Source organism: Stenotrophomonas terrae (assembly GCF_039674165.1).
Taxonomy (GTDB): Bacteria; Pseudomonadota; Gammaproteobacteria; order Xanthomonadales; family Xanthomonadaceae; genus Stenotrophomonas; species Stenotrophomonas terrae_A.
Window position 1 is genome coordinate 1 of the sequence record NZ_JBDJMY010000008.1, and the last position, 115,040, is coordinate 115,040.

Below are 115,040 nucleotides of genomic sequence, written 5' to 3' on the forward strand. Positions count from 1 at the left end.
GGCCTTTGCTTCGGCCTTTGCTTCGGCCTTTGCTTCGGCCTTTGCTTCGGCCTTTGCTTCGGCCTTTGCTTCGGCCTTTGCTTCGGCCTTTGCTTCGGCCTTTGCTTCGGCCTTTGCTTCGGCTGTCCCCTCTCCCGCATGCGGGAGAGGGGTAGGGGTGAGGGGAGCTTTTGCTTCTGCGGTTAATGCCCGCTACAGCAGCTGCATCAGCCTAACAATCAGCCTTCCGCAGCAACCCCCTGCTCCACCGGCGGCAAGCCGCGTGCACGCCGCGTCAACCGCGCGGTACCGGTGCGCAGATCATCCAGCAGTGCGTAGATGGTCGGCAGGAACAGCAGGCTGACCACCGTCGAGAACGCCAGACCACCAGCAATTGCGCGTGCCATCGGGTAGTACGGCGGCATGCCATCGGCCGTGGTCGTGTTCAAGGCAATCGGCACCATCGCCAGGATCGCCGTACCCATCGTCATCATGATCGGGCGCAGACGCTCGCGGCTGCCTTCGATCAACGCCTCCGTGCGCGATACCCCGCGCCGCCGCAGGTTGTTGATGTGCTCGATCATCACGATGCCGTTGTTCACCACCACGCCCATCAGCACCAGGATGCCGATCACCGCCATGATGTTCATCTCGGTACCGGTCAGCCAGAACAGCCAGTACACGCCATAGATCGAGAACAACACGCAGGACATGATCGCCGCCGGGAACAACAACGACTCAAACACCGCGGCCATGATCACCACCATCAGGATCAATGCGATGAAGATCGCACTCACCATCTGATCCATGCCGTCGAAGTTGATGTTGAAACCGGCACCGTTGAACGTATAGCCATAGCCCGGCGGGAACTGCACGCGGTCCAGGGTCTCTTCGACGGATTTGCGTGCCTGGTCCATCGGCACGTCCTTGGCCAGGCCGGCCTCGATGCGCAGCATGGTCTGCCGGTTCAGGCGTTGGATGGAGTTGGCCGCCGGATTGACGTTGACATCGACCATCGCCAGCAGCGGGATCTCCTTGCCATTGGAGCTGCGCACCATGAACGAGGACAAATCCTCGATGCTGTAGTTCTCCGAGCCCGAGAAGCGCACGTTGACCGGAATCTCGACGTCATCTCGGTGGAAGTCACGCAGCGACGAACCACGCAGTGCCATGCCCACGAACTGCGCCACCTGCTGGGCACTGAAGCCATAGGACGCAGCACGCTCACGGTTGACCCGCACCGCAAGCTCGGCATTGGCATCGCCTACGTCCACGCGTACATCGCGCAGCTTGGGGTTGCGCGCCAGGATCGGCACGACGTCGTCTGCGAGCTCGCGCAGGGTCTGGCTTGAATCACCGACCAGGCTGAAACGCAGCCCTCCCCCTTCACTGCCCATGCCACCGGGCCAACCAATACCGATCTTGGCGCGCGCCGACTGCGGCAGCCCCTTGCGCACTTCCTCCTCAATCTTCTTGCTCTGCTCGCGGTCGTCTACGCTCAGGTACAGGCGCGTCTGTGCCCAACCCTGCTCGGCGAAGCGGCTGTAGACGCGTTTGATCTTGAACTGCTCGCGGTTGGCGTTGACGAAGGCCTCGACACGCTGCACTTCCTTGCCCATCTCTTCCTTGGAATAGGAACCCTTCCACTGGTAGAAGATGTTGATCTCATCCGGATCGTTGTCATCACCACCGCCGGTGGTATGGGTCATCGGCCACACGCTGAGCACCGACACCAACACGATGCCTGCCACGCTCCAGCCACGATTCTGCAAGGTCCAGCGCAATACCCGCGCATAGCGCGCCTGCAGGCGGCTGATGAAAGGCGACTTCAATGCCGGCGGGGTTTTCATCCGCGCCGACAGCATCGGAATCAAGCTCACTGCCACCAGCCACGAGGCCAGCAACGAGAACGAAATGGTCAGCGCCAGCTGGGTCAGGTAGATGGTGATGATGTTCTTCTCGCCGAACATCATCGGCAGGAACACCACGCAGTGGCACAAGGTACCGGCCGACAAAGCGATCGCCACATGGCGGGTACCGATGATGGATGCCATCTCCGGTTTGCCAGGGTATTTCTCGCGCTCCTGGTAGATGCTTTCCACCACCACCACGGCGTTGTCGACCAGCATGCCTACCGCCAGCAGCAAACCCATCATCGAGATGATGTTCAGGCTGATGCCGGTGAAGTACATGAAGCCCAAGGTCATGATGAAGCAGATCGGGATTGCCATCGACACCATCAGCGTTGATGGCCAATGGCGCAGGAAGGCGTACAGCACGATCACCGACAACAACAGACCAATCGCGCCGGCCTCGGCCAGGGCCAGCAGCGAACTGGTGACTGCCTTGCCGGAATCCCATGCAATTTCAATGTCGACACCGCGCAGGGCCGGATCCTCGCCCAGCAACGCGACTTCCTTGGTCACAGCGCGCGACAGGTCCACCAGGTTCGCCGAGCGCTCCTTGTAGATGTCCACGCCCACGCTGGGTTTGCCTTCCATGCGCCGCACATAGCTCATGCGCTGCGGCTGCAGGCTGACCTCGGCAATATCGGACAGGCGGGTGCCGCGGTTGTTGACCGGCAGGTCACGCAGCTCCTGCACCTCCAGCAGCTCGCCCTTGGGCTGCACACGCAGGCGCCGCCCATCCTCGGTGATCTGCCCGGCTGACACGGCGAAGTTGGCCGCCTGCAGCTTCTGCACAAGATCATTCAGCGCAACCCCGTGCGCGCTGATGCGATCCTTGTCCAGGGCAATCAGCACTTCCTGCTTGGCTACGCCCTCCACTTCCACCCGGGCCACACCCGGCAGCCGTTCCAGCCGCTGCTTGATGGCGCGCTCGATCATGTCAGCGCGCGCGGTGAGGTCCTCGGCACTGTTCAAGCGCAGGCTGATCGCTTCCTGGTCGCTGGTGCTCCAGCGCTGCACGTAATAGCGGCGGAAGTCGTCCGGCAATTCATCGCGCACCGCATCGATGCGCTCACGCGCTTCGGATGCGGCCATCGCGATGTCACGGTTCCAATCGCTGAATTCGACCTGGATCTGGCCGCCCTCGGCGTTGGCGCGCGAGTTCATCGTCTTGATGCCGGGCATCGTCGCGATGGCTTCTTCCACCGGTCGCAACAGGTTGCGTTCCACTTCTTCCGGAGTGGAGCCCGGGTATGGCAGGGCGATGAAGAAGAACGGGATCGAGGCTTCCGGTTCCGACTCCAGCGGTAGTTTGAACGCGGCAATCAGGCCGATCACCACCATCGACACGAACAGCATGATGGTGGTGACGGGGCGGCGGATGGAGAGTTCGGTGATATTCATCCGATCAGTCCTTGATGCCGCCGATGGGGTCCTGCTCATGGCTCAGCACCTGCTCGGCCTGGGCCATCGCCTGGCGCGCACGACGGCCACGCTCGGCGTAGTACTCATCCGGCTTGCGGTCCAGCAGGTCGTATACCACCGGGATCACCAGCAGGGTCAGCATGGTCGAGACCAGCAGGCCACCGATCACGGTGATCGCCATCGGCGAGCGCACCTCGGCACCTTCGCCGAAGGCCAGGGCCAGCGGCAGGAAGCCGAACACCGCGCACAAGGTGGTCATCATGATTGGACGCAGACGCGAACGCGCGCCCTCCACCAACGCCTCACGCTTGGGCACACCTTCCTCGCGCAGCTGGTTGACCTTGTCGATCAGGATGATGGCGTTCTTCACCACCAGGCCGACCAAGAGAATCAAACCGATGAACACCACCACCGATACCGGCGATCGTGCCAGCAGCAGGGCCGCCACTGCGCCAACCAACGCCAGCGGGATGGTGAACAGGATGACGAAGGGATGCAGCAGCGATTCGAACTGCGATGCCATCACCAGGTAGACCAGGAACACCGCCAGCGCAAAGGCGAACAGCAGCGAGCGGATAGATTCACCCAGCTCCTGGCCCTGGCCACCGATATGCATGCCCACGTCGGTGCCCAACGGGTTCTTGGCAACCATGTCCTGCACTTCGGTGATGGCCTTGCCCAGGTCGATGTCGCGCAGGTTGGCCGAAACAATCGCCACACGGCGCTGATCGGCGCGGTGGATTTCGCTCGGGCCGGTGGTGGCGATGACATCGGCCACCGAAGCCAGCTCGATCGCCTTGGCACCGGTCGGGTTGACGATCAGGCGGCGGATATCGTCCACCGAAGAACGCTCCGATTCCTGCACCCGCACCAGCACGTCAATCTTGCGATCACGGAAGCTGTAGCGGGTGGCCACATTACCCTTGACCTTGTTGACCACCGCATCGGCGATCTGCCGCGTGGTCAGGCCCAGCGCCGCAGCGCGGTCCTGGTCGAACACCACCTGGATTTCCGGGAAGCCCTGCTCCACCGTCGACTTGACGTCGGCATAGTGCGGACTTTCGCGCAGCATGCCGGCCAGGCGATTGCCGGCCACGCGGATGTCGTCGAGGTTGTTGCCCTCGATTTCAATTTCCAGCGGCGGCGACAGCGCGAACAGTTCCGGGCGGGCGAAGTCCACCTGCGCCGACGGCCAGGCCTTCATGGTCTCGCGCAGCTTCTCGGTCAGTTCCGGCTCGCGCTTGGTGTCGCTCATCACCACCGACAGCTTGCCGATGTTCTCACCGCTCTCGGTCGGGCTGGCATCCAGCCGCGTACCGGTACCGGACACGCCGTACAGCAGGCGCACGCCTTCTTCATCTGCGTGCTTGCGCTGCACTTCGCGCACCAGCGCATCGGTCTGCGCCAGCGGCGTACCCGGCGGCAACTTGGCGGTCATTTCAAAGCGGTCCTGGGCCAGCTGCGGCAGCAGGTCCACACCCAGCAACGGCAGCGCCGCCAAGGTCAGGCCAAAGGCCAGGGTCGCGAAACCCAGAATTGGCCACGGGCGCTTCAATGCTGCCGGCAGCGCGCGCAGATAGCCGGCTTCCGCGCGGCCATACGGTGCCATCGCCAGGTCGCTGGCCTTGCGCATCACCGGGCCAACCACCGCAGCTATGCCACGGAAGATCCGCACCACGCTCCAGGCCAGGAAATAGAAGCCGTAGCGGAACATCGCGCCAATGCCACGGCCTGCGTAGGCCGCCGGCTTCTTCCAACGGCTCTGCGGACGCCACGGCTCGCGCGGGTCTTCTGCCGGGAACTCCAACGGCGGGCGTCCTTTCAAGGCGCTCAGCATCGGGATCAAGGTCATCGACACCACCAACGACACGGCGATGGCGATCGACACCGTCAGTGCCTGGTCACGGAACAGCTGGCCGGCGATGCCTTCGACGAACACCAGCGGCAGGAACACCGCGATGGTCGTCAGCGTGGAGGCAACCACCGCCATGAACACTTCGCGGGTGCCCTTGATCGCCGCTTCCAGAATGCCCATGCCGCGCTCACGCGCTTTGGCGATGGACTCCAGCACCACGATCGAGTCATCCACCACCAGGCCGGTGGCCAAAGCCAGGCCGCCCAGCGACATCACGTTCAAGCTCAAGCCGAGCTGGCCCATGAAGAAGAACGTGGCGATGATCGAGATCGGCAGCGACAGCGAGATCACGAAGGTGCTCCAGCCATCGCGCAGGAACAGGAAGATGATCAGCACCGACAGCAGGCCGCCGATCACCGCATCGATCTTGACGTCCTTGATGGCGTGGCGGATGAAGACCGACTGGTCTTCCACCATCGTCATCTCGATGTCCTTGGGCATTTCCTTGCGGATCGTTTCGAGCTTGGCTTCCAGCGCATCGGCGGTGGAAACGGTATTGGCATCGCCTTCCTTGTAGACGGCGAGCTCGACCGCTTCATGGCCGCCAGCACGGATCACCGCCTCGCGTTCCTTGTAGCCCTGGCGGACCTCGGCCACGTCTTTCAGGCGCACGCTGGGCGCGCTGCTGCTGCCATCGCTGCGCATTGCCGCGATCACGTTCGGATCGCTGCTGCCAAGGATGGCCGACATCAGCTGACGGTTTTCACCGGCCGAGCTGGCAGTACTGGAGCCGCTGACCGTGGTCAGCAGCATCTCGCGCATCTGTTCAACGGTGGCGAACTGGTTGACGGTACGTACCAGGTAACGCTGCGAACCTTCTTCCAGACGACCGCCGGACAGATTCACGTTCTCCTGCTGCAGACGCTGGATCACCGTGTCCAGCGACAGACCGAGCGCGGCCAGCTTGCGCTGGTCGATATCGACCTGGATTTCATCTTCCAGGCCACCGCCGACCTTGACCGCAGCCACGCCGGTAACCGGCTCAAGCTTGCGCTTGAGGTCTTCGTCCGCATAACGGCGCAGCTCCATCAGGCGCCGTACCGCGTCGGCCTCGTTGCCGGCCTCCTGCTTGGACGACAGCGCCAGCCGCATGATCGGCTGGGTCGACGGATTGAAGCGCAGCAGCACCGGCGGCTTGGCCTCCAGCGGCAACTGCAGCGTCTCCATCTTGTCGCGCACGTCCAGCCCGGCCTGCTGCATGTCCGTGCCCCAGGCGAACTCCAGCACCACGTCGCTCTGGCCGGTACGGGAAATCGATTTCAGCTTGCGCAGGCCCTTGACGATGCCCAGCGCTTCTTCGGCCGGTTGCGAAATCAGGGTTTCCACCTCGGCCGGCGCCGCACCTTCGTAATCGGTACGCACGGTCAGGGTGGGATAACTCAGGTCCGGCAGCAGTTCGACCTTCAAGCTCGACAGCGAGATCAGGCCGAACAACACCAGGGTCAGCGTCATCATCGCGATGGTGACGCGGCGGCGGGTGGCGAATTCGATCAGGTCGAAGCCACCGCCGGAAGCCGACGGTCCGTGGTCACTCATTGTTTGGACGCCTGTGCAGCTGCCGGCGCCTTGGCTGCCACCGTCTTGTCCTTGTCCTTGCCAATCACCTGCACGGCACTGCCTTCGCGCAGTGCAGCCTTGCCGGCGATGACCACTTCATCGCCCTGCTGCAGGCCATTGCGCACTTCGATCCAACCGGCATCGTCGTAACCCAGTGCCAGCTCGGTGCGCATCGCCTTGCCATCGCGGACCACGTATACCGCCGGCTTGCCGCCGTCTTCCAACAGTGCGGTACGCGGCACCACCAGCGCATCGGCGCGCTGGTCGTAGTTGATGCTCAGGCGGCCGAACATGCCGGCCTGCAGTGCGTCTTCGCCGGTAAAGGTGGTCACCACGCGGAAGGTGCCGGTGCCGTTGTCCACCACCGGGGCAACACGGTCCACGGTGCCGGTGAAGGGTTTGCCCGGCAATGCATCGACCTGCAGCGACACCGCCTGGCCCGGCTTGAGCTTGGCGATTTCGCGCTCGGGCACATTGAGCGTGGCCTCGAGCTGGCCGCTGTCGACGATGCGGATGATCGGCGAGTTGATCTGCACGAAGTTGCCCGGCTTGATGTCACGCGAAGCGATCACACCGGAGATCGGGGCGACCACCGTGGTGTAGGACAACTCCAGCGTCGCCATCCGGTACATCGCCCGCGCGTTTTCCAGGTCGTAGCGCAGCTGATCCACATCGGCAGCGCTGACCAGCTGCTGCTGCACCAGCTTCTCGGCACGGTGGTAGCTATTTTCCAGCTTGCGCATCTGCGCCTCGCTCTGCGCGACGCTCAACCGCGCGCGGTCCGGGTCCAGGCGCACCAGCGGCTGCCCGGCGCGTACCATCTGGCCTTCCTCGACCAGCACGGCCAGCGCCACACCCGAGGTCTTGGCGACCACCTGCGACTCGGCACGGGGTTCCAATGCGGCAGTGCCTGCGTAACTGGCGGCGATACCTCGGCGCTCGGCCTTGGCCACTTCCACCGGCACCGCGTCGCTGGCCTTCTGCTCATCCGGGGTCTTTGCCTTGGCCTCCTCGCCTCCGGCCTTGCAGCCTCCCAGCAACAACGAGGTGGTGATCAGAAGTGCAGCAGCGCAGCTTCCGGTGCGGGCGTGCAGAGTGAAAAGTCGCGACATCGTCTTGTCCCTGGGGATGCGTAGGCAGGTGTTGTAGCAAAGTATTGCACCACCCCACGCCCACACCATGCCCCGAAAGTCATGGGTACCACCTGTTTGACCTCGGTTATCGCATTGCAGCATCCAGTTGCCTGTTCCGAACGGGTAAATACGCGGGCTATACTCGGCGCGTTCCGTATCCCACGGCGGAACCCCAGACCCGCTCACCGGATAAGGAAACCATGCGCCCGCAGCCGCTCGCCGCTTGTTTCGCTCTGGCTTTTGCCCTGACCTTCGGGGCCGCCCAAGCTGATCCGCAGTCTGCTACACCCGCCGTCGCCCCCGCCCCTGCCCCCGTTGCCGCACCGGCAACCCCCAGCAGCGGCAATGCCACTACCGGTCGGACCCTGGCATATACCTGCCAGGGCTGCCACGGCATCACCGGCTACAAGAACGCCTACCCCAGCTACCGCGTGCCGAAGATCGGCGGGCAGTCGGCCCAGTACCTGACCCAGGCGCTGACCGAGTACCGCGAAGGCAAGCGCAAGCATCCAACGATGCAGGCGCAATCGATGAGTTTCAGCCCGCAGGACATCGCTGATCTCTCCGCCTATCTGTCCACCCTCAAATAAGCGCCGACCATGACGAAAGCCACGCACGCACTGCGTTTGTCCATCGCCCTGGTCGCCGCCATGGGTCTGGCTGCCTGTACACAGTCGGAGGTGGAGTCCAGCGACAAGTCTGCGGCCGACCCGGGCCACGCCAGCGGTGAACACGGATCCAGCTCGTCCGCCGGCCTGCCGGCGGGTCGTGTTGCTGCCGGCGAGCAGTTGGCCGCTGCCAAGGGCAAAGCGACCGGGCAAAGCTGCATCGACTGCCACGGCGCCGACGGCAACAACCCGATCGACCCGACCTATCCCAAGCTCGGCGGCCAATACGGCGACTACCTTGCCCACGCGCTGCAGGCCTACCGCGCCAGCACCCGCGACCACATGCTGATGACCCCGCAGGCGCAGAGCCTCAGCGACCAGGACATCGCAGACCTGGCCGCCTACTTCGGTTCGCGTCCCAGCCAGTTGCGCGACCTGCACGGCGTCGACTGACCGCAACTGTTGCAGCAGCACACTTGAACCAACAAAGCCGCCCTTGGGCGGCTTTGTTTTGATTGATCAGCTACCACGCGATGCGTCAGCCCTATTTGTAGGAGCGGCGTTAGCCGCGAAGCTGATATTGCCGAAACTCAAGCATATGTGGCATCTGATCCGGCATGTGCTTCGCGGCTTACGCCGCTCCTACAAAAGGCAACGCAACAACCGCGCACTGCAGACCCATCAACGGCTGCCGTTGTCTTCCTGCAGCTCTTTCTTGAACGGGATATCCGGCGGCGGCCGCGCCTCTGCCGGCTGCTCCTGCATGTTCGGGTTGGTCAGGCCGCAGCCGCCGCCGAATTGCAGCATCGACACCACGCAGGAAATCTTGCTGCTTGAGCCGGGGATGGGAATCTCCACGCTCTTGATGCCCTTGCGCACCCATTCGGCCAGCAACGATTCGTTGGGCGCCCAGTATTTGTCGAACGAGGTCGGCGTGTAGTCATACGGCGGCCGCTTGAGCCAGGTGCCGGACTCGGCGATGCGCTCCTTGCTCCAGGTATCGGCATCACCGCCGGGCGCACCGCGCTTGGCGGCGTCCTGCGCCTGACCTTCGTTGCCGCCCAGCCGTACGCTGCCATCGGCGTTGAACAGGCCGGTTCCCTTGTCAGCCTGCCCACCCGCACTGCCGGCCACCTGCCGCTGTGATGCGCCCCAATCATCACCACGCGTCGGCGCTGCCCAGCCGCCACTGCGATCCTGCGGTTTGGGGCCGGCGCCGGCGCTGGTTCCAGGACGCGGATTGGGAGTAGCGGCTGCAGCCCGCCCTGTACTGGCCGATGGACTGGCTGCGGCAGTTGCAGATGCGCTGCCCTGCGCCTTGTTCGCAGGTGCCTGTGCACTGGCCGCCGCAGCCGCGTTTGCCGATGCCGCCGGCTTGTCCACCACGCCCGGCACCGCACGCTCACGCACCGCCATGGCCGGTGTCTTCACCTGCACCTCGGTGCTACGGCTGGGCAACGCCGCCATCGCTACCGACTCCTGTGCTGCGGTTTCGATCTGGCGTTCGCGAACAGCCAGCTGCGGCGTGCGCAGTTGCACCTGCGCCTCACGTACACGCGGCTGCGCAAGCGCGGCCGGCTGCTGCTCGGCAGTTTCGACCTGACGCTCGCGCACCTGCACCTGGGGTTGGCGCAGTTGCACGGCAACCTCGGCAGCGGGACGCGCCGCCTGTGTCGGCTGCGGACGATCAACCGCCGTTTCAATCGTACGCTCACGCACCTGGGTTTCTCTGCCACGCAGTGTCGGCGCCACCACCGCTACCGGCGGCACCACGAAATCGGTGGTCGGCCGGTTGGTCTCGGTCACCTGCAAGGGCTGCTCGACCGGCGGTGCGGGTTGTGGGCTCGGTGACTCCACCGGCGTTGGCGCGGCGGCAACATCGGCGGAGGCGGCAGGCGCTGCCTGCTGTTCAACAGGCTGTTCAGCCGGGGCGGCCTGCGCCGCTGCTGCGGACGACGCCGCTGCCGACTGCGCTGCGGCGGCAGCCTGCGCCGCGACTGCAGCGGCGGCCGCAGAGCCGGCAGCGGGTGATCCACCGCCTTCGTCCTGCGCGGTACCGTCGCCAAGGAACTCGACCTGCACGCGCTCGCCTTCTTCGGCGTTCTGCTCAGGCACATTGCTGCGCACCAGCGCGACCCACAGCAACAGCAGTGCGAACAGCACATGCAGGGCAGCGCTGAAGAAACCGGCGAACCAACGCAGGCCACGCTGATCGCGCGGCGGCGGCTCGCCACCGTTCCAGAACAGCGACACGATGATCCACCACAGCGGCCGCGCGGCTGCAGGCGCGCTACGTGGACGCGGCGGGCGCGCTGCAATTGCTTCGCCCACATCGCCATCGACAAATGCCGACAAGCCTTTGGACATGCGCGTGCGCAGCCAGTTGCTCCAGCTGTACGGCATGCCGGTGCGGCGGTCGTGCAGGATGCTGGTCTGCCGGCGTGAGGCCAGCAGATTGATCAGCTCGGTAACCGATGTCACCGGCATGCGTGGTGGCGGCTCAGCCCGCGCCGTCGCGCGGAATATAGGGCGCCTGACCGGTTTCGTGGTCGGTGGCGTCACGCACGGCGGTAATGCCCGGCACCCGGCCCATCAAGGTTTTTTCGATCCCCTGCTTCAAGGTCACATCGGCCATGCCACAGCCATGGCAGCCACCGCCGAAACGCAGCAATACCACGCCATCAGCCGACACTTCCTGCACCGCGACACGGCCACCGTGCGAAGCCAGCTGCGGATTGATTTCGTTTTCAATCACCCAACGCACACGCTCGACGATGGACGCTGCGTCACCGGGCGCTTCGCCCTTGATCTTGGGTGCCTTGATGGTCAGCTGCTGGGTACCGGCAGCCTGGGTGACATAGTCGATCTCGGCACCGTCCAGCCACGCCACACTGGTAGCGGCCACATACAAGGTGAAGCCATCGCAATCCACGGCCCATTCGTCGCCCAGCAGCTCGGAGGGGTCGGCAAATTCAAGGCGCGCATCGGCGCTCGGGGTTCCCGGGTCCATCGCGCTCAGGCGCACGCCCATACCGGGCACGGCCTCGCGTTCGATCAACTTGCGGAAATGACGTTGGGCGGTATCTGAGATCTGGATCATGCGGGTATTCTAGCCGTGTCTTGGTCGCCACCGATGGGACAGTGATTCCAACGGCGGCACGGTTCAGTCACCTGTTTGATGGAGGTTTGCATGGCCCCTGATCTGATTCCCCTGCAACAAGCGCGTTGCAGCCCACGCCGGGGCAGCGAATACCGCCTCAGCCAAGCGCGGCTGGCCGAGTTGCTGCCGCAGATTCCAGGCTGGGAGCTGGCCGAAAATGGGCAGGCGCTCACGCGTACATTCCGCTTTGACAACTACCACGGCACCATGGCGTTCGTGAACGCGCTGGCCTGGATCGCCCATCGCGAAGACCACCACCCTGACCTGGGCGTGCACTACGACCGTGCCGTCGTGCGCTTTTCCACCCATGATGTGGGCGGCCTGAGCGAAAACGACTTCATCTGTGCCGCCAAGGCATCCGCACTAACGGAGCAATGACATGAAACTGCCTCTGCTGTTGGCCGCACTGGGCACCACCGCCGTGTTGAGCGCCTGCAACGGCGCCGATCAGCCGGACGCGCCGGTCATCGCCCCCACCGAAGTGGCCGCCGTGCAGACCCCGCCGCCGGACTACCCGGCCGAACTGGCCTGCACCGGCGTCGGCGGCAAGAGCGTGCTGCGCGTGGTGGTTGGCCCGCAGGGCACGCCCACCGATGTCTCGCTGGTGACCAGCAGCGGCAACAGCCAGCTGGACGATTCCGCCGCACGTCGCGTGCGCGAATGGAAGTTCAACCCGGCTACCCGCAACGGCCAGCCGGTGCCCACCACCATCCAGGTGCCGGTCAGCTTCAACCCGCCCGACCCCAAACCAAATGAATGTTTTGCCATTGAAGAGCGCGCACGCCGAGGCGGCTGAGCCGGCATCGGCCCCCGCGCATGCACGCTTTTTCCAGTGACAACCTCTGGCTGGCGTTCACCCTGACCTTCGCTGCCGGCCTGGCCACGGCCGTCGGCAGCCTGCTGGTGTTGTTCTCCAAACGCCCGAACCCGCGCCTGCTGGCGTTCGGGCTGGCCTTTGCCGGCGGCGCGATGGTCTACGTCTCGCTGTCGGAGATCCTGAACAAGTCGATCAGCTCCTTCGCCCAGGCCTATGGCGACCGCCTCGGCTATACCTACGGCACCCTGTGGTTCCTGGGCGGCGTGCTGCTGGTGGTGGTGATCGACCATCTGGTGCCCAACCCGCACGACAGCCTGGACAAACAGGACCCGGCCTTCCACGACCACAGCCACACCCAGATCCGCCGGGTCGGCCTGCTCAGCGCCATTGCCATCACCGCGCATAATTTCCCGGAGGGCCTGGCGACCTTCTTTGCCACCCTGGAAAGCCCCTCGGTCGGTCTGCCGCTGGCGTTTGCCATCGCCATCCACAACATCCCCGAAGGCATCGCCATCGCGGTGCCGGTGTATCTGGCCACAGGGCGAAAATCCTATGCCTTCGGCGCCAGCCTGCTGTCCGGCTTGGCCGAGCCGGTCGGCGCCGCCATCGGCTACTTCCTGCTGGCGGACGCCCTGTCCCCGGCCACCTTCGGCGCGGTGTTCGGCCTGATCGCCGGCATCATGGTGTTCCTGGCCCTGGACGAACTATTGCCAGCGGCCAAGCGCTACGCCCAAGGCCATGAGACCGTTTACGGGCTGGTGATCGGCATGGCCAGCATTGCGGTGAGCCTGGTGCTGTTCAAGTGGTAGAGACTCTGGAATCAGATTTTTTTGTGGGAGCGGCGTCAGCCGCGAAGCAGCCACATCATCAGATGACTTAGGTCTTTGGATCTTCGGGCAAGGCCGGCTTCGCGGCTCACGCCGCTCCCACAAAGACACCGAGGTCCGGCAATGGGGAACCGTCAGGCTGACGATCCCCCAATCCCGGCTTCAAATCCTCAAAGCTTGTTCATCGCATCCACCAGATCCGGTGGCAGCGGTGCATTCAATACATAAGGTGTCTTGCCACCATCCAGCGCGAACTCCAGCGAGGCCGCGTGCAGGAACAGGCGTTTCAGCCCGATCTGCTCACGAAAGCGCTTGTTGACTGCAGGATCGCCGTACTTGTCGTCACCGGCCACCGGATGACCGATATGCTGGGCATGCACGCGGATCTGATGGGTGCGGCCGGTTTCGATCCGGACTTCGCAGTAGGACTGGCCGCCGCGGCGCTCCAGCACTTTGAAATGACTCAGCGACGGCTTGCCTATCGCATTCACCTGCACATGGCGCTCGCCGCCCTGACGCAGGCCAACATGCAGCGGTGCGTCCACACTCATCACGCCGTCGGGCATGCGCCCGGCCAGCAGGGTCAGGTAACGCTTCTGGATGCCGCCGTGATCTTCACGCAGCAAGGCCTGCAGCTCGACCAGCGCCGAACGCTTCTTGGCGAGGATCAGCAGACCGGAGGTGTCCCGGTCCAGCCGATGTACCAGCTCCAGGTTCATGTTCGGCCGCAGCGCGCGCATGGTTTCAATCGCACCGTGGCTGATACCGCTGCCGCCATGGCTGGCGACGCCGGTCGGCTTGTTGATCACCAACAGCTTGGCGTCCTCGAAGACGATGGCCTCTTCCATACGCTGCAGGAAACTGCTAGGCGGCGGCGCCTTGTCTCCGATCTCATTGAGATTGACTGGCGGAATACGGATCTCTTCACCACCGTCCAGCTTGCGGTCGGCCTTGGCACGGCCGCCATTCACACGGACCTGGCCACTGCGGACCAACTTGTACACCAGGCTGCGTGGCGCGCCCTTGAGCTGGCCCAACAAAAAGTTGTCCAGCCGTTGTCCTGCCCGGTCTTCGGGCACTTTGATCATGCGTACGCTGCTCTTGGCGGCAGGCGCTGCTTGGGGCTTGTCGGAATCAGTCATCGGCCTATTTATTCTGCTACACTCGGGGGGCGATATAAGGGATTGATTTCGTTGGAAGTTGGTCAGGGCCAGAAGCCCCGCTCCCTACGAATCCGGCACAGTGCGCGGCCACCGCCCCCGGGGCGGCCATGTTAGCGGCTCGTCGGCGTCCCCGGCCATCGCCGGATGCTCAAAAAGCATCTGAGCTGGACGAAACCCATGTCCCGCGCGACGCCATCGGCCCCGGCCGCGGGCGGCCGCCGGCCCTGAAACACCTAAAACAAGAAAGAAGCGCTCCCGCGGCCTGCCGTGGTGTCGTAGCGCTGGAAACCCAAGCCGCCCTGCCCGCGCCTGCGCGAATGGGCGGCGAACCGTGTCCAGAGGCGAAACCCCATGGCGTTCCGCGCGGTAGCAGCGCGCGAGGAACGCACAATGAAGCGAATGCTGATCAATGCCACGCAGGCTGAAGAACTGCGCGTGGCCATCGTCGACGGGCAAAACCTGTACGACATCGACATCGAACAGCCGTCGAAGGAACAGAAGAAGTCCAACATCTACAAGGGCCGCATCACCCGCCTGGAGCCGTCGCTCGAGGCCGCCTTTGTCGAGTACGGCGGTGAACGCCATGGCTTTTTGCCGCTGAAGGAAATCTCCCGCGATTACTTCCAGGCGGGCGTGGACCACAACAAGGCCACCATCAAGGAACTCCTGCGCGAAGGCCAGGAAATCGTCGTGCAGGTCGATAAGGAAGAACGTGGCAACAAGGGCGCCGCCCTGACCACCTTCATCTCCCTGGCCGGCCGCTACATGGTGCTGATGCCCAATTCCCCCTCTGCTGGCGGCGTCTCGCGTCGCATCGAGGGCGAAGACCGGGCCGCACTGAAAGAAGCCCTGGACAAGCTCAACATCCCCGACGACATGGGCGTGATCATCCGCACCGCCGGCGTTGGCCGCGATGCCGAAGAGCTGCAATGGGATCTGGACTACCTGCTGCAGGTCTGGCGTTCGATCGCCGAAGCCGCACTGACCAAGCCGGCCCCGTTCCTGATCTACCAGGAATCGCGCCTGATCGTGCGTGCCCTGCGTGACTACCTGCGTGCCGACGTTGGCGAGATCCTGGTCGACACCGAAGAGCTGTACGAGACCGCACGCGACTTCATGCAGCAGGTGATGCCGCAGACCCTGCGCAAGCTCAAGCATTACAAAGACGACATCCCGCTGTTCAACCGCTTCCAGATCGAATCGCAGATCGAGGCGATCTACGAGCGCAACGTGCGCCTGCCGTCCGGCGGCTCGATCGTGGTTGACCAGACCGAAGCGCTGACCGCGGTCGACGTCAACTCGGCCCGTTCCACCAAGGGCAGCGACATCGAAGACACCGCGTTCCAGACCAACCTGGAGGCCGCCGAAGAAGTGGCCCGCCAGCTGCGCCTGCGCGATCTGGGCGGCCTGGTGGTCATCGATTTCATCGACATGTCCTCCAGCAAGCATCAGCGCGAAGTCGAAAACCGCCTGCAGAACGCGCTGAAGTACGACCGTGCGCGCGTCCAGCTGGGCCGCATCTCGCGCTTTGGCCTGATGGAAATGAGCCGCCAGCGCCTGCGTCCGAGCCTGGGTGAATCCAGCCAGATCGTCTGCCCGCGTTGTGACGGCCAAGGCCGCATGCGCAGCATCGAGTCGCTGTCGCTGTCCATCATCCGCGTTGCCGAAGAGCATGCGATGAAGGAGAACACCGGACAGGTGCTGGTACAGGCCCCGGTCGAGATCGCCAACTACCTGCTCAATGAAAAGCGCAGCGCGCTGCGTGAAATCGAGCAGCGCCACGACGCCCCCATCGTCATCGTTGCCGATGAGCAGCTGCACACCCCGCATTACGAAGTCACGCGCCTGCGCGACAACGAACTGGGTGAAGAGTCGAGCAAGCCCAGCTACCAGCGCGGCACCCCGCGCAAGCTGCCGGTGCATGCCCTGACCAAGGCACAGCTGAACATTCCGCCGGCACCGGCCGTAACCCACGTCAAGCACAGCCAGCCGGCACCGGTACGTGAGATCGCCGAAACCGAGCCGGCAGCGGCCCCGGTTGCTGCCCCCGTCGCCCCCGCCGCAGGCGGCGTGATGGGTTGGCTCAAGCGCGTGTTCGGTGGCGAATCGGCAACTGCCGCAACGCCTGCCCAGCCGCAGCGCCAGGACAACGGCCGCAACGACCGCAACCAGCGCCGTGACGGTCGCAACGGCCAGCAGGCACGTGGCGGCAAGGGCAATGGCAACAATGCCAACGGCAACCGTCGCGACGAGCAGCGCCGCGACGATCGCCGTCAGGGCGGCGACAAGCCGCAGCAGCAGACGCAGCAGAACCCGGTTCAGCAGCAGCCCAAGCAGCGCAATGAACCGCGTGGCGAGCAGGCCCCGCAGCAGCCAAAGCCGCCGCGCAACAACGAGCAACAGCAACAGCAGCAGCAACCCAAGCAGCCGCGGCCGCCGAAGCAGCCAAAGCAGCAGCAGGACACTGACAAGCAGGCACAGCAGCCAAACGTGCAGGCTGAGAAGCCCGCACGCCAGCAGCAGCCCTCACAGGACGCTGCCCGCGTCGCCGCGCCGGTAGCTGCTGCAGCTGCCCTTGTTGCCAACGAAGCCGCTGTCAGCACGGAAGCAGTGGTCAAGGAAAACACCCTGGCCGCCGAAATCGCCAAGCCGGTGATTGCCGCTGAAGAACAGCCGGCAATGGCTGTCGCCGACGAGAACGAAGCCACTGTCGCTGGCGAAGAAGGTGCTGGCGAAGCCGGTGGCCGTCGTCGTCGCGGTCGTCGCGGCGGTCGTCGCCGTCGTCGTGGCAATGGTGAAGGCACCGCAGGTGGCGAAAACCTGGGTGACGAGGACGGTATCGACGGCATCGATGATGCCGATGGTGAGGTTGCCGAAGCGCCGAGCAAGGCCACCAGCAGCCAGCCGGAGTTCGAGTTCGACGACGAACCCGCAACCGTGGCCGCTCCGGCAGCCGCCTCCGCTCCGGCTGCGCAGGCAAAGCCTGCAGCCCCCGTCGCAGAGACCAAGCCGGTTGCAGCTGCACCGGTACAGGTCGCCGCTGCGGTTGTCGCAAGCACCCCGGCAGTTGTCGCCGAAGCGCCTGCGCAGGTGCCCGCTCCGATCGCCGAGCCAGCTGTGGTCAAGGCTGAGCAGGCAGCAGCGCCGGTCGCCGAAGCCGTTGTCAGCTCACCGGCAGCCCCGGCTGTTGTCGCCGCTGAAGTGGTTGCTGTCGAACAGGTAGCTGCCGCCACTGCACCAGCAGTGGTTGCCGCGCCGGTGATTGCCGCACCGATCGTCGCTGCACCGGTCGAGTTGATTGCGCCTGTCACAGCAGTGACCGAAGCGATCAGCACGCCGGCTCCGATCGCCACGCCGCGCACCGAAGCCGCCGCTCCGGCAGCACCGCAGAATGGGCAGCTGTTCGCCCAGACCGCTGTGACTGAAGAGAGCACTGAGAAGGCTGCTGCCGAAGCTGTTGTACCGGCACCCGTCGCTGCACCGGCCGCACCCGCTGAGAGCGAGGCGAGCGTAGTAGCGGTAGAAGCAGAGGCAGAGGCAGAGAAGAAGCAGGACGATCAGCCGCACAACGTCTGATCAGTACTTCCCTGTGTGACTACAGAAAGCGGCCTTCGGGCCGCTTTCTGCTTTTCTGTGGGAGCAGGGAAAGCTGCGACGCTGATGGTGCTTGAATCTTGCTGTCGCTGGCGTCTGCTATGTATCTGCTTTGGGTTGATGGCGTGCCTACAGCTGACAATCTAACTGCTTCGCGGCTTACGCCGCTCCTACAGCTGACAATTCGTCTGCCTTGGGGTTGATGGCTCGCCTGCATCTGACAATTCGTCTGCCTTGGGTTTATGCTTCGCCTGCATCTGACAGTTCGCCTGCTTCGCGGCTTACGCCGCTCCTACACCTGGTATCCGTCTGCTTTGCGGATTGTGGTGCTCCTGCGTTGGCGCTGAGCCAATAAAAAGAGCGCAACGTTGCCGTTGCGCTCTTTTGATGCGCTGCTCAACCGCAGCAGCTGCTTGACCCGATATCCTCATCCTGCGCAGCGCCGCAGTTGCAGCCCGCTGCGGACGATTCAGATCGCGCGGGTCGGGTCGCCCACACCATACTGACTGGCCAGCCGGGCCAGCGCGATGTTGTCCTGCACGCCCAGTTTCTGGAACAGCCTTGCCTTGTGCGTATTGACCGTCTTGGCACTGAGGCTCAAGCGGCGTGCGATCTCTTCCTGACGATGCCCCTGGATCAGCAGCAGCGCTACTTCCAGCTCACGCGGCGAAAGCAGGTCAAACGGCGAGGCCCCGCCCTCAAGATTGGACAGCGCAAGATTCTGCGCAATGCTGGTGGCCAGATAACGCTTGCCGATGGCCACATCGTGGATGGCACGGATCAGCTCTTTCGAATCGCCGCCCTTGCCCACATAGCCGGAGGCGCCAGCCTCGAGCAGGCGCTTGGGCATGGGCCCGTCTTCCAGCACGGAAACAATGATGACCCGGGTACCGTGATCACCCTTGACGATGCGCTCGGTGATTTCCAGCCCGCTCAGGCCGGGAAGGTGCAGATCGCAGAGGACGACGTCCGGTTTCAGCCGCCGGATCTGCGGCAGCGCGATGTCGCCGCTATCCGCTTCGCCGATGACTTCAATCCCGGTTTGCCCCGAAAGAATCATCCGAATGCCCGTGCGTACTAGCGCGTGGTCATCGATAAGAAAAACACTGATGGTCATGAAGGATTCCTCGCGGCGAGGTGACAGTTGAAGCCTTGGGCGCGGCAAAATCCGAGCATGCGAGGCGACGGCCCTCCCCGTCCCCTCATGGCAAGGCCATGCGTATTATCAAGCAGAAGTGGCCCAACTGGGCTCTATCGGACACCCACTCGCAGGAAATGTGTCTGTAGTTTTAAGCATCAGGATGATGCGGTTTATGCGCCTGCGGCTGGCGAGTTCACTATGCCGTCCCAACCCATACTGTATCCATCAGGTCAATTCGTCCAATGACTTAGGACTTCTCTTACCTTTTGGACAATCCCCCTTGCAACGCGCTTTATGGCGCAGGCAGCGACCAGCGGCGGCGGAACATCAGCATGTAAACGCCTGTTACCCAGATCGTTGCAGCACACCAGCCGCCCAGGATATCCGAGGGGTAATGCACCCCCAGGTAAACCCGCGACAGCCCTACCGAAACGACAAAAGCGCTGACCAAGGCCACCACCGGCCAACGCCAACGTGTGCGCCAGGTCAAAAAAACCAGGGTCAGCGCCAGCGTCATCGAGCCCATGGCATGGCCGCTGGGAAAGCTGAAGGTGCTTTCCGGCGCAATCGACTCCCACAGGCTGGGGCGTTCGCGCTGGAAAATCTGCTTGCTGCCCAGGTTCAACAAGGCCGAGCCAATGAATGCCGTCGCCGCGAATGCGGCCTTGCGCCAACGCCGGCGCAGCAGCACTACCGCCACGATCAGGACATCCAGCGGGATGACGCCCCACTGGTAACCGAGCTTGGACATCAGCACGAAGAATGCGTTCAGGCCAGGCGACGTCATTGCATGCATGCGCAACAGCAATGCCGCATCGAAGTGGAACGCCTCGGCCTCGTGGATTTCGTCAGCCAAGGCCACGAAACCCGCCAGTGGCAGCAGCACGCCGATGAACAGCACCACCAGCCGCCACGCATTGTGGGCGAGCCAACGGCGCAGACCGGCTGCTTCGCTCCGGGAATCAACCGGAGCTTCGTGCATACCGGGTCTCGACGTAGTCATCGATGAGCGCGACAAACTCGTGCGCGATGTTTTCGCCACGCAGGGTCACCTTCTTTTCACCATCAACAAAGACCGGCGCGGCCGGCGTCTCGCCGGTACCCGGCAATGAAATGCCGATATTGGCGTGGCGCGATTCACCCGGGCCGTTGACGATGCAGCCCATCACCGCCAGGGTCATGTTTTCCGCACCGGGGTGGCTGATACGCCACACCGGCATCTTTTCGCGCACATGGTTCTGCACCACCTTGGCCAGCTCCTGGAAGAACTCGGAGGTGGTGCGGCCACAGCCCGGGCATGCCGTGACCATCGGTGTAAAAGCGCGCTGGCCGGTGGTCTGCAGCAGCTCCTGGGCGACGATGACTTCCTGCGTACGCGACTGGCCCGGCTCGGGCGTCAGCGAAATGCGGATGGTGTCGCCGATGCCTTCCTGCAACAGCACTGCCAAGGCCGCCGACGAGGCGACGATTCCCTTGCTGCCGATACCGGCTTCGGTCAGGCCCAGGTGCAGGGCGAAGTCCGAGCGCTGCGCCAGGTCGCGGTATACGGCGATCAGTTCCTGCACGCCGCTGACCTTGGCCGACAGCACGATTCGATCACGCGGCAGGCCCAGCTCAACGGCCGTCTGCGCCGAATCCAGCGCCGAGCGGATCAGGGCTTCGCGCAATACCCGGCCCGCATCCCACGGCTGTGCGCGCTGGCTGTTCTCATCCATCAATCTGGCCGCCAGCGCCTGATCCAACGAGCCCCAGTTGGCGCCAATACGCACCGGCTTGTCGTACTTGATGGCGAACTCGATCAACTGCGCGAACTGGGTGTCTTTCTTCTTGCCGAAGCCGACATTGCCCGGATTGATGCGGTACTTGGCCAGCGCCTCGGCGCAGGCCGGTTCGCCGGTCAGCAACTGATGGCCGTTGTAATGGAAGTCGCCGATCAGCGGCACCTCGATGCCCATCATCGCCAGCTTCTCGACGATGCGCGGGATGGCTGCGGCCGATTCGGGGTTGTTGACGGTAAGCCGCACCATCTCCGAACCTGCGCGCCACAGTTCGGCCACCTGCTTGACGCTGGCAGCCACATCGGCGGTATCGGTATTGGTCATCGACTGCACGACCACGGGATTTCCTCCGCCCACCTTGACGCCGCCGATGGCGACGGACTGGGTGATGCGGCGGGGCCACGCGGTAGCGTCGGTGGGCGGTGTTGGGCGGGTCACGGCGTCATGCATGCCCCATTTTAGCGCGCCAACCGCCCCAAGGCATGAACCTTGGATTGCGTTGTAGCCACCTCGACAGCATACGATTGCGCCATGGAAACCCGAGACACCTCTTTTCTGCGCACGCTATGCAGCCTGCGCTGGCTGGCCACCGCCGGCCAGGCCGCCACCATCCTGGTCGCCACCTGGTTGCTGGGCCTGGACCTGCCGCAGGAACCCTTGTGGGCCGGCGTAGCGGTCTTGGCCCTGTTCAACCTCTACGTGCAGCTGCGCGTCCACGACAGCGACCCGGCGCCGGTTACCGCCTTCGGCCACATCCTGGTCGATGTCACCGTGCTGACCTGGATGGTGGGCTGGAGCGGCGGCATCGCCAATCCGTTCGGCTCGCTGTTCCTGATCCTGATCGCGTTGGCCGCGCTGGCCTTGCCGTTGCGCTGGACCCATGCGGTCGCGGCGGCCTGCGTGGGCGGCTACGCGTTGAGCGCGGTATTCGGGCTGCCGCTCAAGGGTGGCTATTTCGACACGATGAGCCTGCACCTGTGGGGCGCGGCGGCCAACTTCCTGTTGTCCAGCGTGGTGGTGCTGGTGTTTTCGACGCGCCTCGCTGCGGCCTTGCGAGAGCGCGAGAACCAGCTGGCGATGCTGCGCGAGCGCTTCGTCCGCAACGAAGGCATTGTCGCCCTGGCCACGCATGCGGCCTCCGTCGCCCACGAGCTCAATACCCCGCTGGCGACCATGACCCTGCTCACTGACGACATCGTCGAGCAAGGGGCCGCCACCCCGGAAATGCGTGACGATCTGGAAACGCTGCGCGAGCTGCTGGTCCAGTGCCGCGAAAAGGTGCTCGCACTGGCAGCACCGGCCGAAGGCGCCGGCAGCCGTGCACCGGTGTCCATCGCCAGCGTGCTCGAACAATGGCGGCTGGTGCGCCCGACCATCCAATTGCGGCGCAACCCGGATGCCCCGCTGCAACTCAAGCTGGACCCCGGTATTGGTCATCTGCTGCAGGTGCTGCTGAACAACGCCGCCGATGCCGGTGAGCACGCCGGCCGCGCGCAGATCGACCTGGACCTGCGCATCCACGAAGGCCAGCTGTACGGCGAAGTGCGTGATTACGGGCCGGGTTTCAACGCCAATGATGCGGCGCTGCCAGGCACCTTGTTCAACAGCGGCAAAAGCAACGGCATGGGTGTCGGCCTGGCCCTGTCGCATGCCACCATTGAGCGTCTGCATGGCGAATTATGGATGCGTCCGGCCGAAGGCCAGGGAGCACGTGTCGGCTTTCGCCTGCCGTTGAACAACATCGAGGTAAGTCCATGAATGCTCCCGCCACCCACGGCCTGCTGGTCGACGACGATCCGCTCTACCTGCGCACCCTGCAGCGCACGCTGGCCCGCCGTGGCATCGAAGCGATCACCGCCACCGATACCATCAGCGCCTTGCAGCAGGCCACGCAGAAGCCGCCGGCATTCGCACTCATCGACCTGAAGCTTGGCAGCGAATCCGGCCTGAGCCTGATCCAGCCGCTGCGCGAACTGCGCCAGGACATGCGCATCCTGCTGGTCACCGGCTATGCCTCCATTGCGACGGCGGTGGAAGCGATCAAGCTGGGTGCCGATGACTACCTGCCGAAGCCGGCGACCGTGCAGATGATCCTGCGCGCCCTGGGCGAAGACGACGACGCGGGCGAAGAGTCCGACGATGTTGAACCCCCGGATGCAATGACTCCGATCAGCCGCCTGCAATGGGAGCACATCCAGCAGGCATTGCATGAGACCGGCGGCAATGTATCGGCAGCGGCACGCCTGCTCGGCATGCACCGGCGCTCACTGCAGCGCAAGCTGATCAAACGCCCCAGCCCCGAACGCGACCCGAACAGGTAACCCCGCTTTCTGTAGTGCCGAGCCATGCTCGGCAAGGGGCCTTCACCGGCAATGCGAAGGGCTTACCCCTCCCCAACCCTCCCCTTGCCTTCGGCAAAGGGAGGGGGCACGAAAAAGCCGCGCATTTCTGCGCGGCTTTTCTTCCAAACGACAATCAGCTATCAGCGCAAACGCGCCAACAACTCCCGGGTCATCGGGTCGGCAATCTCCACCGCCTCGCCCTGCAACGCCGGCAGCAACTGGCTGGCCAGCTGCTTGCCCAGCTCGACGCCGAACTGATCGAAGGCGTTGATGTCCCAGATCAGCGACTGCACGTAGACCGCGTGTTCGTACATCGCAATCAAGGCACCAAGCGACTGCGGGGTCAGCGCGTCCAGCAGGATCATCGTGCTGGGGCGGCCACCCGGATACTGGCGGTGCGGATCCTCGCTGTGCTGGCCGTTGGCCAAGGCCTCGGTCTGCGCCAGCAGGTTGGCCAGCAAGGCCTGGTGATTGATTTCGTAAGGATCATCATTGCGCACGCAGCCGATGAAGTCGGCCGGCACGATGCTGGTGCCCTGGTGCAGCGCCTGGAAGAAGCTGTGCTGCACGTCCGTGCCCGCGCCGCCCCACCACACCGACACCGTGTCACCGTCCACCGGGCTGCCGTCGCATTTGACCCGCTTGCCCAGGCTCTCCATCACCAGCTGCTGCAGGTACGCCGGCAACAAGGCCATGCGCTGGTCATAGGTCATCACCGCATGCGTGGCATAACCCAGCACGTTACGGTTCCAGATGTCGGTCAGTGCGTGCAGCACCGGCAGATTTTCCGCCAACGGTGCGCTGGCCGCATGCGCGTCCATCTGCGCGGCACCTTCCAGCAATTGACCGAAGCGCTCAAAGCCAATTGCCAAGGCAATCGGGAAGCCTACCGCCGACCACAGCGAGTAACGGCCACCCACCCAATCCCACATCGGCAGCACGCGCTCGGCGGCGATGTCGAAGGCCTTGGCGGCGCGCTCGGGGTTGGCACTGACTGCGTACAGGCGCTCACTGCCGCCCAGCCAATCGCAGAGGATGCGGCCGTTGAGCAGGGTTTCCTGGGTACCGAAGGTCTTGGAGATCAGAATGCCGGCGGTGGTCGCCGGGTCCAACGTCGCCAAGGTGCGCTGCATGGCCGCGCCGTCGACATTGGAAACGAAATGCACGCGGAAACGCGCACCCGCTGCCGGGCGCAGGGCGTCAGCGACCAGGCGCGGACCCAGATCCGAGCCACCAATGCCGACACTGACGATATCGGTGACATTGCTGGCTTCCAGCGCCTTGATCAAGCCGCCCATCTGCGCCTGCACCGCCACCGCTTCTGCACGTGCAGCTACTGCAACCGGCGCATCACTGGCATCGCCGCGCAGCGCGCTGTGCAGCACCGAGCGATCTTCGGTGAGATTGATTTTCTGGCCAGCGAACAGGTGCTGGAAACCGCCGGCGACATCGCGCGCGGCGGCCAGTTCCAGCAAGGCATCCAGGGCCGCGCGGTCGTATTTCTGCCGCGCGAAGTTCACGTACAACGGACCGACTTTCAGCGCCATGCGCTGCACCCGGTCAGGCTCTGCGGCCATCAGCGAGGGAATGCCTGTGCCCTGCAAACGCTGGGCGTGGGCGTGCAAAACGTCGAATCCGTTGTTGGTGATCATGCGGCCTGTGTGGGGATGCTGTCGTTGGTGTGGGAAATGCGGTTGTCGCCGTCAACGTAGACAAGCTTGGGCTTGAAGCTGTTGGCTTCTTCTTCGCTCATGCTGGCGAAGGCGGCGATGATGATGATGTCGCCCACCTGCACGTGGCGCGCAGCGCCGCCGTTGAGCGAGATGACGCCGCTGCCGGCTTCCGCCCGCAGTGCGTAGGTGGTGAAACGGGCACCGTTGGTCACGTCCCAGATGTGCACCTGTTCAAACTCGCGGATGCCGGTCGCCTGCAACAGGTTGTCGTCGATCGCGATGGAGCCTTCGTAGTTCAGCTCCGAATGGGTGACGGTGGCGCGGTGAATCTTGGTCTTGAGCAGGGAAAGTTGCATGACAATGCCGAAACTGCGTGAGAAAGAGCGCAGTCTAGCACCGCTGCGAGGCCCTGCCCGCACTGCAACATGACCTATCCGGCAGCTGTTCCGCACAGACAACAATGGCGCCACAGGGGCGCCATTGAAGGTCACGCGAACAGTCGTTGACGGACAGGAAAAGTCCGCCCGCTGCCCTGTTCAGAACTCGATATTGTCGATCAGGCGGGTGTTGCCCAGCTTGGCCGCCACCAGTGCCACGCGGGCACCCTCATGGCTGCTGCCCGGCTCGCTCAGGTCGGGCATGCGCACCACCGCGTAATCCACCAGGTAGCCCGCAGCCTGCAGCCGTGCAGCCGCCTCCTGCTCCACCGCCACCCGCTCGGCGCCGCCCAGGTAGGCATCGCGCGCGGCCAGCAGCACCTTGCGGATCACCGTGGCCTGCGGCCGTACATCGGCGGTCAGGTACTGGTTGCGCGAGCTCATCGCCAGGCCGTCGGTTTCGCGCACGATTTCCCCGCCCAGGATCTGGATCGGGAACGCCAGGTCGGCAACCATCTGCTGGATCACCGCCAGCTGCTGGTAATCCTTGCGCCCAAATGCCGCCACATCCGGCTGCACCTGGTTGAACAGGCGGCTGACCACCGTGCAGACACCGTCAAAGTGCCCCGGGCGATGTGCCCCTTCCAGCAGCGAACTGACGCCTGGCACATGCACATTGGCAGCCAGCTCCACGCCGAACGGGTACATCGACTCGACTGTGGGCAGCCAGAGTACGTCGCAACCGGCCTGCTCCAGGCCACTGGTATCGGCCTCGGGCGTGCGCGGGTAGCGGGTGAAGTCCTCGTTCGGGCCGAACTGGGTCGGATTGACGAAAACACTGGAAACCACCTTGTCGGCGTGCTCACGCGCCAACTTCACCAGCGAATAATGGCCGGCGTGCAGGTTGCCCATGGTCGGCACCAACGCCACCCGCAGGCCATCGCGCTTCCAGCCGCTGACAACCTCGCGCAGCCGGGAAAGTTCGGTAACGGTTTCGATCATGATGCGTAAGCGTGCTCTGCGTCGGGGAAGATGCCAGCGCGCACGGCGTCGGCATAGGCACGGACCGCACCGGCCACCGAGCCGCCTTCGGCAAGGAAATCCTTGACGAACTTGGGACGTCGGTGACCGCTGTCCAGACCGAGGAAGTCATGCAGCACCAGCACCTGCCCGTCGCAATCGGGGCCGGCACCAATACCGATGGTGGGAATGGCAACGCCAGCGGTGACGCGCCCGGCAATCGGGGTCGGCACACACTCCAGCACCAGCAGGCTGGCGCCGGCCTCGGCCACGGCCTTGGCATCGTCAAGCAACTGCTTGCCGGCATCGCCACGGCCCTGCACGCGGTAGCCGCCCAGGCGAAGCACCGACTGCGGGGTCAGGCCCAGGTGCGAACAGACCGGGATTTCGCGCTCCACCAGGTGGCGGATGATGTCCAGCTTGAAGCCGGCACCTTCAATCTTGACCATCTCCGCGCCGGCCTGCAGCAGCTTGAGCGAGGCGTCCAGCGCGCGCTCGGCGGTGGCATCGGCACCAAACGGCAGGTCCGATACCAGCAGCGCGCGTTCCAGCACGCCGGCGACCGCGCGGGTGTGATAGACCACGTCATCGACGCTGACCGGCAGCGTCGAATCGTGCCCCTGCACCACCATGCCCAGCGAATCACCGACCAGGATCAGGTCCACGCCATTGGCGTCGAAGGCGCGGGCGAAGCCGGCATCGTAGGCGGTCAACATCACCAGCTTCTGGCCGTTGCGCTTGGCCTCGGCCAGGGCGGGTACGGTCCAGGGCTTGCTATCTGCGTGTGTGCTCATGTGGTCATAACGGTGGCTTATGAGCCGCCCATTATCCCCCTATCGGGTCGATACCGCTGGTATTGATACCAACCAATACGTCCCGCACTGTTCCATGGCCCGGAATAAGGGCCTGCGGCGCCACATCGGCCAAAGGCAGCAAAGCGAAGCCGCGCTGGTGCAGGAAGGGATGCGGCACCTGCAGCTGCGGCAGGTCGATCACCTGCTCGGCATATAAGAGCAAGTCCAGATCCAGCAACCGCGGGCCCCAGTGCTGGCCCGGCTCGCGTACCCGCCCGAACTGCTGCTCGATCGCCAGCAGCTGCTCCAGCAGCTGCGGCGCAGGCAGTTCGGTCTGCAGCGCCACGGCCGCATTGACGAAATCCGGCTGCGCCTCATTGCCCCAGGCAGGGCTGCGGTACAAGCGCGAGCTGGCCAGCAACTTCGTGCCAGGCAAGCCCGCCAGCGTCTGGATCGCCGCACGCAGGGTGGCGGGCGCGTCGCCGAGGTTGGCGCCCAAGCCGATACAGGCTACGACCATCCCTGCTTACTCGCCCGCAGTTGCGCTGCCGCCAGGACGACGACGGCGGCGGCGGCGACGCGGCGCGCTCTCTTCGACCTCACCGTCGGTATGCACCGAGTCCAGTTCGACACCCAGCTCGTGGCCAGCCTGCGCCTGTGCCTCGCGCCAGAACTCGATGTCTTCCTGGTGCTCGCTGGATGCAGCCTGGCGCAGCGCCAGGAAGTCGAACGCAGCGCGGAAGCGCGGGTGGCTCAAGGTACGCATCACGCGCTTGCGCTGACGCGAGCTGAAACGTGACTGCAGCAGCCAGATCTCCTGCATCGGCAGCGAGAAGCGGCGCGGCAGGGCAATGGTGCTGAGCTGGTGCAGGGTGACCCGGTCGGCGGCACGGCGCTGTGCCTCTTCCGGCGCCAGGCCCTGCTTCTGCAGGCCGATCAGCGCACGGCAGAAGGCCGGCCACAGCAGCAGCGCGAACAGGAAGGCCGGTGACACCGGCTCCTCGTTGGCGACGCGTTCGTCGGTATTGCGCAGGCCATCGATCAGAATGCGGCGCAGGGCACCGGTACGGTTGCTCTTCAGCGCCGCGGCGCTTTCCGGGAACAGCACCGCCAGCAGGCCGTAGCGCTCCAACCCTTCAAAGCTGGCCACGCCGTGGCCGGACAGGAACAGCTTCAGCACTTCCTCGAACAGGCGGGCCGGTGCGGCTTCACTGAGCAGGTTGGCCAGGCGCGGGATCGGCTCGGCGGTGGTCGCCTCGATCTCGAAGTTGAGCTTGGCCGCCAGCCGCACCGCGCGCAGCATGCGCACCGGATCTTCGCGATAGCGCTGCTCCGGGTCGCCGATCAGCTTCATCCGGCGGGCCATCACGTCTTCAAAGCCGCCGGTGTAGTCACGCACCGAGAAATCCTCGATCGCGTAATACAGTGCGTTGCAGGTGAAGTCGCGGCGGACTGCATCGTCTTCGATGCTGCCGTAGACATTGTCACGGACCAGCATGCCGTTCTCGACCTCGCGGTCGCCGCTGCCGTCATCGCTGTTGGCGCGGAACGTCGCCACCTCGATGATCTCGCGGCCGAACACCACATGCGCAAGGCGGAAGCGGCGGCCGATCAGGCGGCAATTGCGGAACAGCTGTTTGACCTGCTCCGGCGTTGCATCGGTGGCAACGTCGAAATCCTTGGGGCGTCCACCTACTAGTAGGTCGCGCACAGCGCCACCAACGAGATAGGCGCCGAAGCCGGATTCGCGCAGACGGTAGAGCACCCTCAGCGCATTGGGGCTGATGTCCCGGCGCGAGATGGTGTGCTGGTCGCGCGGGATCACGCGGACGGTGAACGGCGTTGTAACTATGGAATTGATGTTGGCGCTTCCAGTTGGGTTTACGGGATTGCCGAGCGGCAACCAGATGCATATACTAGCGCGCTCGCCAGACGCGAACAAAACGCTCCCTTCGTCTAGTGGTTAGGACGTGGCCCTCTCAAGGCTAAAACAGGGGTTCGAGTCCCCTAGGGAGCACCAACTCCGTCTGCGAAACCAAAAAGCCCCGCTCTGCGGGGTTTTTTGCTTTGTACACCCCGCCAGTGCCCCAAGGCCCTGGCTCCGGCACACCTCTTTGCGCCAGCAAGCACGGCCAATGAGAATGCCCACGCCCACCCCCTGCATCCTGATCTAGAATTACGGGGATCAAAGCCGGACCCTGCCATGCCTTTTGTCGTTACCGAAAACTGCATCAAGTGCAAACACACCGATTGCGTCGAAGTCTGCCCCGTGGATTGCTTCCACGAAGGCCCCAACTTCCTTGTGATCGACCCTGACGAATGCATTGATTGCACCCTGTGCGAGCCCGAATGCCCGGTCAACGCCATCTTCCCCGAGGACGATGTGCCGGCCGGCCAGGAAGGCTTTGTCGCGCTCAATGCCGAGCTGGCCAAGGCCTGGCCGGTGTTGACCGTACGTAAAGACCCGCCGGCCGACGCCGCCGAGTGGGACGGCAAGCCAGACAAACTCAAGCTGCTGGAACGCTGAGCGTCGCTACCGCCAGCCGATGAAGCCAGCCAAATAAAAAGGGCGCCAGCTTACGCGGCGCCCTTTTTTTCATCTCAAAACCGCTGCCATCAACCGGCCAGCTTGGCCTTCAATGCCGCGATCAGCTTGGTTGCGGCCGCATCGGTGGCCGGCATGCCGCGCGGATCCACCGCCGACACATAGGCACCGGCATCAACGGCAACCACGCGCACCAGGAAGTTGCTGCCTTCGTAGGCAACATCATAGGAACCCAGCAGCTGCGCGCGGCTGGCGATGGTCAGGCCGTCAACGCCGGCAAGTGCCTCACCGACCTTGCCGAACACCTCGTCACGGCTGCCGCTGACGGTGAAGCCGCTCTGCGACGAGGCGACGGTGGCTGCCGAAGCAGCGGCCGGCTTGGCGGCCGAGGCCAATGCCGGGATCGGCGCCGAGCCAGCGGTGCTGGGCAGGTTCAGATCCGGCGGCACTTCCAGCGGGCGCGCTTCCGGGGCCAGGGCGTAGTCGCCGCGGGCACCGCGCTTGAAGAAGCAGCCGGAAGTTGCCACGGCGGTGACAACGCCCAGCAGCACCAGCGAGAACACGCGAACGGTAGAGGTTTGACGCATGGGTGAATCTCCAGAGTTCAGAGGCCGCTGAATCAGCGGCTGGATAGTTCTTCCAACGCGTCCACGTCAGCAGCCAGATGATCGGCATGTGCGTGGTGCGGCGCAGAAAGCGGAAGCAGCGGCAAGCGCAGCCCATGGCCAATACCAAGCCGCTGCAGCAGCGCCTTGACCGGAATGGGGTTGGACTCGACACCGCAAAAATCGTGGTACGGCTGCAGGCGGGCATCCCAGGCTTCGGCCGCTTCATGCTGACCGGCGCGGGCCAGGTCGCACATCGTCCGGTAAGCCCCCGGCAGCACATTGGAGCCGACCGAAATCAGGCCATCGGCGCCGGACAACATGGAACGGGCGGCGGAGCCGTCGTCACCACTGAGAATGGTGAAGCTGCTGCTGCGCAGTTCCAGCAGGGCTTTCAGCCGGGTGGTATCGCCCACCGCCTCCTTGATGCCGACGATGTTCGGGTGCGTGGCCAGCGCGGCCACGGTCTCCGGCAGCAGGTCGCAGCCGGTGCGCCCGGGCACGTTGTACAGCACCACCGGCAAGCCGCCCTGCTCGGCCACCGCCAGATAATGCTGGCGCAGGCCCTCCTGGGTTGGGCGTACATAAGGCGGGGTGACCACCAGCGCATGGGTGGCGCCATTGGCGGCCGCCCGTTTGGTCAGGGCGATGGTCCGGGCGGTGCCGGACAGGCCGGTACCGGCCAGCACCGGCACTTTGCCGGCAAAGGCGGCAACGGCGCTGCGCAGCAGGCCGTCGTATTCATCGTCGGACAGGGTGGAGGCTTCGCCGGTGGAGCCTGCCACGACTACACCCTGGACGCCGCCCTTGAGCTGCTGGGCCAGCAGGCGCTGCCAGCCCTCAGGATCGAGTGCGCCGTCGGCCTTGAAAGGCGTCGCCAGCGCGGTGATGAGACCAGATATGGACAAAGGGTCAGTCGCTCTTCGTGGGGGTAAACAAGCCCGCCGGTCGGCGGGTTCGTGACCGAAGGCATGTTACTTGCCGGTCGAAAGCACGGGCAAGTATGCTGGACGCCAACGAACAGCCCTTCAACGGTGTTGTTCAGACTCTCTAGCTCCCGGAACCACCTTGACCGACACCACGCCGCGGCCGCTGCCGACCGAAAACCACCTCCTGATCAACGCCTATACGACGCATCCGGAGTCCCCTCTGCTGTCCGTCACCCGTCGAATCGCCGACAGCGGCTGCAACCTGGTCGATGCCCGTCTTGCCACCGTGGGCCGCGATGTCTCGGTCACCACCCTGGCCACCGGCTCGTGGGACGCGGTAGCCAAGCTCGAGGCCATGCTGACCCGGCTTGAGCGCGAGGAAAACCTGAAGCTGGTGTGGTACCGCACCGCCGCCAAACAGGCCCAGTCCAACCTGCTCCCCTACATTGTCGAGGTCGTTGCCGCCGACAAGCCGGGCATCCTGTTCCAGCTGGCCGACTTCTTCGACCGCCAGGGCATCACCATCGAGAACCTGCAGAGCACGCGTTACCAGGCCATGCAGACGGGCGCGGAGATGTTCTCAGCGCAGATCACCATTGGTGTTCCCTCAAACATGCATATCGCCGCCCTGCGCGACGATTTCCTCGAATTCTGCGACCACCTCAACCTGGACGCGATCATGGACCCGATGAAGTTCTAATGTTTCGCGCGCCCGTCACAGGCGCGCGGCGTTTCATGTAACTGCAATCGAACTACCCCAGGCTCCGGAAAGGATCTGATGAACATCGGCGATACCCTGGACCGAACCACCCTCGAGCTGCCGCTGGCCCTGTCCGGCGGCACCACCACCCGCCTCGGCGAGCTGGCAGGCCAATGGCTGGTGCTGTACTTCTACCCGAAGGACAGCACCCCCGGCTGCACCACCGAAGGCCTGGACTTCAATGCCCTGCTGCCGAAGTTCAAGCGCGCCGGGGCACAGGTGTTCGGCATCTCCCGCGACTCGCTGAAGTCGCACGACAACTTCTGCGCCAAGCAGGGTTTCAAGTTCCCACTGATCAGCGACGCCGATGAGGTGCTGTGCAACGCTTTCGACGTGATCAAGATGAAGAACATGTACGGCAAGCAGGTACGTGGCATCGAACGCAGCACCTTTTTGATCTCTCCTGACAGCAAGCTCGTGCAGGAATGGCGCAAGGTCAAAGTCGCCGGCCATGCCGATGCGGTGCTGGAAGCACTGAAGGCCGCTCAAACCAAGTGACCCACATCCCGTTCCAACCCATGTCATCGCCCTGCCCTGCAGGTGCGATGGCGTGACCCTGTCCCGCCACCAGGAATCGACGATGACCCGAGGCAAGCGCATCTACGTACTGGATACCAACGTGCTGATGCACGACCCGACCGCGCTGTTCAAATTCGAGGAACATGATGTCTACCTGCCCATGCAGGTGATCGAGGAGCTGGACAACGGCAAGAAGGGCACCACCGAAGCGAGCCGCAACGCCCGCCAGGTGAGCCGCTTCCTCAACGAGCTGATCGAAGCGTCCGGCATCGGCAGCGTGCAGAACGGCGTGCCGCTGGCACGACCCAAGGGCCTGCAGCTGCGTGGCGCGCAGAGCGCCGGCAACCTGTACTTCCAGACCAGCCACTTCGAGGCCGGCAAGAGCTTTGGCAAGGTGATCCCGGACAATGCCATCCTCGGCGCGATCCTGGCATTGAAGGAACAGCACCCGGAAACCCCGGTGGTGTTCATCTCCAAGGACATCAACCTGCGGATCAAGGCCGCAATCGCCGGCATCGACTCGGAGGATTACGAGAACGACCGCGCGCTGGACGATTTCAGCCTGCTCTACACCGGCGCCACCGTGCTGCCGGAAGATTTCTGGAAGAAGCACAGCGAAGGCCTGCGCAGTTGGAGCGACAAGGGCCGCACCAGCTACGAAATCATGGCCGCAGACGATGAGGATTGGCATCCCAACCAGTTCGCTTACCTGCACGGCGACGACGAAGTCGAGCTGAAGGTCAGCAAGGTCGAGGGCGATGGCCGCGTTACCTTGTCGGTGGTCAATGACTTCCGCCACGGCTCGCATTCGGTCTGGGGCATCACCGCACGCAACCGCGAGCAGAACTTCGCACTCAACGCGCTGATGGACCCGGAGATCGATTTCGTTACCCTGCTCGGCACCGCCGGCACCGGCAAAACGCTACTGGCACTGGCCGCCGGCCTGGCGCAGACGATGGATACACAGCGCTACCGCGAGATCATCATGACCCGCGCCACGGTCAGCGTCGGCGAGGACATCGGCTTCCTGCCCGGCACCGAAGAGGAAAAGATGACGCCGTGGATGGGCGCGCTCACCGACAACCTGGAAGTGCTGACCCACAACCAGGACGGCGGCGCCTGGGGCCGTGCGGCCACCAACGATCTGCTGGCCAGCCGCATCAAGATCCGCTCGATGAACTTCATGCGCGGGCGCACCTTCCTGTCGCGTTATCTGATTCTGGACGAGGCACAGAACCTCACCCCCAAGCAGATGAAGACCCTGATCACCCGCGCCGGCCCCGGCACCAAGATCGTCTGTCTGGGCAATGTCGAGCAGATCGACACCCCCTACCTCACCGAAACCACGTCCGGCCTCACCTATGCGGTGGACCGTTTCAAGAATTGGCCGCACAGTGCACACATCACACTGCGTCGGGGCGAACGTTCGCGCCTGGCCGATTACGCTTCGGAGGTTCTGTGAAACAGCTGCATACCCTGTCCCTGTTGGCCGCAGCCACACTGGCCGTAGCCGCCTGCACGCCGTCGAACACGCGCCCTGGCAGCGTGCCGACGGCGGTAAAGACGGGACAGTCCTGGGTGGTCACCCGCCCCGTGGTCGCCGCGCAGGTGCTGGACACCTGCTCGCGCGACAGCCCCGCCAAGCACGCCGGTGAAGTCACAGGCTACTGGGCGCCCAGCCGTGCCGATATCGATGCACTGGAAAGCCGCCTTGCGCAGCTGCAACCCGTCATTGCCGAGCCGGCTTTGTCCGGCCGGCAGTACGTGGGCTTCGAGTCCGGTGGCAAGCGGCTGATCTACATCAACGCCTTCACCCTGCCCGACCACAGCGAAATCGACCCGGGCCGCGAAGCAATCCGGGCCTGCGATGGCGGCGCGCAGTTCTGGGGCGCCGTCTACGACCCGCAAGCCGGCACCTTCAGCAGCATCGAACGCAACGGCGCCAAGTCGTCGCCCTGACCCGGCGGCGCGATGAAGGTCCGCCTGCCCACCTGGGTCTGGATCGGTGCGATTGCGCTGTCCTGCGTGGCTGGCATGGTCAACGCGGTCGGTTTTCTGGGGTTTGAGCATCAAGCGGTCAGCCATGTCACCGGCAGCACCAGCCAGCTCGGCATTGCCTTGGCGCATGCCGACTGGCGCTCGGTCGGTCACCTCTGGGGCCTGCTGATCGCCTTTGCGCTGGGCGCGATGCTCAGCGGCTTGATCATCCAGGACAGCACCCTCCAGCTTGGCCGCCGCTATGGCGTTGCGCTGGCACTGGAATCGGCGCTGTTGCTGCTGGCCATTCCCCTGTTCAAACAGCAACAGGTCTGGGGCGCACTGGCCGCGGCGATGGCCTGCGGACTGCAGAACGCGCTGGCCACCACTTTCAGCGGCGCGGTCGTGCGCACCACCCACCTGAGCGGCATGTTCACCGATCTTGGCATCGGCCTGGGTCATCTGCTGCGCGGCCTGCCCGTACCGATGCACCGGCTGACCCTGAGCGGCCTGATCATCAGCGGCTTTCTGGCCGGCGGTGTACTCGGCGCATGGCTGTTCGCGCGCTGGCAGTACGACGCCCTGCTGGTACCGGCCATGCTGACCGGATTGAGCGGCCTGGGTTATGTGCTGTACCGGCAATGGGCCGTGCGCCGGCAGGGATGAAGCAGGCCCTCGGCAAACACTGCACAATCGGCCAATGAGTCCTTCCACCCCCGTTTCCGCCCTGACCATTGCCGGCTCCGATTCCGGCGGCGGCGCAGGCATTCAAGCCGACCTCAAAGCCTTTGCCGCGCACCGCGTGCATGGCCTGTCCGCAATCACCGCACTCACCGCACAGCACACCCGTGGCGTCACCGCCGTGCATGTGCCGCCGCTGGATTTCCTGCGCGCGCAGATCGATGCGTGTTTCGATGACTTCGATATCCACGCCGTCAAGCTCGGCATGCTGGCCAATGCCGAGGTGATCCATCTGGTCGCCGACGCATTGGAACAACGGCGCCCGCCGCAGATCGTGATCGACCCGGTGATGGTCGCCACCAGCGGCGCCAAGCTGCTCGAAGACAGCGCGCTGCGCGCGATGCGCGAGCGGCTGCTGCCGCTGGCAACCCTGCTGACCCCGAATACGCCGGAAGCAGAGCTGCTGCTCGGGCGCAGCATCAGCAACGCCGACGACGCTGAAGATGCCGCCGCCGCGCTGCTCGACATGGGCGCCGGCGCGGTCCTGCTCAAAGGCGGCCATCTACTGGAAGGCAGCCGGGTCATCGACCGCTATTTCGATGGCGTCAGCCGCGAGGAATTCAGCCATGTTCGGCTGCCGGTGGATGCACACGGCACCGGCTGCACCCTGGCTTCCGCCATCGCCGCGCAGCTGTGCTGCGGGCTGTCGCTGGCCAACGCCTGCGAAGCGGCGATCGACTACGTCGCCCGTGGCCTGCAGGGCGGCTACCACCCGGGCCGCAGCGATGTGATGGTACTGGATCACTTCGGCGCGGCGCGCCCGGCATGAACCTCGGCGCCGAGACAACCCCACAAGCAAGCGCGCTGCGCGTCAGCAGCGCCGATGGCCACAGCTTCGAACTATTAGCCTACCTCCCCACCAAGCCGCGCGCCTGCCTGCTATGGCTGCCGGCATTGGGGGTTGCGGCCCGCCACTACCAGGCCTTCGCCCAAGCGCTGGCAGAACACGGCATTGCGGTATTCCTGCACGAATGGCGCGGCAACGGCAGCAGCAGCCTGCGTCCTGACCGCAGCCACGACTGGGGCTACAAAGAGCTGCTGCAACTCGACCTGCCCGCAGCCGAAGCCGCCGTACACAGCGCACTGCCAGGGCTCCCGTTCCGGCTGGGTGGCCACAGCCTCGGCGGCCAGCTCAGCTGCTGTTATGCGGGCCTGCGCGAGACCGAACTGGACGCGCTATGGCTGGTCGCCAGCGGCACGCCATGGTGGCGGAGCTTCCCGCCACCGCGTGGCTGGTTGCTGCCCTTGGCGTATCGCTTCCTGCCTTGGCTGGCACAACGCAACGGCACCCTGCCCGGACGCCGCGTCGGCTTCGGCGGTACCGAAGCACGCGGCCTGATACGCGACTGGGCACGCGTTGGCTTGAGCAATCACTACGCTGCGCAGAACCTGCCCATCGATCTGGAAGCCGGCATGCGCCGCATCAGCGCACCGACGCGCGCAGTGGTGATGGACCACGATTGGTTGGCACCGGTCAGTTCAATGCAGCAACTGTTGGCAAAGCTTCCCGCCTCTGCGCACAGCCTGAAACTACTGTCATCGGCCGAGCTGGGCGTGGTCGCTGACCACTTTCATTGGATGAAATCGCCACAGAACGTGGCCTACGCACTGATTCATCCCGAAGATTAAGAAATTTTCACAAAAGCGTTGACGCAAACGGCTCAAATCCGCATAATCTCGCTCCTGGCAACGACGCGCTCGTAGCTCAGTTGGATAGAGTACCTGGCTACGAACCAGGTGGTCGGGAGTTCGAATCTCTCCGAGCGCACCATGTCAGAACGCAGATATAATCTGCACCGCTTCAAACTACAACAGCAATGTTGAGCGCTCGTAGCTCAGTTGGATAGAGTACCTGGCTACGAACCAGGTGGTCGGGAGTTCGAATCTCTCCGAGCGCACCAATACCAAAAACAGCAGGCATTGCCTGCTGTTTTTTTATGTGCGTTTTGCGGATGGATTATCACGCCGGACAAAACAGCACTGAAGCAAGCACCAGAGCCCCGCAATAACCAACGTCGAGTGTAGCGCCGAGCCGTGCTCGGCAGAGGCCTCCCCAGCAATGCCCGAAGGCATCGCCAGCGCGCCACGACCCCGCGAAGCAGCAGCCCGCAAGCACCACTCCACCCAAGCAGCACCAACACCGCAGCGACAGCACGAGCAGAGCGAAGCCGCACGGACTGGATCCACACGCATGCCTGCAACCTGAGCGTCCACCAGCTTCGCGGTTTACACCGCTCCCACAAAAGCATGCGGGCGCGCCAGCGCCTCGGCGCAGCATGCAATTCTGTAGTGCCGAGCCATGCTCGGCAGAGGCCTTGCAAGCGTCGCCACAGCGCACCGGCGGCCACCAGCACCCGAGCGCCCCACCCCATAGAGGGCCCGCATAAACAGCGACACCGGCCTTATTGAATTCACCAAGGCCCTGCAATCTGATCGCCCGCCAGCTTCGCGGCTTACACCGCTCCCGCAAAAGCACGCGGGCACACAGGCACCCCAGCGCAGCACACAGCTCTGTAGTGCCGAGCCATGCTCGGCAGAGCCTACAAGCGTCGCCACAGCGCATCGCCACTCACAGCTACACCCAGACGACACCGATCCCGCAGCGGGCCGCATATGCCGCGACACTGGCCCTATTGAATCCAAGACCCAGCAATCCGATCGCCCGCGAGCTTCGCGGCTCACGCCGCTCCTACAAAAACGCAGACAGGCGCGCCGGCACATCGAAACAGAAACTCATCAACAGCAGCCGCTACTACAAAACCAACAGACACAAAAAAGCCCCTTGAAAGGGGCTTTTTTGAAACTGGCGGAGTGAGAGGGATTCGAACCCTCGATAGAGCTTTTAACCCTATACTCCCTTAGCAGGGGAGCCCCTTCAGCCACTCGGGCATCACTCCGTTTCTTTTGCCCCGCCGCGTGTATTCCGAAGCGGGGCGCGAAGAATAACGTTAAACGAGGTGAAAGGTAAACCCTTATTCGGAAGTTTCTTCACTTCCGGGGGTCGCGGGCTCATCGCCACGCTGGATACGCTGGAAAATCTCCTCACGATGCACCGCCACATCCTTCGGAGCGGTGATACCGATACGTACCTGGTTGCCCTTGACGCCGAGCACGGTCACGCTGACCGAGTCGCCGATCATCAAGGTTTCGCCTACACGGCGAGTCAGGATCAACATTTTGCAAATCTCCATGGAACCGGCAGGGTTTCCCGCCGGCATTGGCGCGCTTCTAGCTATGCGCCCCACGACAAAGGGAAAAGACTCCCAATGTTAACGTCAGGGCGCAAACACCTACAAGGTGCTTGGCTTGTCACATTCAGGCCAGATGTGGCTTGACCCATGCCAGGACGCCCTCAAGGGCCGCCACCAGCTTGGGACCATCCTCACCACCGCCCTGGGCCATGTCCGGGCGACCGCCGCCCTTGCCGCCGATCTGGGCCGCCACGTGCGCCAGCAACTCGCCCGCCTTGACCTTGCCCGCAGCTGCGCCGTTGACACCGGCAACCAGCGCCGCCTTGCCATCCTGCACGCCCGCCAGCACGATCACCGCGTCACCCAGCTGCTGCTTCAAGCGATCCACCGCATCGCGCAGGGCCTTGGCATCAAAGCCTTCCAGACGCACTGCCAGCACCTTGACCCCGGCCACATCCACCGCCGAGCCACCCAGGTCAGCGGTAGCGCCGGAGGCGACCTTGGCCTTGAGGGCCTCCAGCTCGCGCTCCAGCTTCTTCTGCCGTTCGGCCAGCTGGCGGATCTTGTCGACCACATCACCGGCACTGCCGCCGAGCAGCTGCGCTGCCTCATGCAGGCGCGCTTCCTCGTCGGCCACGTAATCCAGCGCACCCTGCCCGGTCACGGCCTCGATACGACGCACGCCCGAGGACACACCGCCTTCGGAAGTGATCTTGAACAGGCCGATATCGCCGGTGCGCGACACGTGGGTACCGCCGCACAGCTCGGTGGAGTACTCGCCCATCTTCAGCACGCGGACGTTTTCGCCGTACTTCTCGCCGAACAATGCCATGGCGCCGAAATCCAGCGCTTCCTGCATGCCCATGTTGTGCACTTCGGCGGCGTTGTTGGCGCGCACCTGCTCGTTGACCTTGCGCTCGATGACCGCCAGTTCCTCGGCGCTGATCGGCTGGAAATGCGAGAAATCGAAGCGCAGGCGATCCGGCGCCACCAGCGAGCCCTTCTGCTGCACATGCGTGCCCAGCACTTCGCGCAGGGCGGCATGCAGCAGATGGGTAGCCGAGTGATTGAGGATGGTGGCGCTGCGACGCGATGCATCCACCGCACCAGCCAGCACGTCACCGAGCTTCAGCGCGCCCTGCTCCAGCGTGCCGACATGGCCGTGGAACTGCCCAGCGAACTTCTGCGTGTCGCTGACCGCCAGCTTCACACCGGAAGCCGACAACACGCCGGTATCACCGACCTGGCCACCGGATTCGGCATAGAACGGGGTCTGCGCGGTGAACACGATGACCTCATCGCCAGCCTGTACGGCGTCCACCGGGCGGCCATCCTTGATCAGCGCGACGACCTTCAGGCCATCAGCCTGCAGCGCGTCGTAGCCGAGGAACGCGGTCGGCGACAGCGTGGCGACCAGTTCGGCCGGCAAGCTCACACCACCACCGAACTTGCCGGCGGCACGCGCGGTTTCGCGCTGGTGTTCCATCGAGGCATCAAAGCCGGCCATGTCCACCGTCATGCCGCGCTCGCGCGCGATATCGGCGGTCAGGTCAACCGGGAAGCCGTAGGTGTCGTACAGACGGAAAGCATCCACACCGGGGATGACACCATCGCTGACCTTGGCCGCGACGTCGTCGAAGATCTTCATGCCCGAATCGAGGGTTTCAGCGAAACGCTCTTCTTCTGCCAGCAAAGCACGCACCACCGTGTCGGCCTGTGCGGGCAATTCCGGGTAGGCCTCGCCCATCTGCTCGATCAGGGTCGACACCAGCTTGTTGAAGAACGGCTGACGCACGCCCAGCATCCAGCCATGACGCAGAGCGCGGCGGATGATGCGGCGCAGGACGTAGCCGCGGCCTTCATTGGACGGCAGCACGCCGTCGACGATCAGGAATGAGCAGGCGCGGATGTGATCGGCGATCACCCGCAGCGACTTGTTTTCCAGGTCAGCCATGCCGGTCAGCTCGGAAGCCTTGCGGATCAGCGCCTGGAACAGGTCGATCTCATAGTTGGTATGCACGTGCTGCAGGATCGCCGCCAGGCGCTCCAAGCCCATGCCGGTATCCACGCACGGCGCCGGCAGCGGCTGCAGCGAGCCATCGGGCTGGCGATCGAACTGCATGAACACCAGGTTCCAGATCTCGATGAAGCGGTCACCGTCCTCGTCCGGCGAGCCCGGCGGGCCACCGGCGATGTGGTCGCCATGGTCGAAGAAGATCTCGGTGCAGGGACCACAGGGGCCGGTATCGGCCATCTGCCAGAAATTATCCGAAGCGAACGGCGCCCCCTTGTTGTCGCCGATGCGCACGATGCGATCTTCCGGGATGCCAACCATGTCGCGCCACAGCGCATAGGCCTCGTCATCGGTCTGGTAGACGGTGACCAGCAGGCGCTCGGCCGGCAGCTTCCAGACCTGGGTCAGCAGCTCCCAGGCCCAGGCAATGGCGTCCTTCTTGAAGTAATCACCGAAGGACCAGTTGCCCAGCATCTCGAAGAAGGTGTGATGGCGGGCGGTATAGCCGACCTGGTCCAGGTCGTTGTGCTTGCCACCGGCGCGCAGGCAGCGCTGGACGTCGGCAGCGCGCACGTAGCTGCGCTTTTCCGCGCCCAGGAACACGTCCTTGAACTGGACCATGCCCGAGTTGGTGAACAGCAGGGTCGGGTCATTGCCCGGAACCAAAGGTGCCGACGGCACGATGGTGTGGCCTTTGCCCTTGAAGAATTCGAGGAAATCAGCGCGGATCTGGGAGGTAGTAAATTTGGCAGGTGTATTCATGGGGACTGGCGATAAGCTGGCAAACGGGTCCCAGCAGCCTGTGCAGGCGCGGGAATTCGGGACAACCGAAACCCTGAAAGGGTATCAGGCCCAGCCCGCGCAGTCCTCATCAGTCCTCTGGATCATAACGACTGGCCTGGCGGATACAGTTGCCATCAAAACCACGCCGGGCCAATAGATCCGCGGCTTTGCGCCGCTGCGCCAGATCTTCCGGGCCACTGGCACCAAAACGGCGGCAAACCAACTCGCGTGCGTTTTCAGCCCAATCGCCTTCAAAGGAGGCCATGGCGGCCTCGATCTGCTCGCTGCCCAAGCCATGGGTGCCAAGCTCCGCGCGGATATGCAGCGGCCCGTAGCCGCTGCCAGCACGGTTGCGCACCACGGATTGGGCGAAACGCGTGTCGTCCTGCCAGCCTTCTTCGGCCAAGCGCGCGACCGCCGCATCGACCGCATCGGGATCAACACCTCGCGATTTCAACTTGCGGCCAAGCTCCTTGCGCGAATGCTCGCGCCTGACCAGCAGCCCCAACGCGCGCTGCAACGGCGTCTGCTGACGGCCACGCTTGGTTTTGCCCGCAGGCTGGTCATCCATCTCGGTCATAACACCTACTACGCCCAATCCCGGCAACGCCCAACCCCGTCCCATCCCTGGAGCGGGGCCTTCATGGACAAAATGCCGCAGGAGCGGACGACGTCACTGACGATGCGCCGCCCGCTCCCGCGGGAAAATCACTCCTCGCCGTCCTCTGCGTCGCCTTCTTCGCGCGCCGCTTCGGTGGGCTGGAACTTCTCACGCAGCTCGGCTTCCAGGCGGACCGCAACCTGCGGGTTGTCGCGCAGGTAACCGCGGGCATTGTCCTTGCCCTGGCCAATGCGCTCCTCACCGTAGCTGTACCAAGCGCCAGCCTTTTCAACCAACTTGGCTTCCACGCCCATGTCGATCAGCTCGCCCTCACGGGAAATGCCTTCGCCGTAGAGGATTTCGGTGATGACCTGCTTGAACGGCGGTGCCAGCTTGTTCTTGACCACCTTGATCTTGGTCTGGTTGCCGATGATCTCGTCACCCTTCTTGATCGCGCCGATACGGCGGATATCCAGGCGCACCGAGGCATAGAACTTCAATGCATTGCCGCCGGTGGTCACTTCCGGGCTCTGGCCCGGCATCATCACGCCGATCTTCATGCGCAGCTGGTTGATGAAGATGACCAGCGTATTGGAACGCTTGATGTTGCCGGTCAGCTTGCGCAGCGCCTGGCTCATCAGACGTGCCTGCAGGCCCGGCAGCTGGTCGCCCATTTCACCTTCGATTTCAGCACGCGGGGTCAGCGCGGCGACCGAGTCGACCACCACGATATCGACCGAGCTGGAACGCACCAGCATGTCGGCGATTTCCAGCGCCTGTTCACCCGTATCGGGCTGCGACAGCAGCAGGTCGTCAACATTGACGCCCAGCTTGGCGGCGTAGATCGGGTCCAGGGCGTGCTCGGCGTCGATGAAGGCGGCAGTGCCGCCCAGCTTCTGGCATTCGGCAATCGCCTGCAGGGTGAGAGTGGTCTTGCCCGAGGATTCCGGCCCGTAGATTTCGACCACGCGGCCCTTCGGCAGGCCGCCGATGCCCAGTGCGATATCGAGCATCAACGAGCCCGTAGGAATGACCTCGACGGGTTCGACAACACGGTCGCCCATGCGCATCACCGAGCCTTTGCCGAACTGCTTTTCGATCTGACTCAGTGCAGCGGTAAGCGCGCGCTTCTTGTTCTCGTCCATCGCGTTCGTCCTCGGGGTTGTTTTCGTTGATTTCGTCATGGGGTCCACTGTAGGGGAGTCGTATCGCACAGGCTGAGACTGCTGCCGAGACGACAAAATTATTGGGCTGACAAGGATACCGACAGCAGCCCAAACACCCGCCCCACGTAAGAGAAACAGACAGTTACGGCTGCGGAATGCGCGGATTTCGAATCCGCGGGCTCCAAATCAGCAGAATTCAGCGGTTGGGCCGCAGCAGGCCGCAATACAGCCCCTCGATGGAGAAATCCTGGTCGGGCAGGACTTCGATCGGTGCGTAGTCGGGGTTGCGGGGCAGCAGGCGGATGCGGTCCTTGGCGATCTTCAGCAGCTTGACGGTGATTTCATCGTCGATACGCGCCACCACGATCTGCCCGGAGAGCGCGTCACGGGTGCGGTGCACGCCGATCAGATCGCCGTTGAAAATGCCCTCGTCGATCATCGAATCACCCTGCACCTTGAGCAGGTAATCCGGTGCCGGCGAGAAAAACACCTTGTCCAGCACCACATAGTCGTCCGAGCCGATGTCCGCCCCGATCGGCAGGCCCGCAGCGACCCGCCCGAGGATGGGCAGGCGCAGCACGTCATCGTTGGCGGCCGGTGCGGGACTCTGCGGGGCTGCATCGCCCTCGCCTTCCTGGCGTACCAGCCGGATGCCACGGGCGCGGCCGGGGACGCGCTCGATGGCGCCTGCCGCTTCCAGGGCGTCCAGATGATATTGGGCCGAACGTACGCCCTTGAAACCAAAGGCGCGGGCGATCTCGGTCTGTGATGGCGGCATGCCCTCGGCCTCGATGCGCTCGGCGATCAAGTCAAGGATGGCCTGCTGGGTGTCGGTCAGGTTCATGGTTAGTAGTATTACTACTAACAAAAAGAACTGCAAGCCCCTTCGTCGTAAATCAGGAATGCCGCCCGCTGCGCCAGATCGAGAACAGGATCCACACCCCGCAGATGCCGGCACCGACAAAGCCAAGCAAGCCCAGGGCCAGGAACCAGCGGCTGGAGAGCCCGCCAACGCTGTGCATCACGATCGAGGAACCAATGATCAGCGCTGCAGTAATCACCCCAACCACCAAGCGGTTGGCGGCGCGGTTGACCTGGTCGCCAAAGCCCTGCAACGCGGTGGTTTCCACCCTCAGCTTGAGCTGCCCGCGGCGCGCGGCCTGCACCAGCCGACGCAGGTCGCGCGGCAGTTCGCCGGCGAAATCCAGCATCCCCAGCAGGCTGCGGCGGCCACGCTTGAGCAGTGCCTTGGGAGCGTAGCGCTGCATCACCACCCGCTCCAGGAACGGACGCGCGGCACTGGCCATGTCGAAATCTGGATCCAGCTGCCGGCCCATGCCCTCCAGGGTAAGGAAGGCCTTGATCATCAGCGCCAGGTCGGCCGGCAAGGTCAGGCTGTAACTGCGCAGCAGCTGGGTGATGTCGCCCAGCATCAGGCCGATGCGCAGATCCTTCAGTGGCACGCCGCGGTACTGATCGACGAACTGGCTGATGTCCTGCTGCAGCCGGGCCTCGTCAACCTCCACACCGCCGGCCCAGTCCAGCAGCACATCGGCCACCGCCTGCGGCTCCTGCTCGACCAGCCCGTGCAACAGCTGTGCAACCTGGAAGCGGCGCGCTTCGGACAGTGCGCCAACCATGCCGAAGTCGATCACGCCTATGCGGCCATCGTGCATGTAGAAGATGTTGCCCGGATGCGGATCGGCATGGAAATAGCCGTCTTCAAGCACCATTTTCAACACGATATCGGCACCGCGGCGGGCCAATGCAGCGCGGTCCAGACCTGCGGCATCGAGGGCGTCGAGTTTGCGGCCCGGGATGCCGTCCACGAAGTCCTGCACGTTGAGGCTTTCGCAGGTCCACTGCCAATGCACGCTGGGAATAAGAATGTCGTTGCGGCCCTCGAAGTTGCGCGCGATGCGTTCGGCGTTGCGGCATTCAGCGGCAAAGTCCATTTCGCTGCGCAGCGAGACGGTGAACTGCTGCACCACTTCGGCCGGGCGATAGCGGCGCAGGTCCGGCAGGCGTGCTTCGACGATCTCCGACAGCCGCGCCAACAGGCGCAGATCCGCCTCGACCACATCACGGATGCCGGGACGACGGATCTTCAGTACCACTTCGCGCCCGTCGTGGAGCCGCGCGCGATGCGCCTGCGCCAGCGAGGCAGCGGCCATCGGGGTTTCATCGAGGAAGGCGAATACCTGCGACGGCGGCGCACCCAGATCGGCCTCCAGTTGCTCGCGGATCGCGGCATACGGTAATGGCGGCACTGCGTTCTGCAGTTCGGACAACTCGGCGATCCATTCCGGCGGCAACAGATCCACGCGGGTGGCCAGCACCTGGCCGAGCTTGACGAAGGTAGGCCCCAGTTCCTGCATTGCGCTGCGCACACGTACCGGCGCGGTCATCCGCAGCATCTGTTGGCTGTCGTTCCAACGCACCAGGCGACCGGCGCGTTCGAGCACCGAAGCAAGCCCGGTGCGGCGCACTACGTCGCCAAAGCCATAACGGATCAGGACGCCGGCAATTTCCTGCAGCCGGCCCAGATCACGGACGGTGCCCAGTGTTTCCCACATCAATGCTTACCCCGCTTGGTGGCAGGGCCAGCATGTCACAGTTGCTCGGCAATGCCGTGCAATGCCGCACCCACGGTTTGCCTGCGTACGGCATCGCGGTCGCCGTCGAACTGGAACAACTGCGCGCGGGCATAGCCGCCGCGTCGCTTCCAGCCTATCCAGACGCTGCCCACCGGTTTGTCCGGGCTGCCGCCTCCGGGGCCGGCAATACCGGTAACCGCCACCGCAATGCCGGCACCGGAATTGATCAAGGCGCCAGCCACCATTTCCAGAACGGTTTCGCGGCTCACTGCGCCGTACTGCTCCAGCGTCTGCGCCCGCACACCGAGCAGGCGCTGCTTGGCCTCGTAGCTATAGACCACCATGCCGCAATCGAAGAATGCCGAGGAACCGGCTATGTCGGTCATGCTCTTGGCGATCCAGCCGCCACTGCAGCTTTCCGCGGTCACCAGTTGCAGCGAGGCTTGCTGCAGGCGCTCGCCAAGCGCGGCAGCCTGGGCATTGAGATCGGCATCGGTTGGATTGGACATCGCGGTAGCAGGGGTTGGTGGGTAACCCTGCCGTTTTACCGCAGATCAGGCCTGCGTGTCAGGGCACAGCTGTTGGGCTGTCCTGCGCGTGTGCCGGCATTGCGTACGGGCGGGGTTCGCCGTGTAGCTGATGAAGTTGGCCATACGTCGTTTTGCGGGCTGGCGGTGTGCTGTCTTCGCGGCTTACGCCGCTCCTACAAAAAAGAGCTGCGCGCTGGCAATGTCGTTCCAGGTTCACGTAGCTGGGGGAACTGTGGGAGCGGCGTAAGCCGCGAAGCTGAGGGTGTGGGGATCGCAAGCAGTTTTGCCGCCTGACACTTTGCGAGCTTCGCGGCTTATGCCGCTCCCACAAACAAGCGGTTGATGCGGCCGCATTTTTTGCGAGTACTGCCAGAGCTGGAACAAGACAGCCGGCCAATGGCCGGCTGTCTTTCCCCTCATCAGCTCAACCGGCAAGTTGCCGATCTCACCACTCGGGCAGCTTTTCCGGCAACAGCGGTTTGATCACCGCGCCTTCTTCGCTGGCAGCCAGCTTCTCGGCCTCGGCGATCGGAATGTCCACTTCGATCAGCCAGCCGTCTTCGTCAGCCTGTTCACTGCGGATGACTTCCAACTGGTGCAGGCGTGCGCGCAGGCGGCCCGCACTGGGCGGCAAACGCACGCTGCCGGTGACATGCTGCAGGCCCAGGCGTTTGCCGAGCACGGACTGCAGCAATTCCAGCCCACGGCCGTCGCGCGCGGAAACCCACACCCGCTCTCGCCGTGATTCATCCGGTACGCCGTCTTGTGCATCGTGGCGCACTTCGGCACCTTCGATACGATCGATCTTGTTGAACACCAGCAGCTGCGGCAAGTCGCCCGCACCTACGGCTTCCAGAACCTCATCGACCTGGGCGATGCGCTCTTCACGCAGCGGATCGGCGGCATCGACAAGATGCAGCAGGAAATCCGCTTCGCGCGCTTCGGACAGCGTCGAGCGGAATGCCGCCACCAGATCATGCGGCAGGTTGCGCACGAAGCCGACGGTATCGGCCAGCATCGCATTGCCGCCCGGCAAGCTGATCCGCCGCACGGTCGGGTCCAGTGTGGCGAACAACTGGTCGGCGGCGTAGGCCTCGGCACCGGTCAAGGCATTGAACAACGTGGACTTGCCGGCATTGGTGTAGCCGACCAACGCGATACGCGGCATTTCGCTGCGGACCCGCGCACGGCGCATCTGGGTGCGCTGTACCTCCACCTTTTCCAGGCGTTTCTGCAACTGCTCGACCCGCTTCTGCAGCAGGCGGCGGTCGGTTTCCAGCTGGGTTTCACCCGGGCCACGCAAACCGATGGAACCACCGCGCTGACGCTCAAGATGGGTCCAGCCGCGCACCAGCCGGGTGGCCATATGCCGCAGCTGGGCCAGCTCGACCTGCAGCTTGCCCTCGTGGCTGTGCGCCCGCTGGGCGAAGATATCCAGGATCAGACCGGTGCGATCGATCACGCGCCGCTCCAGGTAGCGCTCAAGGTTGCGCTCCTGCACCGGGCTGAGTTGATGATTGACCAGCACCAGATCGGCACCGGTGGCATCGGCCGCAGCTTTTACCTCTTCCAGCTTGCCGCTGCCAATCAGGGTGGAAGGATTGGGCCGGTCCATGCGCGCGCTTATCGTCGCGGCGATGGTTGCCCCGGCCGAACGTGCCAGATCGGTGAATTCTTCCAGCACATCTTCTTCCAGCCGGCCAACATGCGGCTGGATCAACAGCGCATGTTCGCCCTTTTTAGAGCGATCAAACATGCGCCGCCACCTGCTTATTCGTTGTCGTTGTCAATTTCGTCATCAGCTGCTTGGCTTCCATCACCCGATTGCACGTAACCACCACCCGGCCCCACGCGCACATTGCGCGCCGGCACCACCGTGGAAATAGCGTGCTTGTAGACCATCTGGCTGACGGTGTTACGCAGCAGCACCACAAACTGATCGAACGATTCGATCGTGCCCTGCAACTTGATGCCATTCACCAGGTAGACCGAAACCGGCACGCGCTCACGGCGCAACGCATTCAGAAACGGATCCTGCAAAGACTGCCCCTTGGACATCGTCTACTCCTCGTTATTGTTTTTATGAACCGGACTGATGGCGGCGTCCCCTGCCCGCCCGGAACCCTGATGGTACACCGGCAGGCGCTCGCTCAGCCTTCCAGAAAGCGGGAAACCGCGTTCCGCACACCAGACATGTCCCGAACCGGGTCAAACCAGCGCGCATCCAGCTCGCCGCGCAGCCAGGTGATCTGCCGTTTGGCCAACTGGCGGGTGGCAAACACGCCCTTGTCGCGGAATTCAGCGGCACTGCCCTGGCCGTCCAGGAACTGCCAGGCCTGCCGGTAACCGACCGCGCGTACCGCCGGCAGGTCCAGTGGAGCGGCTACAGCCGCCATCTGCGGCAATGCCCGCAGGGCCCGCACCTCGTCCAGGAAGCCGCGCTCCAGCATCAGGTCGAAGCGGCGCTCGATACGCTGGTGCAGCACCGCGCGCTCGGCCGGGGCCAGCACCAGTTTCAGCACCCGCGCCGGCAGCCGCGCGATGCCCGGCAATGCCTGCCAATAGCTGATCGGCTTGCCGGTCAGGCGGTACACCTCCAGCGCCCGCTGGATGCGCTGCGGGTCGGTGGCATGGATGCGCGCGGCAGCCACCGGGTCCAGCTGCGCCAACTGGGCATGCAGGGCCGGCCAACCGCAGATCTCGGCCTCGGCGGCAATCGCTGCGCGCGTGGCCGGGTCCGCCTCCGGCATTGGCGACAGGCCCTGCAGCAAGGCACGGAAATACAGGCCGGTACCGCCGGCCAGTATCGGCAATTTGCCGCGCGCGACAATGTCACGCACTGCCGCCGTTGCATCGGCAGAAAACTCGGCAGCCGAATACGTCTGCCAGGGGTCACGCAGGTCCAGCAGATGGTGGGGAATGCCATCCTGCTCGGCGGCATCCGGCTTGGCCGCACCTATCTCCAGGCCACGGTAGACCAGTGCCGAATCGACGCTGACGATCTCACCGTCATAAGCCTTGGCCAAGGCAATGGCCGCCGCGGTCTTGCCCGAAGCGGTAGGCCCCATCAGGGCGATGGCCAATGGCCGCTGATCGGCGCCCATCACTCCTCGTCCGGCCAGCGCGGCATGGCAGGTCTGTCGGCGCGCGGCGCCGGTACCGCAGCCACGGCCGCCAGCACCTTGAGCGCATCCACGGTTGCAGCCACGTCATGCACACGCACCATCATCGCGCCGTTCTGCACCGCCAGCAGATGTGCCGCCAGCGAGCCGGCTACGCGTTCGGCAGCCAGCGCACGGCCGGTGACATCGCCGATGCAGCGCTTGCGCGAAAAGCCCGCCAGCAGCGGCGCGCCCAGGCTGTTCAAACGCGCCTGCGCCGCCAGCAAGGCGAAATTCTGCGCGGTGTCCTTGTTGAAGCCATAGCCCGGGTCGAGCAGCAGCCGCTTGCGCCCGATGCCTGCCATTTCGGCGGCAAAGATGCGCTCGGCGAGGAAGCGCTGCACATCCCCGGCGATATCGACATAGCTGTTTGCAACACCGGCGTCGTAAGGCCCGCCAACCGCGTGCATCAACACTACCGCCGCGTTGGAGGCCGCAACCACCTCCAGTGCACCGGGCTGCTGCAGGGCCTGCACGTCGTTGATCATGTGCGCACCGGCAGCGAGCGCAGCGCGCATCACCTCGGGCTTGAAGGTGTCCACGCTCAACGGCACCGGCACCCGCGCAGCCAGGGCTTCGATCACCGGCACAACCCGATCGATTTCCTCCTGCACCGACACCGGGCTTGCGCCGGGACGGGTGGATTCCCCGCCGATGTCGAGCAGGTCGGCCCCCTGCTCCACCAGCGCCAACGCATGCGCAACGGCTGTCGCGGTATCGGCATGCTGGCCGCCATCGGAAAACGAATCCGGGGTGACATTGACGATGCCCATTACCTGCGGCCGATCCAGCCGAAGCGTCAGGCCGCCGCATTCCAGGGTGGGGACAACATCAAACATGGGCGCTCCTGCGGACTGCAATTACACCTGGCCCAAGCCGCCACAAGCGGGGCTCAAACGGCGTTGTATCAGGGATCGTGGGCCGCCCGACGGGCAGCGGCGAGGCAAATGGCGGCCAGCGTGTCACGGCTTGTTGCGGGCGCGGATGCGGCTGCCGATCAGGCTCAGGATCACCCCCAGCACCACGCCGATGAAGATGCCGGCCAGGAAATTATCGGTCTTCACCCCGAAGCCGACGCCGGCAACGGTGGCGATGATCATTTCCGGCACATTGGCCGAGGGTGCCTTGGGCGGCGGCGGGGAAGCATTCATGGGACTGGGCCTGGAAAAACCAACATGCCGCTATTCTCGCCCAGCACGCTGGCTGGCGCATAAAAAAACGGGCCGGAAAACCGGCCCGTTTTTCATCGACTCAAGACGACTGCCTCAGTGCTGGCCGGCAGGATCGGTGATCGGCGCCACCGGCTGCGGGGCGTCGCCACCCTTGCCATCGTCGGCGCTGTCATTGTTACCGCCCTTGTCCACCCAACCGGCCGGCGGCGAAGGCTTGCGACCTTCCATGATCGCCTTGACCTGCTCGGCGTCGATGGTTTCCCAATCCAGCAGCGCGGCCGTCATTGCTTCTACGATATGGCGCTTCTCGTCCAGGATCCTGTAGGCAACGTTGTACTGCTCGTCCAGGATGCGACGGATCTCCGCGTCCACCTTCTGCTGGGTGGCCTCGGAAATGGTCTTGCTGTGCATGCCATAGCCGCCTTCTTCATCGGCGTAGACCATGATGCCCAACACATCGGACATGCCGTACTTGGTGACCATGGCACGGGCCAGCTTGGTCGCGCGCTCGAAGTCGTTGGAGGCACCGGTCGACATCTCGCCGACGAAGATCTCCTCGGCGATGCGGCCACCGAACAGGATCGCCAGCTCTTCCAGCATGCGCTCCTTGTACTTGCTGATGTGGTCATGCTCCGGCAGCTGCCAGGTCAGACCCAGGGCCCAACCGCGCGGCATGATGGTGACCTTGTGCACCGGATCGGCCTTGGGCAGCGACATGGCGACAACAGCGTGGCCGGACTCGTGATAAGCGGTATTGCGACGCTCTTCCTCACGCATGACCATGCTGCGGCGCTCAGGACCCATGTAGATCTTGTCCTTGGCGTCCTCGAAGTCCTTCATGTCGACTTCCTGCTTGTTGCGACGAGCCGCAAACAGGGCGCCTTCATTGATCAGGTTGGCCAGATCGGCACCGGAGAAACCCGGGGTACCGCGTGCCAGCACTTCCGGACGCACGTCATCGGCGGCCGGCACCTTGCGCAGGTGCACGCGCAGGATCTGCTCGCGGCCCTTGATGTCCGGCAAGCCGACCATCACCTGGCGGTCGAAACGGCCCGGACGCAGCAGCGCCTTGTCCAGCACGTCGGGACGGTTGGTGGCGGCGATCACGATCACGCCCTCACCGCCCTCGAAGCCGTCCATCTCGACCAGCATCTGGTTCAGGGTCTGCTCGCGCTCATCGTGGCCACCGCCGGTGCCCGAGCCGCGATGACGGCCCACGGCATCGATTTCATCGATGAAGATGATGCACGGCGCATGCTTCTTGGCCTGCTCGAACATGTCGCGCACGCGGCTGGCACCGACGCCGACGAACATCTCGACGAAGTCCGAACCGGAGATCGCGAAGAACGGTACCTTGGCCTCGCCGGCAATGGCGCGCGCCAGCAAGGTTTTACCGGTACCCGGCGGACCGACCATCAACACGCCGCGCGGAATCTTGCCGCCCAGCTTGGTGAACCTGGAAGGGTCACGCAGGAACTCGACCAGCTCGCCGACTTCTTCCTTGGCCTCGTCGCAACCGGCGACGTCGGCAAAGGTGACCTTGATCTGGTCTTCGCCCTGTAGCTTGGCGCGGGATTTACCGAAGGACATCGCGCCCTTGGCACCACCGCCACCGCCCTGCATCTGCCGCATCATGAAGATCCAGAAACCGATCAGCAGCAATACCGGCAGAAACTGCAGCACGATGCCCCAGAAACTCGGGCCAGCCGGTTCCTGGCGCACCACCTCAACATTCTTAGATAGCAACTGATCCAGCAACTTCGGATCAGCTGGGGTGTAAAGCATGCCGTCGGAACCATCAGCACGTTTGAAACGCAGATGGTTGGTGGTCAGCGTGGTCTTGTCGGTGTACTCGACCGACTTGATCCGGCCTGCATCCACTTCCTGCAGGAACTGCGCGTAATTGCGGGCATCGCCAGTAGCCGCTGCGCCGCTGCGCGGGGCAAAGCTCTGGAACACCACCATCAGCACGACGGCGACAACCACCCACAACAGGAGGTTCTTGGTCAGGTCGTTCATCCTCATCGGCTCCGGTGTCCCTCTAGATACTAAATACTGAAAAGTCGTATGGCTGAGCTTACTTTATCTGGGTGCGCTTGCTCAGCCCGAGGGCATAAACCTCGGATGAACGCTTGCGTGAAGCGTCCGGCTTGCGAATGGCGACTTTGTCGTAACGACGGCGCATTTCACGCACGTAGTCATCAAAGCCGACGCCCTGGAACAACTTGATCAGGAACGCCCCACCCGGCTTGAGATGGTTGTCGGCAAAATCCATCGCCAACTCCGCCAGGTGCATCATCCGCGGCTGGTCAACCGCATCCATACCACTCTTATTGGGGGCCATATCCGACAGCACAAGGTCTACCGGTACATTGCCGAGCATGGCTTCAAACTGCGATAGAACGTCTTGTTCCCTGAAGTCACCGTGAAGGAACTCCACGCCAGCCAGTGGCGGCATTTCCAGGATATCCAGCGCCAATACCCGGCCGGTATCACCCATCTGCCTGCGCACCTGCTGTGACCAGCCACCCGGGGCGGCGCCCAGATCGACCACCACCATATGCGGCTTCAGCAGCCGGTCACGCTCCAGCAGCTCCTCCAGTTTGTAGGCCGCGCGCGAGCGCATGCCCTCCTTCTGGGCCTTTTTCACAAAAGGATCGGAGAAGTGTTCTTTCAGCCAGCGCTGGCTACTTTTGCTACGGGAAGGCATTGGCAATGGGGCTCACAGGGGTGGTCATGATACCCTGAACCCCCTTGATTACCTGTAGTCCTGCATGTCTATCGTCCTGACCTCGGCCCAGAACCGATTCCTGCGCGGCATTGCGCATGACCTGAAAGCACTGCTGCAAATCGGTGGCAAAGGGGTCACCCCGGCCTTTTTGGCCGAGCTGGACGAGGTGCTGGAGCGCCACGAGCTGGTCAAGGTCAAGGTGGCTGCAGAAGATCGTGAAGCGCGCGACGCCCTGATCGACGAAATGGTCCAGGCCAGCGCTTCGGCCCTGGTGCAGCGCATCGGCCACGTCGCCGTGCTCTACCGCCCGGCCAAGGAAAAGCGCCAGATCGTTCTGCCGCGCGGCTGATCGCCGAGGAGTACCCATGCAGTTCAGTCGCGAGCTTCCTGATTACATCTATTCCCTGCGTTCAGCCGATGGCCGCCACGCGCAGGTGAACGAGCGCGCGCTGAGCCGCAGCTTCATCCTTTCGCCGAACAACTTGATCGAAGACTGGCCCGTTGCGTCGGTCGCCGAGTTGAGCGCCGAACACCTGGCACCAGCACTGGATCAGAATCCGGCGCTGGTGATCCTGGGTACGGGTGAAAAGCAGATTTTCCCGCCCGCCGCGATCATGGCAGCCTGCCTGACCCGCGGCATCGGCATCGAGGTGATGAACAACGCCTCGGCTGCGCGCACGTACAACGTGCTGGCCGGCGAAAACCGCCGCGTGGTGATGGCCATCATTCTGGAAAGCGGCCAGTAGAGCGCAGCCATGCTGCGCTGTGGCATTACCGTGCCTGGCTTTTGTGGGAGCGGCATAAGCCGCGAAGCCCATGCTCCGCCAGGTCGCAGGCAAACCAGAAAGTAAATGCTGATCCGTAGTGCCGAGCCATGCTCGGCAGGGGCCTTGCTCGCAAGGCGTCGGACAGATCACCGGCTTTGCGGCTTATGCCTTTCCTGCAAGTATGCGGGTTTGCTGGGAAAGCCCTTGCCGAGCATGGCTCGGCACTACTGGTGCGGGTTGGCTGGGAAAGCCTTGCGGAGCATGGCTCGGCACTACCGGTGCAGGTTGGCTGGGAAAGCCCTTGCCGAGCATGGCTCGGCACTACCGGTGCGGGTTTGCTGGGAAAGCCCCTGCCGAGCATGGCTCGGCGCTACCGGTGCGGGTTGGCTGGGAAGGCCTCTGCCGAGCATGGCTCGGCACTACCGGTGCGGGTTGGCTGGGAAGGCCTTTGGCGAGCGTGGCTCGGCACTACCTGCCGAGCGTTGGCCGGCGCAACCAGCTATTTTTTCGGCAGATAGATCAACGGATCGACCGGCTTGCCGTTGTAACGGATCTCGAAATGCAGCATGTCGCGTGAAGTGCCGGTGCGGCCCATCTCGGCGATCTGGTCGCCAGCCTTCACGCTCTGCCCTTCGTTGACCAGGCGCTTGCGGTTGTGACCGTAGGCCGACAGCCATTGGTCGTTGTGCTTGATGATGATCAGCTCACCGTAGCCAACCAGCCCCGCGCCGGAATACACCACCACACCCGGGCCGGCGGCTCGCACGGCCTGGCCGCTGCTGCCTGCGATATCCACGCCCTGCTTGGTGGCTTCACCGGCCACGAAACGGCCCACCAGCGCGCCCTCGGCCGGCCAGCGCCAGACGATACCGCTGTTGACCGGGGTAGCCGTCGCTGGCGGTGGCGTTGCCGGCCGGGTCGGGGTCGTCGTAGAGCCGCCTGTCGCTGGCCGACTGGCCGTGGCACCGCCCGGATACAGCCGCAGCGCCTGCCCCGGATAGATCGTGTAGGGCTCGGACAGGCCATTCCACGCGGCAAGATCACGCGGGGTGATGTTGTTGATCCGGGCGATACCAAACAGGGTATCGCCACGACGGACAACCGCAGTCTGGCCAGGTTTGGCCACCGAGGTTCGCGGCGTGGTCGAGGTGGACGAACCGGAGCTGCCGCCCGAAGGTTTGACTACCGTGGCGGTGCCGCAGGCGGCCAATGAGACCACCGCCAACACAGCCAGTGCCCTGCCCAATCCCTTGCCCAACATCAATGCATTCATGCGAATTTAGCCCTCCAGACCAACCACGCCACCAGGCCCACCACCAATGCGGTGGCGATCCAGCCCAACGGCTCAATCCAGCGTCGTAACCGTTCGGCCGCCTTTGCGCCGCCGAAGCGGATCACCGCCGCCAACAAATAAACCCGCTTGCCACGCCCGACCAGCATGCTCAGCACATATTGCGGGAGCGGCACGCCGACGATACCCGAGGCCCATGTGAAGACCTTCATCGGAATGGGCATGAAACCGCCCAACACCAGGAAGGTGAACACCGCCCACGGCGACTCCGCCATCTTTGCCTGCAGGGTAGCGATGCCGCCTTCAATCGCCGGCAACATGCCCATGGCTTCGAATACCGGCTTCAAGACCTCGAAGGCGTAATGACCCAGCGCATAGCCCACCATCGCGCCGGCCATGGAACCGGCCAGGCTCAGCGTTGCAAAGCGCCAGCCCTTGCGCGGCTGCGCCACGCACATCGGCATCAACATCACCTCCGGCATCACCGGGAAGATGATGGCCTCGATGAAACTGAGCACGGTCAAATAGGTTGGCGCGCGCTCGTTGGCGGCCCAGACCATGGCACGGTCGTATAACGGCCCGAAAATCTTCATTCAGTGAGTAGTCCTGTCTCAGTCAAGCATGCCGGGCAACAGCGGCACGAAGCTCACCGGTGCCAGCTCTTCCTGGGCAATGGTGCCATCAGCGAGCCGGGTCAGTTGCAACAGCACCTGTCCGCCGGGCCCGCCAACAGGCGCAACCAGCCGGCCGCCCACGGCCAGCTGTTCGATCAAGGCATCGACCAGGGCCGGCGCTGCTGCGGTCACCACGATGGCGTCATAGGGGCCATGTTCGGGCCAGCCAACACGGCCGTCGTCATGCTTGGTACGGATGTTCATGCCCAGGTGGCGGAAGCGCTTGCGCGCCTGCCGCAGCAGGTCGCCGATGCGCTCGACCGTGAACACCTCCAGCCCCAGCGCAGCCAGAATGGCCGCCTGGTAACCCGAGCCGGTGCCCACTTCCAGCACCTTCTTCGGTGCGACCGCGAGCACTACCTCGGTCATCCGTGCCACGACCCAGGGCTGGGAGATGGTCTGGCCATGGCCAATCGGCAAGGCGGTGTCTTCATAGGCACGCGACGCCAGCGCCTCATCGATGAACAGATGCCGTGGCACCACACGCACGGCATTGAGCGTGGTCTCGTCGGCGATGCCCACTTCGCGCAGGCGGTCCACCAGGCGGTCACGTACCCGTTGCGAGGTCATGCCGATACCTACGGCCTCCGGCTGCAGGCGCATCCGCGCCGTCATTCCGGCTGCCCCAGGGTGTCGGTCAGCCCGCCTACCCAGCTGGCGACCTTTTCCAGTGCCGAGTAGCGGGTCAGGTCCACCTGGATCGGGGTGATCGAAATATGGCCGGTACGCACGGCGTGGAAATCGGTGCCGGGGCCGGCGTCCTGCTCGCTGCCAGCCGGGCCGATCCAGTACACGGTATTGCCGCGCGGATCGGTGGCCGGAATGCAGGCTTCGGCGCGGTGACGGTTGCCCAGCCGGGTAACCTCGAAACCGCGGATTTCTTCCCACGGCAGGTCGGGCACATTGACGTTGAGAATGGTGTCGGCGGGCAGCGGATCGGCGATCAGCCGGGACACGATCTCTACCGCGGCGCGGGCAGCGGTGCGGAAATTCCTTGCTTCGTGCTTGTGCGTGACCAGCGACACCGCCACCGATGGCAGGCCGAGGTGGCGCCCTTCCATCGCTGCCGACACCGTGCCCGAATAGATCACATCGTCGCCCAGGTTGGCGGCGTTGTTGATCCCGGAGACAACAATATCGGGCTCGTATTCGAGCATGCCGGTCAGCGCCAGATGCACGCAGTCGGTGGGTGTGCCCGCTACCGAACAGGTGTAGTGATCTATGCGGCGCAGACGTACCGGCTGATCCAGCGTGAGTGAGTTGGAGGCACCGGAACGGTCACGGTCCGGCGCCACCACGGTGACTTCATGTCCGGCGTTGCGAAGCTCCTCGGCCAACATCTTGATGCCCGGGGCGTCCACACCATCGTCATTTGATACAAGTACGCGCATTAAAGGCCTGGGTTACTGGATCAACACGCGGCGCTCCCACTCAGCGCCGCAATCGCCGGAACCCCCGGTTAGTACATCACCGGGACGGACCGACCTGAGCGGCCATGATACCGGAATGCACCATGCCACTTTCCACCCCCACAGGGCTTGCCTGCGACTGCGCGCACGTTACGCTGTGCAAATGTCGTACCCAGATGATGAAGATGACGCCGCACTGTTCCGCTCGGCCATTGGCGAAGTGACGCCAATGCGCCCGGTGGAGCCGCCGGCTGCGGTCAAACCACGCCCCAAGCCGCGCGCGCGCATGGCAGAACAGGATGAATCCGAGGCTTTGGGCGAATTTGCCCGCCTGTTACGTTCCAGCAAGCCACTGGAAGCCGGCGACACCGCCAGCTACCGGCGCGACAACCTGCCACCGCAGATGTTTCAACGGCTCAAGCGCGGCCAGTATTCGGTGCAGGACGAACTGGACCTGCATGGCGCCACCGTCGTGCAGGCGGAAAACCTGCTGCGCCAGTTCCTGCTGGAAGCGCGCGCGCATGAACATGGCTGCGTGCGCATCATCCATGGCAAGGGGCTGCAGTCCGATGGCGGCGCACCGGTGCTGAAGAACCTGGTCGACCGCATGCTGCGCCAGCGCAACGATGTGCTGGCCTTTCATTCGGCGCCGCCCACCCAGGGCGGCACCGGCGCGGTACTGGTGCTGTTGACCAATCGCTGAGCCGCCCGCGCGGCCAGCCATTACCGTTCACTTGAACCAGGGCAACCTTCCCGTCGCCGTAGCCCGGGTAAGCGCACCCGGGGCTGTCCGCGCGACATGTTGAAGTAACACTGGCTGCCAGCTTCCTTCCCGGGTGCGCTTGCGCTTACCCGGGCTACGGTTTGGTCAGACGCTTATTCGGCGGCGTCTTCTGCGCTGGGCACTTCGGTTTCAGTCGGCGCAACGCCCGCAATTTCATTGCGGCTTGCATCAGTCACTTCGCCCAGTTCGTGCAGCACTGCGGTGGCATAGCAACCCGGCGGCAATGCGAACGACACTTCCAGCACGTCGTCTGCCAGCCACTGGTGCTGCATCAGCGACGGTTTCAACCGCAGCGAGCGGCGCTCCTGCTTGAGCCCGGCCTGTTCCAGCCCGGCACGCAGCGCCAACGCCTGCTCATCGGCCAACGCTTCATCTTCCACCGCACGCGCGGCATCGGTAGCACGCAGCTCACCAACGCCCCACAACGGCGCGCTGGGATGAATGTCGAAACGACCCAGCCGCTCGGCCAGCACCTCGTTCATTGGCTCGGGGCCGAATACCGAACGACTGCCATCCAGCATCCACACCTCGCCTTCCAACGCGGTGTCCCAGTTGCCCTGCTCCACGCGCGCGGCAAGCACCCGGTTGAACAAAGCCGAGCGCGCGGCGGACAGCAGCATCGAGCGCTGATCCTTGCGCACCCGACGGCCCGCAAACATCTGCAATACAGCCGGCACATTGCCACCGTCACGGCCAAAGCGCTGCTCGCCAAACCAGTTCGGCAGGCCGCGTGCAGCGACGATCTGCAGACGCTCTTCGATTGCCGCCTTGTCGCCCTGCACATTGCGCAGCACCAGCTTGAAACGGTTACCCGCCAATGCCCCGCGCTGCAGCTTGCGGTTGTGCCAGGTCGAGGCCAGCACGTGCAGCTCATCCGACTCCAGCAGCGCCAGGTCCGGCGCGACGCGCTTGGGCAGGTGCACGCTGAAACGCTGCGTGGTCACCGCATGCCGATCTTTCTGCCCGGCATAGCTGACGCCCATTTCCGGCACGCCAGCCCACTGCGCCAACTGCTTGGCAATGGCCACGGTATTGGCACCGCGCTTGCGGATGTCCAGCAGCAGGTGTTCACCCTCGCCGGTCGCTTCGAAAGCCGGAATTTCATCCACCTGGAAATCTTCCGGCACGCTGCGCATTGCCGCCGTCAGCACCGGCTCGCCAAAGGCCAAAGGCAGCGCGTTCATGCGGCCACCAACAAGGCCACGGCCTGCGCGGCTATGCCTTCTTCGCGGCCGGTGAAGCCCAGTTTCTCACTGGTGGTGGCCTTGACGCTGACCCGATCCAGCTCGATCTCCAACAGCTGCGCCACCGTCTGGCGCATCGCCAGCGCGTGCGGGCCGACCTTGGGCCGCTCACAGATCACGGTGATATCGACATTGCCGACCTGCCAGCCACGTTCGCGCAGCAATTCATTGCAGTGGGTGACAAAGCGGCTGCTGTCCGCGCCTTTCCAGCGATCATCGGAGGGCGGGAAATGCACGCCGATATCGCCCAGCGCCAGCGCGCCGAGCATGGCATCGCACAACGCATGCAAAGCCACATCGCCATCGCTATGGGCAAGCACGCCGCGGCTGTGCGGCACGCGCACGCCAGCCAACATGATGTGGTCGCCCTCACCGAAGGCGTGCACGTCATAGCCCTGGCCGATACGGATGGGAGGGAAGGAAACAGAAGAGTTCATGGCAATACTTCTTGGCAGAGCCGACGCCAACGCGCCGGCAAGGGATCAGCTGCCGCGCCGCGACAGCTCGAATTCAAAACGGGCCAGATCGGCCGGGGTGGTGACCTTGAAATTGCTTTCGGCGCCTTCGATCAGCAACGGGCGCACGCCCTGCCGCTCCATCGCCATCGCTTCGTCGGTGACATCAACACCGGCCGCAGCGGCCTCTTGCAAAGCGCGGGTGAGCTGATGGCGGCGGAACAACTGCGGGGTCAGTGCGCGCCACAGGCGTTCACGCGGCTCGGTGCGGTCAATGCCGCCATCATCGCCGGCACGCTTGAGCGTATCGCGCACAGGTGCGGCAAGAATGCCGCCGACCGGGTCCGCACGCCCCACTTCCAGCAGACGGCTCAGATCGGTGGCAGCCAGATTTGGCCGCGCCGCATCGTGGACCAGCACGAAGTCATCGGCACGCACGCTGTCCGGCAGCGCCTGCAAACCCGCCAATACCGACGCCGCGCGGGTGGCGCCACCCACGCTGGTCAGCACCGGCTTGTCGGCAAACGAGGTCCAGCCCGGCCAATCGGCATCGTTCTCGGCAATGGCCACCATCACCCCGGCGACGCCGGGATGGGCAAGCAGCGATTGCAGCGCATGTGCGAGCAGCGGCTCGCCGTCGGCCAACAGATATTGCTTGGGCACCGGGCCGCCGAAACGCGCACCACGCCCGGCCGCAGGCACTACGGCCCAGGTCTGCACGATCACGGCACGTTCTCCGGCGGCGATTGTTGATTGCCCTGCCCGGCCGGCGTCGATGTTGCCGGCGCCGGCGCGGCGGGAGCCGCAACCGGAGCGTTTTCGACGACACGATAGAACTTCTCACCGGGCTTGATCATGCCCAGTTCGCTGCGCGCACGCTCTTCGATGGCAGCTTCGCCATCCTTGAGGTCCTGGACTTCGGCGGCCAGGGAATCATTGCGCTGCTGCAGACCGTCGTTGTCACGCTTCTGGTTGGCCACCTGCGCCTCGAGCATCATCACTTCGCCCGAGTTGCCCTGGCCAAACCAGAAGCGGTACTGCAGCAACGCCAGCAGTACCGCCAGCACCAGCAGCAGCCAGCGCCAATTACGCATGACGATCAGCGCTTGAGCGAGACAAACGCGTCACGACCGGCGTAGCGCGCGCCGCTACCGAGGGCTTCCTCGATGCGCAGCAGCTGGTTGTACTTGGCCACGCGATCGCTGCGGCACAGCGAGCCGGTCTTGATCTGGGTGGCGGTGGTGGCCACGGCGATGTCGGCGATGGTGGTGTCTTCGGTTTCGCCCGAACGGTGCGAGACCACGGCCGCATAACCGGCCTTGTCGGCCATGGCGATGGCTTCCAGGGTCTCGGTCAGGGTGCCGATCTGGTTGACCTTGATCAGGATGGCGTTGGCGGTGCCCGACTCGATGCCTTCGGCAAAGATCTTCGGGTTGGTGACGAACAGATCGTCGCCCACCAGCTGTACCTTGTTGCCGATGCGCTGGGTCAGCAGCTTCCAACCGGCCCAGTCGTTCTCGGCCAGGCCGTCTTCGATGCTGATGATCGGGTACTGCGCGGCCCAGTCGGCCAGGAAGTCGACGAACTGGTCGGAGGTCAGGCGCTTGTTCTCGCCTACCAGGTTGTACTTGCCGTTCTCGTAGAACTCGCTGGAAGCCACGTCCAGACCCAGCAGGACATCTTCGCCAGCGTTGTAGCCGGCCTTGCCGATGGCTTCCAAGATGGTGTCCAGGGCTTCGACGTTGCTGCGGAAGTCCGGCGCGAAGCCGCCTTCATCGCCCACCGCGGTGCTCAGGCCGTGGCTCTTCAGCACCGACTTCAGCGCGTGGAAGATTTCGGTGCCGGCGCGCAGCGACTCGCTGAACGAGCTGAAGCCGACCGGCAGGACCATGAATTCCTGGAAATCGACGTTGTTATCGGCATGCGCGCCGCCGTTGATGATGTTCATCATCGGCACCGGCAGCGACGGGGTGGCACCGGTCTTGGCGGCCAGGTACTGCCACAGCGCCTGCTTCTTGGAAGCGGCGACCGCGTGGGCAGCGGCCATGGAAACACCGAGCAGCGCATTGGCGCCCAGGCGACCCTTGTTCTCGGTACCGTCCAGATCGATCAGGCGGCGGTCCAGGCCCTGCTGGTCTTCGGCATTGAAGCCGGCCAGCGCGGTGGCGATGGCACCGTTGACGTTGTTTACGGCGTTGCGCACGCCCTTGCCCAGGTAACGGGTCTTGTCGCCATCGCGCAGTTCCACAGCCTCCTTGGTACCGGTCGAAGCACCGGACGGCACGGCGGCGCGGCCGAACGAGCCGTCAGTCAGGGTGACTTCGGCTTCCAGCGTGGGGTTGCCACGGCTGTCGAGGATTTCACGGGCGTGGATCTTGGCGATGTTGGTCATGTCTGGGGGCTAGGCTCGTTTGGGTGAGTCTGTTATCGACGGGAAACACAAAAACCAGCCGGGAGTTTAAACGAAGCGCAGGCTGGCGCGGCCGTTGCTTTCGCCTGAAAGCGGCGTGGGCCACTGAAACGGACAAGGCCCGCACGGGGCGGGCCTTGTTTGGGGGCGCCTTGCCCTTCCCCCTGCGGGAGAAAGTGCCCGAAGGGCGGATGAGGGTAAGGAGAGCGAAGCTCGCTTCCATTCATGCGCTACGGGTAAGGCCCCTTGCCGAGCATGGCTCGGCACTACAGTTCATTGCCCTGGGAAAGCCCTTGCCGAGCATGGCTCGGCACTACAGTTCATTTCCTTGGGAAAGCCCTTGCCGAGCATGGCTCGGCACTACCTTTTCAGGCACGGGCTTCCTGCAGCAGCTTGCCGCCGGCCTTCTTCTCGCGTGCGGCGCGGATGAAGCCGATGAACAGCGGGTGGCCGCCACGCGGGGTCGACAGGAACTCCGGGTGCGCCTGGCAGGCCAGGAACCAGGGGTGCTGGTCACGCGGCAGTTCAACCACTTCCACCAGGGTGTCATCCATCGACTTGCCGGCAATCACCAGACCCGCATCTTCCAGCTGGGTGCGGTAGCGGTTGTTGAACTCGTAACGGTGGCGGTGACGCTCGGACACCACGTCCTTGCCATATAGCTCGCGGGCAAGGGTGCCCGGCTTCAGGCGCTGCTCCTGCAGGCCCAGGCGCATGGTGCCGCCCAGGTCGGACTTCTCGTCACGCTTCTCGACCTCACCGGTGGCGGTACGCCATTCAGTGATCAGACCGATCACCGGGTTCGGCGACTGGCGGTCGTTCTCGGTGCTGTTGGCGCCTTCCAGACCAGCCACGTGGCGGGCGAAATCCACCACAGCCGCCTGCATGCCGTAGCAGATGCCGAAGTACGGCACCTTCTGCTCGCGGGCGTACTGCGAGGTCAGTACCTTGCCTTCGAAACCACGGTCACCGAAGCCGCCCGGCACCAGGATGCCGTCCACGCCATCCAGCGCAGACAGGCCGGATTCTTCCAGCTCCTGCGCTTCCAGCCACTTCAGGTTGACCTTGGTGCGCTGGCGCAGGCCGCCGTGCTTGAGCGCTTCGCCCACCGACTTGTAGGCGTCCTGGTGATCGACGTACTTGCCGACCACGGCGATGGTCACTTCATCCAGCGGGTGCAGCGCTGCATCCAGCACGGCTTCCCATTCGGACAGATCGGCCGGACCGGCCTTGTCGCCCAGCTTGAGCTGGCTGACCACGATCTCGTCCAGGCCCTGCTCATGCAGGCCCATCGGCACGCGGTACAGCACCTCAACGTCCGGCACGCTGATCACGGCGCGCTCGGAAACGTTGGTGAACAGTGAAATCTTGCGGCGCTCCGAATCCGGAATGGCCTGCTCGGAACGGCACAGCAGCACGTCCGGCTGGATGCCGATCGAGCGCAGTTCCTTGACCGAGTGCTGGGTCGGCTTGGTCTTCAGCTCGCCGGCGGCCGCGATGTACGGCACCAGGGTGAGGTGCATGAACAGCGCCTTCTCCGGGCCGCGCTCGGTACGCACCTGGCGGATGGCCTCCAGGAACGGCAGCGACTCGATATCGCCAACGGTGCCGCCGATTTCCACCAGCGCCACGTCGAAACCTTCGGTGGCCTCGTCGATGCAGCGGCGGATTTCGTCGGTGATATGCGGGATGACCTGCACGGTGGCGCCCAGGTAATCACCACGGCGCTCCTTGCGGATCACGTTTTCGTAGATGCGCCCGGTGGTCACCGAATTCTTGCGGCTCAGGCGGTTATGTACGAAACGCTCGTAATGACCCAGGTCCAGGTCGGTCTCGGCACCGTCGTCGGTGACATAGACCTCGCCATGCTGGAAGGGGCTCATCGTGCCTGGATCGACGTTGATGTACGGATCCAGCTTCATCATGGTGACCTTCAGGCCACGCGCCTCGAGAATCGAGGCCAGGGACGCGGCTGCAATGCCCTTGCCTAGCGAGGACACCACACCACCGGTAACAAAAATAAGGGGGGTCACGGCTCACTGCCTCCCGGAAAGCCCTAGTTTAAAGGTTGTCGCCAAAACACCCAAGCACTGGATGCGGCGGATTAAAAAAAAGACGCCCCGGCCTGCGCCGGGGCGTCCTTGAAACTCAGGAAAAACCGCGTCAGCGACGGCGACGGGCTTCCTCTTCCTCTTCTTCACGCGGCGCCGGCTGGTCAGCCTTGGCCTTGTCCTGGGCAGCCGCAGCCGCGCGACGCTTGGCCTTCTGCTCGGCCTCGCTCTGCGCCTTGTCGACCGGGGCGGCCTGCGCGGACTCGGCAGCCTTGTCCTTGTCGGCGCTCTGCGCCATTACCAAGGGAATGGCGGCAACCGCTGCAACAGCAACACCCAGGGCCAGCAATTTTGACGTTTTCATCCAAAACCTCCTCGGCTTGCCCCACCTGAAATGGCGGGCATGTTTGGCAATGTGCATAGGATACCGCGCCCCAGCTGCCCCTGCCCTGAATGCCCCGCGTGCAAAAATCGCCGCCAGACCGCAAACTCGCACGTCGATTTGCGCCCTACCGAGATCCATGAACGCCCGTTACAACGCCGCTGACATCGAAGTCCTCTCCGGCCTGGACCCGGTCAAACGCCGTCCTGGCATGTATACCGACACTGCCCGCCCGAACCATCTGGCGCAGGAAGTGATCGACAACTCGGTCGATGAGGCCCTGGCTGGCCACGCCAAAACCGTGGAGGTCACCCTGTTCAAGGACGGCAGCTGCGAGGTCAGCGATGACGGCCGCGGCATGCCGGTGGACATCCACCCGGAAGAAAAGATCCCGGGCGTCGAACTGATCCTGACCCGGCTGCACGCCGGCGGCAAGTTCAACAACCGCAACTACACCTTCTCCGGCGGCCTGCACGGCGTTGGCGTGTCGGTGGTCAATGCCCTGTCCACGCTGGTGGAGATCCACATCCGCCGCGACGGCAGCGAGCACCGCATCACCTTCCGCGATGGCGACCGCGCCAGCCCGCTGGAAGTGGTCGGCAGCGTCGGCAAGAAGAACACCGGCACCCGCCTGCGCTTCTGGGCCGACCCCAAATATTTCGACACGCCCAAGTTCAACGTGCGTGCGTTGCGCCACCTGCTGCGCGCCAAGGCCGTGCTGTGCCCGGGCCTGACCGTCAAGCTGACCGACGAAGCCACCGGCGAAGTCGACACCTGGTATTACGAAGACGGCCTGCGCGACTACCTGAAGGCCGAGCTGGGCGAGCGCGAGATGCTGCCCGCCGACCTGTTCTACGGCTCGCTGAAGAAGGAAACCGAGATTGTTGACTGGGCCGTGGCCTGGCTGCCGGAAGGCGAGCTGGTGCAGGAAAGCTACGTCAACCTGATCCCCACCGCCCAGCACGGCACCCATGCCAACGGCCTGCGTACCGGCCTGACCGAGGCGCTGCGCGAGTTCTGCGACTTCCGCAACCTGCTGCCGCGCGGCGTCAAGCTGGCCCCGGAAGATGTCTGGGACCGGGTGTCCTTCGTGTTGTCGCTGAAGATGACCGACCCGCAGTTCAGCGGCCAGACCAAGGAGCGCTTGTCTTCGCGCCAGGCCGCCGGCTTTGTCGAAGGCGCCGCGCACGACGCCTTCAGCCTGCTGCTGAACCAGAACGTGGAGCTGGGCGAGAAGATCGCGCAGATCGCCATCGAGCGTGCCAGCGCCCGCTTGAAGACCGAAAAACTGGTCACCCGCAAGAAAGTCACCCAGGGCCCGGCCCTGCCCGGCAAGCTGGCCGACTGCATCAGCCAGGACCTGTCGCGCACCGAGCTGTTCCTGGTCGAGGGTGACTCGGCAGGCGGGAGCGCAAAGCAGGCCCGCGACAAGGATTTCCAGGCCATCCTGCCGCTGCGCGGCAAGATCCTGAACACCTGGGAAGTCGCCTCCGGCAGCGTGCTGGCCTCTGAAGAAGTCCACAACCTGGCCATCGCAATTGGTTGTGACCCGGGCAAGGACGATCTGTCCGGCCTGCGTTACGGCAAGGTGGTGATCCTGGCCGACGCCGACTCCGACGGCCTGCACATCGCCACCCTGCTGGCGGCGCTGTTCCTGCGCCATTTCCCGTCGCTGGTGGATGCTGGCCACGTGTTTGTGGCGATGCCGCCGCTGTTCCGCGTCGACGTGGGCAAGCAGGTGTTCTACGCACTGGACGAAGAAGAGAAGCGCTCGCTGCTGGACAAGATCGAGCGCGAGAAGATCCGCGGCCAGGTCAGCGTCACCCGCTTCAAGGGCCTGGGCGAGATGAATCCCTCGCAGCTGCGCGAATCCACCATCCACCCGGATACCCGCCGCCTGGTGCAGCTGACCGTGGACGACAGCGAGCAGACCTCGGCGCTGATGGACATGCTGCTGGCCAAGAAGCGCGCACCGGACCGCAAGGGCTGGCTGGAGAGCAAGGGCGATCTGGCTTCGCTGGAAGCCTGATCCCCGGCATTGCCTTGCAGCGAAAGCCCGCCCTGACCGGCGGGCTTTTTTGTTGGCAGCCCGGCTTTTGTAGGAGCGGCGTAAGCCGCGAAGCTGACAATGCTGTCGAGCCAGTCATCTCCGCAATCTGATGGCTTATCTGCTTCGCGGCTTACGTCGCTCCTACAAACAGCTCTGCTCGCAACAAAAAACCCGCCATCGCTGGCGGGTTTTTATCTGCAGACTGGAAACCGATGACTCAGTTCCAACCCACCATTTCAAACAGACGCAGGATCAGGTAAGCACAACCACCTGCCGCCGGGATCGTCAGGATCCAGGCCCACAGGATGCGCTCGATCACGCCCAGGCGCAGCGACTTGGGGTTCTTGGCGAAGCCAACGCCCATGATCGCGGTGGAGATGCTGTGCGTGGTCGAGACCGGCATGCCGAAGTGCGCAGCCAGGGTCAGGATGGTGGCCGAGCTGGTCTCCGCGGCAAAGCCGTGAATCGGGTGCAGCTTGACCATCTTGTGGCCCAGGGTCTTGATGATCTTCCAGCCACCCGAAGCGGTACCGGCAGCCATCACCACCGCACAGGTCAACACGATCCACATGGCGATGCCGCCACCGGCATTGGCATCGGGATGCATGAAGGCCAGCCAGGACGGCAGGTCATTCAATGCACCGGTAGCCTCGGCGCCGATCAAGGTCATGGCGATGATGCCCATGGTCTTCTGCGCATCGTTGTGGCCGTGGGCGAAGCCCATATAGGCCGCCGACACGATCTGCGCCTTGCCGAAGAAGGCGTTGACCCAGCGCGGACGGGCCAGACGGCCCAATACGCCGCCGACGCGCGCCATGCCCGCGATGATCGCCCACAACAGGCACATCACCACGATACCGAGCAGGAAGCCGGCGATCGGCGAGGTGATCATCGGCACGAACACCTTCCACAACAGGCCCTTGTTCTGCGCCCAGTTGCCAAGGTTCTGCGACCAGATCAGCGCATCCCAGTTGTTGTGCGCAGCGGCCAGACCAGCGCCGCACAGGCCACCAATCAAGGCGTGCGAGGACGAGGACGGCAGGCCTTTCCACCAGGTGATCAGGTTCCAGACAATGCCGCCAAGCAAGGCGCACAGAATCACCTGCGGGGTCACTTCGACCACGTCGGTGTTGAGCAGACCGTTGGCGATGGTCAGCGCGACGGCGGTACCGGTGAGCGCGCCGATCAGGTTCATGAAAGCGGCCAGCATCACCGCCCAACCGGGCGACAGGACCTTGGTTGCCACCACGGTGGCAATAGAGTTGGCGGTGTCGTGAAAGCCGTTGATGAACTCGAAGACGAGCGCGGCGAAAATCACCACCAGGACGAGGGTGAGCATTGAGCGTCCCCGTCAGCTGTTCTTGAGCACGATCTGGTAGGCCACCACACCGGCTTCGCGGCAACGGTCGATGGCCTTTTCCAGGATCTCGAAGAATTCCTTGAGCAGGAACATCTGCAGATTGTCCAAGCGACCGGAGTAGATGTCGCGGTACAGCTCAAGCATCAGGCGATCAGCCTCGTTCTCCAGCGAACGCAGCTTTTCGTTGAGCGCGGTCATGCGGTCCAGATTCATGTGGCGCAGGTCATTGACCATCTCCACCACCACACCGGCGGCCTGCTCCAGCATTGCTGCGCGCGGGGCGAAGTCGATCTGCTCCAGATGCTGCACGGCCAGCGAGTAGCGGTCGGCGAACTTCTCGATCTGCTTGGGAATCTTGTACAGCGCCGAACCCAGCGCTTCGATGTCCTCGCGCTCGATCGGCGTCATGAAGCTGTCAACCAACGCCTGGCTGATCTTGTCCGAGGCGGCGCGCTCGCGCAGACGAGCGAGCTTGAACGCATCCAGCGCCGGCTGACGATCGGCCTCGCGCATCATGCTGTGCAGTGCCTTGGCACCGTCATAGGCGGCCTGCGCGGCCTCGTCGAGGTAGGTATAAAACTGCTTGCCGGAGCCAAAGATGGTCTGCAACGAAAACATGGGGAGCCTATTCGCCGTCGCGGGAGGGACGGCACCAGGGGCGAATTATGACGGCTAGATGGCATTCAGGGTATTCCCAGCGTCTTTTTTAAACCTGAAATGTGAACAGCCGGCCGTACCCGTGGCCCGGTGGTTTGCTAATATCCCCCAGCGCCCTCGCGGCGCACCCTATGGAAGACGACCCTAATCCCCCGCCACAGCGCCGGATCCCGCCCCTGAGCGGCCGCCGCCGCAAGCACCCTCCCTCCCTGTCACCAACCCGGGGAGAGACCCGTGTTTGAATTTTTCATCGTACTGGCCTTGATTCTGCTCAACGGCTTCTTTGCCATGTCCGAGATGTCGGTCATGACCTCCCGCAAGAGCCGCCTGAAACAGCTGGCCGGCTCGAGCAAGCGCGCCGCGCGCGCCCTGGCCCTGTCCGAGAAGCCCGAGAACTTCCTGTCCACGGTGCAGATCGGCATCACCCTGATCGGCATCCTGACTGGCGTTTACGGCGGCGATGCGATCGGTGGCGCCATTGCCCAGCAGCTGCAGGCCCTGTTCCCGGCTTTGTCGGCCAATTTCTCGCTGTTTGGCGCGGTGCAGCCCTGGTCGGACTTCCTCGGCAAGACCCTGGCCGTGGCCCTGATCACCTACCTGACGCTGATCTTCGGCGAACTGGTGCCCAAGCGCGTCGCCCTGACCCGCTCGGAAGACATCGCCGGCATCGTCGCCGTGCCGATGAGCTGGCTGGCCCGTATTGCCGCCCCCGGCGTCTGGCTGCTGTCGCACTCCACCCGCCTGGTGCTGCGCCTGCTCGGCCTGGGCAAGACCGAATCGGCCTCGGTCAGTGAAGAGGAAATCCGCATGCTGGTGGCCGAAAGCCACGAACAGGGCGTGATCGACAGCCACGAGCGCGACATGATGAACCGCGTCATGCGCCTGGGCGACCGCACCGCCGACAGCCTAATGACGCCACGCAACCGTATCGCCTGGCTGGACACCAACGCCGATCCGGAAAAGAACCTGCAGGCCATGCGGGACCACGCCTTCTCGCGCTACCCGGTTTACCGCGGCAACGACCAGGACATCGCCGGCATTCTTGAGGTCAAGAGCCTGGTCACCCGCATCAGCGGCGGCAGCCACAACCTGTTCGAGAACCTGCGCGAGACCCTGTACGTCTCCGAATCCACCCACGCGATGAAGCTGCTGGAGATCTTCCGCGAGGAGCACCAGTCGATGGCGCTGGTGGTGGACGAATACGGCGAAATCCAGGGCCTGGTAACGATTTCGGACCTGATGGGCGCCGTGGTCGGCCGCCTGCAGGCCACCGAGAACAGCGACGATGACGCCTTGGTCGTCACCCGCGAAGACGGCTCGTTGCTGGTTGACGGCTCGCTGCCGGTGGATGACCTGCAGGAGCTGATGAACGGCGCGGAATTGCCCGATGCCGAAGAAGGCGATTACTACACGCTGGCCGGCATGTGCATGCACTACTTCGGCCGCATTCCGCACGCAGGTGAACATTTCGACTGGGCCGGCTGGCGCATCGAGATCATCGACCTGGACGGCGCCCGCATCGACAAGCTGCTGTTGTGCAGGCTGCCGGAAGAAGACGCCGATGACATCACCGGTTGAGCCGGACGGCGCCGCACCTGACGGCGCCACCACAGCGGCCGGCGGTTACCGCAATGAAGGCATCCGCACGCTGCTGGCAATGTTTGAGCGCGGCGACCCGGACGAACACCTGCCACTGGGCAAGGTCCTGCAAGGGCTGGAACAAAGTGCGTTCGGCGTGTTCCTGTTCATTGCCATCCTGCCCGCCTTCATCCCGATCCCGGGCATAGGCGGCGCGGTAAGCAGCCCGTTGGTGTTCCTGATCGGCAGCCAATTGTTGTTCGGCATGTCACGGCCGTGGCTACCGGGCTTCATCGCCCGCCGCGGCCCCAAACGCAGCACCGTGCACAGGTTTCTCGGCAAGATCAGCCGACCGCTGCAGCGGCTGGACCGCATGCTGAAGCCGCGTCTGCAGGCCCTGATAGTGCCGCTGCCGGCGCGCATGCTCACTGGCGTGCTGCTATTGCTGGTCGGGCTGCTGCTCTCGCTGCCGATCCCGTTCACCAATTACCTGTTCGGCTTCCAGCTGCTGTTGTTCGCACTTGCACTGCTGGAACGTGATGGCGCGCTGATGCTGTTCAACTGGATAGCGGCAATCGCCGCCGGGCTGTTCTTCGGCTTCGGCTCAGGCCAGCTGATCACCGAAAGCATCGCCCTCGCCCAGCGCTGGCTGAACTGACGTAGTGCCGAGCCATGCTCGGCAGAGGCCCCACCGGCAATGCCCCAGCAGCGTAGTGCCGAGCCATGCTCGGCAGAGGCTTTCCCGGCGACACCCCCAGCGACACATCAACCTTGTAGGAGCGGCGTCAGCCGCGAAGCAGAGGGTCGATCAGATTGCATTGCCACGGGTGATTTCAATGCCATCGGCTTCGCGGCTTACGCCGCTCTTACAAAGACGCCGCCTCAGCGCAGCATGGCTGCGCTCTACCAACGCCCTGTCAGCCTCGCGGCTTACGCCGCCCCCACACGCTGCCAGGCCTGCATCGCCAGATCGAACGAACGCAGGCGTGCCGCAGGGTCGTAGATGTTGGCGGCCAGCATCATTTCGTCCGGGCGATGCCGCTCGACAAACGCAAGCAACCCTTCGGCCACCTGCTCCGCGTCTCCGACGATGCTGCAGGCCAGGGCCCGCTCGACACCGGCCTTTTCATGCGGCGCCCAGAACGCTTCGATGTCATCCACCGGTGCCGGGATACGCCCCGGCGTGCCACGCCGCAGATTGACGAAGGCCTGCTGCTGACTGGTGAACAGGCGCTTGGATTCAGCCTCCGAATCGCTGGCCACCACGTTCAAGGCAAGGATCGCGTACGGCTGCTGCAGGTGCTCGGAAGGCCGGAAATCACGACGATACAAGGCCAGCGCCTCATCCATGGCATCCGGGGCGAAGTGCGAGGCAAACGCAAACGGCAGCCCCATCTGCGCTGCCAGACGCGCGCTGAACAGGCTTGAGCCCAATAGCCATACCGGCACCGGAATGCCGCCGCCCGGCACGGCCTGTACCGTCTGCCCCGGCTGCACGGGCGCGAAGTAATGCAGCAGCTCGGCCACATCCTGTGGAAACTGGTCAGCGCTGTCGAAGTAACGGCGCAATGCCCGCGCCGTCGGCTGATCGGTACCCGGTGCACGGCCCAAGCCCAGATCGATGCGGTCCGGATACAAGGAGGCCAGCGTGCCGAACTGCTCGGCCACCTGCAGCGGCGAATGATTGGGCAGCATCACCCCGCCCGAACCCACGCGGATGCGCGAGGTGCCCCCAGCCACATGCCCGATCAGCACCGAGGTGGCGGCGCTGGCGATACCAGGCATGTTGTGGTGCTCGGCCAGCCAATAGCGGTGATAGCCCCAGCGGTCGGCGTGCTGGGCCAGTTCCAGCATGTTGGCGAAGGCCTGCTGCGGCGTGGAGCCCTCGCAGACCGGGGCCAGGTCAAGGATGGAAAGTGGAATCATGCTGCGGTCTCCATGGACGATGCAAAGGACATGGGGTTTGTCCTCGCATTCTCCATCCAGTCAGCGCAATTTCCACCGGGACACTGTTTTCCAGAGCCTGTTGCCGCCGAGGAATCAGGCTTGGGCTTGGGCCTGAGCCTCATCCTGGCGGTCCACCAGCGGCTGCAGCTGTGCGTCCAGCGCTACCCGCTCATCGAACACGAAGCAGCGGCCGTCATAGCCCTCGCCGCCTACTTCCTCGAAGTAGCCAAGAATGCCGCCTTCCAGCTGCAGCACGTTGTGCATGCCGTCGTTCTGCATCCACAACGCGGCCTTTTCACAACGGATGCCGCCAGTGCAGAAACTGACCACGGTGGCATCGGCCAGCGCCTCGCGGTGCGGCTCCAGCGCGGCCGGCAGATCGGTGAATTTGGCGATTGGCAGGGTCAACGCACCGGCGAAGGTGCCGTGCGCGAATTCCTGCCAGTTGCGGGTGTCCAGCATTACTACGCGCTTGCCATCGTCATCATGGCCCTGCCGCAACCAACGCTGCACGGTGGCCGGGGCCACGCTGGGTGCGCGCGGGTAATCCAGCGGCTGGCCGTCGTCGCGGCGGAAACTGATGATCTCGGACTTGAACTTGGCCTTGAGCCGGGCGAACGGCTGCATCTGGCTGTGGCTGTACTTGATGCGCATGTCGGCGAAACGCGCATCGGCCTTGAGCTGGCGGTAGAAATCCTCGATACCCTGCTCGCTGCCGGCCAGGAACAGATTGATACCTTCCTCGGCAATCAGGATGGTGCCACGCAGCTCCAGCGCCTTGGCGCGTTCATGCAAGGTGGCGGTCAACGCTTCGGCATCGGCGAGCGGGACGAAAAGATAGGCAGCGGTATTGACGATCATGGGCATAGTTTAAACGACGGCCCGCGCAGCGTTGTGCTGCAAAGGGACTAGCAGCTGTAGGAGCTGTAGGAGCTGAGGGAGCGGCGTGAGCCGCGAAGCTGATAGCGCAGGAAAAGCCCCAAAAGCTCACCCCTCCCCAACCCTCCCCTTGCCTGCGGCAAAAGGAGGGGGCACAGCAGCTGGCGCTCGTTCAGCCCCGCAGCAGGAAGAACGGCAGCAACACCAATGCCGCGGCCGCCACCATGCCCAGCAGTACCGCAACCACAAAGCCAGGCCGCTGCCGCAGCATCGAACCGAAAGTCTCGGCACTGCCATCACGCAACGCCGCCTGACGCTCATCACGCACACGCTGCCCGCGTTCAGCCTGATAGGTCGCCATCAAGGCCTTTGCGCGGGGTTGATCATCGTTGTCGCGCAGCCAGATGCCACCACTGGAAATGCCCCAGGGGCTGGCTTCGGTGCGGTACCAGGCGATGCTGTTGCGGTCGAGCAGCTGCCCGACCTCGAAGCTTTCGTCGTCACCGACATTACGTAGATTGAGCAGCAGTTTAGCCATGCCGCAATGATACCCGGCAGCGATGCGCTACCCTGCACGCCCCTTTCCAACGGAGCGCGCCATGCGTCGTCTGTTCATCCCGCTGCTGCTGTCCTTGCTGGCCGCTGGCTGCACCCCGCCAGGTCCGCCGCCCGGTGGCACGATTGCCAAGTTCGAACACATCGATACCCAGCCCGGCGCGGGTGCCGAAGCCGTGCCCGGCAGCAAGGTCACGGTGCATTACACCGGCTGGATCTACGACGAACGCAAGCCCGACAAGCACGGCGAGAAGTTCGACAGCTCGGTGGATCGCGGCGAGCCGTTCAGCTTCAATCTCGGCGACAAGCAGGTCATCCGCGGCTGGGACGAAGGCGTGGCCGGCATGAAGGTGGGCGGCAAGCGCACACTGATGATTCCCGCCGAATACGGCTATGGCAATCGCGGCGTCGGCCCGATCCCGGCCGGCTCCTCGCTGGTCTTCGATGTAGAACTGCTCGATGTCAAAGCACGCTGATAAAACGGTTGCCGTCATCGGCGGCGGCCCGGCGGGCCTGTTCGCCGCCGAGCGCCTGCGCGCTAGCGGGCTGAAGGTCAATCTGTACGAGGCCAAGGGCTCGCCCGGGCGCAAGTTCCTGATCGCAGGCAAAGGTGGGCTCAACCTCACCCATTCCGACCCGCGGCCGCTGTTCGACAGCCGCTACCGCGAACGCCAAGCCGAGGTCGGCGCATGGTTGGATGGCTTTGATGCCGACGCCCTGCGTCGCTGGGCTGCGGCGCTGGGCGTGGAAACCTATGTCGGCAGTTCCGGCCGGGTGTTCCCGGTGGACCGCAAGGCCGCCCCGCTGCTGCGCGGCTGGGTACGCAGGTTGAAGGAACAAGGCGTGCGCTTCCATGTGCAGCACCGTTGGCTGGGCTGGAGCGAAGACGGCAGCCTGCGCATGGCCACTGCCGAAGGCGAAATCAGCGTGCGCGCCGATGCCACGGTGCTGGCTTTGGGCGGCGGCAGCTGGCCGGAGCTGGGCTCCGACGGCAGCTGGATACCGGTGCTGCAGGCGCGCGGCGTTGATACCGCGCCCCTGCAGCCCGCCAACTGCGGCTTCGATATTGATTGGACGCCGCACTTCAGCAGCCGCCATGCCGGTGCACCACTCAAGCCGGTCATCGCGCACTGGACCGACCTGCAGGGGCAAGCACAAGCACTGCAGGGCGAATGCGTGGTGAGCAAGTACGGTATCGAAGGCAGCCTGATCTATGCGCTGGCCGCCGACCTGCGTGAAACCCTGAATCGCGATGGCGCGGTGACACTGGAGTTGGATCTGGTGCCCGGCCGCGATGAAGCGCGCCTGCTCGCCGACCTGGGCCGCGCCCGCAAGGGCCGCAGCTTCGGCGAGCACCTGCGCCGCGCCGCCGGACTGGACGCGGCCAAGGCCGGGCTGTTGTTCGAAGTGCTGGGCAAGGATGCCGGCAACGATTCTGCCGCGGTGGCGCGCACGCTCAAGCGCCTGCCGTTGCAGCTGGTGCGCCCGCGCCCGATGGCCGAAACCATCAGCACCGCAGGTGGTGTTCGGCTGGAAGCGCTGGACGATGGCCTGATGCTCAAGGCGCAGCCGGGCGTGTTCTGCGCCGGCGAAATGCTGGACTGGGAAGCCCCAACCGGCGGTTACCTGCTGACCGCCTGCTATGCCAGCGGCCAGCGTGCCGCCGAAGGCGTGGAGCGCTGGCTCCTGTAGTGCCGACCCATGGTCGGTAGTGGCCTCACCGACAACGCCGCTCCATGTAGGAGCGGCGTCAGCCGCGACACTGGCGATCAATCAGATTGCGAAATTGCGAACAAGCCGGCACCTCATTATTCCCGGCTTCGCGGCTTACGCCGCTCCCACAAAGACTGCGCTCAGCACATCTTGCTGGTACGCAGCGCCGCAACACGCGCCGGCGGGGTGAACGCAGCACTGCTCGCCTCGGCCCAATACTCACGGAATACCGTGTGCTCAGGCACCTTCTTCAGCAACTCGCCCGGCGCCAGGTAGCGGTACAGACTGGCCAGCGAGCGGATCTCCACCGGCGAGACCCGGCGCAGGATGTGCTCCGGGCCCAGTTCGGACGGATCGTGCAAGCCAGCCGCACCCAGCAGGTCGCGCAGCGCGCGCATGGTGTTCTGGTGGTAATTGAACACGCGTTGGCCCTTGTCCACCGGCTCCAGATGGCGCCAGCGGCTCGGATCCTGGGTGGCAATGCCGGTCGGGCATTTGTCGTTGTGGCAGCTCAGCGACTGGATGCAGCCCAGCGCGAACATGTAGCCACGCCCGGCGTTGCACCAGTCAGCGCCCAGGGCGATGGTGCGGGCGATATCAAACGCCGTGGTCACTTTGCCGGCTGCGCCCAGGCGGATGCGGTCACGCAGCCCAAGCCCAACGAGCGTGTTGTGCACCAGGATCAGCGCTTCATTCATCGGCACGCCGACGTGATCGATGAACTCGGCGGGCGCGGCACCGGTGCCACCTTCGGCGCCATCAACCACGATGTAGTCCGGCATCATCCCGGTTTCCTGCATCGCCTTGGCGATGCCGAACCATTCCCACGGATGGCCGATGGCCAGTTTGAAGCCGACCGGCTTGCCGCCGGACAGCTCACGCAGGCGCACGACGAACTGCAGCAGTTCAATCGGTGTGGAGAACGCCGAGTGCTTGGACGGCGAGACGCAATCCACGCCCATCGGCACGCCACGGGTCGCGGAAATTTCGGCGCTGACCTTGGCCGCCGGCAACACGCCGCCGTGGCCGGGCTTGGCGCCCTGCGAGAGTTTGATCTCGATCATCTTGACCTGATCGGAACTGGCGTTCGCGACGAAGCGCTCTTCACTGAAACGGCCGTTGTCATCTCGGCAGCCGAAATAGCCCGAGCCGATTTCCCAGACCAGATCACCGCCGTTTTCGCGGTGGTACGGCGAAATCGAGCCTTCCCCGGTGTCGTGACAGAAGCCGCCCAGCTTTGCGCCCTTGTTCAGCGCGCGGATCGCGTTGGCCGACAAGGAGCCAAAACTCATCGCCGAAATATTGAACACGCTGGCCGAATAGGGTTTTGCGCATTCGGCGCCAATCACCACGCGGAAATCATGATGCGCAATGGTGGTGGGTGCCAGCGAATGGTTGATCCATTCGTAATCCACCGCATAGGCACTGCGCAGCGTGCCGAACGGCACCACGTCCATCTCATTGCGCGAACGCTGGTAGATAAGCTGGCGCTGCTGGCGCGAGAACGGCACGTCTTCCAGGTCGCTCTGCACGAAATACTGGCGGATCTCCGGGCCGATCGATTCGAAGCCGTAGCGGAAGTGCGCCAGCACCGGGTAATTGCGCCGCAACACGCTGCGCCGCTGCAGCACGTCCCAGGTGCCGAGCAAGGCCATCAGTCCAAACAGGCCCACGCCCCAATACCAAGCAGGCCAATGGGTAGCCAGTGCCAGCGATACTGGCAGCAGAATCAGTGCCAGCACATAAACCAGATAACGATGCATTACCGTCCTCGACCTACACGGATGGCGGATTCTACAACCGGTCGTCCACTACTTGCCTCGGCCAGGCCGATTTCACGTCGTAGACCACCATGTCGGGCACACCCAAGGCGCGGATCTGCGCGGCATCGAAGGCACGGAACTGCTGGTGCGCCACCGCCAGCACCACCGCGTCGTAGATTCCCTGCCGGGGCGCCTTCACAAGCTCCACACCGCCCATGTCATGCGCATTGCGCGGGTCGGCCCAAGGGTCATAGGCATCCACATGTGCGCCGGCCGCAGCCAGCATCTGCACGAGGTCCAGGCCGCGGCTATTGCGCAGGTCCGGGCAGTCCTCCTTGAAGGTGACGCCCAGCACCAGCACGCGCGCGTTCTGCAGTGGTTTGTTTTTATCCTCAAGCAGGCCACGCACGCGGGTGACCACATGCGCCACCACCCGGTTGTTGACCTGACGTGCGGTGTGGATCAGATCCGGGTGGTAACCCACGCTTTCGGATTTGTGCAGCAGGTAGTACGGGTCCACGCCAATACAGTGGCCGCCAACCATGCCGGGCCGGAAGGGCAGGAAATTCCACTTGGTGCCGGCCGCTTCCAGTACATCCAGGGTGTCGATACCGAGTTTGTCGAAGATCAGCGCCAACTCGTTGACCAGTGCGATGTTCACGTCGCGCTGGATGTTTTCCACCACCTTGGCCGCTTCGGCCACGCGCAGCGAGGACGCCGGCCAGGTGCCAGCAGTGATGATGCGCCGGTACAGGCCATCCACCAGCGCTGCGGCCTCGGGCGTGGAGCCGGAAGTGATTTTCTGGATATCCGGCAGACGCCGCTGGCGGTCGCCAGGATTGATCCGCTCCGGGCTGTAGCCGCAGTAGAAGTCCTGGTTGAAGCGCAGCCCTGAGCCCTGCTCCAGCAGCGGCACGCAGACTTCTTCGGTGGTGCCCGGATACACGGTGGATTCGTAGATCACCAGATCACCGCGCTTGAGCACGCTGGCGATCAACGCCGTGGCGCTGCGCAGCGGTGCCAAGTCCGGTTGCTCATAGGCATCGATCGGCGTCGGCACGGTCACGATGAAAACATTGCGCGCGGCCAGTTCGGCCGCAGCCGAGGTATAGCGCGCATGCACCGCCGCGTTCAGCTCGGCATCGTCAAGTTCAAGCGTATGGTCGTGCCCGGCCTGGAGTTCGGCAACGCGGGCGCTATCGATGTCATAACCCAGGGTATCGAGCGTCTTGCCGAATTCAACAGCCAATGGCAGGCCAACATAGCCCAGCCCGATGATGGCGATCTGCGGCGCAGCCGCGGCGGTGATCTCGGCGCTCATGCCATCCCTTGAGGTTGCAAACTGGTGCCCGGAGCCGGAATCGAACCGGCAAGGCCTTGCGGCCGGCGGATTTTAAGTCCGATGCGTCTACCAGTTTCGCCATCCGGGCATCGCGATAGCGTGCCTGATTGCGGCCCAATTGTGAACCGCGAAGATGAGCGGCAGTGCCGAGCCAACCGCTATCTCGAACTCAGCCGATCGCCCGCGAGTACCGCGCAGGCTGCTGTGCGGCCTTCAGATAGCGGTCAAAACACATCGCTATCAGGCGCAGCAAGGGCCGCCCCTGATCCGTCGCGGCGACCACACCTTCGTTGTAGCTGGCCAGCCCGTCGTCCTGCAGGTGACGCAGCGCGATCAGTTCATCGGCGAAATACAGATCAAAATCCACCCCGTGGCGCCGTGCCAAGGCATGGCCATCGACCTTGCCGTGACACATCAGCTGCTGGATGAGTTCGGCGCGCAACATGTCATCGCTGTCCAGCTCCAGGCCACGCCATACCGGCACGCCGCCTTCGGCAACCTTGGCTTCCCACTCCTTGAGATCACGCGGGTTCTGGCTGTAGCTGCTGTCGATATGACTGATTGCACTGACCCCCAAGCCCAGCAGATCACTGTCGGCGTGGGTGGTATAGCCCATGAAATTGCGATGCAGACTGCCGGCTCGTTGCGCGCGCGACAAATCCTCTTCCGGCAGCGCGAAATGATCCATGCCGATGTACTGGTAACCGGCAGCCGACAGCCGCTCCACCGCCAGCCCCAACAGCGCCAGCTTCTGCTCCGGATCAGGCAGATCACGGTCCTGGATCTGCCGCTGCGCCTTGAACATATGCGGCAGGTGCGCGTAGCCATAGATGGCCAGACGATCGGGGCGCGCGTCGATCACCGTATCCAGCGTGCGTCCGAAGCCGGCCAAGGTCTGCAGCGGCAGGCCATAGATCAGATCCACGTTGACCGAACGCATGCCGTTGTCGCGGCAGGCCTGGATGATGGCCATCGTCTCGTCCACCGCCTGTATGCGATTGATCGCCTGCTGCACGGCCGGATCAAAATCCTGCACACCCAGGCTGGCACGGTTGAAGCCCAGCTCGGCGAGTACCGCGATATCGTCCACGCTGACCGAACGCGGATCCAGTTCGATGGAAAAATCGCGCGCACTGCCCTGGCTGAAATTGAACAGGCGGTGCAGGCCATCCATCAGCCGGCGCAGCTGCTCGGGCGCCAGAAAGTTGGGGGTGCCGCCACCCAGGTGCAGCTGCACCACCTCGCGCTCGCGCGCGAACAGCGGTGCCAGCCAGTCGGCTTCGACCAGCAGCTGATCAACATAGTGTTCGCCCTTGCTGCGGTCACGGCTGATGACCCGGTTGCAGCCACAGTAGAAACACGGGCTGCTGCAATAAGGCACATGCACATACAGCGACAACGGCCGGCCGGCCGCATTGCTGCGCGCCACCGCCGCGCAGAACTGCGCCTGCCCATAACCATCATGGAAGTGCGGCGCGGTCGGGTAGGAGGTATAGCGCGGCCCGGGCCGATCATGCCGGCGCAGCAGGTCGGCATCGAAGGTCCAGCCCAAGGCGTTGGAGGTCGTCGGCAGCGGCATGTTCATGGCTACAGCTTGCCCGCAACGCCAGGGCCCCGCCTTGAGCTGGATCAATCCAGCCGCTTCCTGAACAGGCGGGCCCAACTCCGTGTATCAGTGGAGTTAGAGAATCGGGAACGAGGGCGCGTGATAACGCCGCCAGATCGAGCCGGCAACGCGCGCCGCCGCCTCATCGGCCAGCGCCTGCATTGCCGGATTACCCAACTCCGCGGTGGTCTGGCTGAACAAGGCCAGCCAACGCTCGAACATTGGCCACTCCAGGCCGGGAATGGCCAGGTGCTTGGGCATCGGTGCGCCGTTGAAGCGCGAGGTCCCGCGCAGCAGTGCTGACCAGAAGTCCACCAACTGCTGCAGGTGCTGCTCCCAGTCGTGCACGCGCGCCTCGAATATCGGGCCCAGCACCGCGTCTTCGCGCACCCGCGCGTAGAAACGCCGCACCAGAAGCTCAACTTCCTGCTCACTGCATACATCCGGCCCTGCCCGCACCACCCACCTCCTGTTATTTGCCCAAACCAGCGCTATCGCCCCGCCCTGCTTGATCAGGATCAACGACGGCGCTCCGCACAGCCCCTAGCCTTGCAAACCGGGTTGCCAGCGGCGCCATGAAACCGGCGCTGCCATCCACCCAATTCTATTCCTTCGCCATGAGGCCCCCGGGAATCCACGATGACTGCCCCCGCCGAACACGACAGCCGCCGCGCGCTACCCATGATCCAACTGCTGGGCGCCGTGGCCTGGCCCAGCTTTTTTACCGCGGCGGTGATGTCGGCGGTGTTCTTCGCCTTTATCGATCCACTGCAGCTGCAGCAGATCAGCTTTCCGCACTACGTGATCAGTCGTGAGCTGGGCTATTCGCTGGGCTTTTTCATGTTCTGGGCAGGCACTCTGTGCGCCTGCGGAGTGACCGCGCTGCTGCTGCGCCCGGCGCGCGAGCCGGAGGAGTCCTTCGAATGAGGCCGGTGCGCAGCATCGGCGAAGCCAGCGCCAAGTCGTCCCGCAGCCGCGACAGCATCCGCCAGCTCACCACCACGGCGATGCTGGCCGCGTTTTACGGCCTGCCCTGGCTGCAATGGAACGACACTCCCTGGCTGCTGCTGGATATCGATGCGCGCCAGTTCCAGATCGCCGGTTTCCAGATGCAGCCGGAGCAGTCACTGCCGCTGCTATGGCTTGCCCTGGCGGCACTGGCCCTGCTGTGCCTGGCTACCAGCCTGTACGGCCGCCTGTGGTGCACCTATGCCTGCCCGCAAACGGTATTGACCCGCCTGTTCCGCAAGCTGACCGGCCTGACCGCCTTCAAGGGCCGGATGGCAGCGCTGGGGCCTCCGCTCAGGCAGGCCCTGTGGGCGGGGATCGCGCTGTGGACCGGGATCAGCTTCGTCGGCTACTTCACCCCCATCGCGGATCTGGTGCAGGGCCTGCTCAGCTTCTCGCTCAGCGGTTGGGAATGGTTCTGGATCAGCTTCTACGGCCTGGCGACCTGGGCAAACGTGGTCTACCTGCATGAACAGGTATGCAGCTACCTATGCCCTTACAGCCGCATACAGACCCTGATTACCGACACACGCACGCCGGCCATCCAATACAACGCCCCACGCGGCGAGCCACGCGGCCCGCGCGCGCTGGACAACGCCAGCGTGTTGCACCGTTCACGCGGGCTGCTCGACGCCACCACCGCCGCCGACTACGTGTTCCGTGCTGCGCATCCGGCGATCGCCGGCGCCATGCCCAAATTCAGCCCCGTGCACCTGGGTGACTGCACCGATTGCAGCGCCTGCGTTGCGGCTTGTCCTATCGGGCTGGATATCCGCAACGGCCACTCACGCAGCTGCATCGAATGCGGCAACTGCATGGATGCCTGCGACGATGCCATGGCCGCCAGCCACTACCCGTTGGACCTGATCCATCGCGCCCGGCCGATAACCGATGACGCGGGCGCCATATCTGGACTACGCATCAAGCCGCTGGTGTTTGCCGGCATCGCGCTGGTGTGCATCGTGCTGGCGGCACTCACCGCTACCAGCATTGCAGGAGCGGCGTAAGCGGCGAGGCTTACCTTGCTGGAATCTTTGCCATCCATGCAATCTATTGATCAGCCAGCTTCGCGGCTTACGCCGCTCCCACAAAAGCCTTGCGCTGACGATCTGCTTGCTTCGCGGCTGACGCCGCTCCCACAAAACTCTTGTGCTGGAGCCAGTACACTCGCCGCGCATGCATACCCTTGAAGATCTGAAAAACGGCTCGCTCGCCGGCGCCCACACCGTCCGCCTGGTAAACCAGGGCCTGACCGAATTCCCGCTGGCCCTGTATGCCTTGGCCGAAACCCTGCAAGTACTGGATCTTTCCGGCAACCAGCTCACCTCCCTGCCCGATGAGCTACAGCGGCTGCACAAGCTGCGCATCCTGTTCTGCTCCAATAATCCATTCACGCAGTTGCCGGCTGTACTTGGCGCCTGCGAGCAGCTGGAAATGATCGGCTTCAAGGCCTGCGCGATTACGCACGTACCCGAACGCAGCCTGCCGCCGCGGCTGCGCTGGTTGATTCTCACCGACAACCAACTCAGTGAACTGCCGGCAGCACTTGGCCAACGCCCGCGCCTGCAGAAGCTGATGCTCTCGTGCAACCAACTCACTGCCCTGCCCGATCTGAGCGATTGCAAGGCACTGGAGCTGCTGCGCATTGCCAGCAACCAGTTCAGTGCAATTCCAGCAACCCTGCTTGCACTGCCGAACCTGGCATGGCCAGCATTGGCCGGCAATCCGCTGACCGCCGAGGCCGAGCAAGCCGCGCTCGCCGATGCACATCACCACGCCATCAACTACGACGACCTGGAGATGGACGCACTGCTGGGCGAAGGAGCGAGTGGACACATCCATCGCGCCACCCGTAAACGCAGCGGCGAGGCGGTTGCGGTCAAGGTCTTCAAGGCGGCATTCACCAGTGATGGCACGCCACAGTCGGAACTGGCCGCCGGTCTCGCTGCCGCCGGCCACCCGAATCTGCTGGCGCCGTTGGCGGTGGTTGAAGGGCACCCGCAAGGCCGTCTGGCGGTGGCGATGCCGCTGCTCCCGGCGGTGTACGTCAATCTGGCTGGCCCGCCCAGCCTGGCCAGCTGCACGCGCGATATCTATGCGACCGATACACGCTTCACGCCCGCCATCGCCGAACGCCTGCTCGCCTGCATCCGCGCCGCACTCACCCATCTGCATGCGAACGGCGTACTGCATGGCGACCTGTACGCCCACAACATCCTGTGGAACCCGACCACCGGCGAGGCCGTGTTGAGCGACTTCGGTGCAGCGATGTTGAGCAGCATGTTGCCGCCCGCACAGCGCACGCAGCTGCAGGCAATCGAATGGCGCGCATTTGCGCACCTTGAAGATGAGATCAGCGCGCGAACCGGCATCTGACAGCAGGCTTTGCCTGCTCACAGGCGGGCGCCAACCTGCACCGCGCGCGCCACCTCCCTCTGCCACCCATAAACCCGTCGCAGAGGGGATTACAGCGCCAAGCCGCAGGTTGCAGGCGACCGGCAACAAATCGCGGAAAACAAAAAAGCCCTGATTTCTCAGGGCTTTAGTGCTTGCCTCATGGAGGCCTGGGTCGGAATCGAACCGGCGTACGCGGATTTGCAATCCGCTGCATAACCACTCTGCTACCAGGCCAAACAACTTGCATCGTCGAAGCGATACACCACCTCGACATGAAAAGACCCCGCTGCGGGGGCCCTTTCAGATTTGGAGCGGGAAACGAGACTCGAACTCGCGACCTCAACCTTGGCAAGGTTGCGCTCTACCAACTGAGCTATTCCCGCGTGGTGTGCCGCGCATATTACAGACTTCACCGATGATGCGCCAGCGCTTTTAACAATTTCTTTCACATTGTGCGGGTGGCTGAAGGGGCTGGGTGCGGGCGGTGCTGATGAGCCGCAGGGGCTGGGGCGGCCTGGACGCTTGTACGGGTGAGCCCTTTGCCGAGCATGGCTCGGCGCTACGATGCTTTACGGGTGAGCCCCCTGCCGAGCTTGGCTCGGCACTGCGATGCTTTACGGGTAAAGCCCTTGCCGAGCATGGCTCGGCACTACATTGGTGCCGTCTCCCTTTCACGCGGCCCGAAGGGAACTTGGTGGGCTGGCTTTTTGCTGGTCGCTACAACTGACGTACCATCGCGCCTCTCTCGCATCACCTGCCCCAGCCTGTCCTGATGATCCAGCAACCGCACCGCGTGCAAGGCCTCAACAACGATGAAGTGGCCGCTGACTGGCCCGCCATCGACGCGCCCGAGCTCGCTTGGCTGCAGAAGCATTACCCGCAGCTGCAAGCCGACAGCCAGCTGCTCTGGCACAGCCCGCGGCCGATGTCGGCCGCTGCCATCGTGCAGAGCGCGCGCGGCAAACTGTTCATCAAGCGCCATCACCGGCTGGTGCGCAGCGCTGCCTGCCTGGAAGAGGAACACCGGTTCATCCAGCATCTGGCCAACCATGGCGTGCCGGTGGTCACCCTGTTGCAGGGCAAGGATGGCCATACCGCCATCGAACACGGCGATTGGACCTATGAACTGCACACCATCGGCGAAGGCGCGGACCTGTACCGCGATGCGCCGTCGTGGACCTTGTTGACCGATATTGAACGCGCACGCGCGGCCGGCCGCATGCTGGCCACCCTGCACCGCGCCTCGGCCAGCTACCAGGCGCCGCAACGCAGCACCCAGCTGCTGGTCGCACGAGATGAGCTGATCCGCGCCGAAGACCCGATCGCCATCCTCAAGGCCGACCTGCCCAACCGCCCCGGCCTGGCCCGTTACCTGGCCCGCATCCCCTGGGAACAGCAACTGCAGCGCAACGTCCTGCCCTGGCACAAGGGCCTGGCCCAGCGCCTGCAGGCCGAGCCGCAGCTGTGGGCACATAACGACTGGCATGTTTCCAACCTGCTTTGGGGCACCGACCAGCACGCCAACGAAGTCAGCACGGTGCTGGATTTTGGGCTGGCCTCGCCCACCAGTGCCCTGTTCGACCTGGCCACCGCCATCGAACGCAATGCGATTGCCTGGCTGCAACTGGAACGCGGCAACGACGCGGTGCGCATCGATATCGCACTGGCCCTGCTCGAAGGCTACCGCCAGGTCCTGCCGCTGTCGGCCGAGCGCGTGCACCTGCTGGCCGACCTGCTGCCGATGGTGCATTTCGATTTTGCACTGTCCGAAGTGGAGTACTTCGAAGGCATCACCGGCTCGACCGCCAACGCTGATGTCGCCTGGCAACCGTTCATGCTCGGCCACCCGCAATGGTTCGGCAGTACCCCTGGCCAAGCCCTGCTGCATGCCCTGCACGAGGCAGCCTGAAGCAGGCCGGCTCGCAAATCGTTCGCATTTGTAGTGAAATGCCCCCTGAAGCGGGGGTGCCTGGAATGCCAGGCTGAGAGAGTCCCTTGGAACCTGATCCGGTTTGCACCGGCGTAGGGAGCTTTGAGCAGCAGTCGTAGCGCCGTCACCGGCGCTGCGCATGCACGCCTTCGCTTCGTCTCCCTTGTTGTCTGAAGACGAATCGAATGAACCGCTGCCTGCGCCCCACGTTGTTGTCCCTCGCCCTGAGCACTGCCCTGCCGCTGTATGCCAGCGACACCGGCCTCGATGCGGCCGCCGAACACTCCCCGACCGAACTTGCCGCCGTGCGCGTGCAGGCCCACCAGCCGGAAGCAGACAACGCCCGCGTCAACAGCTTTGGCAGTGGCGACTGGAAGAACACCCCGGCTTCAATGAACGTGCTGGATCGTGACCTGCTCGACCACCAGCAGATCCGCTCGCTGTCCGAACTGGCCAGCAATGACGCCTCGCTCGGTGATGCCTACGCGCCGGTGGGTTATTACCAGAACATCGCCATCCGCGGCTTCGCGCTGGACACCGCCACCGGCTACCGCTTCAACGGCATGTCCATTGCCGGCGAACAGCGCCTGGCACTGGAAAACCTGCAGTCGGTGGAAATCCTCAAGGGTGAGGCCGGCCTCGCCGCCGGCGTGATGGCGCCGGGCGGCATCATCAATTACGTCGGCAAGCGGACAGCGGAAGTGCGCACCCTCACCCTGGGCAGCGATTCCGAAGGTTCGCGTTACGCGGCCATCGACGTCGGCCACTGGCTGACGCCGCGCTTCGGCCTGCGTTTCAACGCAGCCTGGGATGACAGCAAGTCCTATATCGAACATGCCGATGGCCGCCGCAACTTCTATGCACTGGCAACCGACTGGCTGATCGGCGAACGCGGCAAGCTTGAAGTGGACGCCAACTACCAGACCAGCATGCAGCGCTCGGCCTCCGGCTATCAGCTGCTGGGGGGCAGCACGTTGCCGACCGGCGTGGACCGCGAGCACATGCTCGGCTACCAGCCGTGGCAGCAACCGGTGGGTATCGCCAGCACCAACATCACCGCACTGCATACCTACGATTTCAATGCCAACTGGCAATCGCGCGTTGCGCTCAGCCACAGCCGCACGGTGATCGACGACAACGTCGCCTTCGCCTACGGCTGCTACTACGCCGCGCAATGCGCCGACGGCAGCGTGCCCGGCAACTACTTCGCGCCCAACGGCGACTACGACATCTACGACTACCGCAGCCCGGACGATACCCGCCGCAACCAGGAACTGCGCGCCGAGCTGCGTGGCAGCTTCGACACCGGCAGCTTCGGCCATCAGCTGATGCTGGGCGCTGACCAGTTCCGCCGCACCGTGGACAAGCGCCGCAACGTCAACGAGTACGTCGGCACGGTCAACATCCACGACAACCGCCTGCCGGTATTCGAACCCTCGCCGCTGCAGCCCGGCGCATCCGCACGCCGCCTGGACAGCCGCCAGACTGCGGTTTTCGCACTGGACCGCATCCAGCTCAATGAAGACTGGCAGTGGCTGGCCGGCGGCCGTTACGTGCGCCTGGACGAACGCGCCTACGACAAGCGCGGCAACCCGCAGCGCCGCAGCCGCCTGTCGCGCTTCCTGCCGCAGACCGCCGTGCTGTGGAAAGCCAGCGACAGCCTCACTGCCTACGCCAGCTATGTCGAAGGCATTTCCTTGGGCCAGGAGGCACCGTTCTGGACATCGAATGCCGACACCTTCCTGCCGGCAGTGCAATCGCGCCAGCTCGAAGTCGGCGTCAAGTACGCCAGCAGCGAACAGCTGAACCTGGGCGCGGCACTGTTCCGCACCACCCAGCCGTATCAATACGCGAAACCCGACAACAGCGATGTCGGCTACACCTTTGTTGAAGAGGGCAAGCAAGCCCACATCGGCCTGGAACTGACCGCCAACGGCCAGCTCAGCGATGCGTTGCAGATCATCGCCAGCGCCAGCGTGCTGCAGGCGCGCGCACGCGATACCGACACGCCAAGCTACCAAGGCCACCAGCTGGTCAACGTGCCCAAGCTACGCGGCAGCGTGCACCTGAGCTATGCCCTGCCCTTCATCGAGAACCTGGACCTGACCGGCGGCTGGCGTTATGCCTCGGCCAATACCGCGCGCGCCGATGGCGCGGTGCGCGCCCCCAGTTACAGCGTGTTCGATGCCGGCCTGCGCTTCCAGCACCAGCTGCAGGGCCACGCGGTGAGCTGGAACCTGTCGGTGGACAACGTCTTCAACCGTTTCTACTGGCGCGATACCGGCAGCAGCATGGGCGATTACTACCTGTTCCCGGGTGCACCGCGGCAGGCCCGCGTATCGGTGAGCTTCGCGCTGTGAGCAGCGCCATGCTCGAATGGTCGGCCGCGCTGTGCAGCATCCTCGGCGTCTGGCTGATGGCGCAACGGCGCATGGTCGCCTGGCCGGTCGGCCTGGTATCGGTGGCGTTGTACGCACTGGTGTTCATCGAGGCCAAGCTCTACTCGGACAGTCTGCTGCAGGCCGCCTTCGCCGGCTTCCTGCTGTATGGCTGGATCAACTGGCGCCGGCACGCCGCCGATGAAGGCAGCGTGCGTATCGTGCCCCTGTCATGCAGCAAGATGCTGCGTGACCTCGGCATCGGCCTGCTCGTTGGTATCGCTTTGGGCGCCGGCATGCACAGCTTCACCGATGCCTCGTTGCCATGGCTGGACGCGATGCTGACCGGCCTGAGCCTGGTCGCGCAGTGGTGGCAGGCACGCCGCCACACGGCCACCTGGTGGCTGTGGATCGTGGTCGACGTGGTGTACGTGGGCGCGTACCTGTTCAAGTCACTGCATGTGACTGCCGCCCTGTATGTGTTCTTCCTCGGCCTGGCCGTGATCGGGCTGCGCGCATGGAGTGCAGCGGCCAACACCTCCGCTGCGGAACCCGCGGCGCACGGCGCGCGCTGATCGCGCCTTCGCATCGCCATTGCTGCCGGCACCGGCAGCAATGGCTGCAGGCAAAAACGCTGGACAATAAAAAAGCCCCGTCAGGGGCTTTTCTTTGCCTGCAGATATCACATGGAATCTGCAGGCCATTATCTGGAGCGGGAAACGAGACTCGAACTCGCGACCTCAACCTTGGCAAGGTTGCGCTCTACCAACTGAGCTATTCCCGCGGATTGAATGTGACAGCCGCCAAGCGGACAACCAGCATTCGAAGATGTGTTGCAAGACTGGAGCGGGAAACGAGACTCGAACTCGCGACCTCAACCTTGGCAAGGTTGCGCTCTACCAACTGAGCTATTCCCGCAGGCTTGCTACATCTATTTACTCATCAGCCCACAAACCACACGGACCAATGCTTGAAACTGGAGCGGGAAACGAGACTCGAACTCGCGACCTCAACCTTGGCAAGGTTGCGCTCTACCAACTGAGCTATTCCCGCTTGGGAGGCGAAATTCTACATGCATTGGCAGCAGTGTCAACAGCCTGTTCACTTTTTAACTGCGCCGTTGCGGGCAGCTTTTTCATCTTCACGCAGGCTCGGCCAGGCCGCCCGCAGATACTGCAGTGCCGACACCAGGGTCAGCATCGCGGCGATGGCCAGCATCCAGTCGCCAATATGGAAAACCACGGCGCCCATCCAGATATCGGTGAACGGCGTATTCGGCGATACCGAGTACAGCAGGCACAGCAGCGCCACCATCTGTGCGGTGGTCTTGACCTTGCCGATCATCGCCACCCGCACCTTGGCACGCTGGCCAATTTCGGCCATCCACTCGCGCAACGCCGATACCGCGATTTCACGGCCGACGATCACCGCCGCCCAGAACGCCATCCACGGCGTCGGGTGCCCCTGCACGATCAGGAACAAGGCCACCGCCACCATCAACTTGTCCGCCACCGGGTCCAGGAACGCGCCGAACGCCGAATGCTGCTCATACCGCCGCGCCACCCAGCCATCCAGCCAGTCGGTGATTGCCGCCAGGCCAAAAATCGCCGCCGAGGCGAAATTGGTCCATGCGTAGGGCAGGTAGAACACCAGCACCAGCACCGGGATCATCATGATCCGCAGCAGCGTCAGCCAAGTGGGGATGGTCAATTTCATTACAACATTACTCCGCTGCCGGATCGGGTACCGACAGACCATGAAGGTTAGCGTAGATACGCGCGGCGAGGGCGGCATTGATGCCTTCCACGCGGGCAATTTCCGCCTCGCCGGCCGCCTTGAGCCCGGCAATTCCGCCAAAATGCTTGAGCAGACTCGCGCGTCGACGCGGGCCGATGCCCGGAATGTCTTCCAGCTTGCTGGTCATGCGCGCCTTCTGGCGACGCCCGCGGTGGCCGGTGATGGCGAAACGATGGGCTTCATCGCGCACCTGCTGAATGAACTGCAGCGCCGGTGAGGCCGCACCAGGACGCAGTTCGCGACCATCGGGCAGTACCAGCGCTTCATGCCCGGCGCGACGCTCCACGCCCTTGGCAACGCCAACCAGCATCACCCCTTCCACGCCCAGGTCGGCCAACGCCGCCTGTGCCTGCGCCAACTGTCCGGCACCACCGTCGATCAGCAGCACGTCCGGCAGCACCCCACCCTCTTCCACCGCGCGGCGGAAGCGACGGTCGATGGCCTGACGCATGGCGGCGTAATCGTCGCCCGGCTCGATGCCGCTGATGTTGTAGCGCCGGTACTGCGCGCGTACCGGGCCAGCCGCATCGAACACCACGCACGAAGCCACCGTGGCCTCGCCCATGGTGTGGCTGATATCGAAGCACTCCACGCGCTTGACCGGCTCGGCCAGCCCCAGCATCTCGCGCACCGCTTCGCTGCGCGCCTGCTGCGCGCCGGCGCTGTCCATCTCGGCAATCAAGGTGATCTGCGCGTTGCGGCTGGCCAGTTCCACATAACCCGCACGTTCGCCACGCACGTTCCACTTCAAGGCCACCTTGCGCTCGGCCGACGCGCTGAGCGCGGCCTCGATCATCTCCGCATCCGGAATCTGCCGATCCAGCAATACTTCGGCCGGCGGCTCATGCTCGACGTAGTACTGCGAGACAAACGCCGCCAACACTTCCTCGGCACTGTCTTCGCCATTGGTGCGCGGGAAGAACGCGCGCGTTCCCAGATTGCGACCGTCGCGGAACGCCAACAACATCACGCAGGCGCTGGCGCCCTGCGTTGCGCAGGCCAGCACGTCCAGATCGGCTGCGCGTCCATCCACATATTGGCGGTTCTGCATGCTGCGTAGCGAAGCCACCAGATCGCGCAGCCGCGCGGCGCGCTCGAACTCCAGCGCATCGCTGGCCTGCTGCATGGCCTGCATCAATTCGTCGGCAAGCTGGTCACTCTTGCCTTCCAGGAACAGCGCCGCACGCCGCACCGATTCGTCGTACTCGGCCTGCGCCACCAGGTCCACGCAGGGCGCGCTGCAGCGGCCGATCTGGTACTGCAGGCAGGGGCGCGAGCGGTTGCGGAATACGCTGTCCTCGCAGCTGCGCAGCTTGAACAGCTTGTGCATCAGGTTCAGCGTCTCGCGCACCGCGCCCACGCCGGGATACGGCCCGAAGTAGCGTCCAGGTATCGCACGCGGCCCACGATGCAGGGCGATGCGCGGCCATTGCTCGCGGGTCAGCAGTACCTGCGGATAGGTTTTGTCGTCACGCAGTGACACGTTGTAGCGCGGCGTCAGCGACTTGATCAGCTGGTTTTCCAGCAGCAGCGCTTCGGCCTCGTTGCGGGTGACGGTGACGTCCATCCGCGTCACCTGCGACAGCATCATCATGATGCGTCGACTCTTCGGCGAGCCATTGAAATAACTGCCAACGCGCTTGCGCAGCGCACCGGCCTTGCCCACGTACAGGAGGGTGTCGTCGGCAGCGTACATCCGGTACACCCCCGGCGCGGTGCTTAGCGCCGCGGCAAAGGCCTTGCCATCGAACTCATTGGCGACTGCGTCGGTCATCCTTCAATCGGCACTTCACTCAGTTCGCCGCTGAGTGGATCAAAACGCAAAACGGCATGCGCGTCAGCCTCTGCAATCCAGATGGCGCCGGCCGCCACCGCCAACGCCGCCGGGCCATGCAGGCGACGCGGCAGATTGACGGTAGACAGATCGCCGCCGCCCAGCCGCAAGGTACGCAGCGTGCCGTTGCCCGCATCGGCAATCCACAACAGCGGCGAGTCCGGCCCCATTGCCAGCGCCAATGGGTATTGCAGGCGCGCGCGCAGGCGCGGCCCATCGACGTTGCCCGATTCCCACGGGCCCTGCCCGACCAGGGTCTGCACAAGATCACCGCGCAGCTGCACCGAGCGGATGGCCGAACCCAGCGAGTCGCAGACGTACAGGGTCTGCTGGACCGCAACCAGGCTGCTGGGTTGCGCGAACGCTGCCAGATGGCCGCTGCCGTCGCGCACTTCCACCGCACCGGCACCCGCCCGCCAGCGCAGCTCACGGCTGCCCAGGTCGTAACTCCAGATGTGGTTGTCGCCGGCCATGGCGATGTGGATCTGGTTGTCAGCCACAGCCACTGCGGCCGGATGATTGAGCGGGCTGTCCCAGGGCTGGGCCAGCACGCCGGCGCGCGGATCGCCCGCACGGCCGTTACCGCACAAGGTATCCACCTGCCCGCTGATCAGGTTGATGCTGCGCAACGCATGGTTGCCGGTATCGGCCACATACAGGATCTCGCGCACCAGCGCCAAACCCTGCGGACGATTGAACGCCGCCTCGCCAAGCCCGCCATTGATCAGATCGGCACTGCCCAGGCCGAACTGGCGCAGCACGCGCCCGGCATGGGTGCATTCAAGAATCCGGTGATGGCCGGTGTCGGCCACGTACAGACGATCGGCAGTTGCCACCAGCCCGGCCGGGAACAGCAACGGCAGGCGCGGCTCGGCGTTGAGTTCGCGTATGCCATCGTCGTCCAGCGGCCGTGTCACGCCTTCGCACAATGTGTTCAAGGCCCGCTCCAGGTCGCCAGTCGCGCCTACCAGCCGCTCAGTCTCCTGCCCGTAGGCATCGAGCAGCACCAAGGTCGGCCAGGACTGCACCTCGAACCGGCGCCACGCATCCCATTGCGCATCCAGCACGATGGGCGCGCTGACGCCCTGCCGGCGCAACAGCTTCAAGGCATGCTGCGGCTCGCGCTCGAACTCGAATCGCGGCACCTGCACCACCAGCAACTGCACCCGGCCTGGGTTGCGTGCCTGCCAGCGTTTGACCTCGGCCAGGCGCTGCATGCACCACACCGATGCGCCGTTGACGAAGGCCAGTACCAGCGGGCGGCCACGCATATCCTGCAGGCTTACCGGTGCGGCATTGAGCCAGATAGCGGAAGTGGGCAGTTCCAATACGCGGGTTTCGTTCATGCAGGGATTATGCCGGAGTCCTCGCGCCGCGACAGGCGACGCACCGTGACCTGGGCCGCAGCATCGATCAGTGCCCAACTGTGCTCGAAATCTTTCACATCACCGTAATAGGGATCCGGGATCACCTCGCTGTGGGTGATTCCGGCCCACGGCAGCCATGGCACCGCACGCGAGGCCAGGCCCGCAGGCGCCAATGCCTGGGCGTCGCGCAGGTTGTCGCCATCGGCGCACAGAATCAGGTCGTACTCTTCGAAATCCGCAACCAGCAGCTGGCGGGCACGCTGGCCGGAAATATCCACGCCATGGCCGCGGGCGCAGGCAACGGCTCGGGGATCCGGGCTGCGCCCGGCATGCCAATGACCGGAGGTGCCCGCCGAGTCGACCTGCACCCAGCCATCCAGCCCGGCCTCGCCGAGCCGTGCGCGCAAAGCGCCCTCACCCATCGGCGAGCGGCAGATATTACCCAGGCATACCACCAGCAACTTCAAGGCGCTGCCCGCATCTGCACTTCGGCGCGCAGTAGGTCTTCCGGGGTATCAATGCCCGGCGGGAACGGCGCGGGCGACAACGCCACGGCTATCCGGTAACCGGCCTCCAGCACCCGCAACTGCTCCAGCGACTCGATCTGCTCGAGGTTGCCGGGCGGCATGGCCGCAAACGTCTGCAGGAAGCCTGCACGGTAACCATAGATGCCGATATGCCGCAGCCACTGTGCCGGCGGCAAGTTGTCGCGACTGCGGGCGAAGCCATCACGGTGCCACGGAATCGGGGCACGACTGAAGTACAACGCGTCGCCCTGGGCGTTGCGTACCAGCTTGACCACATTGGGATCGAACAAGGTGGGTGCGTCCTCCACCAGCGTCGCCAAGGTGGACATCGGTGCGCCACTATCGGCAAGGGCCGTCGCCACCGCACGGATGCCGGCAGCGGGAGCGAACGGCTCATCCCCCTGCAGGTTGACCACGATGACATCGTCCGCCCAACCCGCTTGGCGGGCGCATTCGGCCAGGCGATCGGTACCGGAGGCGTGTGCCGGGTCGGTCATCGCCACGTGTATGCCGGACAAACCCGCCACCGCCTGCGCGATGCGCGCATCGTCGGTGGCTACCCAGACTTCGCGGGCCCCGGCCGCCAGGGCGCGACGCGCCACATGCAGCACCATCGGCTCGCCGGCGATAAGCGCCAACGGCTTGCCCGGCAGGCGGGTGGAGGCATAGCGGGCCGGAATGGCCACCACAAATTCAGCAACAAGGCTCATTTCAACTCCTTCCAACAAGCAGCATGGCCGCCCCTATCAGGCGCGGGCCAACTTACCCAGACGATCCAGCAAGGCAATCCAGAACGCTGCCGGCAGCTCGGCCTGCAGCGGCACCGCGTAATGCCAGGCGGTGGCGAATGCCTGACATTTAACGGCATCCTTTTCGGTCATCAACAGCGGCAACTCGCTGCCGAACGACAGGTCCTGCGGTGTATAGCGATGATGATCGGCGAAAGCATGCGGCACCACGCCGATATCGCGGCTGCGCAACATTTGAAAGAACCGCTGCGGGTTGGCGATGCCGGCCACCGCATGCACGCGCAGCCCAGCGAAGGCCTTCAAGGGCTTGTCGGGGCCGCCATTCTGCGGCCGCGCCACCTCGATCGACAAACGCATGGCCCACTCGCCAAAGCCGCATTCGGCCAGCTGATCCGGCGCATCGCTGGCCTGGCCCAGGTTGACCACACGGAAGTCGCAATGTGCCGCTCGCGACACCGGCTCACGCAGCGGCCCGGCTGGCAGCAGCCGGCCATTGCCATAGCGACGCACCGCATCGACCACTTCGATCTCGATGTCACGCGCCAGACGGTAGTGCTGCAGGCCGTCGTCGCAGACCACCACATCGCAGCCAGCTTCCAGCAGCGCCTTCGCCGCCGCCACCCGATCCTTGTCCACCCGCACCGGCACGCCGGTCTTCCAGGCGATCAGCACCGGCTCATCGCCGCCCAGGCGCACGTCCATATCGGCGGTAACCCAACGCGCGGTATCGGCCTCATCGCGGCCATAGCCACGGCTGGCCACACCCGGCTTCCAGCCGGCTTCGCGCAGGCGGTTGACCAGTGCGATGGTCAACGGCGTTTTGCCGGTGCCACCGGCGGTGATGTTGCCAACCACGATCACCGGCACCGCCACCTGCCGGGCGCGCAGCCAGCCGCGCCGGTACAGACTGCGGCGCAGGCCGGTGAGCGCGGCGTACAGCGGTGCCAGCAAGCGTGCCGGCAATGGCACCGGCGCATCGCCATACCAGTAGGCCGGCGTTTGCGGTCCTTGCTTGGCCATCATTCCTGCCTGTCGCGGAACTGCATGCTATGCAGGTGTTCGTACACGCCACCCAACGCCAGCAACTCGGCATGGGTGCCCCGCTCAACAATGCGCCCCTGGTCCATCACCAACACCTGATCGGCATGTTCGATGGTGGACAGGCGATGGGCGATGACCAGCGTGGTGCGGTCGGGCATCAGCTTCTGCAGGGCGTCCTGCACCAGCCGCTCGGATTCGTTGTCCAGCGCGGCGGTGGCTTCGTCCAGGATGAGGATGGGCGCGTCCTTGAGCATGGCGCGGGCAATCGCCAGGCGCTGGCGCTGGCCGCCGGACAGACGACTGCCCTTGGCCCCCACCGGCGCATCCACACCCTGCGGCAGCTGCTCGACGAACTCGCTGGCATTGGCGCCATCGATGGCCTGCTGCAGCTCCGCTTCGCTGCGCTCCTGCAACTCGCCGTAGGCCACGTTCTGCGCGATGCTGCCATTGAACAAGGTCACCTGCTGACCGACCAGGGCGATCTGCCGACGAAGGTCGGCCAGCTTGTAGTCCTGCAGCGGATGACCATCAAGCAGGATCTCACCGGCCTCGATTTCATAGAAGCGCGGAATCAGCTTGATCAAGGTTGATTTGCCGCTGCCGGAACGCCCGACAATGGCGGTGACCGTGCCCGGCCGGGCAATGAAGCTGATGTCCTGCAGCGCCGGCTTGTCCTGCCCTGCGTAACGCGCGGTGACATTGCGGAACTCAAGCAGGCCCTTTGCACGCTGCAGCGGAATGCTGCCTGCGTCTACTTCATCTTCAGCATCAAGAACCGAGAACAGGCGCTGCGCCGAGGCGATGCCACGCTGGGTCATGTTCTGCACGTTGGTGAGCTGCTTCAGCGCGGGGATGATGGCCAGCATCGCCATCAACAGACCGACAAAATCACCCACGGTAAGGCGCCCGGCAGCGGCTTCGTGACCGGCAATCAGCAACAGCGCCGCCAGCCCCACCGCACCAATCAACTGCACCATGCTTGAAGAAACACTGCGCGTCGCCTCGACCTTCATCGCCAAGCGCAGATTGGTATTTGCCAGGGCGGTATAGCGATCCAGCTCGACCGGCTGTGCGCCGTAAATCTTGACTTCCTGCTGGCTGGACAGCGCCTGGTCGGCCGCCTGAAGCAGATCAGCCCCACTCTCCTGGATGCGGTGACTGATACGACGGTAGCGCTTGGCCACCTTGTTCATCACCCATGCCAACGGCGGTGCCAGCACAAAGATCGCAAGGGTTACCTGCCAGCTGTAGTAAAGCATCACCCCCAGCGAACCAAGTGCCTGCAGTGATTGCTGCAAGACCACCTTCATCGCATCAACCGCGGCCTGCGCCACCTGATCGCTATCCGAGCCCAGCCGTACCAGCATCGAAGGCACCGGCTCCGAATCAAACCGCTGGCCTGGCAACCTCAAATACTTGCCCAGTACGCGCACACGGAAATCTCGCGCGATACTGCGTGCAGCCTTGCCCATGCCTATGTCGGTCAAGTAGCCGGCCGCACCACGCAACAGGAACAGGCCAATAACGGCCAAGGGCATCCATTGATTGATGTCCTTCGGGTTCACCAGGCTATTGGTGATCGGGCTCATCAAGACCAGGAAACCACTGCCCGCAGCTGCTTCGATCAGCATGCCCAGGCCAGCCATCAACAGCAGCGGCCGATAGGGCTTGGCAAAGCCCAGCAAGCGCTTGTAGACCTGCCAGGCCGAAGTGTTATCACTCATTGCTTGGCTTCCGGCGCAGTGGCAATCGCAATCCGGCGGAACCCAAGCTGACCCAAGGCATCCTGCGCGGTGACCACCGCTTGATACGGTGTACGCGCATCGGCGCGCAGCAGCACCGTCTGCTCGCGATCAGCACCGGCCAGCTGCGCGATGATCTGCTTCAGCGATTCGATGTCGGTGCGCAGCACTTCCTGGTCATTGACGAAGTAGCGGCCATCGGCATTGACCAGCACGCTCAACGAACTCTGCGGCGCCGTCGTCTTCTGGTCGCTGGCGGTGGGCAGTTGCACCTGCAGCGTCGAGCGCGCATCGAAGGTGGTGGTCACCACGAAGAAAATGATCAGCACCAGGATCACGTCGATCAGGGGCACCAGATCGATATGCGGCTCATCCTGCGTGCGGTTGCTACCAATACGCATGGGCTCAGGCCTTTTCAGTCGCCGCCGGGCGCGGCGCTGCAGCCTTGTTGGCAGCCATCACCGCCGGCCGCCCATCGAGCGCGTCCAGCAGCGCTGCGGCCTCCTGCTCCATCTCGATCACATAGCCATCAATCAGGCCACGGAAATAGCGATGGAACATCAACGCCGGGATCGCCACCATCATGCCTGTGGCGGTACACACCAGCGCCTTGCCGATGCCGCCGGCCAGCTGGCCCACATCGCCCACGCCGTGATCGAGGATGCCCAGGAACATCTGGATCATGCCCACCACGGTACCCAGCAGGCCCAGCAAGGGACCGGCCGAGGCAATGGTGCCCAAGGCATTCAGGAAGCGCCCCATCCGATGTACCAGATGACGACCAGTGTCTTCGATACGTTCGCGGATCTGGTCACGCGGGCGATTGCGCGCCTCAAGCGCGGAAGCCAGCAACGCACCCAGCGGTGAGTTGGCACGCAGGGAGTCGATATGGCTGGCATCCAGCTTGCCGCGCGCTGCCCAGTTGCGGACCTCCTGGCCCAGCCCCGGGGGCAATACCTCGTTACGCCGCAGGCTCCAGAAACGCTCCAGAACGATGGCCAACGCCAGCACGCCCAACAGCAGCAACGGCACCATCGGCCATCCGCCGGCTTTGACCAATTCCCACACGTTTCAACCCTCCGGCGCCGTGGCCGCGTTTTTGATGTCCGATAGGATAGCAGCCGCCCGCGCCCGCTCAGCGGCATCCCACAGCCTTGAACGCCAGATTCTGCGCTCCCGTACCTGCAGCCCGCCTTCACCAAGCCACACCTGCAGCGCCCCACTATTGTCTGTAGCCAGCACTTCGGCGCCATTGCGCTGCCAACGCCTGACCACGTCCTGGCGTGGATGGCCGAAGCGGTTGCCGTGGCCGTTGGAGATCAGCGCAAGGCGCGCGCCGGTTGCGGCCACAAAAGCCGGGCTGGACGAACCGCCACTGCCGTGGTGCGCCACCAGCACCACATCCGCGCGCAGTTTTGCCGGCACCTGTTTGAGCAGACGCTGTTCGATCACCTCACCGATATCGCCAGTCAACAGGGCAGCCCCAAAGGGCCCCTGCACCCGCAACACGCAACTGGACTCGTTGCCCAGATAGGGAAACCCCTGCGTCGGATGCAGGAACTCGAAGCGTACCCCGTCCCATTGCCATACCTGCCCCGCCTCGCAGACAGACCCGGCCTGTGGCGACTGCAACGTCAACCCGGGCGGCGCCCAGAGACTGCGCGCCGGCAATACGGCCTGTACCGCCGCCACGCCGCCTGCATGGTCGTGATCGCCGTGGCTGACCACCAACGCGTCCAGCCGCTGCACGCCCAAGGCGCGCAGTGCCGGCACCACCACCCGCTCGCCCGCATCAAAGCCGTCGGCGACCGCCGGGCCGGCATCGAACAGCAGGCTGTGCTGGCCGGTACGTACCAGCACCGCCAAGCCTTGCCCAACATCCAGCGTGGTCAGTTCAAACGCACCGTCGCCGGGCCGGTCACGCCACGGCAGGCACAAAGGCAACCACAGCAGGAGCGCCAGGTATTTGCCCGGCATGCCGGCAGGCAGCAACATCCAGACCGCCGCCAACAAGGCCAGCGGCAGCGCCAACCACGCCGGCTCCGGCAACCACCACAGCGCATAACGGCCACTACCCAGCGCCTGGAACAGCGGCCAGCTCAGATCGAAACACCATGCCGATGCCCGCCAGGCAAACCCACCGGCACCATTGCATGCGGCCTCCAAGGCAGTACCCAGCAGCGCCAATGGCACCACCACCAGGCTCCACCACGGAATCGCCAGCAGGTTGGCGACCGGCCCGATCGCCGAGGCCTGGCCGAACAGCAGTACCGTCAGCGGCAGCAGGCCCAGCGTCGCCACCCGCTGCGCCGACAGAAAACTGCGCAGCCAATGCCCGCGCTCAGGCAGGCACCACAGCAGCCACGCCACACCGGCGAAGCTGAGCCAGAAGCCGGCCGTCAACACCGACAACGGCGCCAGACACAGCACAGCCAATGCAGCCAATGCCAGTGACGCGGCCACATCCACTGGCCGGCGACCAAGCCGCGCCAGCACCACCACCGCCACCATCAACACCGTCCGCACTGTCGGCAGGCCAAAGCCGGCAACGGCTGCATACAGAGTTGCGCCGATCAGCGCACCGATGGCGACCGCCTGCGGCCTGGGACAATAGCGGCCACACCAGGGCAGCAGCCGCCAGACACCGGCCACCATCCACGCTGCGCACAAAGCGACCATGCCAACATGGAAGCCGGAGATGGCGATCAGATGGGTCAGCCCTGTCGCCCGCAGCACCTGCCAATCCGCCTCACCAAGCCCGCGCGTGTCACCCAGCGCCAATGCCTGCACATAGTGCGAGGATCCGGCCGGCACCTGCGCCCTGATCCGCGCCGCCATCTGCTCGCGCCACGCGCCAAGCCCTGCTGCAGCCGACACTCTGTGCGGCGTCGGCGCCTGCCGCACGATAGCGCTGGCGGCGATGTCTTGCGCCAAGGCATGGCGTTCGGCATCAAAGCCACCGGGATTGATCAGACCACGGGGTGCGCGCACGCGCAGATCCAGCCGCCAGCGCTCGCCAGCACGCACGTGGATGCGCGCACCCGGCTCGCTTGCACCGAAGTCGTCGTACCAGGACACCTGCAATGTGCGCCCATGCAGACCCGCCGATTGAGCGATGTCTCCATCCACCCGTAGCTGGAAACGGGTACGTCGGATTTCGTGCTGGGGAAGGCTGGCCACTACGCCGACCACAGACACTTCCCTACCCTCCAAGGCCAGCGGCAGCTGCTGATCCAGGCCCCAGCCGGCGTGCAACCACGCCCAAGCCATGCCAGCCAGCAATGCACCCAGCCAGCGCCAGCGTGGGCTGGCCAGCCACAGCAAAAGGCCGAGCAAAAGGCTGGACCACCGCAAGGGGCTTGGCGGCAAGCCAGGCGCCAGGATCGCAATGCAGATGCCTGCCAGAAAACAGATGGCAACAGCCTTGCCGGCAAAAGCGATGCCTGCATGACCTGGCCCCACACCACCCCCGTCTGAGCGAGCAGCCATATCCGCCTCCATTTGCCCCATGGCCAATGCTGGCAGGCACCTGCCCCGATTCCATCGGCAGAACCGGGCGCTGGAAGATCGGGGTTGTCGGGCATCGAGCGTCGCCGGGTTGCGGCAGTGTTTGCGCCGCCCCTGCGAACGGCTGCGGGTTTGGCTTGTACGGCCTCTGCCGGGCATGGCTCGGCACTACCGGTGTCGGGGTTTGCAGGATAGGTTTTTGTAGGAGCGGCGTCAGCCGCGAAGCTGAAGGTCGATCAGGTTCCAAGGATTGCGGGCGCTTCAAGGCTGCTGGTTTCGCGGCTGACGCCGCTCCTACAAACGGCTGCGGGTTTGCTTGGACGGCCTCTGCCGAGCATGGTTGCCGGTTTGCTTGTACGGCCGCTGCCGAGCGTGGCTCGGCACTATCTTGCGCGCGTTGCCTTGCTTATGCGCTGCGCCTTGGTTGGCAGGCTCCGCCGTTTTCCAGGCAAAAGAAAAGCGGGCACAAGGCCCGCTTTTCTTCTCAGCGATACAACACGGCAGCCTTATTCGGCCGGAGTGCCCTCGCCTTCTTCGACTGCCTTCATCGACAGGCGGATACGGCCCTGCTTGTCGACTTCCAGCACCTTGACCTTGACCAGATCGCCTTCCTTCAACACGTCGCCAACCTTCTCGACGCGGTCGCTGGAGATCTGCGACACGTGGACCAGACCGTCCTTGCCCGGCAGGATGGTGACGAATGCACCGAAGTCCATGATCTTGGCGACCTTGCCTTCGTAGATGCGGCCCGGCTCGACGTCCGAGGTGATCTGCTCGATGCGGGCCTTGGCGGCCTGGGCAGCGGCGTTGTTCACCGAAGCGATGGTGATGGTGCCATCGTCCTGGATGTCGATCTGGGTGCCGGTTTCCTTGGTGATGGCCTGGATGGTCGAGCCACCCTTGCCGATCACTTCGCGGATCTTGTCCGGGTGGATCTTGATGGTCAGCAGACGCGGTGCGTAATCCGACAGCTCGGCACGCGGGGTGGTCAGGCCGTGGGCCATTTCACCCAGGATGTGCAGACGGCCAGCCTTGGCCTGCTGCAGTGCCTGCTTCATGATCTCTTCGGTGATGCCTTCGATCTTGATATCCATCTGCAGGGCGGAGATGCCCTCGGCGGTACCAGCGACCTTGAAGTCCATGTCGCCCAGGTGATCTTCGTCACCCAGGATGTCGGACAGGACGACGAAACGCTCGCCTTCCTTGACCAGACCCATGGCGATACCTGCGACCGGCGACTTGACCGGCACGCCGGCGTCCATCAGGGCCAGCGAGGAACCGCAGACCGAAGCCATCGACGAGGAGCCGTTGGATTCAGTGATTTCCGACACAACGCGAATTGTGTACGGGAAGGCTTCCAGCGACGGCATCACAGCCAGCACACCGCGCTTGGCCAGACGGCCGTGGCCGATTTCACGACGCTTCGGCGCACCGAAACGACCGCACTCACCGACCGAGTAGGGCGGGAAGTTGTAATGGAACAGGAAGTTTTCCTTGTACTCACCGGCAACAGCGTCAATGATCTGGCCGTCGCGTGCGGTGCCCAGCGTGATGGTCACGATGGCCTGGGTCTCGCCGCGGGTGAACAGGGCCGAGCCGTGGGTACGCGGCAGCACGCTGGTCTTCACCGCGATCGGGCGGACGGTGTCCAGCGCACGGCCGTCGATGCGGACCTTGGTGTCAAGCACCGAGTTGCGCATGGTGCTGTATTCCAGCTCGCCGAATTCCTTCGACACTTCAGCCGGGTTCCAGCCTTCAGCGGCAACGCGGCCAGCCAGGGCTTCAACCACGTCCTTCTTGATCGCCGAGATGGCATCGCGACGCTGCAGCTTGTCACGCACCTGGAAGGCTTCGCCGAGCTTGCCGCCGACGGCTTCCTGCAGGGCGCTGATCAGTACGTTGTTCTTGGCCGGGGCAACCCAGTCGCTCGGCTTGGTACCGGCTTCAACGGTCAGTTCGTTGATCGCGTTGATGACCTTCTGCATTTCGCGGTGACCGAAGGTCACGGCGCCCAGCATCACGTCTTCGGACAGCAGCGCGGCTTCGGATTCCACCATCAGCACGGCATTGGCGGTACCAGCGACCACCAGCTCCAGCTGCGATTCCTTCAGCTCCGACACGGTCGGGTTGAGGATGTATTCGCCATCCTTGTAACCCACCTTGGCGGCGGCGATCGGGCCCTTGAACGGGGTGCCGGCCAGCGACAGCGCAGCGGAAGCACCGATCAGCGCGGCGATGTCGCCGTCGATGTCCGGGTTCAGCGACATCACCGTGGCGATGATCTGCACTTCGTTCTTGTAGTCTTCCGGGAACAGCGGACGGATCGGGCGATCGATCAGGCGCGAAATCAGCGTCTCCTTCTCGGTCGCACGGCCTTCACGCTTGAAGAAGCCACCCGGGATACGGCCACCGGCGTAGAACTTTTCCTGGTAATCAACAGTCAGCGGGAAGAAGTCCTGCCCTTCGCGCGCGCTCTTGGCGGCGACGGCAGTGACCAGCAACACGGTGTCGTCCATCTTGACGATGACTGCGCCGCCGGCCTGGCGGGCGACTTCGCCGGTTTCAAGCGTGACGGTGTGTTTGCCGTACTGGAAGGTTTTGGTGATTTTTGCCACGGGGGATCCTTGAAATGCTTTCTTCGATTGGTCCGGTGCCAACCCATGTCGGCAACGGCTGGCCGGGCGGTTCCGGCCGGTCTACTACGATTTTGAAGCTCTTAAAACAAAGCCGCGGCGCATCGCTGCGCCGCGGCGGATATCGATTAGCGGCGCAGGCCGAGCTTTTCGATCAATGCTTTGTAGCGTGCGACATCCTTGTTCTTCAGGTAGTCGAGCAGGCTACGGCGGCGGTTGACCATCTGCAGCAGACCACGGCGGCTGTGGTGATCTTTCTTGTGTTCCTTGAAGTGGCCGGTCAGCAGTTCAATGCGAGCGGTCAGCAGGGCAACCTGGACTTCCGGGGAACCGGTGTCGGCAGCGCCGCGCTTGTTTTCTTCAATGACTTTCTGGGTGTCGATCGACATGAGTTTTCTCTTCAGATGCGGGGCCGGCAGGAACGTCAATGGACGCACCGCTCAGCTCGCCGATTAATAGGCTGCCCACCGAGGCGGACAGTTGCCCTTTCTAGGGCCGCAAAATTGTAACGGTCACAACCATCCGGGACAAGGCGAACGTGACCTGGAAGGTACGGCTGGCCCCTGCCCGTTCAGAGATTGAAGCGGCGTTGCGGGCCCAATCGCCCGCCTTCTTCGACCTGGCCCAGGCCCAGCGGCTGGCCGCTTTCTCCATGAACCACCACCAGGCCGACTGGCCAGGCCGGGTCACGCAAGCGCTGGCCCAGGCAGAACCGCGCCGCCTGCGCCGCATCCAGGTCAACCCGGGCAAACTGGCTCAAACCCTGCTCGATCGGCAGCAGCCAGCCCATCAGCGCCGCCTCGTCACCGGATTCGGCCACCGTGCGCAGCGCATCCAGGCCGATCATCTTCGGCGCCATGAACGGTTCAACCCACAGCCGGCGCAGCGCGGTGACATGCGCGCCACAGCCCAGCAGCTCGCCCAGGTCGCGGGCAATGCTGCGGATGTAGGTGCCCGAGCCACAGGTCACGCGCAGCGACAGATGCGCCTCTTCACGCCCCAGCACCTCGATCGATTGCACCAGCACCTCGCGCTCGGGCGCCTCGATGGCCTCGCCGCGGCGCGCCTTGGCGTACAGCGGCTCACCGCCCTGCTTCAAGGCCGAATAGATCGGCGCACGCTGCCGGATGTTGCCGGTCAGGCTGGCCAAGGCCGCCTGCAGCTGTTCGTCACTGAACGCCGGAACCGGCCGCTCGCGCAGCACAGCGCCATCGGCATCATCGGTATCGGTGGTGCTGCCCAGCCGGATTTCGGCGTCATAGGCCTTGGCCGAGCCCAACAGCAGGCCGGCGATCTTGGTCGCCTCGCCGAAACACAGCGGCAGCAGGCCGGTGGCCAGCGGATCGAGGCTGCCGGTATGCCCACCCTTTTCGGCACGGAACAGACGGCGGGCAACCTGCAGGGCCGTGTTGGAGCTCATGCCAGCCGGCTTGTCGAGCAGAACGATGCCATCCAGGCGGCGGAATTGGATTCGAGGACGCATGCAACACCATGGGCAAGCCAGCGCGCACCCGGCGCTACTGGCGGAAAACGGGTAAGCCGCCTGCGCGATCGCACGCAGGCCAGACATGACAACAGCCCTTTCGGGCTGCTGCGATTATTCTTTATTGGTGTCTTTGTCGGCGTCGGATTCGGGTTCCGGCGGCGGCACCAGGTCACGCAGCAGGTTTTCGATGCGCTCGCCACGGTCGACCGAATCGTCGTAGTGGAAGTGCAGCTCCGGCACGTGACGCAGCTTCATCGCCTTGGCCAGGGACATGCGCAGCTCGACGGTCAGCCCGCGCAAGCCCTTCATCGCCTCTTCCGCACGTTCCGGCATCAGCGCGGTCACGAAGATCTTGGCGTGGGCCATGTCACGCGTGACTTCCACGTCCGACACACTGACCGAGGGCAGGCCGAATTCACGCACGGCGGCATGCACCAGCGTGCCCAGATCACGGCGGATCTGTGCAGAAACACGGTCGGTACGATGGAAAGTCTTAGGCATCAGGCAAGTATCAGCAATAAAGAGTGAATTTCAATGGAACCGTACAACCGATCCGGGAACCGCGAGCGATTCCCGAACCGTGCATCCATACCGCGATGGGAGCTGAAGATCAGTGGCAATCCGCCTCGGCGAATCCCGAACTCCAACACCCAATCCCGGCACTTAGAGCGTGCGCGGCACTTCGATACGCTCGAAGCACTCGATCTGGTCGCCCGGCTTGACGTCGTTGTAAGCCTTCACGCCGATACCGCACTCGGTACCGTTGCGAACTTCCTCGACGTTTTCCTTGAAGCGACGCAGCGATTCCAGCTCGCCTTCGAATACCACCACGCTGTCCCGCAGCACGCGGATCGGCTTGTTCCGCTTCACCACGCCTTCGATGATCATGCAGCCTGCAACCGCGCCGAACTTGGAGCTGCGGAACACGTCGCGGACCTGCGCGATACCGATGATCTCTTCGCGGATTTCCACGCCGAGCAGACCGGAGGCCACCTGCTTCACCTGGTCGATCACGTCATAGATGATCGAGAAGTAACGCAGGTCAACGCCGTTGGACTCAATGATGCGACGGGCCGAAGCATCCGCACGCACGTTGAAGCCGATGACGGTGGCCTTGGAAGCCACAGCCGAGTTGGCGTCGGACTCGGTGATGCCGCCCACGCCGGAGTGGATCACGTTGATGCGGATGTCGTCGTTGGACAGTGCCACCAGCGCCTGGCTCAGTGCCTGCACCGAACCCTGCACGTCGGCCTTGATCAGCAGGTTCAATACCTGCTGGCCATCGCCCTTGCCCAGCTGCGACATGATGTCTTCCATGCGGCTGCCGGCAGTAGCGACCAGGCGCGACTCGCGACGCTTGGTTTCGCGCGTCTGCGCGACGTCCTTGGCCAGACGCTCGTCTTCAACCACGACGAAGTCGTCGCCAGCTTCCGGCACGCCGGACAGACCCAGCACCTGCACCGGAATCGACGGACCGGCTTCAGCAACCTGGCTGCCGGTTTCGTCGAACAATGCACGCACGCGGCCGTACTGGATACCGCACACCAGGTAGTCGCCCTTCTTCAGCAGACCCTGTTGCACCAGCACCGTCGCGACCGGGCCACGGCCCTTGTCCAGCGAGGATTCGATGACCACGCCGCTGGCGCGGCCTTCGGCCACGGCCTTCAGCTCCAGCACTTCGGCCTGCAGCGAAATCGCATCCAGCAGGTCGTCGATGCCCAGGCCGGTCTTGGCCGAGATTTCAACCATCTGCACGTCACCACCGAAATCTTCGGCCACGACCTGCTCTGCAAGCAGTTCGTTCTTGACGCGCATCGGATCAGCCGACGCCTTGTCGATCTTGTTGATTGCCACCACGATCGGCGCATTGGCTGCGCGAGCGTGCTGGATGGCTTCCTTGGTCTGCGGCATCACGCCATCGTCGGCAGCGACAACCACCACCACGATATCGGTCAGCTGCGCACCACGGGCACGCATCGAGGTGAACGCGGCATGGCCCGGGGTATCGAGGAAGCTGATCACGCCCTTCGGCGTGGTCACATGGTAGGCACCAATGTGCTGGGTAATGCCGCCGGCTTCGCCAGTGGCGATCTTGGTGCGACGGATGTAATCCAGCAGCGAGGTCTTGCCGTGATCGACGTGACCCATGATGGTCACCACCGGTGCACGCGGCACCGCTACGCGCTCATCGGCGTCGGTGATGGCCAGCAGTGCGTCTTCGGCATCGTTGTCACTGGCGCGCACGACCTTGTGGCCGAGCTCTTCGACAACCAGCGCGGCGGTATCGTGATCGATGGACTGGGTGATGGTGGCCATCACGCCCATCTTGAACAGCGCCTTGACCACCTCGCCGCCCTTCAGAGCGAGCTTCTGTGCCAGATCGGCCACAGTGATGGTGTCGCCGACGGCGACCTCACGCACAACCGGTGCGGTCGGACGTTCGAAGGCATGGCTGCCGCCACCGCTGCGCGATGCGTCATTGCCACGACGGCCCTGCGGTGCGCGAGCACCCGGACGGCCACGCGAATTATTGTTGTTGCTGTTGCCACGACGGGCACGATCAGACGCCGACAGGTGCAGCTGGCCGCCGAAACGGTTGCCATCACCACCTTCGTTGCGCTTGCCCGGCTTGGCGTTGGCATTGGCGTTGTTGTTGCCACGGTCATCGCGGGCAGGCGCACGGGCCGGGGCAGCTGCTGCTGCCGGGGCCTGACGCGCAGCACGCGGTGCCGGCGCTTCAGCTGCCGGAGCCGGCTTTGCTGCAGCGACCTTGGCGGCTTCTTCGGCGGCGACCTTCTCGGCCTCCACGCGTGCAGCCTCGGCTACCTCGGCGGCCTTCTTGGCGGCGATGCCTTCGTCGCGGGCGCGATCCTTCTCGGCCAGCATGCGCTGCTCGTCGAGATTGCGCTGACGCGATTCTTCGAGCTTGCGCAGGATATCGGCGCGCTCTTCGTCCGGCGTCATCGCAGGCTTGCCACCTTCCGGCTTGGTGTAGGTGCGCTTCTGGCGCACTTCCACATTGACGGTGGTCTTGCTACGGCCAGCACTGACGGTCACTTCCTGATGCTTGCGGCGATTCAGGGTGATCTTCTTCGATGCGGCATCAGCCTCTTCGACCGGCTGCTCTTCCTTGCCGTGCGAACGGCGGAGGAAGCCAAGCAGCTTCACTTTCTCGGTACTGGTCACGACCTGGTCGGGACCGCTGAACTTCATCCCGGCCTGGGACAGCTGTTCAAGCAGTTTCTCGACCGGCGTGTTGACCAGTTCGGCGAGCTTGCGGATGGTGGTTTGCTGCGACATTCGGATCCTATGATCTTGTTTGCACTCCCTCGTTACGAACGAAGGCAGCGCGGAGTCTACGCCCTGAGCGGCTCAGGGCACTGTTCATCGCTGGCTCATTCGCCGCGCTCCAGGCGGGCGATCTCCTCGGCGCGGGCTGCCAGGACCAACGCCGCGGCGCGCTCCAGATCCATACCCTCGATGCCGAACTCCAGAACCTCGTCGGCAGCCAGATCCGACAGATCCTCACTTGTGCGCACGCCGTGGCCAGCCAGCGCATACGCGGTAGCCTCATCCATGCCCTTCAGTGCCAGCAGATCGGCTGTCGGCACACCGCCGTCAACCCCCTCTTCCACCGCCAGCGCTTCATTGAGCAGCGCATCGCGGGCGCGGGCACGCAGTTCTTCAACGATATCTTCGTCGAAGCCCTCCACTGCCAGCAACTCACCAACCGGCACGTAGGCGATTTCTTCCACCGTACCAAAGCCTTCCGACACCAGGATGCCGGCAATTTCTTCGTCCACTTCCAGCTTGTCCATGAACAGCTGACGGGCGACGCCCTGCTCGGCTTCCGACTTGGCGGTCACCTGGTCCTGGGTCATCACATTCAGCTGCCAACCGGTCAGACGGCTGGCCAGGCGCACGTTCTGGCCGCCCTTGCCGATGGCCTGGGCCAGGCGGTCTTCTGCCACGGCCAGATCCATTGAATGCTTTTCTTCGTCGACGATGATCGACTGCACTTCAGCCGGCGCCATCGCGTTGATGACGAAGTTGGCCGGGTTGTCGTTCCACAACACGATGTCCACGCGCTCGCCATTGAGCTCGTTGGACACGGCCTGCACGCGCGAACCGCGCATGCCGATGCAGGCGCCGATTGGATCGGTACGGGTGTCGTGAGCCAGCACGGCGATCTTGGCGCGGTCGCCCGGGTCACGCGCACAGGCCTTGATTTCAACCAGGCCCTGGCCGACTTCCGGCACTTCCAGCTTGAACAGCTCGATCATGAATTCCGGAGCAGCGCGGCTGATGAACAGCTGCGGGCCACGCGGTTCCGAACGCACTTCAGCCAGGTAGCCGCGAACACGATCGCCGGCACGCAGCACGTCACGCGGAATGCCCTTGTCCTTCGGAATGAAGGCTTCGGCATTGCCGCCCAGATCGACATAGATGTTGCCGCGCTCGGCGCGCTTGACCACACCGGTGACCAGCTCGCCAACGCGGTCCTTCCACGCATCCACCACCTGCTGGCGCTCAGCCTCGCGCACACGCTGGACGATGACCTGCTTGGCAGCCTGCGCTGCGATACGGCCGAAATCCGGATTTTCAATCTGTTCTTCGATGTAATCACCGATCTCGACGTCATCGGCTTCGTCCACCGCGTCCATCATGCGGATCTGGCGGTCCGGCGATTCCATCACCACGTCATCGGCGACCACTTCCCAGCGACGGAAGGTTTCGTAGGTACCGTCCTTGTGGTTGATCGAAACGCGCGCCAGGATTTCCTGATCGGGGTAACGCTTCTTCGCGGCAGAGGCCAGCGCGGCCTCGATCGCATCAAAAATAACTTCGCGCGGCACGCCCTTCTCGTTGGCGACTGCGTCAACTACCAGCAAAAGTTCCTTGCTCATCGGCTCACTCCGCGCGCGGCTTTTTGGCCGCCGTTTCGTTATTGGAATTATTCTTGGACTTGCCTTGCTTGGGAGCAGGACCCGTCGGTTTGGTCGGTGCGAGGCCCAATGCGGCCCAGTCCGGAATGATGCGTGCCTTGTCGATATTGTCGAACGAAGCCACGAACGGCTTGTTGTCGACGACAAAGGTCACCGTGCCCTGCGTCAGGTCAACCGCAACGATCTCGCCCTGCAGGCGACGGCGGTTTTCCTGCGGCAGCTTCAGCCCGACCTTGGCGGATTCACCAATGGCCAGCTCGAACTGCTGCAGCGTGAACAGCGGGCGATCCACGCCGGGCGAGGACACTTCCAGCGTGTAATTGCCGCTGATCGGGTCTTCAACATCCAACTGCGCGGAAACCTCACGGCTCACCCGCTCGCAGTCTTCGACGTTGACCATGCGCTCAGGCTGCTCAGCCAGCGGCACGTCGATATAAAGGCGCAACGTTGCACCGCCCGGGGCCGGCAGATATTCGGCGCCAAGCAACTCGAGCCCCAACGCCTGCACGGTGGGGCTCAGCAGATTCGCGATTTCAGTAGCCTTGTCGCTCACAGCCAGCCTTGATTCGTAAGTTAGAGAACGGTTGTAACCCAACCGGGGTTTTGCGTATTACAGAAACAGCAAAGGGCCCACGTGGGCCCTTTGTCCGTTTGGATCCGTTGGCCGGATCCCGGTTGCAAGAACGGAAGCAGCCGTTCTTGCGAGCCCAACTTTTGCCTCTATCAACACTGCGTGTTGCCAAAGACCGAAGCTGGTAGCGGGGGCAGGATTTGAACCTGCGACCTTCGGGTTATGAGCCCGACGAGCTGCCAGACTGCTCCACCCCGCATCAGAAGCGAGATTATGAAGTAACCAAGTCGATAATGCAAGACTTATTTACTTCGCGTTTCTCTCTAACTGCTAGAGAAACCCGGAAAAACCCTTCCGGTTGAACCACTTATCAGGTGGCTCCGACCTTTCCGCTAGGCGGTGAGGTCGTCAACTCAGGAGATGAATAATACACACTTCGCGCAGATTTGTATCGTTTTTTATGACAAATGTGCAAAAGAATTGCTCATCCATTCCAGAATCGGGCCCAAGCCCAGCGGGAGGACCAGCAACAGCACGGAATTCACGCCCAAAACGATACCCAGGATGCGATCGTTGTTACGCGGCAGCGGCTCACCTACCGGCTCATCGAAGTACATGACCTTGATGACGCGCAGGTAGTAGAAGCAACCAATCACCGCACACAGCACGCCGACCATGGCCAGCCACAACAGGCCGCCCTTGATCGCAGCGCTCAGCACCGCCAGCTTGCTCCAGAAGCCGAGGAACGGCGGAATACCGGCCAGCGACGCCATGATGCACAGGACCAGGCCTGCCATCCACGGGCTACGGGCATTCAGGCCCTTGAAGTCCTCGATGTTCTCGGCCTCGAAACCGGCACGCGACAGCGCGATGATCGCGCCGAACGAGGCGGTCGACATGATGGCGTAGGCAATGGCGTAGAACATCGCCGCCGAATAGCCTTCCTTGCCACCACCGGCCACCGCCATCAGCAGGAAGCCGATGTGCGAAACCGTCGAATAGGCCAGCATGCGCTTCAGGTTGCTCTGTGCGATCGCCATCAGGTTGCCAACGACCAGCGACAGTGCGGCCAGGCCGGCCAACACGTACTGCAGCTCGGTCGACAGCGGGCCAACGCCCATTTCCAGCAGGCGGTAAGCCATGCCGAAGGCAGCCAGCTTCGGTGCCGAGCTGATGAACAGCGCGATCGGTGCCGGGGCACCCTGGTACACGTCCGGTAGCCACATATGGAACGGTGCAGCGCCCAGCTTGAAGGCAACACCGGCAACCATGAACACCGCACCGGTCAACAGCAGCAAGCGCTCGTCCGAATGGGCGATGGAGGCATGGATCACGTCCAAGTGCAGCGAGCCGGTGGCGCCGTAGATCAAGGACATGCCGTACAGCAGCAGGCCCGACGCCAGCGAACCGAGCACGATGTACTTCATGCCTGCTTCGGCGGCGAGCTTGTTCTCACGGTTGCTGGCAACCAGCGCGTAGGAGCACAGTGCCAGCAGTTCCAGGCCCAGGTACACCATCAGCAGGCTGCCGGCCGACACCAGGATCATCATGCCGGCGGTGGCGAACAGGATCAGCACCGGGATCTCGCCCTGGTACAGGTTGCGCTCGCGCAGGTAGCTCCAGCCGTAGATCAGGCTCAAACCGCTGACCAGCACGATCACCGTCTTCATGACATCGGCGGCGTTGTCACGGACAAACATGCCGTGGAACACCTCGCCCTGCCCGCCTGCACCGCCCAACAGCAAGGCGAAGGCGACAGCAAGGATCGCTACCGACAGAAAGTGGGTCCAGACCTTGTGCTTGGTGCTGATGAACAGATCAAGCATCAACAGGGCAAAGGCACCGCCAATCACTACCAGTTCGGGCAGCAACGGCAGCAGGTCGGTCATGGTCAACGGCAGAGGCGTCGGCGTGGTCATCATCAAATCCTGGAATCAATACTCTCGACGGGCCGCTTACAGCAGCTTGCTCGATGCGATCTGCATCGCCAGCTTGGCGATGGACGGCTCCATCAGCTCGGTCAGCGGCAGCGGGTAGAAGCCCAGCACCAAGGTGCCTACAGCAAATACGCCCATTACCAGCCATTCGCGACCGTTCATATCCTTCAGCTCGGCGACGTGGGCATTGCCCACCTCACCGAAGAACACACGCTTGTACAGCCACAGCGAATACGCCGCGCCGATGATCAAGGTGGAGGCAGCACCCAGCGCAACCAGCGGATTCCACTGGAACGCAGCCAACACGACCATGAACTCGCCGACGAAGCCACTGGTGCCCGGCAGGCCGGAGTTGGCCATGAAGAACAGCAGTGCAAACGCGGAGAACCACGGCATCACATTGACCACACCGCCGTAATCGGCGATGCGACGGCTGTGCATGCGGTCATACAGCACGCCCACGCAGGAGAACATCGCGCCGGACACGAAGCCGTGCGACACCATCTGCACCATCGCGCCCTGCAGGCCCAGGCGGGCCGCATCGGGGTTGCCGGCGTCACGCACCAGCCACAACGCGGTGAAGGTGCCCAGGGTCACGAAGCCCATGTGTGCGACCGACGAATAAGCGATGAGCTTCTTCATGTCGTCCTGCACCAGCGCCACCAGACCGACGTAGATCACCGCCACCAGCGACAGCGCGATCACCAGCCATGCCCACTCGTGGCTGGCATCGGGCACGATCGGCAGGTTGAAGCGCAGGAAGCCGTAGCCACCAATCTTCAGTGCGATCGCCGCCAGGATCACCGAACCGGCGGTCGGCGCTTCAACGTGCGCATCCGGCAGCCAGGTGTGTACCGGGAACATCGGCACCTTGACCGCGAAGGCGATCAGGAACGCGAAGAATATCCAGGTCTGCTCCTTGGCCGACAGCTGCAGCTGATACAGGTCGGCCAGCTGGAAGCTGCCGCCCTTCAGGTACAGGTAGATCAGCGCCACCAGCATCAGCACCGAGCCGAGGAAGGTGTACAGGAAGAACTTCATCGCCGCGTAGATACGCCGCGGACCGCCCCAGACGCCGATGATCAGGAACATCGGGATCAGCATGGCTTCGAAGAACACGTAGAACAGCATCGCGTCGGTCGCGGCGAAGATGCCGACCGTCACGCCTTCCAGTACCAGGAAGGCGGCCACGTACTGATTGACGCGCTTGTCGACCACGCCCCAGGCGCCGATCAGTGCCAGCACGCCGATCAGCGTGGTCAGCAGGATCAGGGCGATGGCGATACCGTCAACGGCCAGGTTGTAGCCGATCTTGAAGGCCGGGATCCACGGATGCCGTTCGACGAACTGCATCACCTCGGCGGCGCCGCGGTCGTAACCGCTGAGCAAGCCAAGACTGATCAGGAAGGTGAGCAGTGCCACCGCCAGGGATGCCCAACGGGCAGCCTGGGCGTTGCGCACAGCGAGGATCAACGCACCGCCGATGATCGGCAGCCAGATGAGAATACTAAGTAGAGGCCAGTTCGACACGTCTTCTATTCCGTACAGGTCAACGCCAGAAATGCATCAGTACGCCCAACAGGGCAATAAGACCGATGATCATCGCGAACGCGTAGTGGTAGAGGAAACCGGATTGGGTGCGGCGCAACAGGTTGGCAGCCAGGTCGACCAGACGCGCCGAACCATTGACCATCACCCCATCAACGACCGTGCTATCAACGGCACGGGCGGCCTTGCCGAGCTGCACACCACCGCCGGCAAAGCCGTCGATCCAGAGCTTGTCGAAGCCGTACTTGTTTTCCAGCACCGAAACCACCGGTGCCAGGGTCTTGCGAGCTTGTCCTGCCAGTTCCGGCTTCCAGATGTAGAACACCCAGGCCAGCGCGAAACCTGCAACCGTCAGCCAGAACGCCGGCATCTGCATGCCGTGTACCGCATAGGCCACCGAACCGTGCCAGAACTCCTTGCCAACTTCGGCAATGGTATCGCGTGCCGGGTTGTAGAAATCGACGATGCCGGTGAAGAACGACATGGTCTGGCCCGGGATGCCAGCGGCAGCATGGTGGCCATCCCAACCGGTACCGAACAGCATCGGACCGATGGTGAAGAAGCCGATCAGGATGGACGGGATCGCCAGCAGCACCAGCGGAACCGTCACCACCAAGGGCGATTCGTGCGGCACGTGCACGCCATGACCATGGTGGTCATCGTGGCCGTGGGCATGATCACCGTGATGGTCATCATGCGCGTCGCGGAAGCGCTCCTTGCCGAAGAAGGTCAGGAACAGCAGGCGGAAGCTGTAGAAGCTGGTGACGATCACGCCACCGAGCACCGCCCAGTAACCGTAAAGGGCAACCCAGCCAGCCTCGGCAGCATGCGCATGCATCGCGGCCGCTTCGATGATGGTGTCCTTGGAGTAGAAACCAGAGAAGAACGGCGTACCCACCAGGGCCAGCGTACCGATCCACATGGTGATGTGGGTAACCGGCATGTATTTGCGCAGGCCGCCCATCTTCATCATGTTCTGCTCATGGTGCATGCCCATGATCACCGAACCGGCACCGAGGAACAGCAGCGCCTTGAAGAAGGCGTGGGTCATCAGGTGGAACACGGCGCCCGAGTAGGCCGACACGCCGAGTGCAACCGTCATGTAGCCCAGCTGCGACAGCGTCGAGTAAGCAACCACGCGCTTGATATCGGTCTGCACGATGCCGATCAGGCCGGTGAAGAAGGCCGTGGTCGCACCGATGAACAGGATGAAGTCCAGCGCGGTCTGCGACAGCTCGAACAGCGGCGACATGCGGGTGACCATGAAGATACCCGCGGTAACCATGGTCGCAGCGTGGATCAGCGCCGAGATCGGGGTCGGGCCTTCCATCGAGTCCGGCAGCCACACGTGCAGCGGCACCTGCGCCGACTTGCCCATCGCACCGATGAACAGACAGATGCAGATGATGGTGGCAACACTCCACTGGTGGTCGCCGATCAGCTGCACCATCGCGTGGCCGGTGATATCGGTGCCCAGCACGGTGCCCGCATTG

At 64.0% G+C, this 115,040-nt stretch carries 101 protein-coding genes, 11 tRNA genes and 1 riboswitch (1 of these 113 running past the window's edge); of the genes, 33 read left to right on the forward strand and 79 right to left on the reverse strand.

What is annotated here, in order from left to right:
- Positions 1-218: 218 nt before the first annotated feature.
- From ABE493_RS05210 to ABE493_RS05220, 3 genes are read right to left on the reverse strand one after another with little or no spacing between them, the layout of a single operon-like run.
- Positions 219-3,290, reverse strand: a complete 3,072-nt coding sequence (locus ABE493_RS05210) for an efflux RND transporter permease subunit (RefSeq protein WP_346497910.1) — start codon at positions 3,288-3,290, stop codon at positions 219-221.
- Between the two features lie 4 nt (positions 3,291-3,294).
- The gene (locus ABE493_RS05215) at positions 3,295-6,762 is read right to left on the reverse strand and encodes an efflux RND transporter permease subunit (protein ID WP_346497911.1); all 3,468 of its coding nucleotides are present in this window, start codon (positions 6,760-6,762) and stop codon (positions 3,295-3,297) included.
- Positions 6,759-7,895, reverse strand: coding sequence for an efflux RND transporter periplasmic adaptor subunit (locus ABE493_RS05220; protein ID WP_346497912.1), 1,137 nt, complete (start codon positions 7,893-7,895; stop codon positions 6,759-6,761). The genes ABE493_RS05215 and ABE493_RS05220 overlap by 4 nt, the downstream gene beginning before the upstream one ends.
- Positions 7,896-8,116: 221 nt before the next feature.
- On the opposite strand from ABE493_RS05220, the gene ABE493_RS05225 reads away from it, so the two are divergent.
- Both ABE493_RS05225 and ABE493_RS05230 read left to right on the forward strand, forming a co-directional pair.
- Positions 8,117-8,506 (forward strand): c-type cytochrome, encoded by a 390-nt coding sequence (locus ABE493_RS05225; RefSeq protein WP_346497913.1) that lies wholly within the window; start codon positions 8,117-8,119, stop codon positions 8,504-8,506.
- A gap of 9 nt (positions 8,507-8,515) precedes the next feature.
- Positions 8,516-8,977: a c-type cytochrome gene (locus ABE493_RS05230; protein WP_346497914.1), complete on the forward strand. Its 462-nt coding sequence runs from the start codon at positions 8,516-8,518 to the stop codon at positions 8,975-8,977.
- Between the two features lie 228 nt (positions 8,978-9,205).
- On the opposite strand, the gene ABE493_RS05235 is transcribed toward ABE493_RS05230, so the two are convergent.
- Positions 9,206-11,011 (reverse strand): hypothetical protein, encoded by a 1,806-nt coding sequence (locus tag ABE493_RS05235; protein WP_346497915.1) that lies wholly within the window; start codon positions 11,009-11,011, stop codon positions 9,206-9,208.
- A 13-nt stretch (positions 11,012-11,024) separates the two neighbouring features.
- Positions 11,025-11,624, reverse strand: a complete 600-nt coding sequence (locus ABE493_RS05240; RefSeq protein WP_057628224.1) for an NfuA family Fe-S biogenesis protein — start codon at positions 11,622-11,624, stop codon at positions 11,025-11,027.
- 90 nt (positions 11,625-11,714) lie between these two features.
- Here ABE493_RS05240 and ABE493_RS05245 point away from each other — a divergent pair, with 90 nt between their 5' ends.
- The 3 genes from ABE493_RS05245 to zupT are packed head-to-tail and all read left to right on the forward strand — an operon-like array spanning position 11,715 to position 13,310.
- A complete protein-coding gene (locus tag ABE493_RS05245) occupies positions 11,715-12,062 on the forward strand; it encodes a 4a-hydroxytetrahydrobiopterin dehydratase (RefSeq protein ID WP_057628282.1) in 348 nt (115 codons plus the stop codon).
- A gap of 1 nt (position 12,063) precedes the next feature.
- Complete coding sequence (locus ABE493_RS05250; RefSeq protein ID WP_346497916.1) at positions 12,064-12,480, forward strand: energy transducer TonB; 417 nt, start codon at positions 12,064-12,066, stop codon at positions 12,478-12,480.
- A 20-nt stretch (positions 12,481-12,500) separates the two neighbouring features.
- Positions 12,501-13,310 (forward strand): zinc transporter ZupT, encoded by an 810-nt coding sequence (gene zupT / locus ABE493_RS05255; protein ID WP_346497917.1) that lies wholly within the window; start codon positions 12,501-12,503, stop codon positions 13,308-13,310.
- Positions 13,311-13,498: 188 nt separating this feature from the next.
- Here zupT and ABE493_RS05260 read toward each other — a convergent pair whose 3' ends face one another.
- Positions 13,499-14,470 carry an RluA family pseudouridine synthase gene (locus ABE493_RS05260; protein ID WP_346497918.1) on the reverse strand — a complete coding sequence of 324 codons (972 nt, stop codon included), beginning with the start codon at positions 14,468-14,470 and terminating at the stop codon, positions 13,499-13,501.
- Positions 14,471-14,881: 411 nt separating this feature from the next.
- Here ABE493_RS05260 and rne point away from each other — a divergent pair, with 411 nt between their 5' ends.
- Positions 14,882-18,067, forward strand: coding sequence for a ribonuclease E (rne, locus tag ABE493_RS05265; protein ID WP_346497919.1), 3,186 nt, complete (start codon positions 14,882-14,884; stop codon positions 18,065-18,067).
- 487 nt (positions 18,068-18,554) lie between these two features.
- On the opposite strand, the gene ABE493_RS05270 is transcribed toward rne, so the two are convergent.
- From ABE493_RS05270 to ispG, 3 genes are all read right to left on the reverse strand, one after another.
- Entirely contained in the window at positions 18,555-19,202 is a 648-nt protein-coding gene (locus tag ABE493_RS05270; RefSeq protein ID WP_346497920.1) for a response regulator, read from the reverse strand.
- 316 nt (positions 19,203-19,518) lie between these two features.
- Positions 19,519-20,208 (reverse strand): phosphatase PAP2 family protein, encoded by a 690-nt coding sequence (locus ABE493_RS05275; protein WP_346497921.1) that lies wholly within the window; start codon positions 20,206-20,208, stop codon positions 19,519-19,521.
- Positions 20,189-21,454, reverse strand: a complete 1,266-nt coding sequence (ispG, locus tag ABE493_RS05280) for a flavodoxin-dependent (E)-4-hydroxy-3-methylbut-2-enyl-diphosphate synthase (RefSeq protein WP_346497922.1) — start codon at positions 21,452-21,454, stop codon at positions 20,189-20,191. The genes ABE493_RS05275 and ispG overlap by 20 nt, the downstream gene beginning before the upstream one ends.
- Before the next feature lie 81 nt (positions 21,455-21,535).
- Between ispG and ABE493_RS05285 the strand changes: the two genes are divergently transcribed.
- Positions 21,536-22,762 carry an ATP-binding protein gene (locus ABE493_RS05285; protein WP_346497923.1) on the forward strand — a complete coding sequence of 409 codons (1,227 nt, stop codon included), beginning with the start codon at positions 21,536-21,538 and terminating at the stop codon, positions 22,760-22,762.
- Positions 22,759-23,325: a response regulator transcription factor gene (locus ABE493_RS05290; protein WP_346497924.1), complete on the forward strand. Its 567-nt coding sequence runs from the start codon at positions 22,759-22,761 to the stop codon at positions 23,323-23,325. The genes ABE493_RS05285 and ABE493_RS05290 overlap by 4 nt, the downstream gene beginning before the upstream one ends.
- 161 nt (positions 23,326-23,486) lie before the next feature.
- On the opposite strand, the gene pgi is transcribed toward ABE493_RS05290, so the two are convergent.
- The 6 genes from pgi to pcnB form a co-directional block, all read right to left on the reverse strand.
- Positions 23,487-24,998 carry a glucose-6-phosphate isomerase gene (gene pgi / locus ABE493_RS05295; protein ID WP_346497925.1) on the reverse strand — a complete coding sequence of 504 codons (1,512 nt, stop codon included), beginning with the start codon at positions 24,996-24,998 and terminating at the stop codon, positions 23,487-23,489.
- Positions 24,995-25,375, reverse strand: coding sequence for an aspartate 1-decarboxylase (gene panD / locus ABE493_RS05300; RefSeq protein ID WP_346497926.1), 381 nt, complete (start codon positions 25,373-25,375; stop codon positions 24,995-24,997). The genes pgi and panD overlap by 4 nt, the downstream gene beginning before the upstream one ends.
- 180 nt (positions 25,376-25,555) lie before the next feature.
- Positions 25,556-26,398: a pantoate--beta-alanine ligase gene (gene panC / locus ABE493_RS05305; protein WP_346497927.1), complete on the reverse strand. Its 843-nt coding sequence runs from the start codon at positions 26,396-26,398 to the stop codon at positions 25,556-25,558.
- Positions 26,395-27,210, reverse strand: coding sequence for a 3-methyl-2-oxobutanoate hydroxymethyltransferase (gene panB / locus ABE493_RS05310; RefSeq protein ID WP_057628237.1), 816 nt, complete (start codon positions 27,208-27,210; stop codon positions 26,395-26,397). The genes panC and panB overlap by 4 nt, the downstream gene beginning before the upstream one ends.
- A gap of 31 nt (positions 27,211-27,241) precedes the next feature.
- Positions 27,242-27,730: a 2-amino-4-hydroxy-6-hydroxymethyldihydropteridine diphosphokinase gene (folK, locus tag ABE493_RS05315; protein ID WP_346497928.1), complete on the reverse strand. Its 489-nt coding sequence runs from the start codon at positions 27,728-27,730 to the stop codon at positions 27,242-27,244.
- Positions 27,731-27,736: 6 nt separating this feature from the next.
- The gene (gene pcnB, locus ABE493_RS05320; protein ID WP_346498005.1) at positions 27,737-29,113 is read right to left on the reverse strand and encodes a polynucleotide adenylyltransferase PcnB; all 1,377 of its coding nucleotides are present in this window, start codon (positions 29,111-29,113) and stop codon (positions 27,737-27,739) included.
- A gap of 42 nt (positions 29,114-29,155) precedes the next feature.
- On the opposite strand from pcnB, the gene ABE493_RS05325 reads away from it, so the two are divergent.
- A tRNA-Glu gene (locus tag ABE493_RS05325) sits at positions 29,156-29,230 on the forward strand.
- A gap of 183 nt (positions 29,231-29,413) precedes the next feature.
- Positions 29,414-29,737 (forward strand): ferredoxin FdxA, encoded by a 324-nt coding sequence (gene fdxA, locus ABE493_RS05330; RefSeq protein WP_054656826.1) that lies wholly within the window; start codon positions 29,414-29,416, stop codon positions 29,735-29,737.
- 89 nt (positions 29,738-29,826) lie between these two features.
- Here fdxA and ABE493_RS05335 read toward each other — a convergent pair whose 3' ends face one another.
- The gene (locus ABE493_RS05335) at positions 29,827-30,342 is read right to left on the reverse strand and encodes a hypothetical protein (RefSeq protein WP_346497929.1); all 516 of its coding nucleotides are present in this window, start codon (positions 30,340-30,342) and stop codon (positions 29,827-29,829) included.
- A 32-nt stretch (positions 30,343-30,374) separates the two neighbouring features.
- The gene (dapA, locus tag ABE493_RS05340) at positions 30,375-31,268 is read right to left on the reverse strand and encodes a 4-hydroxy-tetrahydrodipicolinate synthase (RefSeq protein WP_346497930.1); all 894 of its coding nucleotides are present in this window, start codon (positions 31,266-31,268) and stop codon (positions 30,375-30,377) included.
- 160 nt (positions 31,269-31,428) lie between these two features.
- Between dapA and ABE493_RS05345 the strand changes: the two genes are divergently transcribed.
- The 9 genes from ABE493_RS05345 (at position 31,429) to ABE493_RS05385 (ending at position 37,187) form a co-directional block, all read left to right on the forward strand.
- Positions 31,429-31,989, forward strand: a complete 561-nt coding sequence (locus ABE493_RS05345; RefSeq protein WP_057628242.1) for a glycine cleavage system protein R — start codon at positions 31,429-31,431, stop codon at positions 31,987-31,989.
- A 78-nt stretch (positions 31,990-32,067) separates the two neighbouring features.
- Positions 32,068-32,547, forward strand: a complete 480-nt coding sequence (locus ABE493_RS05350) for a peroxiredoxin (protein ID WP_346497931.1) — start codon at positions 32,068-32,070, stop codon at positions 32,545-32,547.
- A gap of 82 nt (positions 32,548-32,629) precedes the next feature.
- Positions 32,630-34,030, forward strand: coding sequence for a PhoH family protein (locus tag ABE493_RS05355; RefSeq protein ID WP_346497932.1), 1,401 nt, complete (start codon positions 32,630-32,632; stop codon positions 34,028-34,030).
- A gap of 5 nt (positions 34,031-34,035) precedes the next feature.
- Positions 34,036-34,527, forward strand: coding sequence for a hypothetical protein (locus tag ABE493_RS05360; RefSeq protein WP_430980721.1), 492 nt, complete (start codon positions 34,036-34,038; stop codon positions 34,525-34,527).
- A 12-nt stretch (positions 34,528-34,539) separates the two neighbouring features.
- Positions 34,540-35,211 carry a YoaK family protein gene (locus ABE493_RS05365; RefSeq protein WP_346497934.1) on the forward strand — a complete coding sequence of 224 codons (672 nt, stop codon included), beginning with the start codon at positions 34,540-34,542 and terminating at the stop codon, positions 35,209-35,211.
- A gap of 34 nt (positions 35,212-35,245) precedes the next feature.
- Entirely contained in the window at positions 35,246-36,055 is an 810-nt protein-coding gene (gene thiD, locus ABE493_RS05370; protein ID WP_346497935.1) for a bifunctional hydroxymethylpyrimidine kinase/phosphomethylpyrimidine kinase, read from the forward strand.
- Complete coding sequence (locus ABE493_RS05375) at positions 36,052-36,915, forward strand: alpha/beta hydrolase family protein (protein ID WP_346497936.1); 864 nt, start codon at positions 36,052-36,054, stop codon at positions 36,913-36,915. Before thiD ends, ABE493_RS05375 begins: the two co-directional genes overlap by 4 nt.
- Positions 36,916-36,980: 65 nt before the next feature.
- Positions 36,981-37,057 (forward strand) — tRNA-Arg (locus tag ABE493_RS05380).
- 53 nt (positions 37,058-37,110) lie between these two features.
- Positions 37,111-37,187 (forward strand) — tRNA-Arg (locus ABE493_RS05385).
- Between the two features lie 903 nt (positions 37,188-38,090).
- Here ABE493_RS05385 and ABE493_RS05390 read toward each other — a convergent pair.
- The 15 genes from ABE493_RS05390 to rlmE form a co-directional block, all read right to left on the reverse strand.
- Positions 38,091-38,183: transfer RNA gene (locus ABE493_RS05390), tRNA-Ser, on the reverse strand.
- A 75-nt stretch (positions 38,184-38,258) separates the two neighbouring features.
- Positions 38,259-38,462, reverse strand: a complete 204-nt coding sequence (gene csrA / locus ABE493_RS05395; RefSeq protein ID WP_057628248.1) for a carbon storage regulator CsrA — start codon at positions 38,460-38,462, stop codon at positions 38,259-38,261.
- Positions 38,463-38,601: 139 nt separating this feature from the next.
- Positions 38,602-41,253 carry an alanine--tRNA ligase gene (gene alaS / locus ABE493_RS05400; RefSeq protein ID WP_346497937.1) on the reverse strand — a complete coding sequence of 884 codons (2,652 nt, stop codon included), beginning with the start codon at positions 41,251-41,253 and terminating at the stop codon, positions 38,602-38,604.
- 109 nt (positions 41,254-41,362) lie between these two features.
- Positions 41,363-41,845 (reverse strand): recombination regulator RecX, encoded by a 483-nt coding sequence (gene recX / locus ABE493_RS05405; protein WP_346498006.1) that lies wholly within the window; start codon positions 41,843-41,845, stop codon positions 41,363-41,365.
- A 137-nt stretch (positions 41,846-41,982) separates the two neighbouring features.
- Positions 41,983-43,020, reverse strand: coding sequence for a recombinase RecA (recA, locus tag ABE493_RS05410; RefSeq protein ID WP_346497938.1), 1,038 nt, complete (start codon positions 43,018-43,020; stop codon positions 41,983-41,985).
- A 217-nt stretch (positions 43,021-43,237) separates the two neighbouring features.
- The gene (lexA, locus tag ABE493_RS05415; RefSeq protein WP_346497939.1) at positions 43,238-43,885 is read right to left on the reverse strand and encodes a transcriptional repressor LexA; all 648 of its coding nucleotides are present in this window, start codon (positions 43,883-43,885) and stop codon (positions 43,238-43,240) included.
- Positions 43,886-43,937: 52 nt separating this feature from the next.
- On the reverse strand, positions 43,938-45,617 hold the full coding sequence (gene ubiB / locus ABE493_RS05420) for a 2-polyprenylphenol 6-hydroxylase (protein ID WP_346497940.1): 1,680 nt from the start codon (positions 45,615-45,617) through the stop codon (positions 43,938-43,940).
- A gap of 35 nt (positions 45,618-45,652) precedes the next feature.
- Complete coding sequence (locus ABE493_RS05425; RefSeq protein ID WP_346497941.1) at positions 45,653-46,147, reverse strand: CinA family protein; 495 nt, start codon at positions 46,145-46,147, stop codon at positions 45,653-45,655.
- A gap of 466 nt (positions 46,148-46,613) precedes the next feature.
- Positions 46,614-47,924 carry a ribosome rescue GTPase HflX gene (gene hflX / locus ABE493_RS05430; protein ID WP_346497942.1) on the reverse strand — a complete coding sequence of 437 codons (1,311 nt, stop codon included), beginning with the start codon at positions 47,922-47,924 and terminating at the stop codon, positions 46,614-46,616.
- A gap of 14 nt (positions 47,925-47,938) precedes the next feature.
- Positions 47,939-48,226, reverse strand: coding sequence for an RNA chaperone Hfq (hfq, locus tag ABE493_RS05435; RefSeq protein WP_057628256.1), 288 nt, complete (start codon positions 48,224-48,226; stop codon positions 47,939-47,941).
- Between the two features lie 92 nt (positions 48,227-48,318).
- Positions 48,319-49,272: a tRNA (adenosine(37)-N6)-dimethylallyltransferase MiaA gene (miaA, locus tag ABE493_RS05440; RefSeq protein ID WP_346497943.1), complete on the reverse strand. Its 954-nt coding sequence runs from the start codon at positions 49,270-49,272 to the stop codon at positions 48,319-48,321.
- On the reverse strand, positions 49,272-50,168 hold the full coding sequence (gene folP / locus ABE493_RS05445) for a dihydropteroate synthase (protein ID WP_346497944.1): 897 nt from the start codon (positions 50,166-50,168) through the stop codon (positions 49,272-49,274). Before folP ends, miaA begins: the two co-directional genes overlap by 1 nt.
- A gap of 123 nt (positions 50,169-50,291) precedes the next feature.
- Positions 50,292-50,480, reverse strand: coding sequence for a hypothetical protein (locus ABE493_RS05450; protein ID WP_346497945.1), 189 nt, complete (start codon positions 50,478-50,480; stop codon positions 50,292-50,294).
- A 114-nt stretch (positions 50,481-50,594) separates the two neighbouring features.
- Positions 50,595-52,520: an ATP-dependent zinc metalloprotease FtsH gene (ftsH, locus tag ABE493_RS05455; protein WP_346497946.1), complete on the reverse strand. Its 1,926-nt coding sequence runs from the start codon at positions 52,518-52,520 to the stop codon at positions 50,595-50,597.
- A gap of 58 nt (positions 52,521-52,578) precedes the next feature.
- Positions 52,579-53,211 (reverse strand): 23S rRNA (uridine(2552)-2'-O)-methyltransferase RlmE, encoded by a 633-nt coding sequence (rlmE, locus tag ABE493_RS05460; protein ID WP_346497947.1) that lies wholly within the window; start codon positions 53,209-53,211, stop codon positions 52,579-52,581.
- A gap of 64 nt (positions 53,212-53,275) precedes the next feature.
- Here rlmE and yhbY point away from each other — a divergent pair, with 64 nt between their 5' ends.
- A complete protein-coding gene (gene yhbY / locus ABE493_RS05465) occupies positions 53,276-53,581 on the forward strand; it encodes a ribosome assembly RNA-binding protein YhbY (RefSeq protein WP_057628262.1) in 306 nt (101 codons plus the stop codon).
- Between the two features lie 16 nt (positions 53,582-53,597).
- Positions 53,598-53,978 carry an Mth938-like domain-containing protein gene (locus ABE493_RS05470; RefSeq protein ID WP_346497948.1) on the forward strand — a complete coding sequence of 127 codons (381 nt, stop codon included), beginning with the start codon at positions 53,598-53,600 and terminating at the stop codon, positions 53,976-53,978.
- A gap of 520 nt (positions 53,979-54,498) precedes the next feature.
- On the opposite strand, the gene ABE493_RS05475 is transcribed toward ABE493_RS05470, so the two are convergent.
- From ABE493_RS05475 to surE, 4 genes are read right to left on the reverse strand one after another with little or no spacing between them, the layout of a single operon-like run.
- Complete coding sequence (locus ABE493_RS05475; protein WP_346497949.1) at positions 54,499-55,272, reverse strand: peptidoglycan DD-metalloendopeptidase family protein; 774 nt, start codon at positions 55,270-55,272, stop codon at positions 54,499-54,501.
- Positions 55,269-55,883 (reverse strand): YqaA family protein, encoded by a 615-nt coding sequence (locus ABE493_RS05480; RefSeq protein ID WP_346497950.1) that lies wholly within the window; start codon positions 55,881-55,883, stop codon positions 55,269-55,271. Before ABE493_RS05480 ends, ABE493_RS05475 begins: the two co-directional genes overlap by 4 nt.
- Positions 55,884-55,901: 18 nt before the next feature.
- A complete protein-coding gene (locus ABE493_RS05485; protein ID WP_346497951.1) occupies positions 55,902-56,579 on the reverse strand; it encodes a protein-L-isoaspartate(D-aspartate) O-methyltransferase in 678 nt (225 codons plus the stop codon).
- A complete protein-coding gene (gene surE, locus ABE493_RS05490; RefSeq protein WP_346497952.1) occupies positions 56,576-57,355 on the reverse strand; it encodes a 5'/3'-nucleotidase SurE in 780 nt (259 codons plus the stop codon). Before surE ends, ABE493_RS05485 begins: the two co-directional genes overlap by 4 nt.
- A 181-nt stretch (positions 57,356-57,536) precedes the next feature.
- Between surE and ABE493_RS05495 the strand changes: the two genes are divergently transcribed.
- A complete protein-coding gene (locus ABE493_RS05495) occupies positions 57,537-58,076 on the forward strand; it encodes a Smr/MutS family protein (RefSeq protein WP_346497953.1) in 540 nt (179 codons plus the stop codon).
- A gap of 173 nt (positions 58,077-58,249) precedes the next feature.
- On the opposite strand, the gene truD is transcribed toward ABE493_RS05495, so the two are convergent.
- The 7 genes from truD to ABE493_RS05530 form a co-directional block, all read right to left on the reverse strand.
- Positions 58,250-59,341: a tRNA pseudouridine(13) synthase TruD gene (gene truD, locus ABE493_RS05500; protein ID WP_346497954.1), complete on the reverse strand. Its 1,092-nt coding sequence runs from the start codon at positions 59,339-59,341 to the stop codon at positions 58,250-58,252.
- Entirely contained in the window at positions 59,338-59,838 is a 501-nt protein-coding gene (gene ispF / locus ABE493_RS05505; protein WP_346497955.1) for a 2-C-methyl-D-erythritol 2,4-cyclodiphosphate synthase, read from the reverse strand. The genes truD and ispF overlap by 4 nt, the downstream gene beginning before the upstream one ends.
- Before the next feature lie 45 nt (positions 59,839-59,883).
- The gene (ispD, locus tag ABE493_RS05510) at positions 59,884-60,582 is read right to left on the reverse strand and encodes a 2-C-methyl-D-erythritol 4-phosphate cytidylyltransferase (RefSeq protein WP_430980719.1); all 699 of its coding nucleotides are present in this window, start codon (positions 60,580-60,582) and stop codon (positions 59,884-59,886) included.
- Entirely contained in the window at positions 60,579-60,950 is a 372-nt protein-coding gene (gene ftsB, locus ABE493_RS05515) for a cell division protein FtsB (protein WP_346497956.1), read from the reverse strand. Before ftsB ends, ispD begins: the two co-directional genes overlap by 4 nt.
- A gap of 5 nt (positions 60,951-60,955) precedes the next feature.
- Positions 60,956-62,248: a phosphopyruvate hydratase gene (gene eno, locus ABE493_RS05520; RefSeq protein WP_346497957.1), complete on the reverse strand. Its 1,293-nt coding sequence runs from the start codon at positions 62,246-62,248 to the stop codon at positions 60,956-60,958.
- Positions 62,249-62,634: 386 nt separating this feature from the next.
- Positions 62,635-64,299 carry a CTP synthase gene (locus ABE493_RS05525; RefSeq protein ID WP_346497958.1) on the reverse strand — a complete coding sequence of 555 codons (1,665 nt, stop codon included), beginning with the start codon at positions 64,297-64,299 and terminating at the stop codon, positions 62,635-62,637.
- Positions 64,300-64,429: 130 nt separating this feature from the next.
- Entirely contained in the window at positions 64,430-64,681 is a 252-nt protein-coding gene (locus tag ABE493_RS05530) for a hypothetical protein (RefSeq protein ID WP_346497959.1), read from the reverse strand.
- Between the two features lie 157 nt (positions 64,682-64,838).
- On the opposite strand from ABE493_RS05530, the gene parE reads away from it, so the two are divergent.
- The gene (gene parE / locus ABE493_RS05535) at positions 64,839-66,728 is read left to right on the forward strand and encodes a DNA topoisomerase IV subunit B (RefSeq protein WP_346497960.1); all 1,890 of its coding nucleotides are present in this window, start codon (positions 64,839-64,841) and stop codon (positions 66,726-66,728) included.
- A gap of 238 nt (positions 66,729-66,966) precedes the next feature.
- On the opposite strand, the gene ABE493_RS05540 is transcribed toward parE, so the two are convergent.
- Positions 66,967-68,088 carry an inorganic phosphate transporter gene (locus ABE493_RS05540; RefSeq protein WP_346497961.1) on the reverse strand — a complete coding sequence of 374 codons (1,122 nt, stop codon included), beginning with the start codon at positions 68,086-68,088 and terminating at the stop codon, positions 66,967-66,969.
- 12 nt (positions 68,089-68,100) lie between these two features.
- Positions 68,101-68,727, reverse strand: coding sequence for a DUF47 domain-containing protein (locus ABE493_RS05545; RefSeq protein ID WP_346497962.1), 627 nt, complete (start codon positions 68,725-68,727; stop codon positions 68,101-68,103).
- Between the two features lie 273 nt (positions 68,728-69,000).
- Between ABE493_RS05545 and ABE493_RS05550 the strand changes: the two genes are divergently transcribed.
- Together ABE493_RS05550 and ABE493_RS05555 are read left to right on the forward strand one after the other, a co-directional pair.
- On the forward strand, positions 69,001-70,344 hold the full coding sequence (locus ABE493_RS05550; protein WP_346497963.1) for a hemolysin family protein: 1,344 nt from the start codon (positions 69,001-69,003) through the stop codon (positions 70,342-70,344).
- The gene (locus ABE493_RS05555) at positions 70,328-71,002 is read left to right on the forward strand and encodes an exopolysaccharide biosynthesis protein (RefSeq protein WP_346497964.1); all 675 of its coding nucleotides are present in this window, start codon (positions 70,328-70,330) and stop codon (positions 71,000-71,002) included. The genes ABE493_RS05550 and ABE493_RS05555 overlap by 17 nt, the downstream gene beginning before the upstream one ends.
- A gap of 272 nt (positions 71,003-71,274) precedes the next feature.
- On the opposite strand, the gene ABE493_RS05560 is transcribed toward ABE493_RS05555, so the two are convergent.
- From ABE493_RS05560 to ABE493_RS05570, 3 genes are all read right to left on the reverse strand, one after another.
- Entirely contained in the window at positions 71,275-72,270 is a 996-nt protein-coding gene (locus tag ABE493_RS05560) for an LLM class flavin-dependent oxidoreductase (protein WP_346497965.1), read from the reverse strand.
- A gap of 114 nt (positions 72,271-72,384) precedes the next feature.
- Entirely contained in the window at positions 72,385-73,152 is a 768-nt protein-coding gene (locus tag ABE493_RS05565; RefSeq protein ID WP_346497966.1) for a sulfurtransferase, read from the reverse strand.
- A gap of 190 nt (positions 73,153-73,342) precedes the next feature.
- A complete protein-coding gene (locus ABE493_RS05570; protein ID WP_346497967.1) occupies positions 73,343-73,708 on the reverse strand; it encodes a DUF6164 family protein in 366 nt (121 codons plus the stop codon).
- Positions 73,709-73,769: 61 nt separating this feature from the next.
- On the opposite strand from ABE493_RS05570, the gene ABE493_RS05575 reads away from it, so the two are divergent.
- Together ABE493_RS05575 and ABE493_RS05580 are read left to right on the forward strand one after the other, a co-directional pair.
- Positions 73,770-74,201, forward strand: coding sequence for an FKBP-type peptidyl-prolyl cis-trans isomerase (locus tag ABE493_RS05575; protein WP_346497968.1), 432 nt, complete (start codon positions 73,770-73,772; stop codon positions 74,199-74,201).
- The gene (locus ABE493_RS05580; protein ID WP_346497969.1) at positions 74,185-75,417 is read left to right on the forward strand and encodes a TIGR03862 family flavoprotein; all 1,233 of its coding nucleotides are present in this window, start codon (positions 74,185-74,187) and stop codon (positions 75,415-75,417) included. Before ABE493_RS05575 ends, ABE493_RS05580 begins: the two co-directional genes overlap by 17 nt.
- A 161-nt stretch (positions 75,418-75,578) precedes the next feature.
- On the opposite strand, the gene ABE493_RS05585 is transcribed toward ABE493_RS05580, so the two are convergent.
- The 5 genes from ABE493_RS05585 to ABE493_RS05605 form a co-directional block, all read right to left on the reverse strand.
- Positions 75,579-77,201: an FMN-binding glutamate synthase family protein gene (locus tag ABE493_RS05585; protein ID WP_346497970.1), complete on the reverse strand. Its 1,623-nt coding sequence runs from the start codon at positions 77,199-77,201 to the stop codon at positions 75,579-75,581.
- Between the two features lie 31 nt (positions 77,202-77,232).
- The gene (locus ABE493_RS05590; protein WP_346497971.1) at positions 77,233-78,522 is read right to left on the reverse strand and encodes a nucleotide sugar dehydrogenase; all 1,290 of its coding nucleotides are present in this window, start codon (positions 78,520-78,522) and stop codon (positions 77,233-77,235) included.
- Between the two features lie 22 nt (positions 78,523-78,544).
- Positions 78,545-78,631: transfer RNA gene (locus ABE493_RS05595), tRNA-Leu, on the reverse strand.
- Between the two features lie 81 nt (positions 78,632-78,712).
- A complete protein-coding gene (gene hemN / locus ABE493_RS05600; RefSeq protein ID WP_346498008.1) occupies positions 78,713-80,122 on the reverse strand; it encodes an oxygen-independent coproporphyrinogen III oxidase in 1,410 nt (469 codons plus the stop codon).
- Between the two features lie 102 nt (positions 80,123-80,224).
- Entirely contained in the window at positions 80,225-80,611 is a 387-nt protein-coding gene (locus ABE493_RS05605; RefSeq protein WP_346498009.1) for a group III truncated hemoglobin, read from the reverse strand.
- A gap of 177 nt (positions 80,612-80,788) precedes the next feature.
- On the opposite strand from ABE493_RS05605, the gene ABE493_RS05610 reads away from it, so the two are divergent.
- The 3 genes from ABE493_RS05610 to ABE493_RS05620 all read left to right on the forward strand — a co-directional run bounded on the left by ABE493_RS05610 (position 80,789) and on the right by ABE493_RS05620 (position 83,533).
- Positions 80,789-81,076 carry a hypothetical protein gene (locus tag ABE493_RS05610; protein ID WP_346497972.1) on the forward strand — a complete coding sequence of 96 codons (288 nt, stop codon included), beginning with the start codon at positions 80,789-80,791 and terminating at the stop codon, positions 81,074-81,076.
- Positions 81,073-82,164, forward strand: coding sequence for a 4Fe-4S dicluster domain-containing protein (locus ABE493_RS05615; RefSeq protein ID WP_346497973.1), 1,092 nt, complete (start codon positions 81,073-81,075; stop codon positions 82,162-82,164). Before ABE493_RS05610 ends, ABE493_RS05615 begins: the two co-directional genes overlap by 4 nt.
- Before the next feature lie 169 nt (positions 82,165-82,333).
- Positions 82,334-83,533, forward strand: a complete 1,200-nt coding sequence (locus ABE493_RS05620) for a leucine-rich repeat-containing protein kinase family protein (RefSeq protein ID WP_346497974.1) — start codon at positions 82,334-82,336, stop codon at positions 83,531-83,533.
- Between the two features lie 181 nt (positions 83,534-83,714).
- Here the strand turns inward: ABE493_RS05620 and ABE493_RS05625 are convergent.
- Positions 83,715-83,788: transfer RNA gene (locus ABE493_RS05625), tRNA-Cys, on the reverse strand.
- A gap of 73 nt (positions 83,789-83,861) precedes the next feature.
- A tRNA-Gly gene (locus ABE493_RS05630) sits at positions 83,862-83,937 on the reverse strand.
- Positions 83,938-84,326: 389 nt separating this feature from the next.
- On the opposite strand from ABE493_RS05630, the gene ABE493_RS05635 reads away from it, so the two are divergent.
- From ABE493_RS05635 to pnuC, 3 genes are all read left to right on the forward strand, one after another.
- Entirely contained in the window at positions 84,327-85,463 is a 1,137-nt protein-coding gene (locus ABE493_RS05635) for a phosphotransferase enzyme family protein (protein WP_346497975.1), read from the forward strand.
- A gap of 42 nt (positions 85,464-85,505) precedes the next feature.
- A riboswitch (TPP riboswitch) is annotated at positions 85,506-85,600 on the forward strand.
- A gap of 69 nt (positions 85,601-85,669) precedes the next feature.
- Positions 85,670-87,844: a TonB-dependent siderophore receptor gene (locus ABE493_RS05640; protein WP_346497976.1), complete on the forward strand. Its 2,175-nt coding sequence runs from the start codon at positions 85,670-85,672 to the stop codon at positions 87,842-87,844.
- 8 nt (positions 87,845-87,852) lie between these two features.
- Positions 87,853-88,437 carry a nicotinamide riboside transporter PnuC gene (pnuC, locus tag ABE493_RS05645; RefSeq protein WP_346497977.1) on the forward strand — a complete coding sequence of 195 codons (585 nt, stop codon included), beginning with the start codon at positions 87,853-87,855 and terminating at the stop codon, positions 88,435-88,437.
- Positions 88,438-88,570: 133 nt separating this feature from the next.
- Here pnuC and ABE493_RS05650 read toward each other — a convergent pair.
- The 24 genes from ABE493_RS05650 to nuoL all read right to left on the reverse strand — a co-directional run.
- Positions 88,571-88,646: transfer RNA gene (locus ABE493_RS05650), tRNA-Gly, on the reverse strand.
- Between the two features lie 58 nt (positions 88,647-88,704).
- A tRNA-Gly gene (locus ABE493_RS05655) sits at positions 88,705-88,780 on the reverse strand.
- Positions 88,781-88,839: 59 nt separating this feature from the next.
- Positions 88,840-88,915 (reverse strand) — tRNA-Gly (locus ABE493_RS05660).
- A 48-nt stretch (positions 88,916-88,963) separates the two neighbouring features.
- A complete protein-coding gene (gene pgsA / locus ABE493_RS05665; protein ID WP_346497978.1) occupies positions 88,964-89,578 on the reverse strand; it encodes a CDP-diacylglycerol--glycerol-3-phosphate 3-phosphatidyltransferase in 615 nt (204 codons plus the stop codon).
- A gap of 7 nt (positions 89,579-89,585) precedes the next feature.
- Positions 89,586-91,433 carry an excinuclease ABC subunit UvrC gene (gene uvrC / locus ABE493_RS05670; RefSeq protein ID WP_346497979.1) on the reverse strand — a complete coding sequence of 616 codons (1,848 nt, stop codon included), beginning with the start codon at positions 91,431-91,433 and terminating at the stop codon, positions 89,586-89,588.
- Entirely contained in the window at positions 91,430-92,839 is a 1,410-nt protein-coding gene (locus ABE493_RS05675; protein WP_346497980.1) for a hypothetical protein, read from the reverse strand. The genes uvrC and ABE493_RS05675 overlap by 4 nt, the downstream gene beginning before the upstream one ends.
- Positions 92,836-93,327, reverse strand: a complete 492-nt coding sequence (locus ABE493_RS05680) for a low molecular weight protein-tyrosine-phosphatase (protein ID WP_346497981.1) — start codon at positions 93,325-93,327, stop codon at positions 92,836-92,838. The genes ABE493_RS05675 and ABE493_RS05680 overlap by 4 nt, the downstream gene beginning before the upstream one ends.
- Entirely contained in the window at positions 93,324-94,097 is a 774-nt protein-coding gene (kdsB, locus tag ABE493_RS05685; RefSeq protein WP_346497982.1) for a 3-deoxy-manno-octulosonate cytidylyltransferase, read from the reverse strand. Before kdsB ends, ABE493_RS05680 begins: the two co-directional genes overlap by 4 nt.
- Before the next feature lie 36 nt (positions 94,098-94,133).
- Positions 94,134-95,156 carry a tetraacyldisaccharide 4'-kinase gene (gene lpxK, locus ABE493_RS05690; protein WP_346497983.1) on the reverse strand — a complete coding sequence of 341 codons (1,023 nt, stop codon included), beginning with the start codon at positions 95,154-95,156 and terminating at the stop codon, positions 94,134-94,136.
- The gene (gene msbA / locus ABE493_RS05695) at positions 95,156-96,901 is read right to left on the reverse strand and encodes a lipid A export permease/ATP-binding protein MsbA (RefSeq protein ID WP_346497984.1); all 1,746 of its coding nucleotides are present in this window, start codon (positions 96,899-96,901) and stop codon (positions 95,156-95,158) included. Before msbA ends, lpxK begins: the two co-directional genes overlap by 1 nt.
- On the reverse strand, positions 96,898-97,320 hold the full coding sequence (locus tag ABE493_RS05700; protein ID WP_057626685.1) for an ExbD/TolR family protein: 423 nt from the start codon (positions 97,318-97,320) through the stop codon (positions 96,898-96,900). Before ABE493_RS05700 ends, msbA begins: the two co-directional genes overlap by 4 nt.
- Positions 97,321-97,324: 4 nt before the next feature.
- Positions 97,325-97,987 carry a MotA/TolQ/ExbB proton channel family protein gene (locus ABE493_RS05705; protein ID WP_346497985.1) on the reverse strand — a complete coding sequence of 221 codons (663 nt, stop codon included), beginning with the start codon at positions 97,985-97,987 and terminating at the stop codon, positions 97,325-97,327.
- A 3-nt stretch (positions 97,988-97,990) separates the two neighbouring features.
- The gene (locus ABE493_RS05710) at positions 97,991-100,408 is read right to left on the reverse strand and encodes a DNA internalization-related competence protein ComEC/Rec2 (protein WP_430980720.1); all 2,418 of its coding nucleotides are present in this window, start codon (positions 100,406-100,408) and stop codon (positions 97,991-97,993) included.
- Positions 100,409-100,932: 524 nt separating this feature from the next.
- Positions 100,933-103,041 carry a polyribonucleotide nucleotidyltransferase gene (gene pnp / locus ABE493_RS05715; RefSeq protein WP_346497987.1) on the reverse strand — a complete coding sequence of 703 codons (2,109 nt, stop codon included), beginning with the start codon at positions 103,039-103,041 and terminating at the stop codon, positions 100,933-100,935.
- A 146-nt stretch (positions 103,042-103,187) separates the two neighbouring features.
- Entirely contained in the window at positions 103,188-103,448 is a 261-nt protein-coding gene (gene rpsO, locus ABE493_RS05720; protein ID WP_057626688.1) for a 30S ribosomal protein S15, read from the reverse strand.
- Between the two features lie 182 nt (positions 103,449-103,630).
- Positions 103,631-104,542, reverse strand: coding sequence for a tRNA pseudouridine(55) synthase TruB (gene truB / locus ABE493_RS05725; protein ID WP_346497988.1), 912 nt, complete (start codon positions 104,540-104,542; stop codon positions 103,631-103,633).
- 114 nt (positions 104,543-104,656) lie between these two features.
- Entirely contained in the window at positions 104,657-105,046 is a 390-nt protein-coding gene (gene rbfA, locus ABE493_RS05730) for a 30S ribosome-binding factor RbfA (RefSeq protein ID WP_346497989.1), read from the reverse strand.
- Between the two features lie 162 nt (positions 105,047-105,208).
- Entirely contained in the window at positions 105,209-107,845 is a 2,637-nt protein-coding gene (infB, locus tag ABE493_RS05735) for a translation initiation factor IF-2 (RefSeq protein ID WP_346497990.1), read from the reverse strand.
- Positions 107,846-107,940: 95 nt separating this feature from the next.
- Entirely contained in the window at positions 107,941-109,452 is a 1,512-nt protein-coding gene (gene nusA / locus ABE493_RS05740) for a transcription termination factor NusA (protein ID WP_346497991.1), read from the reverse strand.
- A gap of 4 nt (positions 109,453-109,456) precedes the next feature.
- Entirely contained in the window at positions 109,457-110,044 is a 588-nt protein-coding gene (rimP, locus tag ABE493_RS05745) for a ribosome maturation factor RimP (protein WP_346497992.1), read from the reverse strand.
- A 200-nt stretch (positions 110,045-110,244) separates the two neighbouring features.
- Positions 110,245-110,321: transfer RNA gene (locus ABE493_RS05750), tRNA-Met, on the reverse strand.
- A 199-nt stretch (positions 110,322-110,520) separates the two neighbouring features.
- Positions 110,521-111,981, reverse strand: a complete 1,461-nt coding sequence (gene nuoN / locus ABE493_RS05755) for an NADH-quinone oxidoreductase subunit NuoN (protein ID WP_346497993.1) — start codon at positions 111,979-111,981, stop codon at positions 110,521-110,523.
- A 36-nt stretch (positions 111,982-112,017) separates the two neighbouring features.
- The gene (locus tag ABE493_RS05760) at positions 112,018-113,529 is read right to left on the reverse strand and encodes an NADH-quinone oxidoreductase subunit M (protein WP_346497994.1); all 1,512 of its coding nucleotides are present in this window, start codon (positions 113,527-113,529) and stop codon (positions 112,018-112,020) included.
- A gap of 19 nt (positions 113,530-113,548) precedes the next feature.
- Positions 113,549-115,040, reverse strand: the 3' portion of a protein-coding gene (nuoL, locus tag ABE493_RS05765) for an NADH-quinone oxidoreductase subunit L (protein WP_346497995.1). It continues 623 nt past the right edge of the window; 1,492 of the gene's 2,115 nt are visible here — the last part of the coding sequence; the start codon falls outside the window, past its right edge; its stop codon occupies positions 113,549-113,551.

Bases quoted from the DNA above. Each gene is read 5' to 3' on its own strand.
- lexA (WP_346497939.1), bottom strand. From the start codon at position 43,885: ATGAACCTGACCGACACCCAGCAGGCCATCCTTGACTTGATCGCCGAG.
- ABE493_RS05215 (WP_346497911.1), bottom strand. From the start codon at position 6,762: ATGAGTGACCACGGACCGTCGGCTTCCGGCGGTGGCTTCGACCTGATC.
- ABE493_RS05700 (WP_057626685.1), bottom strand. From the start codon at position 97,320: ATGCGTATTGGTAGCAACCGCACGCAGGATGAGCCGCATATCGATCTG.
- kdsB (WP_346497982.1), bottom strand. From the start codon at position 94,097: ATGAGCCTTGTTGCTGAATTTGTGGTGGCCATTCCGGCCCGCTATGCC.
- pnuC (WP_346497977.1), top strand. From the start codon at position 87,853: ATGCTCGAATGGTCGGCCGCGCTGTGCAGCATCCTCGGCGTCTGGCTG.
- parE (WP_346497960.1), top strand. From the start codon at position 64,839: ATGAACGCCCGTTACAACGCCGCTGACATCGAAGTCCTCTCCGGCCTG.
- fdxA (WP_054656826.1), top strand. From the start codon at position 29,414: ATGCCTTTTGTCGTTACCGAAAACTGCATCAAGTGCAAACACACCGAT.
- csrA (WP_057628248.1), bottom strand. From the start codon at position 38,462: ATGTTGATCCTGACTCGCCGTGTAGGCGAAACCTTGATGATCGGCGAC.
- ABE493_RS05635 (WP_346497975.1), top strand. From the start codon at position 84,327: ATGATCCAGCAACCGCACCGCGTGCAAGGCCTCAACAACGATGAAGTG.
- nusA (WP_346497991.1), bottom strand. From the start codon at position 109,452: ATGAGCAAGGAACTTTTGCTGGTAGTTGACGCAGTCGCCAACGAGAAG.
- alaS (WP_346497937.1), bottom strand. From the start codon at position 41,253: ATGAATACACCTGCCAAATTTACTACCTCCCAGATCCGCGCTGATTTC.
- msbA (WP_346497984.1), bottom strand. From the start codon at position 96,901: ATGAGTGATAACACTTCGGCCTGGCAGGTCTACAAGCGCTTGCTGGGC.
- ABE493_RS05575 (WP_346497968.1), top strand. From the start codon at position 73,770: ATGCGTCGTCTGTTCATCCCGCTGCTGCTGTCCTTGCTGGCCGCTGGC.
- ABE493_RS05590 (WP_346497971.1), bottom strand. From the start codon at position 78,522: ATGAGCGCCGAGATCACCGCCGCGGCTGCGCCGCAGATCGCCATCATC.
- ABE493_RS05450 (WP_346497945.1), bottom strand. From the start codon at position 50,480: ATGAATGCTTCCCCGCCGCCGCCCAAGGCACCCTCGGCCAATGTGCCG.
- ABE493_RS05210 (WP_346497910.1), bottom strand. From the start codon at position 3,290: ATGAATATCACCGAACTCTCCATCCGCCGCCCCGTCACCACCATCATG.
- panC (WP_346497927.1), bottom strand. From the start codon at position 26,398: ATGATCGAAACCGTTACCGAACTTTCCCGGCTGCGCGAGGTTGTCAGC.
- ubiB (WP_346497940.1), bottom strand. From the start codon at position 45,617: ATGTGGGAAACACTGGGCACCGTCCGTGATCTGGGCCGGCTGCAGGAA.
- ABE493_RS05235 (WP_346497915.1), bottom strand. From the start codon at position 11,011: ATGCCGGTGACATCGGTTACCGAGCTGATCAATCTGCTGGCCTCACGC.
- ABE493_RS05230 (WP_346497914.1), top strand. From the start codon at position 8,516: ATGACGAAAGCCACGCACGCACTGCGTTTGTCCATCGCCCTGGTCGCC.
- ABE493_RS05240 (WP_057628224.1), bottom strand. From the start codon at position 11,624: ATGATCCAGATCTCAGATACCGCCCAACGTCATTTCCGCAAGTTGATC.
- ABE493_RS05615 (WP_346497973.1), top strand. From the start codon at position 81,073: ATGAGGCCGGTGCGCAGCATCGGCGAAGCCAGCGCCAAGTCGTCCCGC.
- ABE493_RS05475 (WP_346497949.1), bottom strand. From the start codon at position 55,272: ATGAATGCATTGATGTTGGGCAAGGGATTGGGCAGGGCACTGGCTGTG.
- folK (WP_346497928.1), bottom strand. From the start codon at position 27,730: ATGGTCGTAGCCTGTATCGGCTTGGGCGCCAACCTCGGCGACGCGCCC.
- ABE493_RS05245 (WP_057628282.1), top strand. From the start codon at position 11,715: ATGGCCCCTGATCTGATTCCCCTGCAACAAGCGCGTTGCAGCCCACGC.
- nuoN (WP_346497993.1), bottom strand. From the start codon at position 111,981: ATGACCACGCCGACGCCTCTGCCGTTGACCATGACCGACCTGCTGCCG.
- rbfA (WP_346497989.1), bottom strand. From the start codon at position 105,046: ATGCCTAAGACTTTCCATCGTACCGACCGTGTTTCTGCACAGATCCGC.
- ABE493_RS05540 (WP_346497961.1), bottom strand. From the start codon at position 68,088: ATGCTCACCCTCGTCCTGGTGGTGATTTTCGCCGCGCTCGTCTTCGAG.
- ABE493_RS05610 (WP_346497972.1), top strand. From the start codon at position 80,789: ATGACTGCCCCCGCCGAACACGACAGCCGCCGCGCGCTACCCATGATC.
- ftsH (WP_346497946.1), bottom strand. From the start codon at position 52,520: ATGAACGACCTGACCAAGAACCTCCTGTTGTGGGTGGTTGTCGCCGTC.
- hfq (WP_057628256.1), bottom strand. From the start codon at position 48,226: ATGTCCAAGGGGCAGTCTTTGCAGGATCCGTTTCTGAATGCGTTGCGC.
- ABE493_RS05485 (WP_346497951.1), bottom strand. From the start codon at position 56,579: ATGACGGCGCGGATGCGCCTGCAGCCGGAGGCCGTAGGTATCGGCATG.
- ftsB (WP_346497956.1), bottom strand. From the start codon at position 60,950: ATGCGTAATTGGCGCTGGCTGCTGCTGGTGCTGGCGGTACTGCTGGCG.
- ABE493_RS05270 (WP_346497920.1), bottom strand. From the start codon at position 19,202: ATGACCATCAGTGTTTTTCTTATCGATGACCACGCGCTAGTACGCACG.
- ABE493_RS05275 (WP_346497921.1), bottom strand. From the start codon at position 20,208: ATGCACGAAGCTCCGGTTGATTCCCGGAGCGAAGCAGCCGGTCTGCGC.
- folP (WP_346497944.1), bottom strand. From the start codon at position 50,168: ATGTTTGATGTTGTCCCCACCCTGGAATGCGGCGGCCTGACGCTTCGG.
- pgsA (WP_346497978.1), bottom strand. From the start codon at position 89,578: ATGAAATTGACCATCCCCACTTGGCTGACGCTGCTGCGGATCATGATG.
- panD (WP_346497926.1), bottom strand. From the start codon at position 25,375: ATGCAACTTTCCCTGCTCAAGACCAAGATTCACCGCGCCACCGTCACC.
- ispF (WP_346497955.1), bottom strand. From the start codon at position 59,838: ATGAACTCTTCTGTTTCCTTCCCTCCCATCCGTATCGGCCAGGGCTAT.
- ABE493_RS05225 (WP_346497913.1), top strand. From the start codon at position 8,117: ATGCGCCCGCAGCCGCTCGCCGCTTGTTTCGCTCTGGCTTTTGCCCTG.
- ABE493_RS05480 (WP_346497950.1), bottom strand. From the start codon at position 55,883: ATGAAGATTTTCGGGCCGTTATACGACCGTGCCATGGTCTGGGCCGCC.
- panB (WP_057628237.1), bottom strand. From the start codon at position 27,210: ATGAGCACACACGCAGATAGCAAGCCCTGGACCGTACCCGCCCTGGCC.
- thiD (WP_346497935.1), top strand. From the start codon at position 35,246: ATGAGTCCTTCCACCCCCGTTTCCGCCCTGACCATTGCCGGCTCCGAT.
- recA (WP_346497938.1), bottom strand. From the start codon at position 43,020: ATGGACGAGAACAAGAAGCGCGCGCTTACCGCTGCACTGAGTCAGATC.
- ABE493_RS05220 (WP_346497912.1), bottom strand. From the start codon at position 7,895: ATGTCGCGACTTTTCACTCTGCACGCCCGCACCGGAAGCTGCGCTGCT.
- lpxK (WP_346497983.1), bottom strand. From the start codon at position 95,156: ATGGCCAAGCAAGGACCGCAAACGCCGGCCTACTGGTATGGCGATGCG.
- ABE493_RS05620 (WP_346497974.1), top strand. From the start codon at position 82,334: ATGCATACCCTTGAAGATCTGAAAAACGGCTCGCTCGCCGGCGCCCAC.
- miaA (WP_346497943.1), bottom strand. From the start codon at position 49,272: ATGGGCGCCGATCAGCGGCCATTGGCCATCGCCCTGATGGGGCCTACC.
- ABE493_RS05425 (WP_346497941.1), bottom strand. From the start codon at position 46,147: ATGTCCAATCCAACCGATGCCGATCTCAATGCCCAGGCTGCCGCGCTT.
- surE (WP_346497952.1), bottom strand. From the start codon at position 57,355: ATGCGCGTACTTGTATCAAATGACGATGGTGTGGACGCCCCGGGCATC.
- ABE493_RS05640 (WP_346497976.1), top strand. From the start codon at position 85,670: ATGAACCGCTGCCTGCGCCCCACGTTGTTGTCCCTCGCCCTGAGCACT.
- pgi (WP_346497925.1), bottom strand. From the start codon at position 24,998: ATGATCACCAACAACGGATTCGACGTTTTGCACGCCCACGCCCAGCGT.
- rne (WP_346497919.1), top strand. From the start codon at position 14,882: ATGAAGCGAATGCTGATCAATGCCACGCAGGCTGAAGAACTGCGCGTG.
- hemN (WP_346498008.1), bottom strand. From the start codon at position 80,122: ATGCCGCTGCCGACGACCTCCAACGCCTTGGGCTGGACCTTCGATGCC.
- ABE493_RS05580 (WP_346497969.1), top strand. From the start codon at position 74,185: ATGTCAAAGCACGCTGATAAAACGGTTGCCGTCATCGGCGGCGGCCCG.
- ABE493_RS05495 (WP_346497953.1), top strand. From the start codon at position 57,537: ATGTCGTACCCAGATGATGAAGATGACGCCGCACTGTTCCGCTCGGCC.
- uvrC (WP_346497979.1), bottom strand. From the start codon at position 91,433: ATGACCGACGCAGTCGCCAATGAGTTCGATGGCAAGGCCTTTGCCGCG.
- ABE493_RS05470 (WP_346497948.1), top strand. From the start codon at position 53,598: ATGCAGTTCAGTCGCGAGCTTCCTGATTACATCTATTCCCTGCGTTCA.
- ABE493_RS05585 (WP_346497970.1), bottom strand. From the start codon at position 77,201: ATGCATCGTTATCTGGTTTATGTGCTGGCACTGATTCTGCTGCCAGTA.
- rpsO (WP_057626688.1), bottom strand. From the start codon at position 103,448: ATGTCGATCGACACCCAGAAAGTCATTGAAGAAAACAAGCGCGGCGCT.
- ABE493_RS05290 (WP_346497924.1), top strand. From the start codon at position 22,759: ATGAATGCTCCCGCCACCCACGGCCTGCTGGTCGACGACGATCCGCTC.
- ABE493_RS05560 (WP_346497965.1), bottom strand. From the start codon at position 72,270: ATGATTCCACTTTCCATCCTTGACCTGGCCCCGGTCTGCGAGGGCTCC.
- ABE493_RS05375 (WP_346497936.1), top strand. From the start codon at position 36,052: ATGAACCTCGGCGCCGAGACAACCCCACAAGCAAGCGCGCTGCGCGTC.
- ABE493_RS05530 (WP_346497959.1), bottom strand. From the start codon at position 64,681: ATGAAAACGTCAAAATTGCTGGCCCTGGGTGTTGCTGTTGCAGCGGTT.
- ABE493_RS05555 (WP_346497964.1), top strand. From the start codon at position 70,328: ATGACATCACCGGTTGAGCCGGACGGCGCCGCACCTGACGGCGCCACC.
- hflX (WP_346497942.1), bottom strand. From the start codon at position 47,924: ATGTTTGATCGCTCTAAAAAGGGCGAACATGCGCTGTTGATCCAGCCG.
- truB (WP_346497988.1), bottom strand. From the start codon at position 104,542: ATGCGTCCTCGAATCCAATTCCGCCGCCTGGATGGCATCGTTCTGCTC.
- zupT (WP_346497917.1), top strand. From the start codon at position 12,501: ATGCACGCTTTTTCCAGTGACAACCTCTGGCTGGCGTTCACCCTGACC.
- truD (WP_346497954.1), bottom strand. From the start codon at position 59,341: ATGAACGCGCTGCCTTTGGCCTTTGGCGAGCCGGTGCTGACGGCGGCA.
- eno (WP_346497957.1), bottom strand. From the start codon at position 62,248: ATGACCAACATCGCCAAGATCCACGCCCGTGAAATCCTCGACAGCCGT.
- ABE493_RS05355 (WP_346497932.1), top strand. From the start codon at position 32,630: ATGACCCGAGGCAAGCGCATCTACGTACTGGATACCAACGTGCTGATG.
- rlmE (WP_346497947.1), bottom strand. From the start codon at position 53,211: ATGCCTTCCCGTAGCAAAAGTAGCCAGCGCTGGCTGAAAGAACACTTC.
- ABE493_RS05545 (WP_346497962.1), bottom strand. From the start codon at position 68,727: ATGTTTTCGTTGCAGACCATCTTTGGCTCCGGCAAGCAGTTTTATACC.
- ABE493_RS05260 (WP_346497918.1), bottom strand. From the start codon at position 14,470: ATGACTGATTCCGACAAGCCCCAAGCAGCGCCTGCCGCCAAGAGCAGC.
- ABE493_RS05335 (WP_346497929.1), bottom strand. From the start codon at position 30,342: ATGCGTCAAACCTCTACCGTTCGCGTGTTCTCGCTGGTGCTGCTGGGC.
- recX (WP_346498006.1), bottom strand. From the start codon at position 41,845: ATGGATGACCAGCCTGCGGGCAAAACCAAGCGTGGCCGTCAGCAGACG.
- ispG (WP_346497922.1), bottom strand. From the start codon at position 21,454: ATGCATGACGCCGTGACCCGCCCAACACCGCCCACCGACGCTACCGCG.
- ABE493_RS05285 (WP_346497923.1), top strand. From the start codon at position 21,536: ATGGAAACCCGAGACACCTCTTTTCTGCGCACGCTATGCAGCCTGCGC.
- ABE493_RS05350 (WP_346497931.1), top strand. From the start codon at position 32,068: ATGAACATCGGCGATACCCTGGACCGAACCACCCTCGAGCTGCCGCTG.
- ABE493_RS05250 (WP_346497916.1), top strand. From the start codon at position 12,064: ATGAAACTGCCTCTGCTGTTGGCCGCACTGGGCACCACCGCCGTGTTG.
- ABE493_RS05570 (WP_346497967.1), bottom strand. From the start codon at position 73,708: ATGGCTAAACTGCTGCTCAATCTACGTAATGTCGGTGACGACGAAAGC.
- yhbY (WP_057628262.1), top strand. From the start codon at position 53,276: ATGTCTATCGTCCTGACCTCGGCCCAGAACCGATTCCTGCGCGGCATT.
- ABE493_RS05675 (WP_346497980.1), bottom strand. From the start codon at position 92,839: ATGAACGAAACCCGCGTATTGGAACTGCCCACTTCCGCTATCTGGCTC.
- ABE493_RS05565 (WP_346497966.1), bottom strand. From the start codon at position 73,152: ATGATCGTCAATACCGCTGCCTATCTTTTCGTCCCGCTCGCCGATGCC.
- ABE493_RS05710 (WP_430980720.1), bottom strand. From the start codon at position 100,408: ATGGCTGCTCGCTCAGACGGGGGTGGTGTGGGGCCAGGTCATGCAGGC.
- ABE493_RS05365 (WP_346497934.1), top strand. From the start codon at position 34,540: ATGAAGGTCCGCCTGCCCACCTGGGTCTGGATCGGTGCGATTGCGCTG.
- infB (WP_346497990.1), bottom strand. From the start codon at position 107,845: ATGTCGCAGCAAACCACCATCCGCAAGCTCGCCGAACTGGTCAACACG.